This window comes from Streptomyces sp. WMMB303 (genome assembly GCF_029351045.1).
Taxonomy (GTDB): Bacteria; Actinomycetota; Actinomycetes; order Streptomycetales; family Streptomycetaceae; genus Streptomyces.
Window position 1 is genome coordinate 2610001 of record NZ_JARKIN010000001.1, and the last position, 115343, is coordinate 2725343.

98 protein-coding genes and 1 tRNA gene (2 of these 99 only partly in view) are annotated in these 115343 nt (G+C 73.2%); 42 read left to right on the plus strand and 57 right to left on the minus strand.

The genetic code is table 11. The features are described from left to right. A protein-coding gene (locus tag P2424_RS11655) for an RDD family protein (RefSeq protein WP_276475684.1) crosses the window boundary here: on the plus strand, positions 1–365 show its end. Its footprint begins 565 nt before the window's first position; 365 of the gene's 930 nt are visible here — the last part of the coding sequence; its start codon lies off the left edge, out of view; its stop codon occupies positions 363–365. 88 nt (positions 366–453) lie between these two features. On the opposite strand, the gene P2424_RS11660 is transcribed toward P2424_RS11655, so the two are convergent. Continuing rightward, complete coding sequence (locus P2424_RS11660; protein WP_276475685.1) at positions 454–1074, minus strand: hypothetical protein; 621 nt, start codon at positions 1072–1074, stop codon at positions 454–456. A gap of 366 nt (positions 1075–1440) precedes the next feature. Continuing rightward, positions 1441–2901 carry an adenosylhomocysteinase gene (gene ahcY, locus P2424_RS11665; RefSeq protein WP_276475686.1) on the minus strand — a complete coding sequence of 487 codons (1461 nt, stop codon included), beginning with the start codon at positions 2899–2901 and terminating at the stop codon, positions 1441–1443. A gap of 397 nt (positions 2902–3298) precedes the next feature. On the opposite strand from ahcY, the gene P2424_RS11670 reads away from it, so the two are divergent. Beyond that, a complete protein-coding gene (locus P2424_RS11670; protein WP_276475687.1) occupies positions 3299–5461 on the plus strand; it encodes a fructose-specific PTS transporter subunit EIIC in 2163 nt (720 codons plus the stop codon). A gap of 157 nt (positions 5462–5618) precedes the next feature. On the opposite strand, the gene P2424_RS11675 is transcribed toward P2424_RS11670, so the two are convergent. The 6 genes from P2424_RS11675 to P2424_RS11700 form a co-directional block, all read right to left on the minus strand. Then, positions 5619–6605 (minus strand): cation diffusion facilitator family transporter, encoded by a 987-nt coding sequence (locus tag P2424_RS11675; protein ID WP_276475688.1) that lies wholly within the window; start codon positions 6603–6605, stop codon positions 5619–5621. A 39-nt stretch (positions 6606–6644) separates the two neighbouring features. Continuing rightward, positions 6645–7829, minus strand: a complete 1185-nt coding sequence (gene manA / locus P2424_RS11680; protein WP_276475689.1) for a mannose-6-phosphate isomerase, class I — start codon at positions 7827–7829, stop codon at positions 6645–6647. 77 nt (positions 7830–7906) lie between these two features. Continuing rightward, positions 7907–9112: an SIS domain-containing protein gene (locus P2424_RS11685; RefSeq protein ID WP_276475690.1), complete on the minus strand. Its 1206-nt coding sequence runs from the start codon at positions 9110–9112 to the stop codon at positions 7907–7909. A gap of 134 nt (positions 9113–9246) precedes the next feature. Then, positions 9247–9420, minus strand: coding sequence for a Trm112 family protein (locus P2424_RS11690; RefSeq protein ID WP_019356880.1), 174 nt, complete (start codon positions 9418–9420; stop codon positions 9247–9249). Between the two features lie 112 nt (positions 9421–9532). Continuing rightward, positions 9533–10918 carry a phosphomannomutase/phosphoglucomutase gene (locus P2424_RS11695; RefSeq protein WP_276475691.1) on the minus strand — a complete coding sequence of 462 codons (1386 nt, stop codon included), beginning with the start codon at positions 10916–10918 and terminating at the stop codon, positions 9533–9535. A gap of 84 nt (positions 10919–11002) precedes the next feature. Continuing rightward, a complete protein-coding gene (locus P2424_RS11700; RefSeq protein WP_276478935.1) occupies positions 11003–11440 on the minus strand; it encodes a DUF3499 domain-containing protein in 438 nt (145 codons plus the stop codon). Positions 11441–11588: 148 nt separating this feature from the next. On the opposite strand from P2424_RS11700, the gene P2424_RS11705 reads away from it, so the two are divergent. After that, positions 11589–12038 (plus strand): metallopeptidase family protein, encoded by a 450-nt coding sequence (locus P2424_RS11705; protein WP_276475692.1) that lies wholly within the window; start codon positions 11589–11591, stop codon positions 12036–12038. 48 nt (positions 12039–12086) lie between these two features. Here P2424_RS11705 and P2424_RS11710 read toward each other — a convergent pair whose 3' ends face one another. The 3 genes from P2424_RS11710 to P2424_RS11720 all read right to left on the minus strand — a co-directional run bounded on the left by P2424_RS11710 (position 12087) and on the right by P2424_RS11720 (position 18030). Beyond that, positions 12087–13679 (minus strand): DUF5719 family protein, encoded by a 1593-nt coding sequence (locus P2424_RS11710; protein ID WP_276475693.1) that lies wholly within the window; start codon positions 13677–13679, stop codon positions 12087–12089. Then, the gene (locus P2424_RS11715) at positions 13676–17485 is read right to left on the minus strand and encodes a glycosyltransferase family 2 protein (protein ID WP_276475694.1); all 3810 of its coding nucleotides are present in this window, start codon (positions 17483–17485) and stop codon (positions 13676–13678) included. The genes P2424_RS11710 and P2424_RS11715 overlap by 4 nt, the downstream gene beginning before the upstream one ends. Positions 17486–17766: 281 nt before the next feature. Then, a complete protein-coding gene (locus P2424_RS11720) occupies positions 17767–18030 on the minus strand; it encodes a WhiB family transcriptional regulator (protein ID WP_004952403.1) in 264 nt (87 codons plus the stop codon). Between the two features lie 814 nt (positions 18031–18844). Between P2424_RS11720 and P2424_RS11725 the strand changes: the two genes are divergently transcribed. The 3 genes from P2424_RS11725 (at position 18845) to P2424_RS11735 (ending at position 21960) form a co-directional block, all read left to right on the plus strand. Next, positions 18845–19390 carry a cysteine dioxygenase family protein gene (locus tag P2424_RS11725; protein WP_276475695.1) on the plus strand — a complete coding sequence of 182 codons (546 nt, stop codon included), beginning with the start codon at positions 18845–18847 and terminating at the stop codon, positions 19388–19390. Between the two features lie 78 nt (positions 19391–19468). After that, complete coding sequence (cofD, locus tag P2424_RS11730) at positions 19469–20473, plus strand: 2-phospho-L-lactate transferase (protein WP_276475696.1); 1005 nt, start codon at positions 19469–19471, stop codon at positions 20471–20473. After that, a complete protein-coding gene (locus P2424_RS11735; protein ID WP_276475697.1) occupies positions 20470–21960 on the plus strand; it encodes a coenzyme F420-0:L-glutamate ligase in 1491 nt (496 codons plus the stop codon). Before cofD ends, P2424_RS11735 begins: the two co-directional genes overlap by 4 nt. Positions 21961–22031: 71 nt before the next feature. Here the strand turns inward: P2424_RS11735 and P2424_RS11740 are convergent, their stop codons facing one another. The 3 genes from P2424_RS11740 to P2424_RS11750 all read right to left on the minus strand — a co-directional run bounded on the left by P2424_RS11740 (position 22032) and on the right by P2424_RS11750 (position 25798). Further along, complete coding sequence (locus P2424_RS11740) at positions 22032–22946, minus strand: DNA-3-methyladenine glycosylase 2 family protein (protein WP_276475698.1); 915 nt, start codon at positions 22944–22946, stop codon at positions 22032–22034. Between the two features lie 115 nt (positions 22947–23061). Then, complete coding sequence (locus P2424_RS11745) at positions 23062–24144, minus strand: NDP-sugar synthase (RefSeq protein ID WP_075002256.1); 1083 nt, start codon at positions 24142–24144, stop codon at positions 23062–23064. A 241-nt stretch (positions 24145–24385) separates the two neighbouring features. Further along, a complete protein-coding gene (locus tag P2424_RS11750) occupies positions 24386–25798 on the minus strand; it encodes a peptidoglycan recognition protein (protein ID WP_276475699.1) in 1413 nt (470 codons plus the stop codon). A gap of 78 nt (positions 25799–25876) precedes the next feature. On the opposite strand from P2424_RS11750, the gene P2424_RS11755 reads away from it, so the two are divergent. The 4 genes from P2424_RS11755 (at position 25877) to P2424_RS11770 (ending at position 31735) form a co-directional block, all read left to right on the plus strand. Further along, positions 25877–26632, plus strand: a complete 756-nt coding sequence (locus P2424_RS11755) for a TIGR03089 family protein (RefSeq protein ID WP_276475700.1) — start codon at positions 25877–25879, stop codon at positions 26630–26632. Positions 26633–26790: 158 nt separating this feature from the next. Continuing rightward, the gene (locus P2424_RS11760) at positions 26791–27948 is read left to right on the plus strand and encodes an LCP family protein (RefSeq protein WP_276475701.1); all 1158 of its coding nucleotides are present in this window, start codon (positions 26791–26793) and stop codon (positions 27946–27948) included. A gap of 141 nt (positions 27949–28089) precedes the next feature. Continuing rightward, on the plus strand, positions 28090–29895 hold the full coding sequence (locus P2424_RS11765) for an LCP family protein (RefSeq protein ID WP_276475702.1): 1806 nt from the start codon (positions 28090–28092) through the stop codon (positions 29893–29895). A 70-nt stretch (positions 29896–29965) separates the two neighbouring features. Further along, a complete protein-coding gene (locus tag P2424_RS11770; RefSeq protein ID WP_276475703.1) occupies positions 29966–31735 on the plus strand; it encodes an LCP family protein in 1770 nt (589 codons plus the stop codon). A gap of 178 nt (positions 31736–31913) precedes the next feature. On the opposite strand, the gene P2424_RS11775 is transcribed toward P2424_RS11770, so the two are convergent. Then, complete coding sequence (locus tag P2424_RS11775) at positions 31914–32957, minus strand: glycosyltransferase family 2 protein (RefSeq protein ID WP_276475704.1); 1044 nt, start codon at positions 32955–32957, stop codon at positions 31914–31916. A gap of 341 nt (positions 32958–33298) precedes the next feature. Between P2424_RS11775 and P2424_RS11780 the strand changes: the two genes are divergently transcribed. After that, positions 33299–34711 carry an LCP family protein gene (locus P2424_RS11780; protein WP_276475705.1) on the plus strand — a complete coding sequence of 471 codons (1413 nt, stop codon included), beginning with the start codon at positions 33299–33301 and terminating at the stop codon, positions 34709–34711. 45 nt (positions 34712–34756) lie between these two features. On the opposite strand, the gene P2424_RS11785 is transcribed toward P2424_RS11780, so the two are convergent. Beyond that, a complete protein-coding gene (locus tag P2424_RS11785) occupies positions 34757–35293 on the minus strand; it encodes an acyl-CoA thioesterase (protein ID WP_276475706.1) in 537 nt (178 codons plus the stop codon). 129 nt (positions 35294–35422) lie between these two features. Between P2424_RS11785 and P2424_RS11790 the strand changes: the two genes are divergently transcribed. After that, the gene (locus tag P2424_RS11790; RefSeq protein ID WP_276475707.1) at positions 35423–36691 is read left to right on the plus strand and encodes an LCP family protein; all 1269 of its coding nucleotides are present in this window, start codon (positions 35423–35425) and stop codon (positions 36689–36691) included. A 150-nt stretch (positions 36692–36841) separates the two neighbouring features. Here the strand turns inward: P2424_RS11790 and P2424_RS11795 are convergent, their stop codons facing one another. Further along, positions 36842–37225 carry a VOC family protein gene (locus tag P2424_RS11795; RefSeq protein WP_276475708.1) on the minus strand — a complete coding sequence of 128 codons (384 nt, stop codon included), beginning with the start codon at positions 37223–37225 and terminating at the stop codon, positions 36842–36844. A gap of 127 nt (positions 37226–37352) precedes the next feature. On the opposite strand from P2424_RS11795, the gene P2424_RS11800 reads away from it, so the two are divergent. Beyond that, on the plus strand, positions 37353–37895 hold the full coding sequence (locus P2424_RS11800; RefSeq protein WP_276475709.1) for a CGNR zinc finger domain-containing protein: 543 nt from the start codon (positions 37353–37355) through the stop codon (positions 37893–37895). A 60-nt stretch (positions 37896–37955) separates the two neighbouring features. Here P2424_RS11800 and P2424_RS11805 read toward each other — a convergent pair whose 3' ends face one another. Beyond that, the gene (locus P2424_RS11805) at positions 37956–39299 is read right to left on the minus strand and encodes a UDP-glucose/GDP-mannose dehydrogenase family protein (RefSeq protein WP_276475710.1); all 1344 of its coding nucleotides are present in this window, start codon (positions 39297–39299) and stop codon (positions 37956–37958) included. A 215-nt stretch (positions 39300–39514) separates the two neighbouring features. Between P2424_RS11805 and P2424_RS11810 the strand changes: the two genes are divergently transcribed. Continuing rightward, positions 39515–40681, plus strand: a complete 1167-nt coding sequence (locus P2424_RS11810) for an acyl-CoA dehydrogenase (RefSeq protein WP_276475711.1) — start codon at positions 39515–39517, stop codon at positions 40679–40681. 158 nt (positions 40682–40839) lie between these two features. On the opposite strand, the gene P2424_RS11815 is transcribed toward P2424_RS11810, so the two are convergent. The 3 genes from P2424_RS11815 to P2424_RS11825 form a co-directional block, all read right to left on the minus strand. Then, on the minus strand, positions 40840–42054 hold the full coding sequence (locus P2424_RS11815) for a dipeptidase (protein WP_276475712.1): 1215 nt from the start codon (positions 42052–42054) through the stop codon (positions 40840–40842). Further along, positions 42051–42599: a 5-(carboxyamino)imidazole ribonucleotide mutase gene (purE, locus tag P2424_RS11820; RefSeq protein WP_276475713.1), complete on the minus strand. Its 549-nt coding sequence runs from the start codon at positions 42597–42599 to the stop codon at positions 42051–42053. The genes P2424_RS11815 and purE overlap by 4 nt, the downstream gene beginning before the upstream one ends. Positions 42600–42672: 73 nt before the next feature. Further along, positions 42673–43836: a 5-(carboxyamino)imidazole ribonucleotide synthase gene (locus P2424_RS11825; RefSeq protein WP_276475714.1), complete on the minus strand. Its 1164-nt coding sequence runs from the start codon at positions 43834–43836 to the stop codon at positions 42673–42675. A 126-nt stretch (positions 43837–43962) separates the two neighbouring features. On the opposite strand from P2424_RS11825, the gene P2424_RS11830 reads away from it, so the two are divergent. Further along, the gene (locus P2424_RS11830; RefSeq protein ID WP_276475715.1) at positions 43963–44418 is read left to right on the plus strand and encodes a protease inhibitor I42 family protein; all 456 of its coding nucleotides are present in this window, start codon (positions 43963–43965) and stop codon (positions 44416–44418) included. Between the two features lie 155 nt (positions 44419–44573). Next, positions 44574–45269 carry a GtrA family protein gene (locus tag P2424_RS11835; RefSeq protein WP_276475716.1) on the plus strand — a complete coding sequence of 232 codons (696 nt, stop codon included), beginning with the start codon at positions 44574–44576 and terminating at the stop codon, positions 45267–45269. On the opposite strand, the gene P2424_RS11840 is transcribed toward P2424_RS11835, so the two are convergent. After that, complete coding sequence (locus P2424_RS11840; RefSeq protein WP_276475717.1) at positions 45189–46475, minus strand: ATP-binding protein; 1287 nt, start codon at positions 46473–46475, stop codon at positions 45189–45191. The genes P2424_RS11835 and P2424_RS11840 overlap by 81 nt on opposite strands. Before the next feature lie 149 nt (positions 46476–46624). Then, entirely contained in the window at positions 46625–47305 is a 681-nt protein-coding gene (locus tag P2424_RS11845) for a response regulator transcription factor (protein WP_276475718.1), read from the minus strand. Between the two features lie 322 nt (positions 47306–47627). On the opposite strand from P2424_RS11845, the gene P2424_RS11850 reads away from it, so the two are divergent. After that, positions 47628–49154, plus strand: coding sequence for an oligopeptide:H+ symporter (locus P2424_RS11850; protein ID WP_276475719.1), 1527 nt, complete (start codon positions 47628–47630; stop codon positions 49152–49154). A gap of 251 nt (positions 49155–49405) precedes the next feature. Here P2424_RS11850 and P2424_RS11855 read toward each other — a convergent pair whose 3' ends face one another. Then, the gene (locus P2424_RS11855) at positions 49406–49882 is read right to left on the minus strand and encodes an ATP-binding protein (RefSeq protein ID WP_276478936.1); all 477 of its coding nucleotides are present in this window, start codon (positions 49880–49882) and stop codon (positions 49406–49408) included. 389 nt (positions 49883–50271) lie between these two features. Further along, on the minus strand, positions 50272–50670 hold the full coding sequence (locus P2424_RS11860; RefSeq protein WP_276475720.1) for an STAS domain-containing protein: 399 nt from the start codon (positions 50668–50670) through the stop codon (positions 50272–50274). A 260-nt stretch (positions 50671–50930) separates the two neighbouring features. On the opposite strand from P2424_RS11860, the gene P2424_RS11865 reads away from it, so the two are divergent. Further along, on the plus strand, positions 50931–51920 hold the full coding sequence (locus P2424_RS11865; protein ID WP_276475721.1) for an RNA polymerase sigma factor SigF: 990 nt from the start codon (positions 50931–50933) through the stop codon (positions 51918–51920). A 171-nt stretch (positions 51921–52091) separates the two neighbouring features. On the opposite strand, the gene P2424_RS11870 is transcribed toward P2424_RS11865, so the two are convergent. After that, on the minus strand, positions 52092–52631 hold the full coding sequence (locus tag P2424_RS11870; protein WP_276475722.1) for a MarR family winged helix-turn-helix transcriptional regulator: 540 nt from the start codon (positions 52629–52631) through the stop codon (positions 52092–52094). Next, the gene (locus P2424_RS11875) at positions 52628–54154 is read right to left on the minus strand and encodes an MFS transporter (RefSeq protein WP_276475723.1); all 1527 of its coding nucleotides are present in this window, start codon (positions 54152–54154) and stop codon (positions 52628–52630) included. The genes P2424_RS11870 and P2424_RS11875 overlap by 4 nt, the downstream gene beginning before the upstream one ends. A gap of 318 nt (positions 54155–54472) precedes the next feature. Here P2424_RS11875 and P2424_RS11880 point away from each other — a divergent pair, with 318 nt between their 5' ends. Continuing rightward, a complete protein-coding gene (locus P2424_RS11880) occupies positions 54473–55675 on the plus strand; it encodes a serine hydrolase domain-containing protein (protein WP_276475724.1) in 1203 nt (400 codons plus the stop codon). On the opposite strand, the gene P2424_RS11885 is transcribed toward P2424_RS11880, so the two are convergent. The 9 genes from P2424_RS11885 to hutU all read right to left on the minus strand — a co-directional run bounded on the left by P2424_RS11885 (position 55637) and on the right by hutU (position 67080). Then, positions 55637–56608, minus strand: coding sequence for an NAD(P)-dependent oxidoreductase (locus P2424_RS11885; RefSeq protein WP_276475725.1), 972 nt, complete (start codon positions 56606–56608; stop codon positions 55637–55639). The genes P2424_RS11880 and P2424_RS11885 overlap by 39 nt on opposite strands. Beyond that, a complete protein-coding gene (locus tag P2424_RS11890; RefSeq protein ID WP_276475726.1) occupies positions 56605–57840 on the minus strand; it encodes a cytochrome P450 in 1236 nt (411 codons plus the stop codon). Before P2424_RS11890 ends, P2424_RS11885 begins: the two co-directional genes overlap by 4 nt. After that, the gene (locus P2424_RS11895) at positions 57837–59330 is read right to left on the minus strand and encodes a class I adenylate-forming enzyme family protein (protein WP_276475727.1); all 1494 of its coding nucleotides are present in this window, start codon (positions 59328–59330) and stop codon (positions 57837–57839) included. The genes P2424_RS11890 and P2424_RS11895 overlap by 4 nt, the downstream gene beginning before the upstream one ends. Next, on the minus strand, positions 59330–60139 hold the full coding sequence (locus P2424_RS11900) for a glycosyltransferase (RefSeq protein WP_276475728.1): 810 nt from the start codon (positions 60137–60139) through the stop codon (positions 59330–59332). The genes P2424_RS11895 and P2424_RS11900 overlap by 1 nt, the downstream gene beginning before the upstream one ends. Further along, a complete protein-coding gene (locus P2424_RS11905; RefSeq protein WP_276475729.1) occupies positions 60136–61173 on the minus strand; it encodes a ketoacyl-ACP synthase III in 1038 nt (345 codons plus the stop codon). Before P2424_RS11905 ends, P2424_RS11900 begins: the two co-directional genes overlap by 4 nt. Before the next feature lie 70 nt (positions 61174–61243). Further along, positions 61244–62443, minus strand: coding sequence for an imidazolonepropionase (gene hutI, locus P2424_RS11910; RefSeq protein ID WP_276475730.1), 1200 nt, complete (start codon positions 62441–62443; stop codon positions 61244–61246). A gap of 79 nt (positions 62444–62522) precedes the next feature. Then, on the minus strand, positions 62523–64103 hold the full coding sequence (locus P2424_RS11915; protein WP_276475731.1) for a formimidoylglutamate deiminase: 1581 nt from the start codon (positions 64101–64103) through the stop codon (positions 62523–62525). Beyond that, a complete protein-coding gene (locus P2424_RS11920; RefSeq protein WP_276478937.1) occupies positions 64100–65326 on the minus strand; it encodes an allantoate amidohydrolase in 1227 nt (408 codons plus the stop codon). The genes P2424_RS11915 and P2424_RS11920 overlap by 4 nt, the downstream gene beginning before the upstream one ends. Positions 65327–65409: 83 nt before the next feature. Continuing rightward, positions 65410–67080, minus strand: a complete 1671-nt coding sequence (hutU, locus tag P2424_RS11925) for a urocanate hydratase (protein ID WP_276475732.1) — start codon at positions 67078–67080, stop codon at positions 65410–65412. 306 nt (positions 67081–67386) lie between these two features. Between hutU and P2424_RS11930 the strand changes: the two genes are divergently transcribed. Then, entirely contained in the window at positions 67387–68100 is a 714-nt protein-coding gene (locus tag P2424_RS11930) for a type 1 glutamine amidotransferase domain-containing protein (RefSeq protein WP_276475733.1), read from the plus strand. 144 nt (positions 68101–68244) lie between these two features. On the opposite strand, the gene P2424_RS11935 is transcribed toward P2424_RS11930, so the two are convergent. Then, a complete protein-coding gene (locus P2424_RS11935) occupies positions 68245–69447 on the minus strand; it encodes a PP2C family protein-serine/threonine phosphatase (protein ID WP_276475734.1) in 1203 nt (400 codons plus the stop codon). A 289-nt stretch (positions 69448–69736) separates the two neighbouring features. On the opposite strand from P2424_RS11935, the gene P2424_RS11940 reads away from it, so the two are divergent. Beyond that, complete coding sequence (locus P2424_RS11940) at positions 69737–70543, plus strand: TIGR03086 family metal-binding protein (protein WP_276475735.1); 807 nt, start codon at positions 69737–69739, stop codon at positions 70541–70543. Between the two features lie 69 nt (positions 70544–70612). Here the strand turns inward: P2424_RS11940 and P2424_RS11945 are convergent, their stop codons facing one another. Beyond that, positions 70613–71464, minus strand: coding sequence for a MurR/RpiR family transcriptional regulator (locus P2424_RS11945; protein ID WP_276475736.1), 852 nt, complete (start codon positions 71462–71464; stop codon positions 70613–70615). A gap of 196 nt (positions 71465–71660) precedes the next feature. Between P2424_RS11945 and P2424_RS11950 the strand changes: the two genes are divergently transcribed. Further along, positions 71661–72092 carry a hypothetical protein gene (locus tag P2424_RS11950; protein ID WP_276475737.1) on the plus strand — a complete coding sequence of 144 codons (432 nt, stop codon included), beginning with the start codon at positions 71661–71663 and terminating at the stop codon, positions 72090–72092. A 185-nt stretch (positions 72093–72277) separates the two neighbouring features. Here the strand turns inward: P2424_RS11950 and P2424_RS11955 are convergent, their stop codons facing one another. Further along, entirely contained in the window at positions 72278–73675 is a 1398-nt protein-coding gene (locus P2424_RS11955; protein WP_276475738.1) for a cystathionine beta-synthase, read from the minus strand. A gap of 277 nt (positions 73676–73952) precedes the next feature. Here P2424_RS11955 and P2424_RS11960 point away from each other — a divergent pair, with 277 nt between their 5' ends. The 3 genes from P2424_RS11960 (at position 73953) to P2424_RS11970 (ending at position 78002) form a co-directional block, all read left to right on the plus strand. Then, positions 73953–75005 carry an SGNH/GDSL hydrolase family protein gene (locus tag P2424_RS11960; RefSeq protein WP_276475739.1) on the plus strand — a complete coding sequence of 351 codons (1053 nt, stop codon included), beginning with the start codon at positions 73953–73955 and terminating at the stop codon, positions 75003–75005. Positions 75006–75283: 278 nt separating this feature from the next. Next, positions 75284–76504: an acetyl-CoA C-acetyltransferase gene (locus P2424_RS11965; protein ID WP_276475740.1), complete on the plus strand. Its 1221-nt coding sequence runs from the start codon at positions 75284–75286 to the stop codon at positions 76502–76504. Positions 76505–76901: 397 nt separating this feature from the next. After that, positions 76902–78002: a hypothetical protein gene (locus P2424_RS11970; protein WP_276475741.1), complete on the plus strand. Its 1101-nt coding sequence runs from the start codon at positions 76902–76904 to the stop codon at positions 78000–78002. On the opposite strand, the gene P2424_RS11975 is transcribed toward P2424_RS11970, so the two are convergent. Then, positions 77989–78354, minus strand: coding sequence for a hypothetical protein (locus P2424_RS11975; RefSeq protein ID WP_276475742.1), 366 nt, complete (start codon positions 78352–78354; stop codon positions 77989–77991). The two genes, P2424_RS11970 and P2424_RS11975, sit on opposite strands and share 14 nt — an antisense overlap. A 114-nt stretch (positions 78355–78468) precedes the next feature. On the opposite strand from P2424_RS11975, the gene P2424_RS11980 reads away from it, so the two are divergent. Continuing rightward, positions 78469–78696 (plus strand): DUF4287 domain-containing protein, encoded by a 228-nt coding sequence (locus P2424_RS11980; RefSeq protein ID WP_019356940.1) that lies wholly within the window; start codon positions 78469–78471, stop codon positions 78694–78696. 184 nt (positions 78697–78880) lie between these two features. Here P2424_RS11980 and P2424_RS11985 read toward each other — a convergent pair whose 3' ends face one another. Both P2424_RS11985 and P2424_RS11990 read right to left on the minus strand, forming a co-directional pair. After that, on the minus strand, positions 78881–79729 hold the full coding sequence (locus tag P2424_RS11985) for a Bax inhibitor-1/YccA family protein (protein ID WP_276475743.1): 849 nt from the start codon (positions 79727–79729) through the stop codon (positions 78881–78883). A gap of 188 nt (positions 79730–79917) precedes the next feature. Continuing rightward, positions 79918–80517: a DoxX family protein gene (locus P2424_RS11990; RefSeq protein ID WP_276475744.1), complete on the minus strand. Its 600-nt coding sequence runs from the start codon at positions 80515–80517 to the stop codon at positions 79918–79920. A gap of 123 nt (positions 80518–80640) precedes the next feature. Between P2424_RS11990 and P2424_RS11995 the strand changes: the two genes are divergently transcribed. Continuing rightward, positions 80641–81150: a MarR family winged helix-turn-helix transcriptional regulator gene (locus P2424_RS11995; RefSeq protein ID WP_276475745.1), complete on the plus strand. Its 510-nt coding sequence runs from the start codon at positions 80641–80643 to the stop codon at positions 81148–81150. Here the strand turns inward: P2424_RS11995 and P2424_RS12000 are convergent. From P2424_RS12000 to P2424_RS12010, 3 genes are all read right to left on the minus strand, one after another. Then, positions 81099–82007, minus strand: coding sequence for a nitroreductase/quinone reductase family protein (locus P2424_RS12000; protein ID WP_276475746.1), 909 nt, complete (start codon positions 82005–82007; stop codon positions 81099–81101). The genes P2424_RS11995 and P2424_RS12000 overlap by 52 nt on opposite strands. Positions 82008–82424: 417 nt before the next feature. Beyond that, a complete protein-coding gene (locus P2424_RS12005; protein ID WP_276475747.1) occupies positions 82425–83645 on the minus strand; it encodes a PLP-dependent aminotransferase family protein in 1221 nt (406 codons plus the stop codon). A gap of 92 nt (positions 83646–83737) precedes the next feature. After that, complete coding sequence (locus P2424_RS12010) at positions 83738–84175, minus strand: VOC family protein (RefSeq protein WP_276475748.1); 438 nt, start codon at positions 84173–84175, stop codon at positions 83738–83740. A 196-nt stretch (positions 84176–84371) separates the two neighbouring features. Here P2424_RS12010 and P2424_RS12015 point away from each other — a divergent pair, with 196 nt between their 5' ends. Next, positions 84372–84731, plus strand: coding sequence for a hypothetical protein (locus P2424_RS12015; protein WP_276475749.1), 360 nt, complete (start codon positions 84372–84374; stop codon positions 84729–84731). A gap of 177 nt (positions 84732–84908) precedes the next feature. Here the strand turns inward: P2424_RS12015 and P2424_RS12020 are convergent. After that, a tRNA-Leu gene (locus P2424_RS12020) sits at positions 84909–84995 on the minus strand. 566 nt (positions 84996–85561) lie between these two features. Between P2424_RS12020 and P2424_RS12025 the strand changes: the two genes are divergently transcribed. Continuing rightward, on the plus strand, positions 85562–86275 hold the full coding sequence (locus tag P2424_RS12025; RefSeq protein WP_276478938.1) for an ABC transporter ATP-binding protein: 714 nt from the start codon (positions 85562–85564) through the stop codon (positions 86273–86275). Between the two features lie 112 nt (positions 86276–86387). Next, entirely contained in the window at positions 86388–88922 is a 2535-nt protein-coding gene (locus P2424_RS12030; protein WP_276475750.1) for an ABC transporter permease, read from the plus strand. 225 nt (positions 88923–89147) lie between these two features. On the opposite strand, the gene P2424_RS12035 is transcribed toward P2424_RS12030, so the two are convergent. Both P2424_RS12035 and P2424_RS12040 read right to left on the minus strand, forming a co-directional pair. Continuing rightward, a complete protein-coding gene (locus P2424_RS12035; protein WP_276475751.1) occupies positions 89148–90509 on the minus strand; it encodes a cyclopropane-fatty-acyl-phospholipid synthase family protein in 1362 nt (453 codons plus the stop codon). A gap of 231 nt (positions 90510–90740) precedes the next feature. Further along, positions 90741–92189, minus strand: coding sequence for an NAD(P)/FAD-dependent oxidoreductase (locus tag P2424_RS12040; RefSeq protein WP_276475752.1), 1449 nt, complete (start codon positions 92187–92189; stop codon positions 90741–90743). A 485-nt stretch (positions 92190–92674) separates the two neighbouring features. Here P2424_RS12040 and P2424_RS12045 point away from each other — a divergent pair, with 485 nt between their 5' ends. From P2424_RS12045 to P2424_RS12095, 11 genes are all read left to right on the plus strand, one after another. After that, complete coding sequence (locus tag P2424_RS12045; protein ID WP_276475753.1) at positions 92675–93328, plus strand: lysoplasmalogenase; 654 nt, start codon at positions 92675–92677, stop codon at positions 93326–93328. A 79-nt stretch (positions 93329–93407) separates the two neighbouring features. After that, on the plus strand, positions 93408–94655 hold the full coding sequence (locus P2424_RS12050) for a cytochrome P450 (RefSeq protein ID WP_276478939.1): 1248 nt from the start codon (positions 93408–93410) through the stop codon (positions 94653–94655). 174 nt (positions 94656–94829) lie between these two features. Next, complete coding sequence (locus P2424_RS12055) at positions 94830–95927, plus strand: transglycosylase family protein (RefSeq protein ID WP_276475754.1); 1098 nt, start codon at positions 94830–94832, stop codon at positions 95925–95927. A 183-nt stretch (positions 95928–96110) separates the two neighbouring features. Then, complete coding sequence (eno, locus tag P2424_RS12060; RefSeq protein ID WP_276475755.1) at positions 96111–97391, plus strand: phosphopyruvate hydratase; 1281 nt, start codon at positions 96111–96113, stop codon at positions 97389–97391. Between the two features lie 115 nt (positions 97392–97506). Continuing rightward, positions 97507–97983 carry a septum formation initiator family protein gene (locus tag P2424_RS12065; RefSeq protein WP_276475756.1) on the plus strand — a complete coding sequence of 159 codons (477 nt, stop codon included), beginning with the start codon at positions 97507–97509 and terminating at the stop codon, positions 97981–97983. 137 nt (positions 97984–98120) lie between these two features. After that, the gene (locus P2424_RS12070) at positions 98121–98669 is read left to right on the plus strand and encodes a DUF501 domain-containing protein (protein WP_276475757.1); all 549 of its coding nucleotides are present in this window, start codon (positions 98121–98123) and stop codon (positions 98667–98669) included. Further along, positions 98666–99640 carry a Ppx/GppA phosphatase family protein gene (locus tag P2424_RS12075; RefSeq protein WP_276475758.1) on the plus strand — a complete coding sequence of 325 codons (975 nt, stop codon included), beginning with the start codon at positions 98666–98668 and terminating at the stop codon, positions 99638–99640. The genes P2424_RS12070 and P2424_RS12075 overlap by 4 nt, the downstream gene beginning before the upstream one ends. 249 nt (positions 99641–99889) lie before the next feature. After that, positions 99890–101092: a helix-turn-helix domain-containing protein gene (locus tag P2424_RS12080; RefSeq protein ID WP_276475759.1), complete on the plus strand. Its 1203-nt coding sequence runs from the start codon at positions 99890–99892 to the stop codon at positions 101090–101092. A gap of 94 nt (positions 101093–101186) precedes the next feature. After that, positions 101187–101672, plus strand: coding sequence for a hypothetical protein (locus P2424_RS12085; protein WP_276475760.1), 486 nt, complete (start codon positions 101187–101189; stop codon positions 101670–101672). 434 nt (positions 101673–102106) lie between these two features. Next, on the plus strand, positions 102107–102247 hold the full coding sequence (locus P2424_RS12090) for a hypothetical protein (RefSeq protein ID WP_157838545.1): 141 nt from the start codon (positions 102107–102109) through the stop codon (positions 102245–102247). Between the two features lie 54 nt (positions 102248–102301). Then, positions 102302–103432, plus strand: coding sequence for a methyltransferase domain-containing protein (locus tag P2424_RS12095; RefSeq protein WP_276478940.1), 1131 nt, complete (start codon positions 102302–102304; stop codon positions 103430–103432). A gap of 55 nt (positions 103433–103487) precedes the next feature. Here the strand turns inward: P2424_RS12095 and P2424_RS12100 are convergent, their stop codons facing one another. From P2424_RS12100 to P2424_RS12125, 6 genes are all read right to left on the minus strand, one after another. Further along, positions 103488–104474 (minus strand): nucleoside triphosphate pyrophosphohydrolase, encoded by a 987-nt coding sequence (locus P2424_RS12100; protein WP_276475761.1) that lies wholly within the window; start codon positions 104472–104474, stop codon positions 103488–103490. 90 nt (positions 104475–104564) lie between these two features. Continuing rightward, the gene (locus P2424_RS12105; protein ID WP_276475762.1) at positions 104565–105227 is read right to left on the minus strand and encodes a SurA N-terminal domain-containing protein; all 663 of its coding nucleotides are present in this window, start codon (positions 105225–105227) and stop codon (positions 104565–104567) included. A gap of 114 nt (positions 105228–105341) precedes the next feature. After that, positions 105342–106595 carry a transposase gene (locus tag P2424_RS12110; RefSeq protein WP_276475763.1) on the minus strand — a complete coding sequence of 418 codons (1254 nt, stop codon included), beginning with the start codon at positions 106593–106595 and terminating at the stop codon, positions 105342–105344. A 13-nt stretch (positions 106596–106608) separates the two neighbouring features. After that, positions 106609–107007, minus strand: coding sequence for an IS200/IS605 family transposase (gene tnpA / locus P2424_RS12115; RefSeq protein WP_069991001.1), 399 nt, complete (start codon positions 107005–107007; stop codon positions 106609–106611). 258 nt (positions 107008–107265) lie between these two features. Next, complete coding sequence (locus P2424_RS12120; RefSeq protein WP_276475764.1) at positions 107266–109251, minus strand: hypothetical protein; 1986 nt, start codon at positions 109249–109251, stop codon at positions 107266–107268. Between the two features lie 45 nt (positions 109252–109296). Beyond that, positions 109297–110091, minus strand: coding sequence for an HNH endonuclease family protein (locus P2424_RS12125; protein ID WP_276478941.1), 795 nt, complete (start codon positions 110089–110091; stop codon positions 109297–109299). Positions 110092–110243: 152 nt separating this feature from the next. On the opposite strand from P2424_RS12125, the gene P2424_RS12130 reads away from it, so the two are divergent. Continuing rightward, entirely contained in the window at positions 110244–111509 is a 1266-nt protein-coding gene (locus P2424_RS12130) for an FUSC family protein (RefSeq protein WP_276475765.1), read from the plus strand. A gap of 49 nt (positions 111510–111558) precedes the next feature. On the opposite strand, the gene P2424_RS12135 is transcribed toward P2424_RS12130, so the two are convergent. The 3 genes from P2424_RS12135 to P2424_RS12145 form a co-directional block, all read right to left on the minus strand. Then, positions 111559–112848 carry a serine/threonine-protein kinase gene (locus P2424_RS12135; RefSeq protein ID WP_276475766.1) on the minus strand — a complete coding sequence of 430 codons (1290 nt, stop codon included), beginning with the start codon at positions 112846–112848 and terminating at the stop codon, positions 111559–111561. Then, positions 112845–113582, minus strand: coding sequence for a hypothetical protein (locus P2424_RS12140; RefSeq protein ID WP_276475767.1), 738 nt, complete (start codon positions 113580–113582; stop codon positions 112845–112847). Before P2424_RS12140 ends, P2424_RS12135 begins: the two co-directional genes overlap by 4 nt. Before the next feature lie 208 nt (positions 113583–113790). Beyond that, positions 113791–115343, minus strand: partial view of an N-6 DNA methylase gene (locus tag P2424_RS12145; protein WP_276475768.1) — the 3' portion only. The gene runs 337 nt beyond the window's last position; 1553 of the gene's 1890 nt are visible here — the last part of the coding sequence; its start codon lies beyond the right edge, outside the window; the stop codon is at positions 113791–113793.

The window sequence follows — 115343 nt, forward strand, 5'->3', positions numbered from 1 at the left end:
AGTTCCTGCTGCGTGCCGAGCAGTTGGATCCCGCTGTGCGGCACTCGATGGCGGAACGGCTGGCGGACGATGTCATCGCGCGGACCGGCGCACCGGTGCCGCAGGGGGTGCCCGCCGTCAGCTATCTGGCCGGGGTCGCTGCGGAGCGGCGGGAGCGGGAGGCTCGGCGGTCTTTCGGTTCGCCAGGAATGCCGCATTCCTCGTCGCCGGAGCCGCAGCCCCAGCCGTCGCCCCAGCCCCAGCCCCAGCCGTCACCGTCCACGGCGACGCCGTCTCCGCCCGGCTCGGGGAGGGAGAGCTCGGCCTCGGACGGGGGCGAGAACGGACCGTCTGCTCCGCGTACGGGCTTCGTGCCTCCTTCCTAGGCACTCTGCCGGACCGGCCGGGCAAGGGCTCCCGCAGCCGGACCCCGTCAGAGCACGGGGGCTCATTCCCACGCGTGGCCTCCGCTCGCTATCCCTGGTCGAACACCGACGGGGGTGACTCCAGGTCCTCCAACTCGATGCCCGGGGCGGCCAGGACGACGTCGCCGGCGAGGTGTACAGCGTGCTGCTCCCCCGTCTCCACTTCGTTGACCTGGTAGCTGTGCACGACGAGCGGGCCGTTGTCGGTGGCGTGTGCTTCGCTGTCGGACAGCGCCCAGGACTGGTCCAGAGTGCGGGGAGCGAGAACGGGGGGTGTGAACGCGACGAGGCGCACGCGGGTCGCCCGGTCACCGAGAGCCGGGCGCAGCAGCCGTGCGGTCGCGATGAGGAACGCGGGGGAAGCCCCGGTGAAGGAGTGCGCGGCGGCGTTGCCTTCCTGTGCGTGCTCGCCCATGGGGTCGGAACGCACCCAGGTGACGCCGTCGAGTGCCGCTCCGCGGATCCGCCAGTTCGCGGCGCGGAGTTCGAGCCGGATCGGGCGGCCGAGATCGTCGAGGGTGAGGTCGACGGAGCCGCTGTGCTCACCCGCGGGGTCGGTGAGCTGCGAGACGTAGCGCCAGCCGGAGGGGCCGGTGGCGCAGTGGAAGTGTTCTTCTCCGAGAAGGGTGTGGTCGTGCGGATCGTGCAGCGAATAGCGGCCGCGGGGCATGGGCGGTGTCCGGGGTCGGTGCGGTGACGGGCAGGTCCCCGCGGGGGCGGAGGGCCTGGGCCGGTCCGAGGCAGGTCCGGGTCCGGCGGGGGTGCTGCCGCCGGGCTCGGCGCGCGGCCCGTAGGGCCGTGCGTGCTGAAGCGCGGACCGTACCGCCCTCCGGAGGTGTCGGAGACGGCTCGGCCGGGTGGTACCGGACTCGGCCCGGTACCACCGTACGGCCTTCCGCTGTCGGCACATCGGCGCGTACCGGCGGATCTCCGGCGCGCACCGCCGGAGATCCGTCAGCGCGTACCGGACGGGCCGGGCGCGCGGGTTCCGCACAGTCGCGTACGCCGCCCGCACCGGCCCGACCGGTTGCGGTGCTCAGTAGCGGTAGTGGTCCGGCTTGTAGGGGCCCTCGACCGGAACGCCGATGTAGGACGCCTGCTCCGGGCGGAGTGTGGTCAGCTTGGCGCCCAGGGCCTCCAGGTGGAGGCGGGCGACCTTCTCGTCGAGGTGCTTGGGCAGGACGTAGACGTCGGTCGGGTAGGACTCGGGCTTGGTGAACAGTTCGATCTGGGCGATCGTCTGGTCGGCGAAGCTGTTGGACATCACGAACGAGGGGTGGCCGGTGGCGTTGCCCAGGTTCAGCAGGCGGCCCTCGGAGAGGATGATGAGGGTCTTGCCGTCCTTGAAGGTCCAGGTGTGGACCTGCGGCTTGACCTCGTCCTTGACGATGCCGTCGATGGCGGCGAGGCCCGCCATGTCGATCTCGTTGTCGAAGTGGCCGATGTTGCCGACGATGGCCTGGTGCTTCATCTTGGCCATGTCCGAGGCCATGATGATGTCCTTGTTGCCGGTGGTGGTGATGAAGATGTCGGCGGTCTCGACCACGTCGTCCAGGGTCACCACCTGGTAGCCGTCCATCGCGGCCTGCAGGGCGCAGATCGGGTCGATCTCGGTGATCATGACCCGGGCGCCCTGGCCGCGCAGGGACTCGGCGCAGCCCTTGCCGACGTCGCCGTAGCCGCACACGACGGCCGTCTTGCCGCCGATGAGGACGTCGGTTGCACGGTTGATGCCGTCGACCAGCGAGTGGCGGCAGCCGTACTTGTTGTCGAACTTCGACTTGGTGACGGCGTCGTTGACGTTGATCGCCGGGAAGAGCAGTGTGCCCGCCTGGTGCATCTCGTACAGGCGGTGGACGCCGGTGGTGGTCTCCTCGGTGACGCCGCGGATCTCCGAGGCGAGCTGGGTCCACTTCTGCGGGTTCTCGCCGAGGGTGCGGTTGAGCACCGAGAGGACGACGCGGTGCTCGTCGTTCTCGGCGGTGTCGACCGAGGGTGCGGAGCCGGCCTTCTCGCACTCGACGCCCTGGTGCACCAGGAGGGTGGCGTCACCACCGTCGTCGAGGATCATGTTCGGGCCGCCGGTGCTGGCGTTCGGCCAGGTGAGGGCCTGCTCCGTGCACCACCAGTACTCCTCCAGGGTCTCGCCCTTCCAGGCGAAGACCGGGATGCCCTTCGGGTTCTCCGGGGTGCCGTCGGGGCCGACGGCGACAGCCGCGGCGGCGTGGTCCTGGGTGGAGAAGATGTTGCAGGAGGCCCAGCGGACCTCGGCCCCCAGGGCGACCAGCGTTTCGATGAGCACCGCCGTCTGGACGGTCATGTGCAGGGAGCCGGTGACACGGGCGCCCGCGAGCGGCTGGTCGGCGGCGTATTCCTTGCGGATCGCCATCAGGCCGGGCATCTCGTGCTCGGCCAGCTTGATCTCCTTGCGGCCGAAGGCCGCCAGCGAGAGGTCCGCGACCTTGAAGTCCTGGCCGGTCGTGGAGGTCGTCGTCATTGCGAGCTGCTCCTCGGTGTCGAGAAATAAGGCTGGCTGGTCCGTGCTGCGGCGCCGGGGCGGTGCGGTGCCGGTCGCGCGGAGGCGCGCATCGTGACCGGGCACACTCGTCCCCTGCTCGCAGCTCAGTCCGTCGGAGGCCCTCTCTCCCTCGGTGGCCCGGGGTCCGGGCCTCCCGACCGCCATCAGCAGCGACGTCTGGCTCTACGAATCTACACCGCCCGTCCAGGGGACAAGACGGGCGGCGCCGACAGCAAGGGCGCCTCGGGGTCGGTTTTCGGCCGCTTGCTTTTTTGCCCGTCCGGCTGGTTCGGTGCACCCTGCGGCTTCTGCGACTGCGACTGCGATGGCGCGAGAACGCATCCCTCCACCCCTTGGCCGAGCTAGGAGTTCCCACGTGACCAGTCCTGCCGACCCCCGAGACGGAGCGGCTCCCCCGGCCGACCCGGGGCTGAAACTGCTTGCTGTGACGGCGTGTCCGACCGGTATCGCCCATACGTACATGGCGGCGGAAAAACTGACCCAGGCCGCACAATCCCGTGGTATCGCCATGAAGGTGGAGACCCAGGGGTCCATCGGCGCCGAGAACGTCCTGACTGACAACGATGTCAACGCTGCGGACGGTGTGATCGTCGCCGCCGACAAGGACGTGGACCTCAGCCGGTTCGGCGGCAAGCGGGTGCTCTGCGTGGGAGTCGCGGAGGGCATCAGCGACCCCGGCGGGCTCCTCGACCGAGTACGCGAGGCCCCGGTGCACCCGGGCGGCGCGGCCTCGGCTCCGGCCGGAGACGCCCGCGTCGGCGACACCGGCGGCGGAAGCGGCGACGGGAGCGACGGCAGCCCCGGCCCGGCCGGGGCCAGGGGCCGGGAGCGCAGTGCCGGCTACAAGGCGCTGATGAACGGTGTCTCGTACATGATCCCGTTCGTGGTGGTCGGCGGGCTGCTGATCGCGGTCTCGCTCGCGCTGGGCGGGAATCCGCAGGCCGACGGCGGTCTGGTGATCCCCGACGGCAGCTTCTGGAAGCACGTGAACGACATCGGCGTGATCGGGTTCACGCTGATGGTGCCGATCCTCTCCGGCTACATCGCCTACGCGATCGGCGACCGTCCCGCGCTGGTGCCCGGCATGATCGGCGGCTGGATCGCCAACACCGGCGAGCTGTACGACTCCGAGTCCGGTGCGGGCTTCATCGGCGCGATCGTCACCGGGTTCCTGGCCGGGTACTTGGTGCGCTCGATCAAGCTGATACCGGTCTCGCGGTTCGTACGGCCCATCATGCCGATCATCGTGATCCCGATCGTGGCGACCTCCGCGCTCGGCCTGTTCTTCATCTACGTCATCGGCAGGCCGATCTCCTGGGTCTTCGAGAACCTCACCGACTTCCTGGGCGGCATGACCGGGACCAGCGCCGCGCTGCTGGGCGTGGTGCTCGGGCTGATGATCGCCTTCGACATGGGCGGCCCGGTCAACAAGACCGCGTTCCTGTTCGGGGCCGGGCTGGTCTCCAAGAGCCCCGAGGTGATGGGGATGTGCGCGGCGGCCATCCCGGTGCCGCCGCTGGGACAGGGACTCGCGACGCTGCTGCGCCGCAGGCTCTACTCCGACCAGGAGCGGGAGACCGGCCTGGCCGCACTGTTCATGGGCTTCTTCGGCATCACGGAGGGCGCCATCCCGTTCGCCGCCGCGCGGCCCGCCACGGTGATCCCGGCGAACATGCTCGGCGGCGCCGTCGCGGGCGGCATCGCCGGGCTGGCCTCGGTCGGGGACAACGTGCCGCACGGCGGGCCGATCGTGGCGGTGCTGGGCGCGGTCGACGGTGTGGCGATGTTCTTCGTGGCGCTGCTGATCGGTGCCGCGGTCACGGCAGCCACCACGGTCGGCCTGGCGACGCTCGGAGCACGGCGTTCCGGGCAGGACACTCCCGGCGCGGACGCCGCGGAGCGTCCCGTGCCGGCCCAGCGCGTGGCGGCGCACAGCGCGAGCGGCACCGCGCCCGAGGCGGGCCCGTCAGCCGGGGAGCCCCAGGCCGCCGAGGACGCACCCGGGGCCGCGGGCACCGGCCCGGAAGGCGGCACCGCGCCCGAGGCCGCCGCGGAGTTCTCCGGGGTGCTCTCCGGCTATCTGTCAGCGGAGACCGTGCGCGAGCAGCTCGCGGCCGACGGCAAGGAAGCCGCTGTCCGGGAGATGGCCGAGCTGTTGGGCCGCAGCGGCGCGGTCGCCGACAGCGAGGCGCTCGTACAAGCCGCGCTCGCCCGCGAGGAGCAGGGCACGACGGGGCTCGGCGAGGAGATCGCCGTCCCGCATGCCAAGACGGACGCGGTCACCGCTCCGGTCGTCGGGTTCGCGCGGTCCGCCGAGGGCATCGAGTGGGGCTCGCTGGACGGGACCAGGGCGCGGCTGGTGTTCATGATCGCGGTCCCTGAGGCGGCGGCGGGCGACGAACACCTGCGGATCCTGGCGCTGCTGTCACGGAAGTTGACGGATCCCGCGTTCCGCGCCCGGTTGCTGGCGGCTCCGGACGAGGGCGCGGTGCTGGCCGCGCTCGCCGAGATCGGCTGAGCCCGGCGCACCGTCGGCGCCGGGACAGCACCCCACCGCGGCAGTGCCGACGCCACGAGGGGGCCCGCCCACGATCCCACGGGGCGGGCCCTCGCGCCGCACGCGGCGGCCGCGCGGGCCCGGCGCAACCGGGAGGGCGGACGGCCCGGTGGCCCGGTCAGGCGCCGGGGCCGCGACCGGACGCGTCAGCCGGTTCCGCCGCCGACGCCGCCGGCTCCGGCCCGGTGTCCTGCTCCGCACGGTAGACGTCCGGCTCCAGGTAGATGACCCGGGCGATCGGGACGGCTTCGCGGACGCGGTGTTCCGCGGCGTCGATGGCACGGGCCACCTGTGCGGCCGTGTCGTCGTGCCGGACGGCGACCTTGGCGGCCACCAGCAGCTCCTCGGGGCCCAGGTGCAGGGTGCGCATGTGGATGACGCGGGTGACCGTCTCCCCGTCGACGAGCGCGGCGCGGATCCGGTCCCGTTCGGCCGGGGCGGCTGACTCGCCCAGCAGCAGCGACTTGGTCTCCGCCGCGAGGACCAGTGCGATGACGACGAGCAGCGCACCGATGCACATGGTGCCCACACCGTCCCAGACGCCGTTGCCGGTGAGCAGGGCGAGGCCGACGCCGCCGAGGGCGAGGAGGAGGCCGACGAGCGCGCCGAGGTCCTCCAGCAGCACGACCGGCAGTTCGGGCGCCTTGGCGCGGCGTACGAACTGGGTCCAGCTCTGCTTCCCGCGGATCTCGTTGGACTCCCGGACGGCGGTCCGGAAGGAGAAGCCCTCGGCCACCACGGCGAAGACGAGCACGCCGACCGGCCAGTACCAGTGCTCGATCTCGTGCGGGTGGGCGATCTTCTCGTAGCCCTCGTAGAGCGCGAAGACGCCACCGACGGTGAACAGGACGATGGAGACCAGGAAGCCGTAGATGTAGCGCTCCCGGCCGTAGCCGAAGGGGTGTTCCTCGTTGGCTTCCTTCTTGGCCTTCTTGCCGCCCAGCAACAGGAGGGCCTGGTTCCCGGAGTCGGCCACGGAGTGGACGCCCTCGGCCAGCATGGAGGCCGAGCCGCTGAAGGCCGCCGCGACGAACTTGGCGACGGCGATGGCCAGGTTGGCGCCCAGCGCGGCGACGATCGCCTTTGTTCCGCCTGATGCACTCACGAGTGAGAGGTCCCTTCCTGCTGCTGTGCGACCGTCCGATCAGACGGCAGCGGTGGCGCGGAAGAGCGTACCGTCACCCGAGATCCGTACCGCCTCGTCCACCGGGATGTAGGCGGACTGCCCGGGTGCGAGGGTGAGTTCCGCCCTGCCGTCGGCCCCGCCGTGCAAAACGACGGCTCCCGCGGTGCACAGCAGGATCTGCGCGGCGGACGGGTCCAGTGGGTGCGCAGGGGCGTCGGGGACGAGGACGAAGCGGGAGAGCCGGAACTCTCCGGCGGGGGTCTCGTAGACCTCCTCACCGCTCGCCTCGTCGGCCTCGGGCCGCAGTACGCCCGGCTCGGTGTGCTCGAAGCGCACGATGCGCAGCAGTTCGGGCACGTCCACGTGCTTGGGCGTCAGGCCGCAGCGCAGCACGTTGTCGGAGCCGGCCATGATCTCGACGCCGAGACCGCTGAGGTAGGCGTGCGGCACCCCGGCGGCGAGGTACAGCGCCTCGCCGGGACGCAGCACGACGTGGTTGAGGAGCATCGCGGCGAGCACTCCGGGGTCGCCCGGGTAGTGGTGCGCGATGTCCGCGTACACCGCGTACTCGGGGCGGGCTGCGGCGGCTTCGGCGGCCGCGGAGACGGTGGCGTGCATCGCGTCCCGGTCCGCCGTCAGCAGGGCGGAGAGCACTTCGCGCAGTGCCTCGCCGCCGGGGCGGGCGTGCAGGATGTCGACGTAGGGCTTCAGTCCGGGCACGCCGAGTCCGTCCAGCAGCGCGGCGGCCTCCTCGGGGTGCCGGAATCCGCACAGTCCCTCGAACGGGGTCAGGGCGCAGAGGAGTTCGGGCTTGTGGCTGTCGTCCTTGTAGTTGCGCTCAGGAGCCTCCAGCGGGATACCGCGCGCCTCCTCGTCGGCGTAGCCCTGCGCAGCCTGCGTGCTGTCGGGGTGCACCTGGAGGGAGAGCGGGGCCGCGGCTGCCAGCAGCTTCAGCAGGAAAGGCAGCCGGGGGCCGTAGCTGCGCACCGTCGGGGTGCCCAGTTCCCGCTCCGGAGCGGCGTCGATCACCTCGGACAGCGGGCGCGGTCCGGCGCCCCGGTCGATGCGGGAGGGTGCGCCGGGGTGTGCCCCCATCCACAGTTCGGCCTGCGGGCGGCCGGTGGGCTCCTGACCGAGCAGTTCCGGGATGGCGGTGGTGGAGCCCCAGGCGTAGGGCCTGACGGAGTTCTCCAGACGGTCCATGAGAGGTGCTGTTCCTGTCGTGCGGGGAGGGGTTCCGTGCGGGGTGCGGCGGGCGCGGCGTCATGCCGGGTGCCGCCTCACGCCCGAGTGTCGCGTCCTGCCCAAGGGGAGTCGCTGTCGGCGAGCGTGAGGTGAACGGCGGCGAAATCGGCGGTGGCGATCAGTTCGGCGGCCGCCTCCAGCGGACCGCTGCCCTCGGCCGGTTCCAGCTCGCTGAGCGCCGCTCCGTGCGCGTAGGCCAGGTCGCGGGCCGGCACGGTCGCGGATTCGCCGCCGGGAGACGCCTCACGTAGCAGGACGACGCGGACGCGGGTCGTCTGCTCGTCCTCGACCCGGTCGCGGAAGAAGTCGTCCTGGCCGGAGGCCGGGGCGAAGGGACCGGTCAGCAGCGCTCCGTGGGCGGTCAGGGCCTCGGGCAGGCCCGCCGCGAGCGCGGGGCGGCCGCAGAGCGCGGCCAGGACCGCGGACCAGTGCCGCGCCGCGGCGCCCGCGACGCCGCCCTCGCTCCACAGCAGCGGCAGCGAGCCGGCCAGTTCGACGGCCAGGGTCTTGCCGGGGTTGCTGTAGGTCGGGACGGCCGGTCCGCAGCGTTCGGCGACCTCGTCCAGCCGGTCGGCGAGCCGGGCGAGGTCCGCCGGGCCGCTGCGGGTCAGTCCGAGGCGGTCGCAGAGCAGCAGCAGCGGGGTGAGCAGGCTCCAGAAGGTGCCGGGTCCGCCGCCGGGCGGAGCCGCGGGGGCCGCCGGATCCAGCGGGTGCTCGGGGCGGTCCGGCGAGGAGTGGACCTCGTGGGGGGCCGGGGCCGGGGGCAGGGTGAGGCCGCGGGTCTCACCGAGCGCGTCGGTCAGCGGGGTGCCGCGCGGGGTGACGGCGACGACGGTGCAGCCGCGCCGGTACGCGTGGTCGAGCAGCGCCGTGAGGCCGGGTTCGGTGCCGTCCGGGGTGACGAGCAGCAGCAGGTCCAGCGGGCCCGCCCAGCCCGGCAGGGTCCAGCGCAGTGCGTCGCCCGCGGCCTGGGCGCCGGTGGGGCGCAGAGCGGTGACGGGCAGAGAGCCGTTGGTGAGGGCGCCCAGCAGGTCGGCGACGCACGCGGTGGCGGCCCCCGGACCGGCGACCAGGAGCGCGCGGGGGCGGCCCTCCGGCCGGAGCGTGTCCACGCCTGCCTCGGCTGCCTGCCGGATGCCGGTGCGGACGTGCGCGCCGGCTTGTGCGGCGCCGCGCAGCAGACCGCGGACGTCGGCGCGGGCCAGGTCCTCGGGGGCGTCGAGGAGCGTCTCGTCGAGCATCTTCCGTGGCCTCCGATCGGCTTCCGGTGCTACGCGCCGCGGCAGCGGCCGCTGGGCGGCTCCGGCGGCTCGCTTCCCGGCTCTGGTGGGCCGGCGCGTCCCGGTGGGGGCGCCGCGTGCCGCCGCGTGACGGCTCAGGCGGGCCGGCGGGCCTCGTCCACCAGGAGCACCGGGATGCCGTCGCGTACGGGGTAGGCCAGGCCGCACTCCGCGTCCCCGGTGCACTGCAGTTCGTCGCCCTCCTCGCGCAGCGGCGCGTGGCACGCCGGACAGGCGAGGATCTCCAGGAGTCCGGCTTCGAGCGGCATGTCTTCCTCCAGGTGCGGTGTGCGCTGCGGCTGCGGCTGCGGCTGCGTTGCGGCTGCGGTGACTGTGCCGTCAGGGTACCGCCGGGTGCGGTCGGCGGTACCGGGGCGGTCCTCAGACCGTGAGGGTCCGCTCGCCCTCCGCCCGCACGATGGCCAGCACCTCGTCACGGACCCGCTCGACCGTGCCGGCGTCACGGGCCTCCACGTTCAGCCGCAGCAGCGGTTCGGTGTTGGAGGGACGCAGGTTGAACCACCAGTTGACGCCGGTGACGGTGAGGCCGTCCAACTCGTCCATGGTGACGCTCTCGCGGCCCGCGAAGGCGGCCTTGACAGCTGCTGTGCGGTTGAACTGGTCCTCGACGGTGCTGTTGATCTCGCCCGAGGAGGCGTAGCGGTCGAAGTGGGCGACGAGGCGGGAGAGGGTGCCGTCCTGTCCGCCGAGCGCGGCCAGTACATGGAGGGCGGCGAGCATGCCGGTGTCGGCGTTCCAGAAGTCGCGGAAGTAGTAGTGGGCCGAGTGCTCGCCGCCGAAAATGGCGCCCGTCCTGGCCATCTCCTGCTTGATGAAGGAATGACCGACGCGGGTGCGGACCGGCTGCCCGCCGCTCTCCCTGATCACCTCGGGGACGGACCAGGAGGTGATCAGGTTGTGGATGACGGTGGAGCCGGGCGCCTTGGCCAGCTCGCGCGAGGCGACCAGCGCGGTGATCGCGGACGGCGGGACCGGGTCGCCCTTCTCGTCCACCACGAAGCAGCGGTCGGCGTCGCCGTCGAAGGCCAGGCCGAGGTCGGCGCCGACCTCGCGGACCCGGTGCTGCAGGTCGACGATGTTCTTCGGATCGAGCGGATTGGCTTCGTGGTTGGGGAAGGTGCCGTCCAGCTCGAAGTACATGTCGTGGAGTTCTAGCGGCAGCCCGGCCAGCACGAAGGGGACGGTCAGGCCGCCCATCCCGTTGCCCGCGTCGACCACCACCTTGAGCCGGCGGATCTGCGAGAGGTCGACCAGGGAGTGCAGGTGCTCGGCGTACTCCGCGAGCATGTCCCGCTGGGTGACGGTGCCTTGGGGCTTGCCGGAGGCGGGTGCGCCGCCGCTGTCCGACCACCGCTCCACCAGGGTGCGGATCTCGGCCAGCCCGGTCTCCTCGCCCACCGGCGCCGCACCCGCCCGGCACATCTTGATGCCGTTGTAGCGGGCGGGGTTGTGGCTGGCGGTGAACATCGCGCCGGGCAGGTCGAGTTTGCCGCTGGCGAAGTACAGCTCGTCGGTCGAACACAGGCCGATCTCGGTGACGTCGGCACCCTGCCCGGCCGCGCCCCGGCCGAACGCCCGGACGAGACCGGGCGAGGAGGGCCGCATGTCGTGTCCGACGACGAGTGCGGAAGCTCCGGTGACATGGACGAAGGCGGCGCCGAACAGCTCGGCTGTCGCCTCGTCCCACTGGTCCGGCACCACACCGCGCACGTCGTACGCCTTCACGATCTGAGACAGATCAGCCACGGCCAGCCTCTCCTGGGTCGTCGGTCGTAAACGGTCCCAAATCTACCCGCGGGACGGAAGGGCGCCGTGCGGCAGCGCGGTGCGCTACGGCTCCGGGGACCGCAGGACCCTCAGATGGCCGCGCCGGGCGACCTCCGTCGCGTCGGCCTCGGCCGCCTCGGGTCCGCCGCGCGGGGTCGGGCCCCGCGGGTCGGGGCGCGGTGTCCGGGCCGCCTCCCGCACGGCGTCGGCCAGGGCTTCCAGATCGTCGCCGCTGGGGCGGGCCGCGGCCGAGTCGACGGCGAGCCGCACCACCTCCCAGCCGCGCGGTGCGGTGAGCCGCTCGGAGTGCTCGGCGCACAGGTCGTAGCAGTGCGGCTCGGCGTAGGTGGCGAGGGGGCCCAGGACGGCGGTGGAGTCCGCGTAGACGTACGTCAGCGTCGCGACGGCGGGACGACCGCAAGCGGTGCGCGAACAGCGACGTACAGGGCTCACAGCGTTGGACCGTACCGCACTCTTGAGCGGGCTGCGACGACTCGCCAGGACGTCACCCTGCCGTGTCGTCCGTGTTCTCCGGAAACGTCTGATCTGCTGAAAGGCAGACCGAGCGGTTCGGCGTCCCCTCCCCCGCCGGCCCGCACCCGCCCGTCGCGCCCCGCGCGGGCCCCGCGGCGGGCTACGCTCGGGGGCGATGGACAGCCCCGTACCGCCGCGCCGGGCGGACTCCCGACCGCGCCGCCGAGACCGCCACGGCCGCGGCATGCGCGGCCCCGTCGCCCCTCCCCAAGTACCGCTCGCCATCAGCCGGGCAGAGGCGTTCGACGACCTGGTGCGCGACTCGGTGACCCGCCTGGAGCGGCACTGGCCGCAACTGGCGGGCGTCGAGTTCGCCGTCCAGGAGGTGCCGCGGTCGGACAACGGGGAGGTGCGCGAGGGCGACGACGCCGTGCCGCTGGGCCGGGTCACCGAGGGCAGTGGCGAGCACCCGGACCGCGTGATCGTCTTCCGGCGCCCGGTGGAGATCCGCAGTCGGAGCAGGGACGAGCGGGCCCTTCTGGTGCACGAGGTGGTGGTCGAGCAGGTGGCCGAACTGCTGGGCCTGGAACCCGAGTCGGTGGACCCCCGCTACGGTCAGGACTAGACCCGCCGGTGGGAGCGGACGGTCCGGTCCCCCGTCCGCTCCACGCGCTCAGTCGTCGTTGAGCACCGACAGGTCCTGGGCCGACTCGGGTACGGCGACCGTGCTCCGGTCGTCCGGGAGTGTCTGGACCGTGAATCCGGAAACGCCGGACTGCTCGCGCTCCAGCGTGCGGGAGGCGTAGACCGGGCCGCCCGAGAGGCGCTCCACCGTCACCGCGTATCCGCCCTTGCCGTCCGCGGGACGGGGCGGGGTGAACGCCTTGGTGGTGTGCGCCTTGAGCGTCACGGTGGTGCTCTTGGCGCTGCCGCCGCCGCTGCCGGGCGACGCGGTCACCCGGACCTTCGCGCCGCCCTCCGGGGCGGCGAGCGCCAGCGTGGTCCCGCGCGCGGTGTTGCCTGCGGCGGTGGCCCGCTTCTGCACCGGCACCGTCGCCGGGACGAACGCCGTCTCCTGCTTGCTCCCCTTGCCGCGCAGCACCCGCGCCGCCGCCACCACATCGGGGGCGTCCTCGCCGTCCTCGGCCGGGGAGAGCACCAGCGACCCGGCCTCGCCCTTGATCAGGCCCTTGAGGTCGACGGTGGTGACCATGCCCGCCTTCACGTGCAGGGACTCGTGCCCGGCCGGGCTGATCCGCCCGGACTTGCCCGCGAGCTGCACCTTCAGGTCCGCGTCCGCGCCGCCGGGGGCGAGCACCGAGAGCCGGACGGCCGTCGCGTCCTCGGGGATGCCCGGCAGTACTTGACCGGGCCCGGGGTCGGCGGCGGGCGCCAGCCAGTCACCGCCCAGCTTGCGGTCCGAGGACTGGACCTGGGCACCCACCCGGCCGGACCGCGCGACCACGTGCAGCGTCACGTTGGTGACCGGTTCGGGGGTCAGAGTGGACAGCAGTACGGGAACCGTGGCGTGCGGCGGGACGGTGATCCCCTCGCCGCTGCCCTGTCCGGCCTGCTCCGCCTTCTCCTCGCCTTCCTTGCCGTACAGCTCCAGGTCGACGACCGCGGGGGTGCTGTCCGGGTTGGTGAGGTGGACGTAGTCCTGCCGGCCCTCGGCCGTACTGGCGCCCGGGAACCAGAACGAGGTGTCCGGCACCGAGCAGGACGTGCCCTGCAGACCGCGCCCCGCTCCGGCGGCGACGGTCGTCGTCTGCTGCACCGTCCAGCCCGGCGCGAAAGGACCGTCGGCGGTGCCGGTCAGCGCGGGAGCCTCGGGGTCGTCCGTCTCGGCCGCGACCGGGGTGCCTGGGCTGCTGAGGGAGAGGAAGGGCTTGCCGTTCCCCTTCTCCTTCTCTGCGGTCTCCTCGCCTCCCGCACCCTCCTCGGAGCCCTTGTCGTCCTTGTCGCCCTTGCCGTCCTTGCCGTCAGCCGGGTCCTCCGGGTCGGCGCGCTCGGCCGGGTACAGGGCCGCGCCGCCTTTCTTGCCGGGGCCGCCCTTGGGTGTGAACGCCTCGTAGGTGGTCTCCGCGACATCGGACGTGCTCGGTGACGGGCAGACCAGCGTCGAGCGCTCCACCGGCTTGCGGGCCGCCGTCCCGAGGCTCTCGGCGCTGCTCGCCGCCTCTCCGGGGGCGGTGAGCGCGGCGACGCCGGTCACGGCGGCGAGCGCGACGGTGACCGCTCCGACGCTGAGGACTGTGCGGTTCACTGCTGCTCGCTCCCGTCGCCGTTGCCGTACCTGCTGTCGTGGCCGTACGCGCCGCCGTGGTCGTGGCCCTGCGGGTGGTCGTACGGCGCGGCGTACTGCTGCGCCGCGTACTGCTGGGCCTGCCATTCCTCGTAGGACTGCTGCTGGTAGGCGTCGTAGCCGGGCTGGGCGCCGTAGTACTGCTGCTCCTGGTGCCCCTGGTCGTACGGCTGCTGCGGCAGCTGACCGTAGGGGGCCGCACCGTAGGCGTCGTAGGGGGGCTGCTCGTACGGAGCGCCCTGTCCGTAGCCCGCCGGGTCGGCGTACGGGGACTGCTGCGGCACATAGGGCTGCCGGCCGTACGGGTCGTACTCCGACTGGTCCGGCATCGGCTGCCGGCCGTACGGGTCGTACTCGGGCTGGTCCGGCATCGGCTGCTGCGGCGGCGCCGGGTCGGCGGGCGGCATCGGGGGCTGTTCCTGCGCGGACTGCGCGGGGGACGCCTCGGCGGCCTCTGCTGCGGCGCGGAGCCTGCGGGCCCTGCGGCCCTCTCCCGCCGCCGACGGGTCCGGCGCCGCCGGCTCGGTCTCGGGCAGGTCGTCGTCCACGTCCCGGCGTCGGCCCGGCAGTGCGAGGACGACGACGACCAGCAGCAGGAAGCCCTGCGCCCACACCCATACGGTGTGCGAGAGGGGCGTCCGATAGTCGAGCTCCAGCTTGCCGCCGCTGGTCGGCAGTTCGAAGCCCTGCGCCCAGCCGTCCACCGTGACGCTCTTGAGCGGGCTGCCGTCGAGGGTGGCCTGCCAGCCGGCGTCGGCACGGTCCGCGAGCCGCAGCACCCGTCCCGAGGGGCCGGACGGCAGCGTCGCGTGCGAGGCGACCGGACCGGCCGGCACGGCCACCGGGGCGGTCACCGCGCCGCCGGCGCCGTTGTCCGGGTCGCCCGGGACGATCGAGACGCGCGACACCTGGCGGTCGACGCGCCACAGCGCGCTGCCGTCCTCCTGGCTGAGCCGGGTCAGTCCGGGCGTGGCGTCCAGGGTGCGGCTGACCCGGCGCGCGGCGCCGTCGCGCAGCAGCACGTACCGGACCGCGTAGCCGCCCAGTTGGCTGGTCTGGTCGGCGCCGGAGCCGGCCACCAGATTGGAGACCACTCCGTCCAGGCGCCCGTCGTCGCCCTCGGCCGCCGCCAGGTCGGCGTCGCCCAGCCGGGCGCCCGCGCCGCGGGTGAGCGTGTAGGTGACGCCCGTGGCGCCCTCGGGCTGGTCCAGGACCAGAGTGCGGGCCTGGTCGCTGGTGGTGCTCTCCTCGGCGACGAACGCGGGCACCTGTACCGGGTCGCGCCGCGAGAGCGGACCGTCGGCGCCGCCCAGCATCCATCCCCCGGCGGCGACCAGCGGGGCGAGCACGCAGGCGGCGGCGACCAGGGCGGCGGCGGGCTGACGCCAGCCGAAGCTCTGCGCAGCCACCCGCTCCTTGGCGCCCTCGGCACCGACCGCGGCGGCGCACAGCAGCGCGAGCCCGTAGACGAGCGTGGCGGGGCCGGCCCAGGCGGAGCCGTTGGACACCGCGGCCGCCAGCAGCCCGGCCAGCGCTGCGACCCACGCGGCGGAGACGGCGAGCCGCCGCTCGCTGCGCAGCAGGGCGGCGAGCCCGGCCAGGACGAGGCCGACGAGGAACAGCCCGTCCGTGGTCCCCGGGCCGCCCGGGGAGAGGGTCAGCAGGTCGAACGCGGAGGCCGCGCCGGTGCCGTACTCCAGACCGGCCTCGCCGAGGAACTGCGCGGGGCTGGTGAACAGCGACAGCGACCACGGCGCGAGCAGCACCAGCGGCGTCCCCAGGACGGCGGCCAGCCGGGCGAGGAGCGCGCCGAGCGAGGCGCCGTCCGCGCGGCGCACGGCGAGCACCGCGACCGCCAGCACGGCGGCGATCAGCCACACGACGGGGGTGAACGCGGTCGTGAACGTCAGCAGCAGCGCATAGGCCCAGGCCGCGCGCCAGCCGCCCCTGCCGCGCAGTCCGCTCGCCGCCACGGCGGCCCGCGCCAGCAGCGGCAGCAGTACGGCGAGCACGGCGGTGCCGATGCGGCCCTGGGCGAGCGCGCCGGTGGCGGCGGGCAGGAACGCGTAGGCGACGCTTCCCCAGGCGCGCACCAGGCGGGAGTCGGCCAGGGGGCGGGAGGCGAAGTAGGCGGTGACACCGGCGAGCGGGACCGAGCAGACCAGCAGCACGGTCAGGGCGAATCCGGTGCTGCCGAACAGCAGGGTGGCGAACGTGGCCAGGACGGCGAGATAGGGAGGTGCCGCTACGGTGCCGCCGGTTCCCACCGGATGCCATCCCTCCGCGTAGCGCGCCCACAGCTCCGAGACCCCGTCGGGCACGGGCAGCAGCGCGCCGCCCGCCAGCTCGCCGCCGCCCAGCAGCGCCCGGCAGGCCACCAGGGAGACGCCCAGCAGGACGGCGAACAGGACGGGCCCGGGCTTCTGTCCGAGCCGCTTGACGCGTGCGAACTGTTCGACCTCCAGGAAGTCCGCGTCCTCGTCCCCGGGGCCCGACTCGGCGGCGCCGTGCCGGCCCGCGGTGGAGGAGTCCGGTTCGGGGCGTCCGGGAAGGCTGCTGGTGGCCTGTTCGAGGGTGGCTCGCAGAGTGGCCCCGGGGGGCGGGAAGAGCGGCCGCAGCTCCTTGTGCGGCACGGCGGGTCTGCCCCGTCGGCGGCGCGCCGCCAGGACGCGGCCGCCGCGCAGCAGGGTGCCGGAGAGGCCGGTGATCTCGTCCAGGGCCTGTCCGGGCACCTTGCCGATGAGATAGCCGAGGGTGCGCAGCACGGTGCCGACGACCAGGCGCAGCAGCACCCACGGCAACAGGGTGCCGGGCACGTTGGCGAGCAGGGTGTAGACGGCGCCCGCCTTGTCCACGCGGTGCGGGCTGGCACCGCTGCTGGAGCGCCCCACGCAGTCGACCGGGCGGCGTTCCCGGGAGGCGGCCTCGGCGTGCCGCAGCACGGCGTCCGGGACGGTCAGCACCCGGTGCCCGGCGGACTGGGCGCGCCAGCACAGGTCGACGTCGTCACGCATCAGGGGCAGCCGGCGGTCGAATCCGCCGAGCTGGTCGAAGACGTCGCGGCGGATGAGCATGCCGGCGGTGGAGACGGCCAGCACGGGGCGCACCTGGTCGTGTTGGCCCTGGTCCTGCTCGCGGCGCTCGATGCCGGTCCAGCGCCGTCCGCTGTGCGCGATGGAGACCCCGGCCTCCAGGAGCTGGCGTTTGTCGTACCAACTGCGCAGTTTGGGGCCGACGACGCCGACGGAGGGGTCCGCGTCGACGACCCGCAGGAGCTGGGCCAGGGCGTCCGGTTCGGGGGCACAGTCGTCGTGCAGCAGCCACAGCCACTCCACGGGCTCGCCGTAGGGCAGCTCGGGCAGGTCGTAGGTGTCGTCGCGCCAGGTGCGGTTGACCGGGTCCCAGCCGCTGGGCCGCTTGAGATACGGCAGGTCCTCGGGGGTGAGCCGGCGCGCGGTGCGTGCGGCCTCCTCGACGGCGGTGCCGAACCCGGTGCGCCGCGCCATGTGCAGGACGCGCTCGGCGCCGAGCGCGTCGGTCAGCAGCCGGGCGGTGTCGTCCGCGCTGCCGGTGTCGGCCGCGATGATGTTCTGCACGGGGCGGTTCTGTTCCAGCAGTCCGCTCAGTGCGCGGGGAAGCCAGCGGGCGCCGTCGTGGGCGACGAGGACGGCGGTGACGACGTGCCGGGGGGACTCGGGCGGCTCCAAGGTGGCCAACCCTGCTGCGGCCGCCTCGTAGTGGGCCGCCATGTGGCTGTGCACGGACATCGAGGTAGGGGCCCTCCCCGGGGTGCCGGGGCCTCGCGGCGGTGCCGCGGTGTGGCTGCAAGCCCCCGGAAGACGCGTATCGGAGCGGTGAGCGCACGCCCTTGCCAGGGTGGTGTGCGTCGTGGACGGCCCCACACTAACGGCTCACCCTCACGCGCCCGGCGCCTCCGCGCAACTGCCCGGGGCCGGCTGCTGGTTGCCCGGCTCGCGGTGCACGGCCCGGCCCGGTCGTCCGGGCCCCTCCTGGGTGCGGCTGTTCGACGGTCCGGCGCGCGGCCGGGTCAGACAGCGGCTTTCTTCAGTCGGCGCCGTTCACGCTCGGACAGGCCGCCCCAAATACCGAAACGCTCGTCATTGGCGAGGGCGTATTCGAGGCATTCGGAGCGGACTTCACACGCGAGGCAGACCTTTTTCGCTTCGCGGGTGGATCCGCCCTTCTCGGGGAAGAACGACTCCGGGTCGGTCTGCGCGCACAGGGCGCGCTCCTGCCAACCCAGCTCCTCGTCCGCCTCTTCGACCAGCAGTTGTTGGAACAGCTCGGTCATGTGCGCCCCTCGATCCGTCTCTTCGACCCCGTGATGCTGTCGTTATCGAACCCTCATGAACGACACGAGTGAAATTACAAGTGTGCCGATCCGGGGCAGTCAAGCCGAGATCTGCTATTGAGCCCGTTATTCACCCGGCGGAACCAAGCTTTCGCAGTAAGTGTTCAAATCACTACGAAATATGACACTCGTGCTCGGAGCCAGAGCGTTTTCCCGGCTCCTGTATTCAGAACGCGATGACCTGCGGTCACGTTCCGCACCAACCCTCGGATGGCCCTGATCACACTCTGATCACGAAGGCGCAACGGCGTGCAGGCCGGGCTACTGCGCCAGGTCTCCCGCGCGGGCGGGCGCAAACCTTTCACCGGTCGAGGACGCCGGAAGGGGTGAAACATTCGCCACAAACGCGACAACAGGTTGACACCTGGGGCACGGGGGCGCTGTTCTGGAGCGCATGGCAGTGACCTCTGAGACCCGTACGACCGGTGGCGCCCCCGCCATGCGGTCTGCCGGAGGTGCCCGCGCGCACCTCCGTGCCGCCTCTCATGTCCTGGAGCCGCACCGCTGTCGCTGTCCGCGCGGCTGCCACACACCCTGTCGCTGAGGTGCCGCCGAGGTGCCGCTGAGGTCCGGCCCGCGCTGATCCGAGCACCCGCGACCCGCCACCGAGCAGCCGCTCCGACGGAGTGCGTTCCCCCCCTCCGCACACCCCGCACGCCCTGTCGCGCCCCCTTTCCCGCCGCCCCGGCTCGCACCGGGTGCGGCTCCGCCCGCCGCCCGGCTCCGGTCGGCCCGCACAAAGGCACTTCCGCACGTGAACAGCGACCTCGAAATCGCGGGCGACCCGCTCGCCGTCCCCCATCTGCTCCCCGCTCCCCCGGCCCACCCGGCCACCGTCGCGGACTTCGCCGGGCTGATCAGCGCACTGGCCGCCGACCGGGCCGCCTGGGCGCCGCTGGTGCGCTACGACCCGACCCTGCGCTGGTACCACCGGTTGCGCACCGGCCCGGGCTACGAGATGTGGCTGCTGAGCTGGCTGCCCGGGCAGGGCAGCGGCCGGCACGACCACGGGCGCTCGTCCGGCGTGTTCGGCGTGCTCGTGGGTGAACTGACCGAGCACGGGCACGCCGCGACCGGAGGCGGACGCGGCACGAGCGGCACGGCCGGACCCGGCACCCGAGTGCTCGGCACCGGCACGGTGCGCGTCTTCGCGCCCGGATATGTGCACGAAGTGGTCAACGACGGGCTGGAACCCGTCGTGAGTGTGCACATCTACACGCCCGGACTGACCGAGATGCCCCAGCACTGCTCCAGCGGCCCCCGCGCCGCACGGAATCCGGCGCAGGCGTCGCCGGCCTGACGCCGGGGACGCGGCACTCCGGCACCGGGCGGGGCACCTGATGTCGGGGGCGGGCAGCGGGCTGCGAGACTGGTGCCCATGCAGCGCATTGTGGTTCTGGCCGGGGGCATCGGCGGTGCCCGTTTCCTGCGCGGGCTCCGGTTCGCGGTGCCCGACGCGGAGATCACCGTCGTCGGCAACACCGGTGACGACATCCATCTGTTCGGCCTGAAGGTCTGCCCCGACCTCGACACCGTGATGTACACCCTGGGCGGTGGCATCCACGAGGAACAGGGCTGGGGGCGGGCAGACGAGACCTTCGCGGTGAAGGAGGAACTGGCCGCCTACGGCGTGGGCCCCGAGTGGTTCGGGCTGGGCGACCGGGACTTCGCCACCCACATCGTCCGCACCCAGATGATCTCCGCGGGCTATCCGCTCAGCGCCGTCACCGAGGCGCTCTGCGCCCGCTGGCAGCCCGGGGTGAAGCTGCTGCCCATGACGGACGACCGGGTCGAGACCCATGTGCTGATCGACGACCCGGACGCCGCGGACTCCGGCCGGGGCGAGGACGGCGGGGACGGGACGGCCGGACGCAAGGCGGTGCACTTCCAGGAGTACTGGGTGCGGTTGCGGGCCTCCGTGGACGCGCACGCCGTGGTGCCCGTCGGCGCCGACGCCGCCCGGCCCGCACCGGGTGTGCTGGAGGCCGTCGCCGCGGCGGACACCGTCATCTTCCCGCCCTCCAACCCCGTCGTCAGCGTGGGCACGATCCTGGCCGTACCCGGCATCCGGGAGGCCATCGCGGACGCCGGGGTACCGGTCGTCGGCCTCTCGCCCATCATCGGGAACGCCCCCGTGCACGGCATGGCCGACAAGGTGCTGGCCGCCGTCGGAGTCGAGACCACAGCGGCGGCCGTCGCCGCGCACTACGGCTCGGGGCTGCTGGACGGCTGGCTCGTCGACACCGCGGACGCCGACACCGTGGGGGCCGTCGAGGACGCGGGCATCCGCTGCCGCGCCGTGCCGCTGCTGATGAGCGACGAGGAGACCACCGCGGAGATGGCCCGGCAGGCGCTGGCGCTGGCGGAGGAGGTGCGCGCGTGACGGCGGTGACGACCGGGGCGCCCGGGCAGGAGCAGAACCCGCGGGCCACGGCACCCGCGGCGGCCGACCGCGCCGCGGCAGCCGAGCGGGCGGACCGGGTCGGGAGCGGACCCGGCACCTCCTACGAGGTCTGGGCGCTGCCCGGCATCCCGGACGTAAGCCCCGGCGACGACCTGGTCCGGCTCCTGGTCGACGCGGCGACCGCGCCCGGCGGGCGGGGACTGGCGGACGGCGACGTGCTCGTCGTCACCTCGAAGATCGTCAGCAAGGCCGAGGGCCGCATCGTCCGGGCCGACGACCGCGAGGCCGCCATCGACGCGGAGACCGTGCGGGTCGTCGCGCGGCGCGGCCCGGCCCGGATCGTGGAGTCCCGGCACGGCTTCGTGATGGCCGCGGCCGGCGTCGACGCCTCCAACACCCCCGAGGGCACCGTGCTGCTGCTGCCCGAGGACCCGGACGCGACGGCCCGGCGACTGCGGGACGGGGTGCGGGAGGCGCTCGGCGTCACCGTCGGCGTCGTCGTCACCGACACCTTCGGGCGGCCCTGGCGCACGGGCCAGACCGACGTGGCCATCGGCGCGGCCGGGGTGCGGGTCCTGGAGGACCTGCGCGGCGGCGTCGACATGTACGGCAACGCGCTGGGCGTGACCGTCACCGCCGTCGGCGACGAGCTGGCGGGAGCGGGCGAACTGGTCAAGCGCAAGGCGAGCGGGCTGCCGGTCGCGGTGCTGCGCGGACTGGCCCACCACGTGCTGCCCGCGCCCGGCAGCGCGGAGACGGGCACAGGGTCCAACGAGTCCAACGGGTCCCCCGAGTCGCCCGGGGGCGAGGCGACGGCGCGCGCGCTGGTGCGCGACGCGGCCGCCGACATGTTCCGGCTGGGCACCTCGGAGGCCGTGCGCGAGGCGGTGACGCTGCGCCGCACCGTACGGGAGTTCACCGCGGAGCCGGTGGACGGGCAGGCCGTGCGGCGCGCGGTCGCCGCCGCCGTGACCGCACCGGCCCCGCACCACACCACACCGTGGCGGTTCGTGCTGCTGGAGAGCGCCGAGTCGCGGATCCGGCTGCTGGACGCCATGCGGGACGCCTGGATCGCCGACCTGCGCGGCGACGAGAAGAGCGAGCAGAGCATCGCCAAGCGCGTCAAGCGCGGCGACGTGCTGCGCAACGCGCCCTGCCTGGCCGTGCCCTGCCTGGTGATGGACGGCTCGCACACCTACCCGGACGCGCGGCGGAACGCCGCCGAACGGGAGATGTTCGTCGTCGCGACGGGCGCCGGCATCCAGAACTTCCTCGTCGCGCTGGCCGGGGAGCGGCTGGGGTCCGCGTGGATCTCCTCCACCATGTTCTGCCGGGACGTGGTGCGCGAGGTGCTGGACCTGCCCGAGGGGTGGGACCCGATGGGCGCGGTCGCCATCGGCCATCCGGCGGCCCCGCCCCGGGAGCGCCCGCCGCGCTCCGCGGCCGACTTCGTCGTCGAGCGGTGACCGCCTGCTGAGGGCCGTCCCGGGCGGCGCCACCGCCCTCGGCGCCGCCGGTACCGCTGTGCCCGCGCGCCCTACAGCGGCGCTATGTTCCCCACCGGGAAGCGGGGAGCACGGCGCGGCATCCGCGGGCCGCCCAGCAGGATGAGCCGGCTGGCGCGGTGCCGCTGCCCCTCGTAGGGAGCCAGGAGTTCCAGCATGCCGTCGTCATCGGTGCCGCGGGCGCCGGTGAGGGCGTAGCCGATCTGGCCCGGCAGGTGCAGATCCCCCACCGTGACGGCGTCCGGCTCCCCGTTCGAGCGCTGCAGGACCTCGGCGGCCGTCCACGGGCCGATGCCCGGAATGGCCTGGAGCCGGGCCAGTGCCGCGTCCAGATCCAGGTGGGCCGCCTCCTCCATCCGGCCGGCCCGCTGGAGGGCGCGCAGCACGGCGGCGGAGCGCTTCTGGTCGACCCCGGCGCGGTGCCACTCCCAGGAGGGGATGCGCAGCCAGTCGCGCGGGTGGGGCATCACCCACAGGTGCGGATGCGGCCCCGGTGCGCGTTCGCCGAATCTGCGGACCAGCAGCCGCCAGGCGCGGTACGCCTCCTCGGCGGTGACCTTCTGCTCCAGCACGGAGGGGATCAGCGACTCCAGCACCCGCCCCGTGCGGACGAGCCGCAGCCCGGGATGGCGTCGGTGCGCCTCCCGGGCGACAGCGTGGTGCGGGACGAAGGCGGCCGGGTCGTCCTCCGCGCCCAGCAGCGCGGGCAGCCCGTCCAGCAGCCACCCGGCCCCCGGCCCCCACGCCTCGGCGCACACGGCGCCGCCGTCGGCTTCCCGCCTACGGGACAGCCGCAGCGTCGCGGGACCGTCGGGGGTGCGGGTGCCGCGCCAGATCGCACCGTCCTCGGTGCGGTACGTCGGGTCGTACGGCCCCCGGCGCAGCACGCGCAGGCTGCCGTGCAGGTCGTACGGGCCCGGCGGGGTCCAGGAGCGGGTGAGTGACACGGGCAGCAAGACTACGGCCCGGCACCGACAGCCGGACCCGGCGGCGGCCCGACGGGCGGGCGGCCCGGTAGGGGCGCCGGCGGAACGAGACCCGGAGCGCCGGGGGACGGCGCGGCTACTGGTCCGAGGAGAAGCGCACCGCGCCGGCCGGTATCCGGGCGTCGCACCACACCCGGATGCCGCCGCGCAGCTCGTTGCCCTCGCCGACGACGGCTCCGTCGCCGATGACCGCACCGTCCAGCACGGTGTCGGCGCCGATGCGGGCGCCCGCGCCGATCAGCGAGTCGCGGATCCGGGCGCCGGGCGCCACCACAGCGCCGTCCAGCAGGGCGCTGCCGTCGATCCGGGCGCCGGAGCCGACCGCGGCCCCGGCTCCGGCGACGGTGCCGCCGGTGAGCTTGGCGTCCTGCGCCACGTCGGCGCTCTCCAGGATCAGCCGCTCCCCGCAGCGGCCCGGTACGGCGGGCGAGGGCGCGCGGCCCAGCACGAGGTCGGCGGAGCCGCGGACGAACGACTCGGGGGTGCCCAGGTCGAGCCAGTAGGTGGAGTCGACCATACCGTGCAGCGTCGCCCCGGCGGACAGCAGTCCGGGGAAGGTCTCGCGCTCCACCGAGACGGGGCGTCCCGCGGGGATGGTGTCGATGACCGAGCGGGTGAACACGTAGGCACCCGCGTTGATCTGGTCGGTGACGATCTCCTCGGGCGTCTGCGGCTTCTCCAGGAAAGCCGTCACGCGTCCCGAACCGTCCGTGGGGACGAGCCCGAAGGCCCGCGGGTCGGTCACCCGGGTCAGATGCAGCGAGACATCGGCCGCGGCCCGGGAGTGCTCGTCGACCAGGGCGCGGATGTCGAGGCCGGAGAGGATGTCGCCGTTGAAGACGAGTACCGGCTCGTCGGGGCCCGAGTGCAGCCGGGAGGCGACGTTGCGGATGGCGCCGCCGGTGCCCAGCGGCTCCTCCTCGGTGACGTACTCCAGATGCAGGCCCAGTTGGGAGCCGTCGCCGAAGTACGGCTCGAAGACCTCGGCGAGGTAGGAGGTGGCCATCACCACGTGGTCGACGCCCGCGGCGCGGGCCCTGGCCAACTGGTGGCTGAGGAAGGGCACGCCCGCGGCGGGGACCATGGGCTTGGGGGTGTTCACCGTGAGCGGACGCAGCCGGGTGCCCTTGCCCCCGACCAGAAGGATCGCTTCTGTCACCTGTTGTCTCTGCTTCCTGCCGGGGTCCGCCGACCGCCCTTCGGGTGGCCGGCGGACAGTCTATTCAGACGCGTGCGGACGCGTGGGCGGCCCGGTACGGCCGTCCCCGGCAGACGCGGCCCGGGGGCTGAGCGGTTGCTCCGCTTCGCGCGGTCACCGCGGTCACCGCGTGCAGCGGTGGGCTGCGGCGGTCCGGCCCGAGGTGGCCGGCCGCGCGGCGGATCACCGGCCCGGCGCCGGATCAGCGGCCCTGCAACCGGGCCGCAGCGCTGCGGACGGCGCCGAGCTTCGCGTAGAGCCGGTCGCCGGGGCACTCGGTGACGAATCCGTCCCGGTGTCCGGAAACCGTGTGGAAGTGGATCTTCCGCCCCTTCTTGAACTTGCCGCCACCGGACGTCAGCCAGGTCTTGCCGGCCGGGTCGGCTCCGAAGAGCCCCAGCTTCCACGCGGTGAGCCGGGCGAGTGCGTCCACGGCGTGCTCGGAGGGTTCCTGCTTGCCGTAGGAGCCGAGGACCGCGATGCCTGTGCTGTCGGTGTTGAAACCGTAGGTATGCGCTCCCATCACCGGCTTGGCCACGCCCCCGGCCCGCCCCTCGTAGATGTTTCCGCACTTGTCCACGAGGAAGTTGTAGCCGATGTCCCGCCAATGGCTGCTCTTGACGTGGTAGCGGTACATCGCACGGATGAGGGAGGGCGCCTTGTCGCAGGCGTAGTCGTTGGTCATGGCCGTGTGGTGGACGAAGGCGGCCTTGACCGTGTCGGTGTAGCGGAACTCCGCCTCCCGCAGCTTCTCGTCGGCGCCCCAGCCCGCACGGGTCACGATGCGCGGCCGTGGGCCGGTGAACGACCCGGCCTGCGGGTACTGGGAGCGGGTCGCCTCCCGGGAGAGGGCGGGCAGCACCCTGCCGCCGGCACCCTCCGCGGAGTCCGCCCCGGCGGGCTCCGCCTTCGCCGCGCCTGCTCCGGCCCCCTCCGCCGCCGCACCCGCCGCCGTGTCGTCCCGCTGACCGTCCGCGGGCTTCTCCGACGGGCCGGGGACCGCGGAGTGGCCGGGAGTCTTCCCCTGGGCCGGGCTCGGATCGGGGCCCGGGTCGACCAGTTCCAGGCGGAGCCCGTCGGGCAGAGAGCCGCCGTGCTCCGTGCGCTCCGGCAGCACCCGCGCCTCGACGCCGTCGGAGGAGCCGACCCAGAGCGGAGCCGTGGCGCCGCGGGCCGGCCCGCGAGCGCCGCCTCGGGCGTCCACGGGATGGTTCTCCAGGTGCCGCCACGCCGACCAGTGTCCGGAGTCCGCGTCGCGGGTGCGGACCTGCACCCGCGCGCGCAGCGGGGTACCGGCCCCGTCCCAGACCACACCCAGGAGGGAGTACGGGCGGACGGTGCGGGCCGGGACCCGCACCCCGGCGTCGGGCGATTCCGCCGCGCGAGCACCGGGATCTCCCTCCGAGGACCCGGCGAAGGAGAGCGACTGGGTGCGGCCCGGAATCGCGGACCCGGCGGAGGCGGAAGCCGCGGAGGACTGGGGTGCCTTGGAGAACGAGGACGGGAACGCCGGGGCCGCCGGGGCCGCTGTGGCTGCCGCGGCGAGGGGAGCGAGGGACAGCAGCAGCGCCGTCGCGCTCACGACACCGACCGTTTGACTACGATTCGCACGCATACTTCAGATCATGGACATATATGATCATTCCCGTCCATTGACGCACCGCCAGTTGGGCGCCCGCGTACGCTTGCAGGAATGAACGCCTCCGACCGCACCCCCGCCGACCTGCTGCGGACCGCGCTGACCGACGACCCGGCACGCCCCCTGCTGACCTACTACGACGACGCCACGGGCGAGCGCGTCGAGCTCTCGGTGGCGACGTTCGCCAACTGGGTGGCGAAAACCGCGAACCTGCTCCAGGACGAACTCTCGGCCGAACCCGGGGACCGGCTCGCGCTGCTGCTCCCGGCGCACTGGCAGACGGCGGTCTGGCTGCTGGCCTGTTCCTCGGTCGGGGTCGCGGCCGATCTCGGCGGCGATCCCGACCGCGCCGACCTGGTGGTGGCGGGACCGGAGACCCTGGAGGCGGCCCGCGCCTGCTCCGGCGAGCGGGTGGCACTCAGCCTGCGCCCCATGGGCGGGCGCTTCCCCCAGCCGCCGGAGGGGTTCGCCGACTACGCGGTGGAGGTGCCGGGCCAGGGCGACCACTTCGCCCCGTACGAACCCGTGGACGCGGACGCCTCGAGCCTGGCGCTGCCCGACGGCGGCGAGCTGACGGGCGCGCAGGTCGTCGAGCGCGCCCGGGCGGACGCCACCGCGCGGGGACTGGAGCCCGGCGCCCGGCTGCTGTCCGCGCTGCCGTGGGACGGCTGGGACGGACTCAGCGCGGGGCTGCTGGCACCGCTGGCCGTGGGCGGTTCGGTGGTGCTCGCACCCCGCGCCGATCAGCTGGACGCCGCCGCCCGCCGGCAGCGCGCGGCGGACGAGCGGGTGACGCACACCGCCGGCTGAGCACCCGGCACGGCCCTCCCCGGGACACCTGGGCCGGATGGTCCGTACAACCTTGCGAGTGATTCGAGCGTCTGTCTTCATGACCGGCGCACCCGTGCGGGTGTACGCCTTGTACTCCGCGTGCGCCGGTGTCGCCGCCACCCGAGGGATGAACACTCGTGACCGATCCGGGCACCACCGATGCCGATTCCGGCGCGTCCAGTACGGCTTCCATCCGGACGCGCCGGCGCCGCTGGCCCCGCTGGGCGGCGCTGGGCGCCGCAGTGCTCGTCCTGGCCTCCGCGGCGACCAGCTGGTCCCTCTACCGGAAACTGGACGGCAACATCCGCACCGACGCGGGCACCGCGCAGGCGCTGGCGCCCTACGAGAAGGAGCGGCCCACTCCGGTGCGCGGCACCCAGGAGGCACGCAACATCCTCGTCCTCGGCTCGGACAACCGCGGCGACGGCAACGGCGCCTACGGGCACGACGAGGGCAGTCAGCGCTCGGACACCGCGATCCTGCTGCACATAGCCGCCGACGGGCGCGGCGCGACGGGGATGTCGATACCGCGGGATCTGATGGTGGACATCCCCGACTGCCGCAAGCCGGACGGCTCCACCACCGCCCCGCAGTTCGCGCAGTTCAACTGGGCGTTCCAGCGGGGCGGCGCGGCCTGCACCATCCGCACGGTGGAGAAGCTGACCGGTATCCGCGTCGACCACCACCTGGTCGTGGACTTCAAAGGCTTCAAGAAGCTGGTGGACGCGGTGGACGGGGTGGAGGTCTGCCTGGCGGAGCCGGTGCACGACCGGGAGGCGAAGCTCGATCTGCCCGCGGGGCGGCAGACCCTCGACGGGGAGGACGCGCTCGGCTACGTCCGCGCCCGGCACGGTCTGGGAAACGGCAGCGACACCCAGCGCATCGAGCGCCAGCAACGATTTCTGGGATCTCTGGTGAAGAAGGTGCGCAGCAAGGGAGTTCTGCTGAACCCCACGCGCGCCTATCCCGTGCTGGATGCCGCGACCTCGTCGCTGACCGCGGATTCCGGCCTTGATTCCCTCTCCGAACTGTACGAACTGGTGCGGAGCGTACGCGATATCCCGGAAGACCACATCCGTTTCCTTACGGTGCCCCGGCAGTCGTACAAACTGGACATCAATCGGGACGAGCTGGTGCAGCCCGCCGCCGACGAACTCTTCACCAAACTGCGCGAGGACAGCCCGGTGGCCGTCGGAGAAGGCGGAACGGGGAAGAAGGACGGAAAGGAGAAGACGGACGGGTCGTACCGCGGAACGACGGCGGACCTGGACATCTGCGCGAACACAGCGCGCTGAGATTGAGGCGAATTGACCGTTTCCGGCTGCACAGAACTTGTCACCGCCGTCGCTGGCGGCGGAACCTGCCGGATAGTGTGAGCGCTCCGGTCGGCCCCGGGGCGGCATCAGCAGCCGGTTCTATGGAGGACTTACGCAATCGTGGACGCGCAAGGCCGTGGGCACGCGGGGAATGTCGATCCCGCGGATCAGTGGGTGTTCAACCCGAGCACCGGCAGCTACGAACTGCGACTGAACCCCGAAGCCGACGACTCTTCCCGTCGGCCCGGTTCCCGCCGCACGTCCGCCCCGCGCCAGAGAAGCGCCTCCCCGGACGAGAGCACGGACGCGCCCGCCCCTTCCGGCGGCGGGAGGCGGTCCGAGAGCTCCGGTGGGGACCGTCAGCGCTCCCGCACGGGTGAGGGCGGCGACGGCACCGGGTCCCGCTCCGCGCGGCGGGCCGAGGCACGGCTGCCGGCTCAGCGCCGGGCCCGCGCCTCCGAGCGGACCGCTTCCGGCGAGGCGCCGGGCAGGGGCGGCGGCCGGGGGCGCCGGAAGGCCAAGCGGCAGCTCTCCCGGAAGCAGAAGGTGCTGCGGATCGGCGGCGGCACGGTCGGCCTCCTGATGGTGGCGGGCTGCGTCGGCGGCGTCGTCTGGTACCAGCGGCTCAACGGCAACATCAACAAGGTCGACGTCGGCAGGAACAACCCCGCGGTCAAGGACGGCCCCGTCAACATCCTGGTGATCGGCACCGACGCCCGCGAGGGCAAGGGCAACACGGGCTACGGCGACGCCGGAAGCGTCGGCCACGCCGACACCACCTTCCTCTTCCATGTGTCCGAGGACCGCTCCAACGCCACCGCGCTGTCCATCCCGCGCGACATGATCACCGACATCCCGGACTGCGAGATCAAGCAGGAGAACGGTTCCACCAAGGTCATCCGGGGGGACCAGAACGTCCGCTTCAACACCAGCCTCGGCCAGGAGGACAGGAACCCGACCTGCACCTGGAACACGGTCGAGGAGCTGGTCGGGGTGAAGATCGACCACTTCATGATGGCGGACTTCAACGCCGTCAAGGAGCTCTCGACGGCGGTCGGCGGCGTCGAGGTCTGCACCGAGAAGGCGATAAACGACCCCAAGTCGCATCTGAAATTGAAAGCGGGCAAGCACACCGTCCAGGGCGAGCAGGCGCTCGCGTTCGTCCGGACCCGGCACGCGGTGGGCTTCGGCAGCGACCTGGACCGGATCAAGCTGCAGCAGCAGTTCCTCAGCTCGATGATCCGCAAGATGAAGTCCGGGGACACCCTCAGCAGCCCCTCCAAGCTGTTCAAACTGAGCGACGCCACGACCAAGGCCCTGACCGTGGACCCCGGCATCGGCAGCGTCAAGAAGCTGATGGCCCTGGCGAACGACCTCAAGCGGGTCAACATCAAGAACATCACCTTCGCCACGGTCCCGGTCGTCGACAACCCGAACAACAAGGCCACCGTCCTCCTCAACAAGAGCAAGGCCGACCCGCTGTTCAGGATGGTCCAGGAGGACAAGTCCCTGACCGGGAAGAACAAGAAGAAGTCGGACAAGCCGAAGGTGGAGAAGGCCCCGGTGTCCGAGGTCGACGTCTCCGTGCTCAACGGCGGCGGCCCCTCGGGAGCGGCGGCCGGAACGGTGGAGTGGCTGGTGGACAAGGGCGCGGGCAAGGCGGTCTCCGGTGGCAACGCACCGCAGCAGCTCTCCAGGACGCGACTGGAATTCGCCCCCTCCCAGGAGGGCGCGGCCGCCAGGCTGGCCGACCTGCTGAAGCTGCCGGACTCGGCGCTGAAGAAGACCGAGGGAGCGGGTCCCAGCATGAAGCTGACCCTCGGCAAGGACTTCACCGCCCCGGGCAAGTCGGTCGGGGCACCCGACAAGGCACCGTCCGGGGTCGACAAGGTCAACGCCAACGACAAGAACGTGTGCGCGAAATGACGCAGACCCCTCCGGCACGTCCCACCGGACGCCCGGGGGCAGCACAACAGGAACACCCCCGGGAGGTCCCGTGCGGCACCACGACACCGACGGCGGAGAGACGCGGCGCGGCGCTCCCACAGCCGCCGACCGCGGTTGGGACGAGAGCCTGTACGGGGAGCGCCCGGCAGAGCCCGGCCCCCGCTCCGGGCGCCCTTCCGCCGCCGCGTCCACGCCCGGTGCGGCACCCGCGCCCGGTGCGGGCGGCGGGCGGAGCGGACCGGACGGCGGCGGCGTCTCCGGGGCGGACGGCGAGGGCCCGGCGGTGAACGGCGCTCCGCGGCGGAGCCGCGGCCGCCGCGTGCTGCGGCCACGGCGGAACCGCGGCCGCCGCGTGCTGCGCTGGTCCGTGGCCGTCCTCTCGGTGCTCATACTCGCGACCGCGGCGGCGGGCTACTTCTACTACCAGCACCTCAACGGCAACCTGAGCAAGGACGACCTCAACCTCGGGGACAACAAGCTCCACCACTCGGACCCGAACGCCGCGGGGCAGACCCCGCTGAACATCCTGCTGCTGGGCTCCGACTCGCGGGCCTCCGAGGAGAACGTCCGGCTCGGCGGCTCCCGCGCAGACCGCGACCGGCCGCCGCTGGCGGACGTGCAGATGCTGCTGCACGTCTCCGCGGACCGCAGCAACATGTCCGTCGTCTCCATACCGCGGGACACCAGGACGACGATTCCCAAGTGCACCGACCCGGATGACGGGAAGGTCTATCCGACGACCACGGACAAGATCAACACCAGCCTCCAGCACGGCGGCCCCGGGTGCACCGTGGCGACCTGGGAGGAGATGACGGGCATCCCGGTCGACCACTTCATGATGATCGACTTCTCGGGTGTGGTCTCCATGGCCGACGCGGTCGGCGGCGTCCCGGTCTGTGTCAAGGAGAACGTGCACGACCCGAAGTCGAAGCTGAAGCTGGAGAAGGGAACCTCTGTCATCAAGGGGGAGCAGGCGCTGAGCTGGCTGCGGACCCGGCACGGCTTCGGCGACGGCACCGACATAGGGCGTGCGCGGGCCCAGCACATGTACATGAACGCGATGGTGCGCCAGCTCAAGTCCGGGACGAAGCTGAGCGACCCGGGCAAGCTGCGCGGCCTGGCGGAGTCCGCCACCAGGGCGCTCACCGTCGACAAGGGGATCGGCACCGTCAAGAAGCTCTACGACCTGGGCAACGACCTCAAGCAGGTGCCGACCGAGCGGATAACCATGGCCACCATGCCGTGGGAGTACGGGGGCGGCGGCAGCTACGTCGTCCCGAAGAAGGGCGACGCGGACCAGGTCTTCTCCCTCGTGCGCAACGACGTGGCGCTCGACGGCAAGGACCGGAAGAAGGCGGAGGCGAGCAAGTCGGCGCAGCCGACCGAGCCGTCCCAGCCGAAGGCCGACCTCCCGGTGAGTGTGATGAACGGGACCGGCACCTCCCTCCAGCGGCCGGTCACCGGCCGGGCGGGTCAGGTCGCGCAGACCCTGACCCGCAAGGGCTTCGGCCGGGCCGCGGCCGACCCCACGCCCCAGTCCCGCGCCGACACCACCGTCCGCTACCCGCGCGAGGAGCTGCGCGGCGACGCGCTGGCGGTCGCCGAGGCGCTCGGCGTCCCCGAGCGGCTGGTGAAGCACTCCACAGGCGTGCAGCAGGTCACGCTCGTGATCGGTGCCGACTGGCGGGAGGGCGCGAGCTACCCGAAGAGCGACGGCGGCGGCGCGGACAAGGACCACCACAAGGCGCCCGACAGCGCGGACGCGCTGCGGGGCGACGACAAGAAATGCATGGACGTCAACCCGAACTACACGTGGTGAGGTCTGACGCGGAACACCGCATGATGAGGACCTGACACCGGACACCGCACACGAGTAAGGGGCGGTCCTCTCATGGAGGGCGCCCCTTACCGTGCGCTGTGCGGGCCGGTGTACCGCGGACTGCGCGGTCCGGCGCGCGCGGTGGGCGACCGGGGCCGCGGCCGCCCGCGGCCGCGCACTACCGCGTCGCCGGAACCGGTTCGCGGCGGCTGGCGATGACCTTGCGGGCCAGCTTCTTCGGGCTGGTCAGAAAGCCCCAGCCCCAGGACATGTGCATGGTGGCGAGCGCGACCGGGATCTGCGCACGCGCCGCGAGCGGGAGGCCCCGGCCCGCGGGCAGCGAACCGGCCACTATCGCCGCCAGGTAGCCGCCGGGCACCACCAGCGCCCAGGGCGTGAGGGCGGCACCGGCCACCAGACCCGCCGCGACGGCGCACAGGGCGACCGGCGGGGCCAGATAGCGCAGGTTGATGGAGCCCGCGTGAAAGCGGGCGACGACGTGCCGCCAGCGGCCGTAGTTGCGGTACTGCTTGGCCAGGGCACGCACGCTGGGCCGGGGGCGGTAGGAGACCCGCAGCTCGGGCGAGAACCAGACCAGCCCACCCGCGGAGCGGATGCGGAAGTTCAGCTCCCAGTCCTGGGCGCGGATGAATTCCTCGTTGTACCCGCCCTGCTGTTCCAGCACCTCGCGGCGGAAGACCCCCAGGTAGACCGTCTCCGCCTCGCCGGCGGCGCCTCCGGTGTGGAAGGCGGCGTTGCCCACCCCGATCCTCGAGGTCATCGCGGCGGCGACGGCGTGCTCCCAGGCGTTCTCACCCTCGGCGTGCATGATGCCGCCGACGTTGGCCGCACCGGTCTCCTCCAGCAGCCGCACGGCGGTGGCGATGTAGTCGGCGGAGAGCATGCCGTGCCCGTCGACCCGCACCACCACCGGATGCCGGGACGCCCCGATGGCGGCGTTCAGCCCCGCGGGGGTGCGGCCCGTGGGGTTGGGCACCGTGCGCACGCGGGGGTCCTCGGCGACCAGCTCGGCGGCGATCTCGTCCGTGCGGTCCGTGGACGGACCCAGTGCGATGATCACTTCCAGCTCGCCCGCGTAGCGCTGCTCCAGGATGTGCCGCACAGAGCTGCGCAGGTGCCGTTCCTCGTCGAGTACCGGCATGATCACGGAAACGGGGGGCGGGGCTTCGTCCGCGGAAGGACGTCGGTTCTCGCGAGTCACGGCGCTCACGTTACCGCGATCGGGCGAACGATCCGTACGCACGCACCCCGCGGCAGGCGGCTCCCGGACCGGGACGGCGTGTACGCACGATCCGGAGATCGTACCGGCATACAGTGTGGGAACTTCACGTCACCTTATTGTCACTCTAGGTATTGTTCCTGTTTGTCCTCCTCTCGCGGAAGGCGGCCACCTTGCCTCGACGCGCCTCCTCCCCTCATGGCGGTCCCCATGGCCCCGGCAGCCCCCGGGGGACCCGCACGAGTCCCGGCAGGGGCCGCCGCCGCCCGAGCTGGAGCCGTCCGGGCCCGCGCTGGGGCCTGCGGATCGCCACAGGTGTCTCCGTGCTGCTGCTGGCCGCCGGCGGGGTCGGCCATGCGATGGTGACCGGACTGAGCGAGGACGTGCGCAGGGTCGACCCGTTCGACGACCTCGACACCGACAGTCGCCCCAAGGGCGACAACGGCGTCAACTTCCTCGTCGTCGGGACCGACCGGCGGGACGGGATCTCGGCGACCCAGAAGGAGCGGTACAACCTGGGCGGCTCGGCCTGCGACTGCACGGACACGATGCTGCTGGTGCACCTCTCCGGCGACCGGGACCGGGCCAGCGTCGTCAGCCTCCCCCGCGACACCTACACCGAGCTCCCGCCGCACAAGGACCGCGCGACCGGCAAGCGGGTGGCCGCGCGGCCGGCCAAACTGAACGCCGCCTATACCGCGGGCGGCGCCCCGCTGACCGTGCGGGCGGTGGAGAAACTCACCGACGTGCACGTCGACCACTACCTGGAGGTCGACTTCACCAGCTTCATGAGCACGGTGGACGTCCTGGGCGGCGTTCCGGTCTGCACCACCGAGCCGCTCAAGGACAGCTACTCGGGACTCGACCTGCCCAAGGGCACCACCAAACTGAACGGCGGCCAGGCGCTGCAGTACGTGCGGGCCCGGCACCTGGACGGCGGCTCGGACCTGAGCCGGATGAAGCGGCAGCAGCACTTCCTCGCCTCGGTCATCTCCCGGGCCACGGACACCGGGGTCCTGATGAACCCCGTGCGCTTCAACAAGGTGGCCGCCACTCTGCTGGAGTCGGTCCGCGCCGATCCCGGATTCGGCACCGAGCAGATGATGGCCCTGGGCCGGGCGATGCGCGGGTTCAGGCTCGCCTCCTCGGAGTTCGCCTCGGTGCCGCTGTCCGACGTCGACCACCGGGTGCCCGGACTGGGCTCCACCGTCGAATGGGACCGGCCCAGGGCGGCGAAGCTGTTCGCGGCCCTGCGCGCGGACCGCCCGCTCTCCGCACCGGCCGAACCCGATCCGGCGGCGTCCGGTCCGGCGGCGTCCGAGCGGGACGGCTCCGACCGAGGGGGCTCCGCCTCGGACGGGGGACCGCGGGTCGAGGTCGCCCCGCGCGAGATCCGCGTCGAGGTCGCGAACGCCACGGGCCGGCGAGGGCTCGGGGCACGGATCGACCGGGAGCTGCGCGGCACCGGTTTCGCCACCACCGGCGCGCCCTCCAACGCACGGCACGCCGGGCACGCCCGGACGACCGTCGCCTACGACCCGCGCTGGGACCGCTCGGCCCGCTCGCTGGCCGCGGCGCTGCCGGGGGCGAAGCTGGTGAAGGACCCGGACCGCGGCGCGCGGATGAAGGTCACGATCGGCGACCCGGACCAGCACGTGCGGCCTGTGCGTGCCCCGGCCGCGCACGGCACCCCGGATGAGGCCCCGATGCGCGGGGACGAGGCCGACTGCAGCTGAGCCCGCTGCCCGGGACCGGTCCCGGGCGCGTGCCGGGCGCCGGGCTCAGGCCGGGGAGCGGCTGGCGCGCAGTTCCTTGATGGCGCGGCGGCGTGCCAGCCGGTGGGTGCGGCGGATCTGCGCCTCCTGGTAGCGGCGCCGGTCCTGCTCGGTCTCCGGGATCACCGGCGGGACGGAACGCGGCTTGCCGTCCTCGTCGATCGCCGCGAAGACCAGATAGGCGGAGCCGACCTGGGTGGCGGGCGTCGACTCGTTCCAGCGCTCCGCCAGCACCCGTACGCCGACCTCCATGGAGGTCCGTCCGACCCAGTTGACCTGGGCCTTCACATGGACGAGGTCGCCGACTCTGACCGGTTCGAGGAAGACCATCTCGTCCATGGAGGCGGTGACGGCAGGGCCCTCCGAGTGGCGCCCGGCCACGGCCCCGGCCGCGTCGTCGGCCAGCTTCATGATCACCCCGCCGTGCACGGTCCCGAGCAGGTTGGTGTCACCCGCCGTCATGATGTGGGAGAGCGTGGTACGGGAGGCGGCCGTCGGCTTGCCGGGGAGCTCGCCGTGCGCCGTGTGCGCCTGGTGGGTCATGTGCACCACCCTATGCGCGCGGAGGAAGCCCCTCAGAACCCGGCATTCTGCATCAGAACTGCTACAGCCTTCCCCCGAAGTGGTACCCGGCCTGTGTTCCCCCCTCGGAGTGCAGGCACACTGCGGGACATGAATCAGTGGCCCGATGGTTGGACCGACAGCTCGCGGGGCCGGGAAGGTCGTGGCCGCGGCGCGCCCCGGCCCGACCCCACACGTGTCATGCCCCATACATCGGCTCCCGGCGTGCCCCCGCAGACCCGGGGCTCCGGGCAGGGCGGCCCCGGGTACGGCCCGGGCGGCCACGACGCGCGCTACGGACAGCCGCAGGACGGCTACGACTCCGGCTACAGCGAGGGCCAGGTCTACGGCGGCGGCCGCGGCGGCGGCGGTGACTACGGCGGCCGTCCCCGGCCGGACTGGCGCCGCCGCACCAAGTGGACACTGCTCACCCTGGTCGTCGTCCTGCTGGTGTGGTCGGTCGGCACCTACTTCTGGGCGGACTCCAAGCTGCGCCGGGAGGTGGACCTCAGCATCGTCGAGGACCGCCCCGACGCGGGCGACGGCACCAACTATCTGATCGTCGGCTCGGACAGCCGCGAGGGCATGAGCGGCGAGGAGCGGAAGAACCTGCACACCGGCGGGCCCACCGACGGCGGCCGCACCGACTCGATCATGATTCTGCACGTCGGCAGCAACGGGAACACGATGATCTCGCTGCCGCGTGACTCCAACGTCGAGGTGCCGTCCTACACCGGGTCCGAATCCGGCAAGAAGTACCCGGCCAAGGGCCGGCAGACGAAGATCAACGCGACCTACGCCGAGGACGGGCCCACGCTCCTGGTCCGGACCGTCGAGCACAACACCGGGCTGCGGATCGACCACTACGCGGAGATCGGCTTCGGCGGCTTCGCCAAGATCGTGGACGCGGTCGGCGGCGTGGAGATGGACATCCCCCGCGACATCAAGGACAAGAAGTCCGGCGCCGACTTCCAGAAGGGCAAGCAGACCCTCGACGGCCGGGAGGCGCTCGCCTTCGTCCGCACCCGGTACGCGCTGCCCGGCAGCGACCTGGACCGCACCAAGAACCAGCAGAAGTTCCTCGCCGCACTGGCGAACCAGGCCGCGACCCCCGGCACCGTGCTCAACCCGTTCAAGCTCTACCCGACGATGGGCGCGGGTCTGGACACCCTCAAGGTCGACAAGGACATGAGCCTGTGGAACGTCGCCTCGATGTTCTGGGCGATGAAGGGCGTCTCCGGCGGCGACGGCACCTCCATGAACATGCCGATCTCCGGTTCGACGCCGAACGGCAACCTGCAGTGGGACAAGGCCAAGGTCAAGAAGCTCGTCGGCCAGCTCAACAACGACGAGAAGGTGACGGTGACCTCCGACCGCTGAGGCGCACCCCCTGAGGTGACCGCCGCGGCGGTCACCTCGCGGCACGCAGGACGGCCAGGCTCCCGGCAGGGGACCTGGCCGTCGTCGTTCCGCCTTCCGCGCGCCGCCGCAGGCTCCCCCGGGCGGCTCAGCGATCGGCCGCCCGGCCGCTCAGTGGTCGCACAGGCACAGGCAGAAGGGGTGCCCCGCCGGGTCGAGGTAGACGCGGAAATCCCGAGCACCGTCGGCGTCGTCCTGGATGAGCCGGGCGCCCAGCGCCAGCACCTCCCGCTCGGCATCCTCCAGGTGGGCCCGTGGCACGTCGAGGTCGAGATGGAGCTGCTGGGAGTGCTCCCCGCTCGGCCACTGCGGTGGGACGAACCCGGACGCCTCCTGAAACGCCAGCCGCCTGCGGCCGTCGGTGTCCCGCACCTCGGCCCACGTGCTGTCGCCGCCCGGATCCACCGTCCAGCCCAGCATCCGGGCGTAGAAGTCCGCCAGGCGCAGGGGGTCGGGGCAGTCGAGTACGACTACGCCCATCGTGGGGATGGCCATCGTGATTCCTCTCTCCGCTGCTCGGCGAGCGCCGCTCGGCCGCCGCCCGACCGTTACCGCCAGAAGTCTGCATGGGGTAACAGCTTGAGTTACCCCATGATGGGTGAAGACCGGTAACGTCACAAGAGTGGGAGACAGAGAAGCACCCGAGTCCCTCCGTCTGGTGCAGGAGTTCGTGAACACCCTCGACATCGAAGCCGGCACCGACGGGCTGGCCTCCCCGGCGGACCTGGCCCGATTCGCCGACGACCACGGGCTGGCGCGATACCGGCTCGGCCCGGCCGACCTGGCGGACCTCCGCGAGCTCCGGGAGGCGCTGCGCGCGGCCTGTACGGCACACACGGGCACGGCGGTGCCGCCGGAGGCGGCAGCATCGCTGGAGCGGCTGCTGGACGCGGCACCGCTCGCGCTGCGGCTCGGATCCCGGGGTGAAGCCGTGCTGCGCCCCGCACCCGGCCGCACGGGCCTTCCCGCCCTCACGGCTCAGCTGGCCGCCCGGATCGCCGCCGCGGCGGGCGAAGGCACCTGGCAGCGGCTGAAGGCGTGCGAGGCGCACGACTGCCGCTGGGTCTACTACGACCGCAGCCCGGCGGGGCGCAGCCGCTGGTGCAGCATGGCCGTCTGCGGGAGCCGCGCCAAGATGCGCACCTACCGCGCCCGGCGCAGCTAGCGGCCCGCGGCGCCCGACCGGCCCGGCCGGAGGGCGATCAGGTCGTGCGGGCCGCCCGGGTCACGCGGTGGGGCGGCCGAGTGCGCGGAAGAGCCAGCCGGACTTGCGCCAGAGCGCGGAGTCCAGGGTGTTGCGGCCGTCGAGGAGGTGGCGGGAGGCGACGACGTCGCCCAGCGCGGCGGGGTCGAGCTCCTTGAACTCCGGCCACTCCGTCAGATGCAGCACCACATCCGCGCCGCGCGCGGCCTCCAGCGCGCTGTCCGCGTAGCCCAGCGTGGGGAAGACGGCCCGCGCGTTCTCCATGCCCTTCGGGTCGTAGACCGTCACCTGGGCTCCCTGGAGGTGCAGCTGCCCGGCGACGTTGAGCGCGGGCGAGTCGCGTACGTCGTCGGAGTCGGGTTTGAAGGTGGCGCCCAGCACGGCGATCCGCTTGCCGAGCAGTACCCCGCCCAGCGCGTCCCGGGCCAGCTCGACCATCTGGGCGCGGCGCCGCATGTTGATGGAGTCGACCTCGCGCAGGAAGGTGAGCGCCTCGGAGGCGCCCAGCTCGCCGGCGCGGGCCATGAAGGCGCGGATGTCCTTGGGCAGGCAGCCGCCGCCGAAGCCGATCCCGGCCCGGAGGAACTTGTGACCGATGCGGTCGTCGTGGCCGATGGCCTCGGCGAGTTTGACCACGTCGCCGTTCGCGGCCTCGCAGACCTCGGCCATGGCGTTGATGAAGGAGATCTTCGTGGCCAGGAAGGAGTTGGCGGCGGTCTTGACCAGCTCGGCGGTCGGGAAGTCGGTCACCAGGAAGGGGGTGCCCTCGGCGACCGGCTGCGCGTACACCTCGCGCAGCAGCCCCTCGCCGCGCGGCCCGCCGACCCCGACGACGATGCGGTCGGGGTGGAGGGTGTCCTTGACGGCGAAGCTCTCCCGCAGGAACTCGGGGTTCCAGGCCAGCTCGGCCTCCTGCCCGGCGGGCGCCAGCTCGGCGATCCGGGTCGCGAGCCGCTCGGCGCTGCCGACCGGGACGGTGGACTTGCCGACGACGAGCGCGGGGCCGTGCAGATGCGGCGCGAGGGAGTCGACGGCGCGCTCGACGTAGCTCATGTCGCAGGCGAACTCCCCGTGCTTCTGCGGCGTGTTGACGCACAGGAAGTGCACGTCGCCGAAGGCGCCCAGCTCCTCCCAGGAGTCGGTGAACCGCAGCCGGCCGGTGGAGCCCTCGACCCCGGCGACGTGTGCGCGCAGCAGGTCTTCCAGGCCCGGCTCGAACATGGGTGCTTGGCCCTGCTCCAGCTTGCGCATCTTCTCCGGGACGACGTCCAGCCCCAGCACCTCGAACCCCAGTTCGGCCATGGCGGCCGCGTGGGTGGCGCCGAGGTAGCCGAGGCCGATCACGGTGATCTTGGGCGAGGCCATGCGATGAGCTCCTTGGGACGGCAGAACGCTGCCCGCGAGCATAACGGGGCCCCTCCTGTCGCGAACCTCACGTACCCCCGAGGAGCCGGCGGCCACTAAAATTGGGGTTACTTAACGGTAATTAGCAATCCCGGGGCACCCGGCACGACAACCGAGGCAACCAGCAGCCCGTGGCACCCCAGGCATTCCGCATCCTCTCGAAGGAGTGAGACACCTTGGCGTCTGATTTCGACCTCTACCGGCCGTCCGAGGAGCACGAGATGCTCCGTGACTCGGTGCGCGCGCTCGCCGAGGCGAAGATCGCGCCGCACGCCGCCGAAGTGGACGAGGAGGCGCGGTTCCCGCAGGAGGCCCGGGACGCCCTGGTCGCCAACGACCTGCACGCGGTGCACGTACCCGAGTCCTACGGCGGTGCCGGCGCCGACGCGCTGGCCACCGTCATCGTCATCGAGGAGGTCGCCCGGGTCTGCGGCTCCTCCTCCCTCATCCCGGCCGTCAACAAGCTCGGCTCGCTGCCGGTGATCCTCTCCGCCTCGGAAGAGCTCAAGAAGCGCTACCTGACGCCGCTGGCCAAGGGCGACGCGATGTTCTCCTACTGCCTGAGCGAGCCGGACGCCGGTTCCGACGCGGGCGGCATGAAGACCAAGGCCGTGCGGGACGGTGACCACTGGGTCCTCGACGGCGTCAAGCGCTGGATCACCAACGCCGGGGTCTCCGACTACTACACGGTGATGGCCGTCACCGACGCCGAGAAGCGCACCAAGGGCATCTCCGCGTTCGTGGTGGAGAAGGACGACCCGGGCGTCTCCTTCGGCGCCCCGGAGAAGAAGCTGGGCATCAAGGGATCCCCCACCCGGGAGGTCTACCTGGACAACGTGCGCGTCCCGGCCGACCGGATGATCGGCGCCGAGGGCACCGGCTTCGCCACCGCCATGAAGACCCTCGACCACACCCGCATCACCATCGCCGCACAGGCCCTGGGCATCGCTCAGGGGGCGCTGGACTACGCGAAGGGGTACGTCCAGGAGCGCAAGCAGTTCGGCAAGCCCATCGGCGACTTCCAGGGCGTCCAGTTCATGCTGGCCGACATGGCCATGAAGATCGAGGCGGCCCGGCAGCTCACCTACGCGGCCGCCGCGCGCTCCGAGCGGGTCTCGGAAGGCAGCGAGAAGGAGGATCTGACCTTCTTCGGCGCCGCCGCCAAGTGCTACGCCTCGGACGCCGCCATGGAGATCACCACCGACGCCGTCCAGCTCCTCGGCGGCTACGGCTACACCCGCGACTACCCCGTCGAGCGGATGATGCGGGACGCGAAGATCACCCAGATCTACGAGGGCACCAACCAGGTGCAGCGCATCGTGATGGCGCGGAACCTGCCGTAGCGGCCTCCGCGGGTCGGCGGCGGCCGGGAGGCCGGGCCGGGGCCCCGGGGCAGCACATGGTGCTTCCCCCGGGGCCCCGGCCGGTTCCGGTGCGCGCCCGGGGCGGCGCTCGGCGCGCCGGGCGCGCCGCCCGCCCGCGCGGAACGGTGCCGGGCCGGTCAGTCCGCGCGCCGGGCACCGTCCAACTGGCCGATCGTGGCGATCGAGGGCCCGCGCTGCGTCTGCAGCGCCCGGGCCACCTCCTCCGCCTCGCGCAGCACGCGCAGGGCGTTGGACCAGGTCAGCTTGGCCAGATCGGCCTCGGACCAGTTGCGGTCCAGCAGTTCGGCCACCAGGTGCGGGTAGCCGGCGACGTCCGAGAGCTGGGCCGGGGTGAAGGCCGTGCCGTCGAAGTCGCCGCCGATGCCGATGTGGTCGATGCCCGCGACCTCGCGCATGTGGTCGAGGTGGTCGGCGACGGTGCCCGCGTCCGGGACCGGCCGCGGGTTGGCGCGCTCGAACTCGCGCTGCACCGCGCGGCCCTCGTCGGACAGGTCGAGGTGGTCGAGGCCGTGCGCCCGCATGTTCTCGTCGGCCGACCGGGTCCAGGCCACCGCCTCGGGGAGGATGAACTTCGGCACGAAGGTGGCCATCGCCACGCCCCCGTTGGCGGGGAGCTGGGCGAGCACATCGTCCGGGATGTTGCGCGGATGGTCGCAGACGGCGCGCGCGGAGGAGTGCGAGAAGATGACGGGCGCCTCGGTGACCCGCAGCGCGTCGCGCATCGTCTCGGCCGCCACGTGCGAGAGGTCGACCAGCATGCCGAGCCGGTTCATCTCCCGGACGACCTCTTCGCCGAAGCGGCTCAGACCGCCCGCACGCGGCTCGTCGGTGGCCGAGTCGGCCCAGTCCAGCGAGTTGTTGTGGGTGAGCGTCAGATAGCGCACCCCGAGCTGGTAGAGGGCACGCAGCGCGGCCAGCGAGTTGTTGATGGAGTGCCCGCCCTCGGCGCCCATCAGCGAGGCGATGCGCCGCTGCGCGTGCGCCGCCTCCACGTCCTCGGCGGTGAAGGCCAGTTGGAGGTCCCGCGGGTAGCGCGCCGCCAGCAGCCGTACCGCGTCGATCTGCTCCAGGGTGGCGCTCACCGCGTCGTCCCCGGTCAGCTCGCCGGGCACGTAGACGGACCAGAACTGCGCCCCGACCCCGCCCGCGCGCAGCCGCGCCAGGTCGGTGTGCAGCTTCTCGCGCTGGTCGAGTGCGATGTCGAGCTTGTCCAGGTCGTAGTGCGCCTGTTCGCGCAGCGCCCAGGGCAGGTCGTTGTGCCCGTCCACGACGGGGTGCTCGGTGAGCAGCGCGCGGGCGTGCTCCAGGCGGGGGCTGTCGGGCCGCGTCACCGGTTGCCTCCCGCCTGGCCGAAGCCGAAGCCGGTGTCCCCGGCGGCCTTGGCCCGCAGCCGCTTGCCCTTCTCGGTGGCCTGCTCGTTGAGCTCCTGCTGGAAGTCGCGCATCTTCTCGCGCAGTTCGCCGTCGTGCGCGGCGAGCATCCGGACGGCGAGCAGCCCGGCGTTGCGTGCCCCGCCGACGGAGACGGTCGCGACGGGGACCCCCGCGGGCATCTGCACGATGGACAGCAGCGAGTCCATGCCGTCCAGATACTTCAGCGGTACGGGTACGCCGATCACCGGCAGCGGGGTGACCGACGCGAGCATGCCCGGCAGGTGCGCCGCGCCGCCCGCGCCCGCGATGACCGCCTTCAGACCGCGGTCGGCGGCGTCCTCGCCGTAGGCGATCATCTCGCGGGGCATCCGGTGTGCGGAGACGACGTCCACCTCGTAGGGCACCGAGAACTCCTCCAGCGCCTTGGCGGCCCCCTCCATGACGGGCCAGTCCGAGTCGGACCCCATGACGATGCCCACGAGGGGGCTGGCAGCAGTGCTCATACGGCTCCTAGATAGCTGGTCCGGACCGGCTCGCCGACCGCGCGCCGCCCTGCGGTGCGCGCTGCCCGCGGGCTCACTCCACGACGGTGCCGCGCAGATATCCGGCGGCGTGCGCGGCGCGCTCCCGCACTTCGGCGAGATCGTCACCGTAGACGTTGACATGCCCCACCTTGCGGCCGGGCTTCACGTCCTTCCCGTACATATGGATCTTGAGCTGCGGGTCGCGGGCCATGCAGTGCAGGTACGCCGCGTACATGTCGGGGTAGTCGCCGCCCAGCACGTTGGCCATCACCGTCCACCGCTCCCGGCAGCGCGGGTCGCCCAGCGGCAGGTCGAGCACGGCGCGCACGTGGTTGGCGAACTGCGAGGTGACGGCGCCGTCCTGGGTCCAGTGGCCGGAGTTGTGCGGCCGCATGGCCAGCTCGTTGACGAGCAGCCGTCCGTCGGCGGTCTCGAACAGCTCCACGGCCAGATGCCCGACGACACCCAGCTCGTGCGCCACCTTCAGCGCGATCTGCTGGGCGCCCATCGCGAGGTCCTCGGCCAGCTCGGGGGCGGGGGCGATCACTGTGTCGCAGACCCCGTCGACCTGGACGGACTCCACGACCGGGTAGGCGACGGCCTGCCCGTGCGGGGAGCGCACGACGTTCGCCGCCAGCTCCCGCGCGAAGTCGACCTTCTCCTCGGCGAGCACGGCGACGCCCGCCTTGAAGGGCTCGGCCGCGTTCGGGTCGTCGGCGCCGCGCACGACCCACACGCCCTTGCCGTCGTAGCCGCCGCGCACCGTCTTGAGGACGACGGGGAAGCCGTCGCCGGCGCCGGGGGCGGCCCCCTCCGCGGCGAAGGCGGCGACATCCCGGGGGTCGCTCACCAGGCGGTTGCGCGGCGCGGGCACACCGAGTCCGGCGAGCCGGGCGCGCATCACGCCCTTGTCCTGCGCGTGCACGAGCGTGTCCGGCCCGGGGCGGACGGGGATGCCGTCCGCCTCCAGGGCGCGGAGGTGCTCGGTGGGCACGTGTTCGTGATCGAAAGTGATCACGTCGCAGCCTTCGGCGAAGCGCCGCAGCGTGTCCAGATCTCGGTAGTCGCCAACGACAACGTCGTTGACGACTTGTGCCGCCGAGTCCTGCGCCGTATCGGAGAGAAGCTTGAACCTGATGCCGAGCGGGATGCCCGCCTCGTGGGTCATACGAGCGAGCTGGCCACCGCCGACCATGCCGACCACCGGGAATGTCACGGCTCCAGGGTACGGCGCACCGGAGGGCGCCCGGTCCGCCCGGGCCCCGGCACCCCCGCTGCCCTATGCTCGGCGCCGGTCGGTCCTGACAGGGACCTGCGGAAAACGGGGGCCGGATTGCGGCGTATGAAACCAGCCACACTGGCGCTGTCCGTCCTGCTGGCCGCCACGGCCTGCGGCGGAGGCGGTGGCAGCGGCGGTGACGACGGCGGGACCGGCGTCCCGCGGCCGCGCGAGTTCGGTACCGACCGGACCCGGGTGCGGGTCGGCCCACACGAGACGTTCGTACTGAAGGTCCCCTACCGGCCCTCGGAGGGGTACGGCTGGGTCGTCCGCGGGAAACGGCCCGATCGGCGGATCCTCACCCGGCTGAGCACCACCAGCCACGGCTTCACCCCGGACCGGCCGGGCGACCGCGGCGAGCGCTGGTACACCTTCCGGGCCGAGCGGCACGGCAGCACGGAGTTCACACTGCGGGAGTGCTTCGGGTGCGGGGCCGGGCGCCCGGAAGGTGACGTCCCGGGCGGGGACCGTCCCGTCCGGGACGTCACCTTCCGGGTCACGGTCGTGGACCGACCGTGACCGGGCCGCTCACCGGCCGGCACCGCGTCCGGAAACCGGCCGCCGCGGCGCAACCCTCGGCGCCCCTGTGTGCGTCAATCGCCCTACAGGGCGAACGCACGCCTGGTTAGCATGGGGCAGCTTCGACACCGACCGAAACGGGGCGCAGTATCGCTATGGGTGAATGGCGCACGATGCGCCCGGGACTGGAACGGCTTGTGCGCGAACTGGGCAAGTTCGGCGCCGTCGGTGCGCTGGGCTTCCTGGTGAACGTCGCGATCTTCAATCTGTGCATCCACACGTTCCAGCTCGCACCCATCCGCTCCGGCGTCATCGCGCAGGTCGTCGCGATCGGCACCAACTACCTGGGCAACCGCTACTGGACCTACCGGCACACCGACAAGAACCGGATCCACCGCGAGACGGTCCTCTTCTTCCTCTTCAGCGGGGCCGGGCTGGTGCTGGAGAACGGCATCCTCGCCCTCTCGCACTACGGCTTCGGCTACACCTCGACGCTCGCGGACAACATCGCCAAGAACGTCATCGGGCTCGCCGTCGGCACCGCCTTCCGCTTCTGGGCGTACCGCACCTGGGTCTTCCGGGCGCGCACCAAGGCGCCCGCGCGGACCCGCGGGGCCGACGCAGCGGGACCGACGACCGACGGCCCGGCCCCGGAGCAGGGCGGCGCCGCGGACGGACCCGCGAGCGGCAGGGCCGCAGGAGTCGGCGAGGCGGCTGCGCTGCGGGACGACGCCCCGGCAGGAGTGCGACTGGCCGTCGGTCCGGCTGCCTCAGCCGGAGCCGGACGCATCGAGGTCGGCGGCCTCGCGGCTGAGGAACAGCGCGAAGACCGGCGGCAACTGCTGAAGTAGCTCCAGCCGCCCACCGTCCGCCTCCGCGAGGTCCCGCGCCACCGCGAGGCCCAGGCCGGTGGAGTTGTGCCCGCTCACCGTCCGCTCGAAGACCCGCGAGCCGAGCGCCTCGTCCACCCCGGGACCCTCGTCCGTGACCTCCACGACCACCTGGTTCCCGGTCACCCGGGTGCGCAGCGCGACCGTCCCGGCGCCGTGCATCAGCGAGTTCTCGATCAGCGTCGCCAGCACCTGCGCCACCGCACCCGGCGTGCCCACGGTCCGCAGCCCCGTCTTGCCCGAGCGCACGATGGCCCGGCCCGCGCTGCGGTAGGCGGGCTTCCACTCCTCTATCTGCTGCTTGACCACCTCGTCCAGGTCGAAGCTGACCGCCGAGCCGGTACGCGGGTCACGGGAGTTGGTCAGCAGCCGCTGCACCACGTCGGTGAGCCGCTCGACCTGGGCGAGCGCGATGGTCGCCTCCTCCTTGACCACGGCGCGGTCCTCGGGCTCGTCGCCCTCGGCCATCGCGATGATCTCCTCCAGCCGCATGGACAGCGCGGTCAGCGGCGTCCGAAGCTGGTGCGAGGCGTCCGCCGCCAGTCGGCGCTCGGCGGTCAGCATCCGCCCGATCCGGTCCGCACTGCCGTCCAGCACGTCCGCGACCCGGTCCAGCTCCGGTACCCCGTAGCGCCGGTGCCGGGGCCGCGGGTCGCCGGAGCCGAGGCGCTCGGCGGTCTCGGCCAGGTCGGTGAGCGGGGCCGCCACCCGGTGCGCCTGGCGGACGGCGAGCACGGCCGCGGCGATCACCGCCAGCAGTGCCACCGCGAGGATGATCAGCAGCGTGCGGCCGACCTCGGCGCGCACCGCCGCCCGGGACGCCTGGACCGTGATGCGTTCGCCGTGCGCGCCGGTCTGCCGGGACTCGACGACCTCGCCGGAGGGCTTGTCGCCGACCTCGATGGGACGGCGGCCGGGCAGTTCGACACGGATGTAGCGGACGTAGCGGTCCTTGGAGGTGGTGACGCCGATGGACTCCTCGGTCACCCGCTCCCCGGCCACCAGCCGGCTCTCCACGGTGGAGACCAGCCGGACCGCTTCGGAGCGGACGTTCTCCTCGGTGCTGTTCTCGATCGTGCGGGACTCGACGATGACGAGCGAGATCCCGAAGACCGCGACGACCACCAGGACGACGGAGAGGATGGACAGGATGAGCCGACGGCGCACGTGCTGGCTTCTTTCCTAGCTGTTCCGGGGGCTGGGGGGCGGTGTGCGGGGCGCCTCCGGGTCGGGGGGGGTCTCCCGGTCCGTCCGGAGGGCCCCGGCCGGGCCGGCCCTTCGCGGCGGCCCCCGGCTCCCTCGCGGACCGGAGGGCGTCAGCTCTTCTCGAAGCGGAAGCCGACGCCCCGCACGGTGGCGATGTAGCGCGGGTTGGCCGCGTCGTCGCCGAGTTTCTTGCGCAGCCAGGAGATGTGCATGTCGAGCGTTTTGGTCGAGGACCACCAGGTGGTGTCCCACACCTCGCGCATGAGCTGGTCCCGGGTGACCACCCGGCCCGCGTCCCGGACCAGCACCCGCAGCAGGTCGAACTCCTTTGCGGTGAGCTGGAGCTCCTCCTCACCCATCCAGGCGCGGTGGGACTCGACGTCGATCCGCACGCCGTGGGTGGCGGGGGGCTGGGCGGGCTCTGCTGGCGTGCCGCGGCGCAGCAGGGCCCGTACACGTGCGAGCAGCTCGGCGAGCCGGAAGGGCTTGGTGACGTAGTCGTCGGCGCCCGCGTCGAGGCCGACGACGGTGTCCACCTCGTCGGCGCGCGCGGTCAGCACGAGGACGGGGAAGACATGGCCCTCGTTGCGCAGCCTGCGGCACACCTCCAGGCCGTCCATGCCGGGCAGCCCCAGATCGAGCACGACCAGGTCGATTCCCTCGCTCAGTCCCGCGTCGAGCGCAGCGGGACCGTCCTCGCGGACCTCGACCTCGTATCCCTCCCGACGCAGGGCGCGGGCCAGGGGCTCCGAGATCGATGCGTCATCCTCGGCGAGCAGTACACGGGTCATGCACCGATGGTAATCCGCGTGGCGGAGCGCCTGTGGGGACCTGGCGCGTTCCCTCTGCCGCCACTGACGATCCCCAGGTGATATGAACACGACACCGTCGAAACAGCGGGAGGGTTGCACGGTTCACCTGTGATCTGTCTCGCAAGCCCTTCCCTCGGGCCGCAGACCGTGACCTATGGTGAATGCACTTATGTAGTGAACGTCGAGGACTCCTGGCGCCACAGCACCACGGCCAGGGGTCCTTCTCCGTGTACGGGCCCCGCTTGCGAGCAACGCCGCTGGTCAGCGCGGCCCCGCAGCGCAACGGCAAGGAACACCGATTATGGCGCCCAGCCTGACGAAGGACGCCCCCGGCAACACCGGCGGCAGGACCTTCTTCGGCCACCCACGAGGTCTGGCCACGCTCTTCATGACGGAGATGTGGGAGCGCTTCAGCTTCTACGGCCTTCGCGCCCTGCTCGTCGTCTACCTCGTGGCCGGCGGGCCGGACGCGGGCGAGGGCGGCGCGGGCCACCAGGGCGGCGGCCTCGCCATGGACCTGGCGACCGCCACCGCGATCTACTCCGTCTACAACGCCATGGTCTACCTGCTGACCATGCCGGGCGGCTGGTTCGGCGACCGGCTCTGGGGACCCCGCAAGACGGTCACCGTCGGCGCCGGGATCATCATGCTCGGCCACCTCACCCTGGCGGTGCCGGGCGAGGGATCCTTCTTCGTCGGCCTCGCGTGCGTGGCCACCGGCTCCGGGCTGCTGAAGGCCAACATCTCCAAGATGGTCGGCGACCTCTACAACGGCCCCGACGACCCGCGACGGGACGGCGGCTTCACGGTCTTCTACATGGGCATCAACGCGGGCTCCTTCCTCGCCCCGTTCGCCATCGGCACCGTCGGCCAGACCGTCAACTGGCACCTGGGCTTCGGCATGGCCGCCGTCGGCATGGGCCTCGGCCTGATCCAGTTCCTCGTCGGCTCGCGCCACCTGGACCCCCGCAGCAGCCAGATCCCCTCGCCGCTCTCGGCACAGGAGAAGTCGGCCGTACTGCGCAAGGCGCTGCTGTGGCTGATCGTCGCCGTCCTCTTCTACGGCGTCGTGGTGGCCACCGGCACCTTCACCCTGAACTGGGCGATGATCCCGCTCACCGTCCTGGGCCTGCTCATCCCGCTCGGCATGCTGGTACGGATCAAGCGCGACAAGGACCTCACCCGGGCCGAGCAGGGCCGGATGACCGGCTACATCTGGTTCTTCGCCGCGGCGGCGATCTTCTGGATGATCTACGACCAGGGCGCCTCCACCGTGCAGGCGTTCGGCGACGCCAAGACCACCACGCAGGTGCTGGGCTGGCACTTCCCCTCGACCTGGTTCCAGTCGATCAACCCGCTCTTCATCATCCTGCTCGCGCCGCTCTTCGCCGCGCTGTGGCTGTCGCTGAACCGGCGCGGCAAGGAGCCGTCGACCACCGTGAAGTTCGCCTTCTCGCTGGTCGTGATGGGCCTGTCGTTCTACGTCTTCGTCATCCCGATGGGCATGGCCTCCGGCGGGACGAAGGTGAGCCCGATGTGGCTGGTCCTCATCTTCCTGCTGCACACGATCGCGGAGCTGTGCCTCTCGCCGGTGGGCCTCTCGGTGACCACCAAGCTGGCCCCCGCCAAGTACGCGAGCCAGCTGATGGGTGTCTGGTTCCTCGCCGTGACGGCGGGCGACAGCATCACCGGCCTGCTGTCCATCGGCGGCGCCGACCTCAGCACCACCGGCGTCGTCGCCGTCGAGGCCACCCTCTCCGCCCTGGCGGGCTTCGCCATCTACATGTACCGGCGGCAGATCGCGGCCACGATGGACGAAGTCCAGTAGTGCCCCGCGTCCGGATCCGTCCGGACCTGCCGGACCCCTGATCCGTCGGACTCCGCCGCGCAGCCGCGGCGGGGTCCGACGGCGTTCGGACGGGCCGCGGGACGCATCGCGGCCCCGCGGGCCGGGAAGTGGGACTCCGTGGCCGGAGCGACCGGCGTGATCGGCACCGCCCGCCGGGAGGTTCGGGCGGCACGGGCCGGCGGAAAGAGAGAAGAGTGGAAGGGCGCCGCAGGGCGCCGCAGCGGGCCGCTTCAGTGCGGGGCGGCGAGTTCGGCCCACACGGTCTTGCCCGAGCCCTCGGAGTTGCGGACGACGCCCCAGTCCAGGCACAGCCGCTGGACGATGAACATCCCGTGCCCGCCGGGCCGTCCGGCGCGGTGCGGGGTGCGCGGGGACGGGGAGCCGCTGCCGGGGTCGACGATCTCCAGGCGCAGCACCTTCGCGTTGGCGCCCACCCGCAGCTCTTCGGGGCCGTCGGCGTGCAGGCACGCGTTGGTGACCAACTCCGAGACGACGAGCAGGACGTCCTCGGCCGCCGCGCGCTGGTCCGCGGTGGCGGCGGGCAGCCAGCCCCAGTCCTGCAGGGCCCGACGGGTGAAGTCCCGGGCCCGCGGCACGGCTCCGCTGGCGCCGACCAGCCGCAGCCTGCGGACCTGCCGCATCGGCTGCCCCGCCCGGCGTGCGGCCCCTGTCGCGGCCGAGGCCGTGCTCTCCGCAGCGGTCCCCATGGCGCCACTCCCCCCTTCGGGTTCGGGTGCGGACGGCCCGGCGGCCCCGGAGCCGGAGGCTCCCGAGAGCTGCTCACGCCCCGCGTCCGTACCGGTACGCACCCGTGCGTCAGCACTCCCGGCGGCACCGCACCCCGGGCCCGCGGTCGCCGGAGTGCCCTCGGGCTCCGGACCGCGGTCGCCCGCCGGTTGCGGCCGGGTGGTGCTCATCAGTGGTTCACCTCACCGATCACCGGTTGCGTTTCGCCGTCCCGCGCCGCCCCGCAGCAGTGCGGGACCGTGACGCGCTGTACACGAATGTCTGACAGATTCGATGGACTCCTGCCCGGACGCACCGTGAGAACACTTACGGATTCGGCCGGACCTGTGTGATGCGCGTAACGCCCTGATTACGACTCGGGCTGCTGTTCCGTTCCCGAGGGGGTCCGGAGCGCGGATTCGAGGGTGTCGTGCACGGTGAAGACCGCGCTGGCGCCGGTGATCTCGAAGACGCGTGCCACCACGGGGAGCATTCCCGCCAGGTGGACGCCGCCGTCGGCCTCCTCCGCCTTCAGGCGGGCGGCGAGCAGCACGTTCAGCCCCGTCGAGTCGCAGAACTCGAGCCGCGAGCAGTCCACGACGAGGCGGCTGTAGCCCTCCTCGACGCTCCGCTCCAGCGGCTCGCGCAACAGCTCGGCGGTGTGGTGATCGAGCTCACCTTCAGGGGTCACCACGGCACTGATTCCCTCGTGCCGTACCTCGACCGTCAGCCGACCCTGGCTCGTGCTGCCGGGCATCCCGCGGTCCATGCACACCCCTTCTGATTCATGTGAGGGCCTTCACTGCTTCCCCCGTCGAGCGGTTCGCAACCCTACGCCTTCGACGGCCCTACCGGTAGCCGAACATCGGACAGATTGGTCACAGACGGACATAAGGAGCTTGCCCTCGCTGTGCAGGAACAGGTAGGTCTAGTAGGGATACCGAAACACGTCGGCCCTGGAGGCGCCGCACCCCGTAGTGCACGTCACGGCTTCGGCAGCCATATGCCGAGAAACCATGGAGGACAGCCATGTCACCCCGGCTCGACAATGGGATATCCGACCCCGCGCACGCGCAGGTCGAGGCCCTTCCCGCCGTTCCGGAGCAGCGCAGCACGGCTCGGCTGCCGGATTCCCGGTCCCTGACCCCCGAAACCCTCGGCGACCCGGCGAGCGCCGAGCAGATCGCGGAGGCGGTGGAAGCCGACCTCTTCGACCAGCTCCAGCTCCCCGAGATCCCACCCTATGACGAGGTCGGCCCGCTGGACGCGCGGGCCCTGTCCAAGACGCTGTTCGAGCGGCTGGAGAACCTCGACGAGGGCACCCACGAGTACGCGTACGTCCGCAACACCCTGGTCGAGCTCAACCTCGCGCTGGTGAAGTTCGCGGCCTCCCGGTTCCGCTCCCGCAGCGAGCCCATGGAGGACATCGTCCAGGTCGGCACCATCGGTCTCATCAAGGCGATCGACCGCTTCGAGCTGAACCGCGGCGTCGAGTTCCCCACCTTCGCGATGCCGACGATCGTCGGCGAGATCAAGCGCTTCTTCCGCGACACGTCCTGGTCGGTGCGGGTACCCCGGCGCCTCCAGGAACTGCGGCTCGACCTGGCCAAGGCGGGCGACGAACTCGCCCAGAAGCTGGACCGGGCGCCGACCGCGGAGGAGTTGGCCAAGCGGCTGAACATCTCCAGCGAGGAAGTCATCGAGGGCATGGCGGCGAGCAACGCCTACACCGCCAGCTCGCTGGACGCACAGCCCGAGGAGGACGACACCGAGGGCGCGCTGGCCGACCGGATCGGCTACGAGGACCACGGGCTCGAGGGCATCGAGTACGTGGAGTCCCTGAAGCCGCTGATCGCCGAACTCCCCCCGCGGGACCGCCGGATCCTCTCGCTGCGCTTCGTGGCGAACATGACCCAGTCGGAGATCGGTGAGGAGCTCGGCATCTCGCAGATGCACGTCTCCCGGCTGCTCTCCCGCACCCTGAGCAAGCTCCGCAAGGGGCTGATGGTCGAAGAGTGACGCGGGGTGCCGCCCCACGAGGTGCGGCCCGCTCCGTGTGCCGAGGGCCCGGCCGGACGACGCAGTCCGGCCGGGCCCTCGGCCTGTCCGCGGCGGGGAAGCCGGGTCCGGGGCCGGGCCCCGGCCGGAGCGGGTACCGCCGTCCTGATCCGGCACCCGGCACCCGGCACTTCAGGATCCGGAACGCCCGTCCGCGGGGCCGGTGTGCAGCGCCCGGTCCAGAATGCGGGCCAGAGCCGCCAGATCCGCCGCCGCCAGGCCGCGGAGGGCCGGGGGCGGGTTGTCGGTGATCCGCGCCATCTCGGCCGCCGCCTCGGCTCCCGCCTCGGTGACCTCGACCAGTTTGGAGCGGCGGTCGGCCGGATTCGGCTCCCGCGTGACCAGTCCGCGCCGGACCAGGTAGTCGATGGAGAGCGTGGTGTAGGGCGCGTCGGCGAACAGGGCGGCGGCCAGCGCGCTGAGCGTGAGCGGGCCCTGGTCCGCGACGTAACGCAGCGCCTTGGCGCGGAAGTAGCTCATCCCCAGCGCCTCGACGACTCGGGGCCGCACGTCCGCGGTCTCCAGGACGAGGGTGCGCATGCCGCGCCAGACCCGGACGGCCTCCTGCCCGACGGCGTCGGATCCGGGCGAGCCCGCGCCGCTTCCCTCGCACACCCCGGACTCGGACTCGGTGCCCTCCGGTCCGCCGTGCGCGGACTCCGTGCTGTTCATCCCGCTGCCTCGCTGCTCGTACGCCCCGCGGCCGGACGCCGCGCCGCCTGGTCACCCCCGTCGCCCGCGTCGCTCCCGTCCAGCAGATGGGCCGCGCGGCGTGCCGTCTCCCGGGCCCGGTGGCCGGTGGAGAGGATACCGAGCGCGAGCACGGCCAGCCCGCAGACGGAGACGATCCACCAGGCGGTCCGTTCGGTCTCCTGGAACCCGGCGGCCTGCTGGAGGCCGCCACCCGCGCCGAAGCCGCCCGCGGCCATGACCGCGCCGATGACGGCCACTCCCAGGGAGGAGCCGACCTGCCGGCTGGTCGAGGCGACCGCGGCGGCGACACCCGCCTGCGCTCGGGGCATGCCCGAGACGGCGGTGTTGGTGATCGGCGCGTTGACGAGGCCGAAGCCGATGCCGAAGAGCACGTAGCCGGTGAAGAGCACCCCCAGCGGCAGGTCGGCCGAGACCGTGCAGGCCAGCAGTATCCCCGCGGCGGTCATCCCGGCGCCCGCCGCCACCAGCGGCAGCCGCGGGCCGCGGGAGCCCACCAGGCGGCCGGAGAGCGGCGCGCAGACCAGCGTCATCAGCGCCATCGGCAGCATGCACAGTCCGGCCCGCAGCGCGCTCAGCTGCCGGACCTCCTGGAGGTAGAGCGACGTGACGAAGAGGAAGCCGCCCAGCGCCGCGAACGCGCACACCGCTGTCGCGACCGCACCCGTGAACGGCAGGCTGCGGAAGAAGCGCGGGTCGACGAGGGGTTCGGCGCGGCGCGATTCGTAGGCCACCAGCCCGGCCAGCGCGCCGAGCGCGGCGGCCAGGCAACCGAGTACCAGCGGCGAGCCGAAGCCGTGCTGCGGGCTCTCGATGATGCCGTAGGTGAGGGTGCCGAGCAGGACGATCACCAGGAGCTGGCCCACCGGGTCGGCCCTGCGGGCCCGGGGCGCGCGGGACTCGGGGATGTACCGGGTCGTCAGCAGCCAGGCGGCCAGGCCGACCGGCACGTTCACCCAGAAGATCGCCTGCCAGCCGCTGACGTCGACGAGCAGCCCGCCGAGCAGGGGGCCGGCCGCCATGCTGATACCGACGACCCCGCCCCACACGCCGATCGCGCGGGCCCGCTCGCGGGGTTCGGTGAAGGTGTTGGTGATGATCGACATCGCGACGGGGTTGAGCATCGAGCCGCCCACCGCTTGCAGGGCGCGGGCCGCCACCAGCCAGCCGAGCCCCGGTGCCAGGCTGCACAGCAGCGAGCCCAGGACGAACAGCAGCAGCCCCCAGCGGAAGATCCGCCGGCGCCCCAGCCGGTCCGCCGTCGAGCCGGACAGCATCAGCAGCGCGGCCAGGACGAGGGTGTAGGCGTCGACCACCCATTGCAGGCCGGACACCGAGGCGCCCAGGTCCGCGCGGATGTCGGGCAGCGCCACGTTGAGCGCCGTCGTGTCGAGGCTGACGATCAGCAGCGACATGCAGCAGATCGCCAGCACGAGCTGCCGGCGGCGCGGCGGGAGTTCGGCGTCGGACACAGCAGCCCCCATCGCTTATACGAATACAACAGTTGTGACTGTATAATCACCTCCTGGCCGCTGACGAACCCGACCGCCTCCGGGTGTGGGCTGCCGACGCTTCCGACAGGTCACGCCGCGGAGCCGCCGGCCCGCGACCGCCTCGCCGCCCCTCCCGCCGGTGATCCACCGCGAGCGGCCCTAGGGACGATCCCCGTCACGTCCCGACCCGGCCCCGGCACGGGGGCAGGGCGCCGTCAGGGAGCACATCCTCCGCGACGGCGATCCGGGGTCCGGCCCCCGGCGGAAGGATCCTCCACGTACCGGATCCCTTCCCCTGCGGAGTGCATCGTGCCCATACGTCTGCGGAACACCCTCCTGGCGGCGCTCGTGGTCGCCGGACTCACCGGCCCCGCGGCGGCGCCCGCCCTCGCCCAACAGCCCGGCGTGACGGCGGAGGTGACGCGGCAGCAGGACGACGGCCCCGACACCGCCGCGTTGGACAAGGCGCTGCGGGGACTGCCGGACGAGACGACCACCGCGGCCCTCGCCCGCGTCGGCGGGAAGGGGGACTGGCACGGCAGTTCCGGCGTGCGGGACCTGCGCAGCGGCCGGAAGGCCCTGGAGCACGCCCGGTTCCGGGCCGGGTCCACCACCAAGGTGGTGACCGCGGCGCTGGTGCTGAAGCTCGCCTCGCAGGGCCGCATCGACCTCGACGGTACGGTGCAGCACTACCTGCCCGGGCTGCTGACCGACGCGTTCGAGCCCATCACCGTGCGGCAGTTGCTCACCTTCACCAGCGGGCTCAAGCCGGGCGACGGCCTCGGCCCGGTTTCGGGGGAAGGGTACGAGAACCGCTTCAAGACCCTCACTCCCGAGCAGGTGGTCGCCTCGTCGGTCGCCAAGGGGCCCTACCGGGGAGAGGGCGAGGGGCCCGGCAGGAAGCAGCGGTACGCCAACATCGACTACACCGTTCTGGGGCTCCTCGTCGAGAAGGTCACCCACGACTCCTACGCGCACCAGGCGTGGCTGCACGTGCTGCGTCCGGCCGGGATGCGGCACACGTCCTTCCCGCGCGGCGCCGACCCGCGGATCCACGGCGCGCACAACCGCGGATACCAGCGCCTCGACGACGGCCGCCTGGTGGACGCCACCGAGTGGAACATGTCCGACCGCTGGGCGGCCGGTGACATGATCTCCACCACGGCCGATCTGGAACGCCTCCTGTTCGCCCTCTTCCGCGGCGAGATCGTGCCCCAGCCGCTGCTTGAGCGGGAGATGTTCACCGTGCCGGACATCGACGGCGCCACCATGAGCGCCGGACTCCAGCGGTACGACGCGGGCGACGGCCTGGTCCTGTGGGGCAAGAGCGGAGCCCGCCCCGGCTACAACACGCTGCTGGTCGGCACCCGTGATCTGTCCCGGACCCTCGTCTACAGCCTCAACTCGACCGATGCCAAGGGGCCGACCATGAACCCGGTCGGGGAGCGGCTGCTCGCTGCCGCGTTCGGCCCCTCAGCGGTTCCCCCGTCGGAGGCGCGCCGGTCGCGCTGAGGGCCGGCGCTCCACCACCGACGCCACCGCGCCGGCGTAGTCGGCCAGGGTGCGCGGAGCCCGCCAGCCCTGGCGGCGGGCCCGGGTGACGTCGAGCACGACGCTGTGCGCGAGCTGGTCGACGGCGTACCGGGTCAGCGGCGGCTCGGTCCGCGGGCGCAGCCGCCAGAGCTGCTCCGCGGCAGCCCCCGCCGCCCGGGCGAGCGGCACCGGGAGGTGTTCGACCCGGGCGTGCACCCCGTGCGCCGCCAGTACCGTGCGCACTGCCTCGTCCCGGCGATAGGGCACGGGGTCGGCGATGTTGTAGGCACCGGGCGGCCATCCGCCGTCCGCCGCGGCCAGGCACGCGTCGGCGAGGTTCTCCACCGCGGTCAGACTGAGCCGCACGTCGCGCCCCGGGAGCAGCAGCAGTCCGCGCCGCACCCGGCCCAGCAGCCGCGGCACCAGGTGCGGGTCGCCGACGCCGTAGACCGCGCGGGGTCGCAGCACCACGGCTCCGGCGGCCATCGCCAGGGCCTCGCCCTCCGCTTTGGTCCGGCCGTAGGCGTTCAGTTGCGCGCCGATCGGGTGCTCCTCCCGGATCCGGGCCCGTCCGGGGCCCGGCGCGTACACGCTGGCGCTGCTGACCCACACCACCGGCCGCCCCGCCGCCGCCTCCAGCAGCCGGGCCGTTCCGGTGACGTTCACGGCCCGCATCGCCGCCTCGGCCGCCGAGCCGGCGGCCGGATCCCCCACCGCCGCCGCGCAGTGCACCACCACGTCGGCCCCGCCCAGGTCCGGCACCTCGTCCGAGGCGGCGTCCCAGCGCAGGTGACGGCCGACCGGGCCGGGCCGCCGCCCCACACACCGCACTTCGGCCCCCCGTACGGCGGCGGCCCGTGCGACGTAGGAGCCGCAGAAGCCGCTCGCGCCGGTGACGGCGATCGTGGTCATGGCGCCTCCCCGTTGTGGTGGGTGCTTCGCTCCTCGTCCCGGTGCCTGCCCCGCGGTGCCGGTGGCGCGGGGCCCGGCCGGACGGTGAGCGTGCGCCAGGCGGGCAGGACCGCGCGGCGGTCGGCGCGGGCGCGGACGACGACGGGCCGGTGCGGGGCGAGCTCGGCCAGCAGGTCGGCGAGCTGGGTCCGCGCGAGCCGGGCTCCGGGGCAGGTGTGCGGCCCCGCGCCGAAGACGAGCCGGGCGACGGCGGCGGGTACCGGTGCGGGGCAGCGGGGCGCGTCCCGGTGGGCGCCGACCGCGTGCCGCGCGACCAGCACCAGCCGGTCGCCGCGCCGCACCGGGCAGCCGCCCAGCGTTCCGGGGGCGGCTGCCCGGCGGGGCAGTACCGGCGAGGGTGCCGTCACCCGCAGCAGTTCATCGACCAGGGTTTCGCGGGCTGCCGGATCGGCGGCCTGCGTCCACAGTCCGGCGTCCGCGCACCAGGCCACGGCCCGGGGCAGCGCCGCCGCGGTGGTGGCGACCGCGGCGACCGCCACCACGGCCCGCAGCGCCGCCCCGGCACCGGCACCGGCGGCGGTCCCGGCCCGGTCCCGCAGCAGTTCCTCCAGCCGGGCCGTGGCGCGGGCGGCCGCCCGGGCGGTGCCGGGGCGGCGCGGACCGGGGAGATGGTCGCGGACGGCGGCCGCCGCGGCGTCGGCCGCGGCCCGCGCGACGGCGGCCGGGTCGGCGGTGGTGCCCAGCAGAGCGCAGACCGTGGCGCCCGCCATCTCCCGGGCCAAGGTGACCGTCTCCACCTCGCGGCCGTCCGCCAGCGGGGCGAGACGGCGGGCGAGGATCTCCTGCCACACCGGGCGCAGCCGCTCCGTGCCCGCCGTGCCGAGGTCCTCGGCGAGGGACCGGCGGGAGCCGCGGTGGCCGCTGCCCTCCTGGTCGAACAGGGCGCCCCCGCCGCAGAGTTCGCGGGCGGCGCCGCCCGTGGTCCCGGGTGCCGTACGATCCAGCGGCAGCCGGGTGAGGGCCTGCCGGTAGGCGTCCGTGCCGTGCACCAGCACGGTGCGGCCGAGCCGGACCACGGGGCCGCGGCGGGTGGCCGCCAGCAGGGCGAAGAGCACCGGGTGGCCACGGGTGTAGACGCGGCGGTCCCGGCGGCGGGCCGCACGCGCACCGGGCGGCCGGGCCCGCGACGCCGAAGCCCCCCGCGCCGCGGTCCGCACGCCCTCGCCGCTCATCGGCCCACCGTGGCCCGGCCCGCCGTCTCCCGGCGTCGCCCCGCGGCCAGCAGCGCGGTCGCGGCGCGGTCGGGCTTGCGGGAGCGGCCGGACAGCGGGATGTCGGCGAGCAGCACCGCGTCCGGGCGGGCCGTGCCCATGCGGCGCAGCGGCCCCTCCAGCGCTCCGCGCAACCGCCGCCGGTCGGTGCCGGGGCTGGGCTGGACGACGGCGACGAGCTGTTCGTCGCCGTCCGGCGCCGGAACACCGACCAGCAGCGCGAGGTCGACACCGGGCACGTGCAGCGCGGGCTCGTACAGCCCCGGGTAGATGTTCTCCGCGCGGCGCAGCACCATGTCCTTCATCCGCCCTTCGAGCACGAGCCGGCCCCGGCCGTCCAGGTGGGCGCGGTCGCCGGTGGCGATCCACGGGTCGGGCTCCTCGCCGAGGCAGCGATGCCGGGCGCCGGGGCCGGTGAGGAGGAGTTCCCCGCTGTCCGCGGTGCGCGCGGCGACGCCGGGCAGCGGCGCGCCCAGCAGGTCACCGGCTCCCTCGTACGCCGCCTTGGCTTCCTGTTCGACGGCTGCGGCGGGGAAGAGTTCGGTCAGCGCGTACACGCCCCACGCCTCGGCGGCACCGGCCTGCTTGACCCGGGTGAGGAGGGCCGCGCTCGCGGGCGCCGAGCCGGTCCACACGCGTCCGGTGAAGCGGGCACCGGCGGTGAGCGCGGCCCGCAGCCGAGGGGGCGTCAGGTAGCTCGCCTGGGGGCGCAGCCGGTCGAGTTGCCGGGCCAGGACGCGGGGTGCGCGGGCGGGCAGCGCGACGGGGGCGCCGGCGGTCAGCGCGGGGACCAGGACGAAGAAGGTGCCGCCGAGCACGGGCCGCCCGGCCGTGGGCCGTACCAGGTCGGCGACCGTCGCCATCCCGGCGGCGAGGGAGGCACGGGAGTGGACGACGGCCCGGGGATGGGAGGTGGTGCCGGAGGTGAAGACGACGACGGCGTCCCCGTCGTGGTCCGCGCCCCGGGGGGCCGGGTGCGGGCCGCGCCGCAGGGCGGGGGCGCAGCCGGGCAGCCGGGGCCCGAGCGTCGCCACCGGGCCGCCGAGTCCGGCGAGGTCGGGGAGAGCGAGCCGGGCGCGGCGGGCCAGCGGGCGCGCCCACCCGGCGACGGCCTGCGCCGCGGCGTCGGCGAGCACCAGGTCGGGCCGGGCCAGGGCGAGCCGGGCGCGCAGCACGTCGGGGCCCGCGCCGGGGTCGAGTACGGCGGCGCGCAGCCCGAGCCGCCAGCCGGCCAGCAGCACGGCCAGGGCGCGGGGTCCGGGCCGTACGGCGACGCCGAGGGTGGCGCCGGGCCGCAGGCCGCGGTGGTGGAGGGCGGCCGCGTAGTGGTCCGCCAGGTCGGCGAGGTCGCCGCGGGTGGCCCGGACCCGGGTGCGGCCGGTGGGACCGGCGTCCAGGACGGCGGGCAGGTGCGGGTCGCGGCGCAGTGCGGCGTGCAGGGTGTCGAGCATCAGCGGGGGTCCTCTCCGTGTCGGCCCGGCCCCTTGTCGAGGTACCAGCGTGCGGTCGTCAGCAGTCCGTAGGCGCGCAGCCGCCGGGTGGAGTTGGCCACGACCATGCGGCGCTCCCGGACGACGGCTGCGGTGGTGCGGCGGACCCGGTTGAGGAAGAGCCGGTCGGTGGGTGAGGGGCGGCGCGGCATGCCGCCGGCGTCCTGGTAGAGCCGGGCGGTGAGGGCCATGTTGTTGCCCGCGTGCATCCGGTAGGGCACCAGGTAGCCGCGGCTGCGCCGGTGTGCGGGGCGCAGCCGTCCGAAGAGTGCCGCGAGGGCGACCAGGAGCCGGAAGGCGGCGCGGCCCGCCGGTCCGTGCTCGTCCGGGCGGGCCGTGATGCGGCCGCAGACCAGTCCGGCTCCGGCGTCGAGCGCGGCGCGCGCGGCGGCGGTCCAGCCGGGCTGTGGCAGGCAGTCTGCGTCGGTGCGGGCGAGGAGCGCGGCGCCGTGCGCGATGGCGTACCGGAAGCCGGTGTCCACGGCACAGCCGACGCCTTTCTGCGGCTCGGTGACGACGTGCACGGGGAACGGCGCCCGCCGGGCGAAGTCGCGGGCGAGGCCGGCGGTGCCGTCGGTGGAGGCGTTGTCGACGACCAGGAGGGTGAAGTCCCGGTCGTTCTGGGCGGCGAGCGCGGCCAGGGTGCCGGGCAGCCGCGCGGCCTCCTGGTGGGCGGGGACGACGACCCACAGGGCTCCGGCGGGCCGGGCCGCTGCCGTGGCCGCCCGGGCGGACGGTGCGGGGGCCGGGGAGGGGAGGACCGGTGTCATGCCTTCTCCCAGACCATCGTCATGAGGCTGACGCCGCCGCCGAGGCCGACGAGCAGTACGCGGTCGCCGGGCTCCAGCCGGTCGTGGATCAGGTCCAGTTGGACCCCCAGGGTGGCGCTGGCGAGGTTGCCGAGTTCGGGCACGGTCACCACCAGGCGGTCCCGGGGCACCCCGGTCAGCTCCACGAAGCGCTCCAGGTACGGCAGCGTCACCTGGTGGACGAGGATGTGCCGGAAGTCCTGCCACTCCAGTCCGGTGCGGTGCCGCATCCGGTCCAGCACCGAGGTACCGACCTTCTCGAACACGTCGCGCAGTTCGGCGCCGTCGCCGTGGAACCAGGTGTACTCGTCGCCGCGCGGATGGCGGGATCCGCCGCCGGGTATCCCGCCGACGTCCCAGTGTTCGGAGCGGGTCTCGGTGCCGACGTCGAGGATGCCGCCGCCGGGCACGGACTCCAGCACCACGGCCGCTCCGGCGTCGCCGAAGGTGTATCCGGCGAACACCTCCCGGAACCGGTCGAGGTCGGCGGGGGCGTGCTGCACGGCGCGGCTGGGCGTCTCCCCCGTGACGACGAGGGCCCGGCGCGCCCGGCCGGCCAGCAGCATGCCGCGGGCGAGGTCGATCCCGCCGACGAAGCTGTTGCAGGCGTTGGTGACGTCGAGCGCGTGGGCCCGGGAGCCCAGCGCGTGCTGCACGATGTGCGCGGTGGCGGGTTCGGCCACGTCACGGGTGGCGGAGGCGAACAGGAGCAGGTCGATGTCCGGCGGGGCGAGTCCGGCCCGGTCCAGCGCCGTCCGGGCGGCGCGGACGGCCAGCGTGGAGGCGTACTCGCCGTCGGCGGCGACGCGGCGGGTCCGGACGCCGGTGGCCCGCTCGATCATCCGCGGTGGAATCGGCAGGCCGCTGCGCTCGACGACGGTCCGCCGGAGCTGCTCGGAGTCCACGATCCGCTCCGGCAGCGCCGAACCGACCCCCGTGATACCCACGCCCGTTGCCGCGGCGGGCCGGTCGGCGAAGGTGCTGTGTATCCCCATGCCCGGGAGGCTAGGAAGCCGGGGCGGGCGCGGGCATGAGTGCGGATACTCAGCTGCCCGCGCCGGGTACCTACCGGTTGCCGCGCACGTGGCGCACGCCGCGCCGCCAGACGTCGGAGACGAGGGGGACGCCCGGCCGGTAGGAGAGGTGGACGTGCGAGGGGGCGTCGAGCAGGGCGAGGTCGGCGCGGGCCCCGGGGGAGAGCCGTCCGACGTCGGTGCGGCGCAGGGCGCGGGCGCCGCCGGCGGTCGCCGACCAGAGGGCTTCGTCGGGCGTCATGTTCATCTCCCGTACCGCCACCGCGATGCAGAACGGCATCGAGGAGGTGTACGAGGAGCCGGGGTTGCAGTCGGTGGACAGCGCGACGGTGACGCCCGCGTCCAGCAGCCGGCGCGCGTCGGGGTAGACGGCGCGGGTGGAGAACTCGCACCCCGGCAGCAGCGTGGCCACCGTGCTGCCCTGGGCCAGCGCGTCGATGTCCGCGCTGTTCAGGTGGGTGCAGTGGTCGGCGGAGGCCGCCTCCAGCTCGACGGCGAGCCGCACCCCGGGGCCGTGCGTCAACTGGTTGGCGTGCACCCGGGGCACCAGCCCCTTGGCCCGGCCGGCGGTGAGGATGGCGCGTGACTGGTCCTCGTCGAAGGCGCCCTCCTCGCAGAAGACGTCCACCCAGCGCGCGTGGGGGGCGCACGCGTCGAGCATCTCCCCGGCGACGAGCGCGGTGTAGGCGTCGGGATCGTCGGCGTACTCCGGCGGCACGATGTGGGCGCCGAGGTAGGTGACCTCCTCGACGCCGGCCTCGGCCGCCACCGCCAGGGCACGGGCCTCGTGCTCGGCCGTCAGCCCGTATCCGGACTTCGTCTCGACGGTCGTCGTGCCCTGGGCGGCCAGCTCCGCCAGATGCGCCTCCAGGGTGGCCGCCAGGTCCGCGTCGGACGCCGCGCGGGTCGCCTGCACGGTGGTGCGGATACCGCCGGCGGTGTAGGGACGGCCCGACATCCGGGCGTTGAACTCCTGGGTGCGGTCGCCCGCGTAGAGCAGATGGGAGTGGCTGTCGACGAACCCGGGGACGGCGGCCCGGCCGCCCGCGTCCACGGTCTCGTCGGCGGCGGGGGCCTCGCCGGTGGGTCCCACCCAGGCGATGTGACCGTCCTCGACGACCAGGGCCGCGTTCTCGATGAGCCCGAGCGGGCTTCCGTCGCCCTGTGCGGGGTCGTTGGTGACGAGGGTGGCGAGGTTGGTGAGGGAGAAGGTGGCAGGCCGTCGGCTCATGAGGGTCGGTCCTTGGTCGCGGGAGGCACGGGCACGGAGGGGGCCGCGGTGCGCGGCTGTCACGGGCGGCGGGTGGCGGTCAGGGGCGGAGGGCGGCGACGGCCCGGGCGAGGGCTTCGGGCACGGAGTCCACGAGGGTGTGCGCACCGTCCCGCACCACCTGCCGGCCGCCGACCACCGTGTGGCGGACGTCGGCGGAGGTGGCGGCGAACACGGTCGTCTCGGCGGCCAGCCGGGCCACCGGCCCGGCCGTGCGCACCGAGTCGAGCGCGACGGTGGTGAAGTCCGCCGGTGCCCCGCTCTCCAGGCGGCCCGCCTCCGGCCGGCCGAGGGCGGTGTGCCCGCCCGCGGTGGCGGCCCGCAGCAGTTGGCCCGCCGTCCAGTGGCCGCGGGTGCGGCTGGCGAGCCGCTCGTCCAGTTCCAGCGCGCGGGCCTCCTCGAACAAGTCGATCACGGCATGGCTGTCGCTGCCCAACGAGAGTGCGCACCCGGCACGTTCGAGGGCGGGGGCCGGTCCGATGCCGTCGGCGAGGTCGCGTTCGGTGGTCGGGCACATGCACACGCCGGTGCGGGAGCCGCCGAGCAGGCGGACGTCGTCCGGCGTCAGATGGGTGGCGTGCACGGCGGTGGTCCGCGCGCCCAGCACCCCGTGCTCGTCGAGCAGCGCGGTCGGGGTGCGGTCGTGGGCGCCGCGGCACGCCTCGTTCTCGGCGACCTGCTCGGACAGGTGGACGTGCAGCGGCGCGTCCCGCCGCCGGGCCCACTCGGCGACGGTGTGCAACTCCCGGGCGGGCACGGCCCGCACCGAGTGCACCGCGGCGCCGACCCGCGCGTGGTCGCCCTGCGGGGTGAAGGCGGCCGCGCGTTCGGCCCACGCCTCCGCGCTGCCGTCGCTGAACCGCTGCTGCTGCCGGGTGGGCGGTTCGCCGCGGCCGTCCTTGCCGATTCCGGCGGCGAGGTAGGCGGTGTCCAGCAGGGTGATGCGGATGCCCGCGTCGGCCGCGGCCGCGACCAGCGCGTGGCTCATGGCGTTGGGGTCGTCGTAGCGTGCGCCGCCCGGCGCGTGGTGCAGGTAGTGGAACTCGCCCACGCAGGTGATCCCGGCGAGCGCCATCTCGGCGTACACGGCCCGGGCCAGCGTGTAGTAGCTGTCCGGGGTGAGCAGCGCCGCCGTCCGGTACATGGTGTCGCGCCACGTCCAGAAGGTGCCCGAGCCGACCTGGACGGTGCCGCGCAGGGCGCGGTGGAACGCGTGCGAGTGGGCGTTCGCCAGCCCGGGCAGGGTCAGTCCGTGCAGGACGACGGCCCCGGGGGGCGGCGCGGGGACGTCGGTGCGGACGGCGCCGAACCGGCCCTGCGCGGTCACCTCCAGGACGACGTGCGGCTCGACGGTGCCGTTGAGCCAGGCGTTCTCGCACCAGTAGACCTTCGCGGCGGGCGCACCGCCGGGTTCGGGGCCGGTCGATCCGGGGTGCGGCCCGGCGGCCGCGGCCGGCGTCGCGGCGGTCCTGCGCGACGCGGTCGCCCCGGCCTCGGTCTTCCCCGTGGCCGCGGGTCCCGCCCCGGCCGGCCCCTTCCCGGCGGTTCGGCTCCCGGGTCGTCCCGCGCCGGTCGGCGCCGTGCGCGTCCGGGTCGGCGGCGTCGGCGTCTCGGTCGTCACATCAGACCTTCCAGTACATCGGCGAGCGCGGTCACGCCCGCCGCGCAGTCGTCCTCCTCCGCGAACTCGGCCGGCGAGTGCGAGACACCGGTCGGGTTGCGGACATACAGCATGGCCGTGGGCACCGAAGCGGACAAAATACCCGCGTCGTGTCCGGCGCCGGTGGGCAGCACCGGCACCTCGCCGCCGAGCAGCGCGCGGACCCGGTCGCGCAGCGCGTGGTCGAACTCGACCAGCGGCGTCGCCGACTCCCCGGTGACCTCGACGTGCACGCCGTCCCGCCCGCCCCGCTCCCCGGCGGCGCGTTCGATCTCGGCGACGACACCCTCCAGCGTTCCCGCGTCCGGGGCCCGCGCGTCGAGCCAGCCGCTGACCTGTGACGGGATGGCGTTCACCCCGTTCGGCTGCACCGCCACCCGGCCGAAGGTGGCCAGCGCACCCGCCAGCCGCGCCTTCTTGCGGGCCGCCAGGACGGTGTTGGCGTAGGTGAGCATCGGATCGCGGCGGTCCTCCAGCCGGGTGGTGCCCGCGTGGTTGGCCTCGCCCCGGAAGTCGAACCGCCAGCGGCCGTGCGGCCAGATCGCCGACGCGACGGCCACCGGGTGCGCGGTTTCGGCCAGCGCCCGGCCCTGCTCGATGTGCAGTTCGACGAACGCGCCGATCCGCGCCAGGCGCTCGGGGTCGGGGCCGAGCGTCCCGGGGTCCTGCCCGGCGGCTTCCATGGCCTGCGCGAGGGTCACCCCCTCGGCGTCCCGCAACGCGTGGGCGTCCTGCCGGGTCAGCGCGCCGCTCGCCAGGCGGGAGCCCACGCAGGCCAGTCCGAAGCGGGCCCCTTCCTCGTCGGCGAAGTTGACGATGGCCAGCGGACGGGTGAAGGCGGTGCCGCGGGCGCGGAGCTCGTCGTGCGCGGCGAGGGCCGACAGCACCCCCAGCGGGCCGTCGAAGGCGCCGCCGTCGGGGACGGAGTCCAGATGCGACCCGGTCACGACCGCGTCACCTGCGGACCCGTCGGCTGCGGGCCCGGCACCGGGGCCGCCGGTCCCCTCGGCGTCGGGCCCGGCCCAGGCCCACTGGTTGCCGTTCCGGTCGACCTCGTAGGCCAGTCCCCGGACCGCGGCCTGCTCCCGGAACCACTGCCGGCACTCCAGGTCGGGTCCCGTCCACGCGAAGCGGCGGTACCCGCCGCCCGCGGACCGGCCCAGCGGCAGCAGCTCCCGCCACATCTGCCGGAACGAGGGCGGCGGGCCGCCGTCCCCCGCCGGCTGCGGCCGCGGCCCGGGCCCGGCGGCCCCCTCGTGGGCCTCCATCAGACATCCCCCTCGCGCATCGGAATGCGGACGCCGCGGTCCTCGGCGACGGCCTCCGCCTCCGGGTACCCGGCGTCGACGTGCCGGATCACTCCGGTGCCGGGGTCGTTGGTCAGGACCCGGCGCAGCTTCTCGCCCGCGAGCGCCGTGCCGTCGGCGACGGTGACCTGGCCGGCGTGCAGCGAGCGGCCCATGCCGACCCCGCCCCCGTGGTGCAGGGAGACCCAGGTGGCGCCGGAGGCGACGTTGAGCATGGCGTTGAGCATGGGCCAGTCGGCGATGGCGTCGGAGCCGTCGCGCATGGCCTCGGTCTCGCGGTACGGCGAGGCCACCGAGCCGCAGTCCAGGTGGTCGCGGCCGAGTACGAGCGGCGCCGCCAGTTCCCCGGCGGCGACCATGTCGTTGAAGCGCTCGCCGGCCGCGGCCCGCTCGCCGTAGCCGAGCCAGCAGATCCGCGCCGGGAGGCCCTGGTAGTGCACGCGTTCGCCGGCCAGCTTCAGCCAGCGGGCGAGGGAGGTGTTCTCCGGGAAGAGGTCGAGCAGGGCCCGGTCGGTGGCGGCGATGTCGGCGGGGTCGCCGGAGAGGGCGGCCCAGCGGAAGGGTCCCTTGCCCTCGCAGAAGAGGGGCCGGATGTAGGCGGGGACGAAGCCGGGGAAGTCGAACGCGCGCGCGTACCCGGCGAGCTGGGCCTCGCCGCGCAGGGAGTTGCCGTAGTCGAAGACCTCGGCGCCCGCGTCCTGGAAGCCGACCATCGCCGCCACGTGCGCGGCCATCGACTCGCGTGCCCGGAGGGTGAAGTCGGCGGGCTTCTCGGCGGCGTACGCGGCCATGTCGGCGAAGTCGACACCGGCGGGCAGGTAGGCGAGCGGGTCGTGCGCGGAGGTCTGGTCGGTGACGATGTCGATCGGAGCGCCGTCGGCGAGCATCCGGGGCAGTACCTCGGCCGCGTTGCCGAGCAGGCCGATGGAGAGCGGGCGGCGTGCGTCCCGGGCCTCGACGGCGAGCCGCAGCGCGTCCGCGGCGTTCTCGGCACGGACGTCGAGGTAGCCGTGTTCGATGCGGCGGGCGATCCGCGAGGGGTCGCACTCGACGACCACGGCGACACCGTCGTTCATGGTGACGGCGAGCGGCTGGGCACCGCCCATCCCGCCGAGCCCGGCGGTGAGGGTGATGGTTCCGGCGAGCGTGCCGCCGAACTTCTTCGCCGCGACCGCCGCGAACGTCTCGTAGGTGCCCTGGAGGATGCCCTGGGTGCCGATGTAGATCCACGAACCGGCGGTCATCTGGCCGTACATGGTCAGGCCGAGCTGCTCCAGCCGCCGGAACTCCTCCCAGTTGGCCCAGTCGCCGACCAGGTTGGAGTTGGCGATCAGTACGCGCGGGGCCCACTCGTGGGTGGTCATCACCCCGACGGGGCGCCCGGACTGGACGAGCATCGTCTCGTCGCCGCGGAGGGTGCGCAGAGTGCGGAGCATCGCGTCGAAGGACGTCCAGTCGCGGGCGGCCTTGCCGGTGCCGCCGTAGACGACGAGTTCGTCGGGGTGCTCGGCGACCTCGGGGTCGAGGTTGTTCTGCAGCATCCGCAGCGCGGCCTCCTGCTGCCATCCGAGCGCGCTCAGCTCGCTGCCGCGCGGTGCCCTGACCGGGCGCGGTCCTGCGGTGCTGGTCATGTGGCCCTGCCTCCTCGACTCGCGGCGTACGCGCGCGCCGGGCGTGCCACGCACTCCGGGGGCGTACGCGCACTCAGTGGTCGCGTATCGAATCTATTCACCAACGATACGCATTGAATAGTTCTAGTCAACGGTGCGCCCGGCCGACCGGGGTCCGCCCCGCCTCCTCGGCCGCCCACGGACCGCGGCGGACGACTGCGGCGGCCAGGGGACGGGACGGGCTCGCCCGGTGGCGTCAGCGGCCATGGCGGCCCGGAGCGGCCTACGGTCGTCCCGTAGCCCTCCCCCGCACCCCCGGAGAACGACATGACGCAGATCCTTTTCGTGCTGACCGGCGCCCGGCACTGGACGCTCGACGACGGCACCCGGCACCCCACCGGCTTCTGGGCCGACGAGGCCGTCACCCCCTACGAGGCGTTCACGACGGTGGGCCACGAGGTCGTCGTCGCCACCCCCGGCGGGGTCGTGCCCGCCGTCGACGAGGCCAGCCTGTCCGCCGAAGCGAACGGCGGACAGGACAACGCCGACCGGGTCAAGGCCGGGCTGGAGTCCTTCACCGCGCTGGGCAACCCGCTGAGCATCGAGGATGTACGGATCGACAGCGCCGGCGGCCCGGCCGGGTTCGACGCCGTCTTCTACCCCGGCGGGCACGGCCCGATGGAGGACCTGGCGACCGACTCGGACTCCGGCACGCTGCTGGTGCGCACCCTGGCCTCCGGCAGGCCGCTCGGCGTGGTCTGCCACGGCCCCGCCGCGCTGCTGGCCGCCCACACCCAGGAGGGCGCCAACGCCGTGCACGGCTACCGGCTCACCGGCTTCACCAACGCGGAGGAGCGCATGACGGGGCTGGCCGACAAGGCCAAGTGGCTGCTCCAGGACCGGCTGGTCGAGGCCGGGGCGCACTTCGACGCGGGCGAACCGTGGGCCCCGCACGTGGTGGTCGACCACAACCTGGTGACCGGCCAGAACCCCGCCTCGGCCGGACCGGTGGCCGCCGAGCTGATCAAGATGCTCGGCTGAGTCCGCGCACCGTGCCCCGGATACCGGGCCCCGGCGGCTCCGGCCCCGGACGGGTGCGGTCCGGAAGGGGCCGGGGCGCGGTGGGCCGGAGTCCCCAGGAGCCGGGAGGAATCCGGCGGGTCTCCGGCGGGAGCGCCGCCGGGCTCAGCCCGGGCTTGTGGGGCTGCCGTGCCAGTCCACGCACATCACCAGCGCGTCGTCCTGAAGCGGGGCCTCGCCCCGGTAGTTCGCCAGCTCCCGGAGGACCGCGGCGGGGACCAGACCGGCCGGCAGCAGCCGGTGCCCCGGCAGCGAGCGGGCGAGTGCGCGCTCGCCGTACTTCTCGCGTTCCCGGCCCGGCGACGCCTCCCCCGCCGGCCCCAAGGGCGTGTCGTAGACGCCGTCGCTGCCGATCAGCAGGCGGTCGCCGGATTGCACCGTGAAGGACTCCTCCACGTAGACCGTGTCCTCGAACATGCCCAGCGGCAGCTGATGGTCGAAGGGGACCGCCGCCACGTCCCGGCCGCGGATCCGCCACATCTTCGGGGAACCCGCGTCCACGACCGCCACCCGGCCGGTCGACAGCTCGAACCGCAGCAGCAGCACGGACACGTAGGCCGCGCCCCGGTACTGCGCGTAGACCGCCTGGTCAGCCAGTGTCGCCTGTCCCGCCAGGTCCAGTCCGGCCCGGCGCGCGTTGCGCAGCGCGTTGGTGGCGAGGTTGGTCAGCAGCGCAGCCTCTATCCCCTCGCCCATGCCGTTGGTGACGGCGAGAGTCAGATACCGCTCCGACGCCTCCCAGTCGAAGCTGTCGCCGTGGATGGCGTACGCGGGCTCCAGATGGGCACCGACCTCGAACTCGTCGCGGACACAGGTGCGACCGGGCAGCAACTGCCACTGCATCTCCGCGGCCAGGGTCAGCCGGGAGACGCGGCGGGCCAGCAGGAACACATCCGTGTCCCGCTCGGCGACCAGGATCTCGTGTCCCAGCGCCTCGCACACCTGCTGCAGCGCGGGCAGCATCCCGTCGGGATCGGCAGCGGACGGCAGCCCGACCGAGAGCGTGCCCAGCCGGTCGCCCCGGAGGGTGACCGGCAGATGGACGACGGCTCCGCCGTCGGGCTGCTGGACCGTGAAGGGCTGCTGGGAGCCGAAGGCCCGGCCCTGCGGGCTGTCGTGCACGGACACCGGCTCGGCGTCGGCAGTCTGACCGTCGACCGACTGCAGCGACGTCATGCCGTAGTCGACCATGCGGAGCTCGACACGCCCGGCGCCGTACCGGCCCCGCAGCTCCTCGGTGACGACCCGGGCGAGCGCGTGCGGCGGTGCGGAGCGCAGCGCCTGCTGCAGGGTAGCGAATCTGTCCACGAGCGGTCCTGGTTCTGTGCGGGGCTGACGATGACCCCGCTGCCGCTGGGATCGCACGGGTTCAGCCGTTCCGGAAGAGTCCCGTGAAGGAACCTATCGCAGACACATCCGGACCGGTCCGGTCGCGTTCCCCTCCGCGCCGCGGGAGATGCACGGATCCGGGCCGTGGGCCCCGGACAGACGGCCGACCGTCGGGTGCAGCGATGAGTTCGCGCTCCGCACCCGGTCCGTCTTCCCGGGAACGCCGGAGCGGCGCGCCCCGGCGCAGGGCACCGAGAGGCGGGAGACCATGGTGGAGGCGAGTGGGAGCACGACGGGCGGCACAGCGTCGGACAGTACCCCTGCACGGCGTCCGCGGGCGTGGTACGGAGCCGCGGGCGCACCTCGCGCGGCACCGGAGCCGAACCCGTCCGACGCGGGGGGCGCGGCGGACGGCGGGGACTTCGGCGACGCCGCATCCGCGGCGGACTCCGCCGAGCGGGCGGCGGAGCTGCTGCGGCGGGCCGTCGGCTACGCGCTGGGCACCGCGCAGCCGGTGACCCCCGCTCTGCTGGATCGGCCGACCCCCTGCGCGCGATGGGACCTGGGCAGGCTGATGGCGCACGCGGACGACTCGCTGCGGGCGCTGCACCAGGGCCTCACCGAGGGCACCGTCGCGCTGTACCCGGAGCCCGGGAACGGCACGGGAGGCCCGGCGGACCCGATGGGTCCGGCAGGTCCGGCGGGTGGCGGGGCGGGCGGGGCGGACCCCGCGGCGGCCTTCCGGCTGCGCGCCGCGCGGCTGCTGGGCGTCTGGACCCGCGACGGTCCTCGGCACCGGCCGGTCGCGGTGGCCGACGCACCGCTGACGGCGACCGCCCTGGCGCTGACGGGCGCGGTGGAGATCGCGGTGCACGGCTGGGACATCGCCCGGGCCACCGACCGGACCGCCTGCCCCGTTCCCGCGCCGCTGGCGGCCCGGCTGCTGCCGGTGGCCCGGCACCTGGTGCCGCACGCGGAAGCCCGGCGGCCGCTGTTCGGGCCGGAGGTACACCTCGCGCCCGGCGCCCCGCCCGGGGACCGGCTGCTGGCCCTCCTCGGGCGCGACCCCGGGTGATCCGGACGGCCGGTGAGGGGACCCGTGGCGGTGAGCCCGGGGGCGGCGGCCCGGTGGCGACACCCGCTCTCACTCGGCGAACAGGCCGCGCTCTCCGGCTCGCGTGTCGAACTCCTCCAGGCGTGCCTGCGCGTCCGGCAGCCCGTCGCACATCGCCTCCAGCAGCACCCGGCCCAGCAGCATGGGTGCGCAGGCCGTGTCGAAGGCCAGGCCCGTACCGACGGCCGCGGGCAGCAGCAGGTCCTCGGGGTGGGCGACCGGCGCGAAGGCGCTGTCGGCGACGGTGACGATCGACAGCCCCGCCTCCCGCGCGCTCTCCAGCGCCTCCACGGTCTCGCGCGGATGGCGGGGCAGCGCGAAGCACAGCAGCGTCCGGGCTCCGGCGCGTACGCAGCCGTCGATGCGGTCCAGGAGCATGGAGCCGCCCTCGGTGAGCAGCCGGACATCGGGATGGACCTTGGCCGCGAAGTACGCGAAGCCGGTCGCCTGTGCGGCCGCGGCCCGGAGTCCGAGCACGGGCAGCGGGCGGGAGGCGGCCAGCAGCGCGCCGGCGCGCTCGACCGGCGCCGGGTCCTCCAGCAGTGCGGCCAGGTGCCGCAGGTTCTCGATCTCGGCGTGCACGGCCTGCTGGTACTCGCTGAGCCCGGTGGCCCCCTCGCCCTCCGCGGCGGACTCGGCTTCCGCGGGCGGCTCGCTCTCGCGCAGGTGGCGACGGAGCGCCGGGTAGCCGTCGAAACCGAGCGCCACCGCGAACCGGGTGACGGAGGGCTGGCTGACTCCGGCCAGCTCGGCCAGTTCGACGCTGGAGAGGAACGGGGCGTCGCCCGCCCTGCGGACCATGCAGTGCGCGATACGGCGCTGGGTCGGGGTCAGCCGGTGCCCTTCGAAGAGCTTCAGCAACCGCGCGCTCGCGCTGCCCATCCCGCACCTCTCATTCAGCCCACTCCTCCCTTGCATAACCCTATGCAGCAGCGGCGGTCCCCGGCAAGACGGAGCCGCGCCGGTCGCCCGAAGGCGGCTGCCGCCGGAGGGGCGCCACCCGCGCAAGGGCGGGCCCCCGCGATGAGGGGGGCTAGCACCACTGCTCGGCGCCCGCGGCGCCCGTAAGCTGGCGGACATGAGCGGAGCCGACCATGAGCTGAGGAAAGAACTCGACGCGACGTTGCAGACGCGCCGGGAGCTGGGCCCCGACTACGAGAACGAACTGCTCGACTCGTTCCTCGAAAAGGTGGAGCAGCGACTCGACACCGTGGTCGACAAGCAGGTGCGGCGCCGGATGGCCGAGGAGCAGATGGTCGCCGCCCGGGGCAGCAGCGTCGGCACCGCGCCGCAGCCGCAGCCCGCGTCCGGCCTGCCGGACGGGCTCGGCGCCCGGCTGGGCCTGGCGGTGGCCTCCCTGGTGCTGGCGATCCCGCTCTCGGCGATCGCGGTGGCGAACGCCGGCCTGACCGGCCTGGTCACCTGCTGGGCGGGCATCGTCGCGGTGAACGGCCTACAGGCCAGCCGCTCCTGGTTCTCCCGCGGCGGCGGCACCCGCACCTCCGACTGAGCACGTACCGGTCCCGGGCCGGCCGACCCCGCGGGCGACGACCTCCCGCGGGCCGCGGAACCCCGCCGGCCGCAACGGTCCGACGGCGGCGGCTCCGCCCCGGCCGCCCGGGCCGGGGCGGCCGGGGTTCCGGCCGGGCGGAACCGCCGTCGGCCACCGGGGGCTCAGCACCCCGCGAGCACGCGTCAGCGGCCCTCGTGTGCGAGGAAGGCCAGCAGGTCCTGACGGCTCACGACGCCGCTCGGCTTGCCCTCCGCGAGGACGACCGCCGCGTCGGCGCCCTCCAGCACGGCCATCAGGTCGGCCACGCTCTCCCCGGCGCCCACGTGCGGCAGGGGTGCGCTCATGTGCTTCTCCAGCGGGTCCCCGAGGGAGGCGCGCTGCGCGAACAGCGCGTCGAGCAGCTCGCGTTCGACGACCGAACCGATCACCTCGGCGGCCATCACGTCCGGGTGCCCGGCACCGCGCTTGACCACGGGCATCTGCGAGACGCCGTACTCGCGCAGCACCTCGATGGCCTCGCCGACCTTCTCCTCCGGGTGCATGTGCACGAGCGAGGGGATCGGGCCCTCCTTGAAGCGCAGCACTTCGCCGACCCGGGCGCCGGTGCTGCCGCCCTCCTCCAGGAAGCCGTAGTCGTTCATCCACTCGTCGTTGAAGATCTTGCTCAGGTAGCCGCGTCCGCCGTCCGGCAGCAGCACGACCACCACCGCGTCCTCAGCGTCCGGGCCGAGCCGCCTGGCCACCTCCAGCGCGCCGACCACGGCCATCCCGCAGGACCCGCCGACCAGCAGCCCCTCCTCCTTGGCCAGCCGCCGCGTCATCTGGAAGGAGTCCTTGTCCGAGACGGCCACGATCTCGTCGGTGACGCCGCGGTCGTAGGCGTCCGGCCAGAAGTCCTCGCCCACGCCCTCGACGAGGTACGGGCGGCCCGAACCGCCGGAGTAGACCGAGCCCTCGGGGTCGGCCCCCACGATCCGCACCCGGCCGTCGCTGACTTCCTTCAGATAGCGGCCGGTGCCGCTGATGGTGCCGCCGGTGCCGATGCCCGCCACGAAGTGGGTGATCCGGCCGTCGGTCTGCTCCCACAGCTCGGGGCCCGTCGTCTCGTGGTGCGAGCGGGGGTTGTTGGGGTTGCTGTACTGGTCGGGCTTCCAGGCGCCCGGGGTTTCGCGCACGAGCCTGTCGGAAACGTTGTAGTAAGAGTCGGGATGTTCGGGATCGACGGCCGTGGGGCAGACCACGACCTCGGCTCCGTAGGCCCGCAGCACATTGATCTTGTCCATGGAGACCTTGTCGGGGCAGACGAAGAGGCACCGGTACCCCTTCTGCTGCGCCACGATGGCCAGTCCGACACCGGTGTTGCCCGAGGTGGGCTCCACGATCACCCCGCCGGGCCGGAGCTCGCCGGACTGCTCTGCCGCCTCGATCATGCGCAGCGCGATCCGGTCCTTCACGGACCCGCCTGGATTGAAGTACTCGACCTTGGCAAGGACGGTGGCCTGGATACCGTCCGTGACACTGTTGAGCTTGAGCAGCGGGGTGTTGCCGACAAGCTCGATCATCGACTCGTGATACTGCACCGTGGTCTCCGCGCGTAGTCGTGGTCGCAGGGCCGCGGGGTCGCGAGCCCGTGCCGACACCTTATGGGGCAACACGTGCACACCCCAGGTGCGTTGCAGGGCGGGCCGCACGGGGCAACACAGTCTTGGAGGTCGCGGACCCCCGGCGTTCGGACAACAGTGCGCACACCGGCGCACAACAGCCCCCGAACGCACAGGAACAGGCGCCCGCTCCCCCACGAACGGACGCACCACTACATGAGCCCATGATCGGGAACTCGGGAGGCGGAAGAGGACAATGCCGATGTCGAAGGCGTCGAGCGCGAGAGTGGCCCGACGGATCGCGACCGCGGCCGCCTATGGAGGCGGCGGACTCGGCCTGGTCGGTGGAGCGGCGGTCGGGCTGCTCTTCACCGAACTCCAACTGGCGAAACACCATATCGGCGGCTCCGACGACGAGCCGCCCGAGGCCGACGGATCGTACGGCAGCGCCTTCGGCAGGCTCTACGACGGGCAGCCGCTGCGCCTCGCCTTCCTCGGCGACTCCACCGCGGCGGGCCAGGGCGTGCACCGGCCCCGCCAGACCCCCGGGGCGCTGCTCGCCTCGGCGCTCGCGGCGGTCGCCGAACGCCCCGTCGAACTGCGCAACGTGGCCCTCTCCGGCGCCATGTCCGACGACCTGGAGCGGCAGATCACACTGCTGCTGAGCGAACGGGACCTGGCCGAGGCCCCCGACGTGTGCGTCATCATGGTCGGCGCCAACGACGTGACCCACCGGATGTCCCCGGCACGCTCGGTCCGCCACCTCTCGGACGCGGTGGCGCGGCTGCGGACGGCGGGCTGCGAAGTGGTCGTCGGCACCTGCCCGGACCTGGGCAGTGTCGAGCCGGTCGGGCAGCCGCTGCGCTGGATCGCCCGGCGGCTCTCGCGCCAGCTCGCGGCGGCTCAGACCATCGCCGTGGTCGAGGAGGGCGGCCGTACGGTCTCGTTGGGCGACCTGCTCGGCCCGGAGTTCTCCGCGAACCCGCGCGAACTGTTCGGACCCGACAACTACCACCCCTCGGCCGAGGGGTACGCCACTGCGGCGATGGCCATACTGCCCACCCTGTGCGCGGCGCTGGGCCTGTGGCCGACGGAGGACGAGCGGCCGGACGCGCGGCGGCGCGAGGGCATCCTCCCGGTGGCGCGGGCCGCCGCGGAGGCGGCGGCCGAGGGCGGTACGGAGGTCGCCGGGATGCGCGGCCCCTGGGCGCTCCTCAAGCACCGCCGCCGGCGCCGGCTGCCGCCTCCCGGGGAGATGGGCCCCAGGTACACCGAGGACCGCGCCGAGGACGTCGCCGAGAACCGCTGACCCGGCCGGCGGCCCGCACCGGACCGCACAGGGCCGGGGCCGGGCCGACGGGGGGCCGGGGCAGGCCGACGACGGGGGGACCGAGGCCGGACCGCGGGCACGGCGGGCCCGCCGCGGCGGCCGCGGGGGGCACGGACCGGCTGCGGAACCTTGACCGCGGGACGGAAAAAGCGAACGCTTAGAAGAGGCCCGCGTCACATCCCCGGGACCGTGACCCGCACCCTACGGGCGGGTAGCTTCCGCTGCGTAGCCACTCGCCGACCCTCTCTGGAGCCCTGATGCCTGAAGCAGTGATCGTCTCCACCGCCCGCTCCCCCATCGGCCGCGCCTTCAAGGGCTCCCTCAAGGACATCCGCCCGGACGACCTGACCGCCGAGATCGTCAGGACGGCGCTCGCCAAGGTCCCGGAGCTGGACCCGACGGACATCGACGACCTGATGCTGGGCTGCGGACTGCCCGGGGGCGAGCAGGGCCACAACCTCGGGCGCGTCGTCGCCGTCCAACTGGGCATGGACCACCTGCCGGGCTGCACCATCACGCGGTACTGCTCCTCGTCCCTGCAGACGACCCGGATGGCGCTGCACGCGATCAAGGCGGGCGAGGGCGACGTGTTCATCTCGGCGGGCGTCGAGGCGGTCTCCCGCTCGGTCAAGGGCTCCTCCGACGGGATGCCCGACACCCACAACCCGCTCTTCGCCGAGGCCGAGGCCCGCACCGCGGCCCGCGCCGAGCAGGGCGGCGAGGGCTGGACCGACCCGCGCGCGGAGGGCGGCGCCCCGGACGTCTACATGGCCATGGGCCAGACCGCGGAGAACCTGGCCCGCCACAAGGGCATCACGCGGCGTGAGATGGACGAGTTCGGCGTGCGCTCGCAGAACCTCGCCGAGAAGGCGCTCGGGGACGGCTTCTGGGAGCGCGAGATCACCCCCGTCACCACCCCGGACGGCACGGTCGTCAGCAAGGACGACGGGCCGCGCGCGGGCGTCACGCTGGAGGGGGTCGAGGGACTCAAGCCCGTCTTCCGCCCGGACGGGCTGATCACCGCGGGCAACTGCTGCCCGCTCAACGACGGCGCCGCCGCGCTCGTCGTGATGTCCGACACCAAGGCGCGCGAGCTGGGCCTGACGCCGCTGGCCCGGATCGTCTCCACGGGAGTGTCCGGTCTCTCGCCCGAGATCATGGGCTACGGTCCCGTCGAGGCCAGCAAGCAGGCGCTGGCCCGGGCCGGCATGTCGGTCGGCGACATCGACCTGGTGGAGATCAACGAGGCGTTCGCGGCCCAGGTCATCCCCTCCTACCAGGACCTCGGCATCGACCTGGACAAGCTCAACGTCAATGGCGGCGCCATCGCCGTGGGACACCCGTTCGGTATGACCGGAGCCCGCATCACCACCACGCTGCTCAACTCGCTCCAGTGGCACGACAAGCAGTTCGGCCTGGAGACCATGTGCGTGGGCGGCGGCCAGGGCATGGCCATGGTGCTGGAGCGGCTCGCCTGAGCCGCGTGCGCCGGGGCCGCAGCCGGGACCGCAGCCGCGCGTCCCGGCAGCGGCCCCGGCGCTCGTCCCGGCGCTCCGCCCGGCGACCGCTCCGGGCCCGGCGAACCGGTGCGCGAAGGCCGCCGGGCACCGGGTATACAGCGGCGAGACCGAAGCGCCCCCAGGATGTGACATATGCCCTGGAGGCACGGTATTCCCGCAGGTCATGGCGGTACGCATCAAACCGGCTCCGGACTACCCCTGTCCAGTTCGACGGGATTTGCACTACGGTCGAAGAACCTTGAACAACCTTCGAGCCGACGCTGTTGTAGGAATACAGCGCTGTAGTAGGAATTCAAGGGGCAACGACCGGGGGGAACCGCATCAGGGGACCGAACCGGAACCGGGAGTCAAGTCAGTGAGCGCCATATCCCTCATCCTGCTGTGTGCGGCGACCACGGCCACCGCGCTGGGCGGTGCGGCACTGCACACGGCGCGCGGCCTGCGCGGCCAGTTGACGGCGCTGCGCGCCCAGCTGGAGACAGCACCGGCGGCGGCCCCGGGCGCCGCGCTCCCGCGGGCCCGCGACGCGGCCCACCGGGGCGGCGAAGCCGCCCCCGACACGCTCCCGCCGAGGACCGACGCGTTCTCGCAGGAGATCCGTACCGCCGTCGCCGCCGCGCTGGCCGACGAGCGGGAGCGGGAGCTCGCCGAGGCCCGCGCCTTCTGGGCCGCCCAGGAGGCGCGCGGCGCGGACTCCGGAGCCGGCTCGCTGCTGGCCGGTCACGGCACGGAGTACGCGTACGAGGTCGAGGCGGACGGCCTCGCGGAGGAACTCGACGCCCTGCTGGAGGCCGACACCGACGGCTTGTTCATCCCCCGCCAGCCGGGGCCCGAGGACACAGGCGACGCGGACCACGCGGACACGGACTACGCGGACCACACGGCCGACACCGACGACGCGGACCTGAACCTCGCGGACCTGGACCTCGAGCTGGACGTGGCCCCCTACACCCGCGCGGACGACGAGCGCGGCGTGGAGGAGTACCGCCGCACCGCCGAGGGGGTCTGCTTCCGCGACGCGGACGCCGCTCCGGAGGACGAACCCCCGGGTCTGGCCGCGGCCCGCCGCCGCCACCCGTCCCAGCCGGACTACACCCTCGACGGCGAGCCGATCGTGCCCGGTCCCGCACCGGCGCCCGCGGCCCCCACCGTCACGTACCACGAGCGCACCGTCGAGCGGCTGACCGAACTCGCCGAGGCGCGCACCCCGCTGGCCGATGTGCGCCCGGGTCCGCTGGGCACGCTGGACGTCTACGTCTTCGAGGACGGTACGACGGTGTGCCTGGCGCCGGGCCACCGTGCCACGAGCGAGGCGCTGGCCGACGGCGTGCGCCGCGGTCAGGCCCCGGTGCTGATGGGCGGCTCCGGGATCGCCGGCTCCTACGCGCTCACCTTCGCCTTCCCCGACGGGAGCACCGCCTACCTGCTGGCGGACCGCGTCATCACGCCCCTGTAACGCCCCGCGCGGTGCCGCTCCGCGGGGACAGCGGTGAGCCCTCCAGCAGTTGGAGGGCTTCCCGCAGCGCGGGTTCCGCGAGGTGGGCGGGCGTCGTCTCCAGGGCCGCGACCACGTCGTGCCCCGCGACGGCGAGTTGATCGCCGACGGCGAAGACACCGGCGTCCGGCAGCACCCGCGACATCCCGCCCTCGGGGAATTCGAGGCGCTGGGCCAGCAGGGCCAACTCCCGGGCGAGCGCGAGTCCGTCCGCGGCGGCGCCCCGCTCCAGGGTGCTCTGCGGCAGGCTGCGCAGCCGGTCGGCGAACCGTTCGACGGCGTCGGTCAGGGGGCGGGTGTCGGGCCGGGGCACGCCCCCAGCATATGCGCCGGTGCGCTGCTCCGGGCCTTCCGCACTGTTGCCAACGCGCGCGCCCTCAGGCAACGTGTCGGCAAGGACTCACTGCAGAAGCGTCCGGAGGCGCCGATGTCCCAAGTCTTCTCCGAAGAGACCCACCGGAACATGCTGTCCCGCATTCCCCAGTGCACTGGTCGTGAAGTCTCCGAATGGCTCCACGCGGTCGACGAGGGCCCCGCCCTGCTCCGTTTCGAGGAGAAGGTGAGCTGGCTCCGCGGTGAGCACAACCTCGCCTACGGGCACGCCAAAGCGATCATCCACGAACACGACCTGCGGCGCGCCGCGCGCCACCGCTAGGCAGGGCCTCGTTCCCCGGCCTGGACAGACGAAGCGAAGACCCTAGGACACGAAGGATCGCTTAGGACGCGAAAACGCGTAGGACGCGAAAGACGCGGACACGCCGAGGGCCCGGGAGGTGGTTCACCTCCCGGGCCCTCGGCGAGTCCGCCGCGGGTGCGGCTCCGGCTGCCGCCGGTGCCGCTCAGTCGCCTTGCAGGATGGCGATCAGGCGCAGGAACTCCAGGTAGATCCACACCAGGGTCAGCGTCAGCCCGAACGCGGCGAGCCACGCCTCCTCCTTGGGGGCGCCGTAGGCGATGCCGTCCTCGACCTGCTTGAAGTCCAGGGCGAGGAAGAGCGCGCCGAGCACGACGCCGACCACGCCGAAGAGGATGCCCAGGCCGCCGCTGCGGAAGCCGAGCCCGTCACCGCCGCCGAAGACGGCGAAGAGCATGTTGACGGCCATGAGCAGCACGAAGCCGATCGCGGCAGCCATCACGAACCGGTAGAACCGCTGGGTGACGCGGATGACGCGGGTCTTGTAGAGCACCAGGACGGCGGTGAAGACCGCCAGTGTGCCGAGCACCGCCTGCATGGCGGCGCCGTCCACGAACTGGTTGACGAAGTTGCTCAGGGCGCCGAGGAAGAGCCCCTCGAATGCGGCGTACGCCAGGATCAGCGCGGGCGACGCCTTGCGCTTGAACACCTGCACGAACGACAGCACCATGGCGATGAGCCCGGCACCGATGGCGAGCGGCAGCGACAGCCCGGTGATCCAGGCGACGGCTGCCATCGCGATGACGAGACCGAGGGTCATCCCCGTCCGGGCGACGACGTCGTCGATCGTCATCCGCCCGGCGGACGGCGGTGCGGCCGGAGGCGCGTACGGCTGACCGGGGGCCTGGGTCTGCCGGCCGTACGGGTTTCCGGCGTAGGGGTTCGTCGCGTACGGGTTCCCGGCCTGCGGCGGCTGCTGCTGAGCGTCGAAACCGGCATAGCCGTTGTTGCGGCTGAACCCCCGTCGCGAGAAGACCGGGTTACTACTCCTCATCTCACTCCTCCATGGCCACACTGCGCGGCCTTGCCGTCCAGCGTAATGCGTTAGCAAAAACAGCACGCTAGTGCAGAGTCAAGAACGAAGGAAAGCTGTCGATTGTTCCACTTCCCTTACAGATCCCCGACCTCACCCGGGCGGGTGCGCGCGGGGGTGCGGCATGCCACTGGCGCACACCCGGCGGGTCAGGAGCGCGAGAGGAGCACCGCAACGGCCAGGACGGCGCCCAGCGCCAGTGCCCCCGCGCCGTGCACGAGCCGGTGCGGACGGGGCAGCGGCAGCACCCGGTCGGCCGCCAGCCGTCCGGGGCCGGTCAGGGTGAGCGCCGCGGCACCCGCGGCGAGCAGCAGTTCGTACTCCACGCCCTGCGGCGCGAAGAAGCCGCCGCCCCACTTCACGGCGAGCGCGTTGAGCAGGGTGCCGAACACGGCGGCGCCCGCGAGGGGGGTCAGCAGCCCCAGCGCGAGCCCGAGTCCGCCGAGCACCTCGGTGAGCCCGGCCACCAGGGCCATGGTGCGGGCGGCCGGGTAGCCGGACGACGCGAAGAACTGCGCGGTGCCGTCGAGTCCGCCGCCCTCGAACCACCCGAACAGCTTCTGGCTGCCGTGCGCCGCCATCGTGAGACCGATCACGAGGCGCAGCACGAGCAGCCCCGCGTCGTGCCCGGACTGTTCGGCGGGAGCGGCCCCCGCGGCCCCGGCGCCCGCGGGGAAGCGGGGGGCCTCGGCGGTTCGGTGGTCGCGGGACGCACTGTCGGCGGTCTCGGGAGCGTGGGGGGACGGCATGAGCGGAGCCTCCTGGGAGCGACCGGCCCGGGACGGGACCGGTCTGGTTGTTCAGATTTGAATGACTACTCGCCGACCGTAACAAGGAGGTTCGAATTTGAACAACCGAGTAGAATGGACACCATGACCGGAACCAGGTGGCTCGATGAGCGGGAAATGGCGGCCTGGCAGGGCTTCCTGGAAGCCACCAGCCGGGTCTCCCGCCATCTCGAGCAGCAACTCAAGGAGGACGCGGGACTCTCCCACCCGCACTACGAGATCCTCGTCCGCCTCGCCGCGGCGCCCGACGGCGAGGTGCGGATGACCGACCTGGCAGAAGGACTGTTCACCTCCAAGAGCGGCCTCACCTACCAGGTGGGCCAGCTGGAGAAGCGCGGCCTGGTCGAACGGCACTCCTGCCCCACCGACGTCCGCGGCGTCCTGGCCGCGCTCACCCCGGAGGGCCGCGGCGTGCTGCGTGCCGCGGCCCCCGGTCATGTGGCCGCAGTACGGGCCGCCCTGATCGACGTGCTGGAGCCGGACGAGCTCGACGTCGTCGCCCGCGCCCTCGGCCGGGTCGGGCAGCGGCTGCGTCCCCCGGATCAGGGCGCCGGCAGCTCGGACAGCGGCGGGATCAGCACCTCCTCCTCGTAATCGAGGTGTGCCTCCAGCTCCTCCGTCATCCGGGCCAGTTCGGACCGGAAGCGGTCCGGGTCCGCCGAGGGCAGCGCGGCCAGCAGCGACTCCAGCTCACCCCGGATCCGCTCGACCGTCCGGTGCTCGGCGCGCAGACGGGCGAGGGCCGGGGCCAATCGCGGGTACTTCTCCTCCAGGACCGGGAAGGCACCCTGGTCCTCGGAGGTGTGGTGGACGTGCAGGGACTCGCAGAAGGCCAGGCAGTGCTGCCGGAGCTGGAGCCCGAGCGGAAGCGCGCCGGCGCCGTCCGCACCCGGCGCGCGAGCTGCGAAGTACGCCTCAGCCTCGGCCGCCACCCGGCGCAGCTGCCCGCGCAGCCAGGTGTGCACCTCCAGCAGCTTGTCGACGAGGCCGGTGAACGGCGCGTCCGGGTAGGAGCGCTCCAGCCGCACCACCGGTAGCCGCCGGTCCGTCCGTGCCTGGTAGTCGGCGTATCCGGGCTGCTGCCCGGACACATATGCGAACAGCCGCTCGCGTTCGGCCTCCTCGGCGGGAACCGCCACCGCGCCGAACGTCTCTGTCCCCACCTCCACGCGGACCATGGGGTGCGCGAGAAGGTTGCGGTACCAGGCGGGGTGCCGGGGCGCACCGCCCGCGGAGGCGACGACGAGCAGCGCGCCGTCCTCGTCGCGGACGAACCCGAGCGGCGAGGTCTGCTCCGTACCGGTACGGGCGCCGGTGGTGGTCAGCAGCAGCAGATCGCCCCCGGCGAAGGGTCCGCCGACCTGCCCGGCGTTGGCGCGGAACTCCTCGACGACCGCGCGGTTGAAGTCCGCCACGCGGGGCGGGACGGACGGGTTGGGTGCAGGGGTCAAGAAAACAGCTCCTCGGGAGAAGGGCCCGCAGGGGAGCACGCGTACGGCGCGAATGCGCGCGCACGGGCGCGCCGCGCACGCCGGGGGAACCGGCGGCGCGGACAGCCCGGCCGCCGGTGCACCCGGGCAGGGAAGGGCCCGGTGGAAGAAGGACGGCGCGGAAGGGAACGGAGAGGCGCTCGCCCGGTCAGCCGGCGGCGCGGGACGGCAACCGCGCTGCGCGCGTGCCGTCAGCTCTCACGTGTCAGACGAGCCCGGCGGTGTGTGTACCCACGATGCACTCCTCACGTCAGGGTGCCTCCATGGCGCTGCCGTACACGGCGGCAGCGACACGCGGCACGGTCGCCCATTCAACCGTCCGCCCTCCGCCGGGGCAAGCCGCTCGCCGAACCGGCCGACTTCCGACGTCCCGGCCTGCTACCGCACCCCGGCCCGCAGCGCCCCGCCCAGCCGCCGCAGCCCTTCGCGGATCTCCTCCGGGGAGTGCGTGGTGAACGACAGGCGCAGCGACGCCGGGTCGCCGGGGCCGGCGAAGAACGGCGCCCCTGGGACGTAAGCCACATCCCGGGCGACCGCGTCGTGCAGCAGTTCCGTGGCGTCCCGGCCCTCCGGAAGCCGCGCCCAGACGAACATCCCGCCCTGCGGGCGGTTCCAGGTGCTGCCGGGTGGCAGCGCGGCGGCCAGGCCGTCCAGCAGCGCGTCGCGGCGCTCCCGGTAGGCGTCCCGGACCCGGGCCAGGTGCGCGTCCAGGTCGTTGTCCGCCAGGTAGCGGGCGGCCGCCGCCTGGTCGACGGTCGAGCAGTGCAGATCGAGCGACTGCTTGACGACGACGCAGGCGCGGCGCAGCGCGGCGGGCGCGCGCAGCCAGCCGAGCCGCAGCCCGGGCGCCAGCACCTTGGAGAAGCTGCCGAGCAGCACCGTGCGGTCGGCGGCCTGCGGCAGCGCGGCGACCCACGGCTCGGGCTCGCCCTCGAACCGGAGTTCGCCGTACGGATCGTCCTCCACGATCCACATCCCGTACCGTGCGGCGATCTCGGCGACGGCGCGGCGGCGCTCCAGCGGGAGGGTACGGCCGGTGGGGTTCTGGAAGGTGGGGATCAGGTAGAGCAGCTTGGGCCGCTCGCGCTCCACGGCCTCCGCCAGCGCCTCCGGATCGAGGCCCGCCTCGTCGGAGCGGACGGGCACCACGCGCGCCCCGGCGAACCCGAAGCACTGCAGGGCCGCCAGATAGGTGGGGTCCTCCACCAGGACGGTGTCGCCCGGCTCCAGCAGCGCGGTCGCCAGCAGCGTGAGGGCCTGCTGGGAGCCGGTCGTCACCACCAGTTCGTCCGGGACCGTCGGCAGACCCCGCGCCGCCAGCCGTCCGGCCACCGCGGCGCGCAGCACCGGGTCCCCCTCGGTGGTCGAGTACTGCAGCACCCGGCGCGGCTCGTCGGCGAGCACCCGGTCGTAGGCGGCCCGTATCTCCTCCGCGGCGAACAGCTCGGGCGCCGGGAGCCCCCCGGCGAAGGAGATGACCTCGGGCCGCTCGGTCAGCGCCAGGATCTCCCGTACCGGGGAGGAGCCGACCGAGGCGGCGCGGGCGGCGGGCGGAGGCGCGGGGGCGGGAACCGGTCCCGCGGACGTACTGGGAGTCATCCCCGCAGCCTAGAAGCGACGCCCGGCACCTCCCCAGCGGATTCCGGTATGCGGGCGGCCCCGCCCGTTCCCCCCGGCGGGCTCCACACGCCTCAGCCGGCCCGCTCCCCTCCCCCGTCCTGCTCCGCCCGGATCAGCCAGAGATGACCGTCCGGGTCGGCGAAGGCGCCCGCGTACCCCCAGGGCCGGTGGTCCGGCTCGCTGACCGTCCGGGCCCCGGCGCGGACGGCGCGGGCGATCGTCTCGTCCACCTCGTGCTCCGCGCCGACGGGGACCGCCAGGACGCACTCGCTGTGCCCGGGATCGGCGACGGTGTGGTCGCCGGTGATCCAGTCGAAGCCGTCCGCGGGGATCAGCATCAGTCGCAGCCCGTCGTTGACGACGAACCGCAGCGGCTCGGGTACCCCGTCCTCGGCGAGCTTCCCCACCGCCGCCAGGCCCAGCCCGTCGCGATAGAAGGTGTAGGCCGCCATCCGGTCGGCGACGGGCAGACTGACGGTGACCGGTGCGAGCGTACGGCCGACGGTCATGGGTACCTCCGGGATACATGCGGGTTCGTGTGTGCTTCGGACCCTCCATTGCGCCCCGCCGCGGCGCCGCGGCGTGCGCGCCACACCGAGGAGGCGAATCGCCGGTCGGAGGCACGGTCACACAGCACAGCGGCCCGCGGGCCGATATTGGGCCTGGAGCGAAAGTGCGCGAACACGAGAGAGGGAGGCCCGGGCGATGACGGCGGAGATGTCCGAAGGGGAGATGGAGGTGTCCCTGGAGCTGAGCGGCTGCGCCTGCGAGGACGCCGAGGCGGTCTTCCGGGTGCTGAGCGGGCTGTACCCCTCGGACTGGGCGGAGCTGCAGCCCGAGGGCCGCAAGGCCAACGTGTGGCTGTCGCGCTTCGATGTCACACGCGACAGCGGGCGGCCGGACGCGGTGACGCTCGGCGCGCAGGTGACGGCGGAACTCCAGGGCACCCCGCAGGCGGTGGAGCGGCTGCACCGGGTACTGCTGGAGGCGTTCGGCGTGGTGGAGGTGCTGGAGGTCGCCGGTGACCAGGAGAAACAGCTCCGCCTCCGACTGGAGACCCGCTGACGGCCCGGACATCACCGCAGTCGGGACACCATGCGTCCGGCGCCCTCGCCGGCCTTGCTCCTCAGGCGATGGGGGCCGGGGGCGCGGGGTCGGGCTCACCCGTGCGTCAGTGGTGCACCCAGGCTCGCCGACTGCTCGAAATCCTGTCGTCACCGCAGGTCACGACAGGTGGGCAGGTGGTGCCCGGAGCCGGACTTGAACCGGCACGGCCGCCGAGGGCCAACGAGGTTTAAGCTCGTCGTGTCTGCATTCCACCATCCGGGCACCGGCTCCTGGACCGCGTCGTACGCCGCCGGGCGCAGACGCCCCTCCCCAGGGCGTGGGACGAGCCTATCCAGGGTCTTCCCCTGAACAGCGGATGGACGGAGCGATGTTGTCTTATTTTATTGGCAACTGACGGGGCATCAGTGTCACATGCGCCACTTCGCAGCGGTCTCCCCGCTGCGCCCGGGTCGCCAGAAATGACGGAAAGTCGCCGGTCGGTCACGGGTGCGTACGTCCCATGCCGACCAGCGGCATATGACAAGGGGGTTTGCGGCCACGAGTGCCGCACCCGTCTCAGGGTCGTCCGTCATACCCAAGGATGACCGGCGGGCCGGGTTCTACCTCCGAAGGCTGTCCCGGAACCAAGAGCCGCGGCGGATCCCTGCGCGCGGATGGGACGGAACGATAGGGGCAGACGGAAAGTTCCGTCACTCACCTTCGACGTCCGACAGGAGCCCCGCGCCGTGACGACCAGTACCCGTCAGCAGCACACCGCGGGTGGCCCGCACTCCGGAGCCCCCGCCGACCATGCGCACGCCGGCGTCGCCGCGGCGCGCGCCACCGATCTGTCCAAGGTCTACGGCCAGGGCGAGACCCAGGTCGTCGCGCTCGACCGGATAACGGTCGACTTCCGGCAGGCCGAGTTCACCGCGATCATGGGCCCTTCGGGCTCCGGCAAGTCCACGCTCATGCACTGCATGGCCGGACTGGACTCGATCTCCAGCGGCAGCGCCCGCATCGGCGACACCGAGCTGACCAAGCTCAAGGACAAGAAGCTGACCCAACTGCGGCGCGACCGCATCGGCTTCATCTTCCAGGCGTTCAACCTGCTGCCGACGCTCACCGGCCTGGAGAACATCACGCTGCCGATGGACATCGCGGGGCGCAAGCCGGACAAGGAGTGGCTGGACCGCGTCATCCGGACCGTCGGCCTCACCGACCGGCTCAAGCACCGGCCCAACCAGCTCTCCGGCGGCCAGCAGCAGCGGGTGGCCGTCGCCCGCGCCCTCGCCTCCCGCCCGGAGATCATTTTCGGTGACGAGCCCACCGGCAACCTCGACTCCCGCGCGGGCGCCGAGGTCCTCGGCTTCCTGCGCAACTCCGTGCGCGAACTGGGCCAGACCGTCGTGATGGTCACCCACGACCCGGTGGCCGCCGCCTACGCGGACCGGGTGGTCTTCCTCGCCGACGGCCGCATCGTCGACGACATGGCCGCGCCGACCGCCGACGGCGTGCTGGAGCGGATGAAGTCCTTCGACGCCAAGGCCCGGACGAGCTGAGCCCGGCGCGCACCCGGCCGAACCGGTCCGGGTCGCCTCCGCCCCACGCTCCCGTCCCGCGCTCCCACCGCCCGTCCAGCCCACTCGCAGAAGGACCCTCCAGGACTTCCCCATGCTCCGTACCGCCTTGCGCAACGTCTTCGCGCACAAGGCCCGGCTGCTGATGACGATGCTCGCCGTACTGCTCGGCGTGGCCTTCGTCTCCGGCACCCTGGTCTTCACCTCGACCATTTCCGACGCGTTCCACAAGAGCTCCGAGAAGGGCTACGCGCACGTCGACGTCTCGATACGCCAGGACGGGAACGACGCGCCCGAGGGCCGGGACTCGCTCTCCACGCTCGACGAGCGCACCCTCGACAAGGCCGCGGACCTGCCCGGCGCCAAGTCCGCGACCGGCGTGGTCTCCGGCTTCGCCGCGCTCTCCGACAAGGACGGCAAGCTCGTCGGCGACGGCTTCTCCAGCCAGGGCGCCAACTACTACGGCGGCCGGGACGGCAAGGGCAGCGACCCGCGCTACCCGATGAAGGACGGCGCGGCACCGCGCGCCCCCGGCCAGATCGCGCTGGACGCCAAGACCGCCGAGCGCACCGGATACCAGGTCGGCGACACCGTCCGGATGTCGGTGAACGGCCCGGTGCGCACCGAGAAGGTCACCGGCATCTTCACCACCGACGACGGCAACGTCGCCGCGGGCGGCACTCTGGTGCTGTTCGACAACGCCACCGCGCAGAAGCTGTTCGCCAAGCCCGGTGAGTACACCGAGATCTCGATGCGGGCCGACCAGGGCGTCTCGCAGACGGAACTCAAGAAGCAGGCCGCCGGCATCCTGCCGTCCGGCACCGAGGCCGTCACCGGCAAGAAGCTCGCCGACGAGGAGTCCAAGCAGATCGAGCAGGGCATGTCGGGCATGAAGACGAGCCTGCTGGTCTTCGCCGGGATCGCGCTGTTCGTCGGCATCTTCATCATCGCCAACACCTTCACCATGCTGGTCGCGCAGCGCACCAAGGAACTGGCGCTGCTGCGCGCGGTGGGCGCCAGCCGCCGCCAGGTCACCCGCTCGGTGCTGATCGAGGCGCTGGTCGTGGGCACGGTCGCGGGGCTGGCCGGCATGGCGGCCGGAGTCGGCATCGGCGCCGGACTGCGCTCCCTGGTGGGCAGGATGGGCACCATGCCCGACGGGCCGCTGGTGGTCGAGCCGTCCACGGTCGTCGTCTCGCTGGTCGTCGGTGTCGTGGTCACCGTCCTGGCGGCCTGGCTGCCCGCACGGCGCGCGGCCAAGATCCCGCCGGTGGCGGCGATGGGCAGTGTCCACGCCCCGTCGACGACCCGCTCGCTGATCGTCCGCAACACCATCGGCGCGCTGCTGTCGGCCGCCGGCGCGGCCCTGGTGCTGGCGGCGACCGAGATGGACGACGGCAAGGCCCCGATGGGCGGCGGTGCCGCGCTGCTGCTGATCGGCGTCTTCGTGCTCACCCCGCTGCTGTCCCGCCCACTGATCGCGGCGGCGGCCCCGGTGCTGCGGCTCTTCAAGGTCAGCGGCAAGCTGGCGCGGCAGAACGCGGTGCGCAACCCGCGGCGCACGGCCGCCACCGCCTCCGCGCTGATGGTCGGGCTGACGCTGATCACGGGTCTGACGGTGATCGCCGGCGGGGTGCAGCAGGCGATCGAGAAGATGGCGTCCGGCTCGCTGAAGGCCGACTACACGGTCTCGATGGCCAACTACACGCCGCTCTCCCCCGAGGTGGAGAAGAAGCTGGCCCGTTCGGACGAGGTCACCGCGACCTCGCCGCTGCGCAACGCGCGGTCGAAGATCGACGGCGAAACCGAGTACCTGACGGGCGTCAACGGCTCCACCATCGCGCAGCTCACCTCGATCGACTTCACCGCGGGCGGCTGGTCCGGTGTCAGCAGCGGCAAGCAGGCCGTCGTGGACGAGGACACCGCGAAGCAGCGGGGCTGGAAGCCCGGGTCCCGGTTCGAGGTGACCTACCAGGACGGCGAGAAGGGCCGGTTCTCCGTCGCGGGCGTCTACCACGGCAACCAGATGATCAAGGGCATCATGGTCGACAACAAGGCCGTGACCCCGCACTTGACCAAGGTCGCCGACATGCAGGTCCTCGCCAAGACGAAGGACGGCGCGACGGACGAGGTCAAGAGGTCGCTGGAGAAGCAGCTCGGCGACAACCCGGCGGTCCTCGTGCAGGACAAGAAGGACATCTCCGACGGCATCGCGCAGATGATCAACATCCTGCTGAACATGCTGTACGGGCTGCTCGCCATGGCCGTCATCGTCGCCGTCCTCGGCGTGGTCAACACACTGGCCATGTCGGTCTTCGAACGCGGCCAGGAGATCGGGATGCTGCGCGCCATCGGCCTCGACCGGCGCGGGATCAAGCGAATGGTGCGGCTGGAGTCGCTCGTCATCTCGCTCTTCGGCGGTGTCCTCGGGATCGGACTGGGCGTGTTCTTCGGCTGGGCGGCCGGCGAGCTGATCTCCGGTTCGCTGGAGACCTACTCCCTCGTCCTGCCCTGGGGACGGATGGGCATCTTCCTCGCGCTGGCCGCGCTGGTGGGCGTCCTCGCCGCGCTCTGGCCCGCCCGGCGCGCGGCCCGGCTCAACATGCTGGAGGCCATCAAGACGGAGTGACCGGGACGGCTCCCGGCCCCGCCGGGAGACCGACACCGCGTCGTCCGTGCGCCCCCTCCGGGTCGGAGGGGGCGCACGCATGTGCGGTCCGCGTGGGTCACGGCGGCGGGCGCCCCGGACGCCACCGGACCGGGGGTCCCGCCCCGGGACCCCCGCCGGCCCCGTACCGGGACTGCCGTCGGAGTTGCCCCCGGAACAGCCGTCCGACCGCCCCCGGAGCAGCCGTCAGCCCCGGGCCTCCGCGTCGGCCGTCCACCGCCGGGTGCGCAGCGGCAGACCGGACGCGCCGGACTCCGGGGTCCGTACGGCCAGCACCTGGTTGACGCCGATGCGGTTGCGCTCGAAGGCGAGGGCCGAAGCGGCCATGTAGAGCCGCCACACCCGGGCCCGCCCCGGGGTGGTGAGCCGGGTCGCGCGGGCGAAGTCCGCCTCCAGGTTCCGCACCCAGGCGCGCAGTGTCAGCGCGTAGTGCTCGCGCAGCGACTCGACGTCCCGCACCTCGAAACCGGCCCGCTCCAGCAGCCCCACGGTGCGCCCGAGCGGGGCGAGCTCCCCGTCGGGGAAGACGTAGGCGTCGATGAACGGGTCCACCGCGTAGACCTCTTCGTCGGCGAGCGGGCGCCGGGCGATCTGGTGGTTGAGCAGCCGTCCGCCCGGCCGCAGGAGGGCGCGCAGATCGTCGGCGTACTCGCGGTAGCGGGCGGAGCCGACGTGTTCGGCCATCCCGACGGAGGACACGGCGTCGTAGGGGCCGTCGTCGATCTCGCGGTAGTCCTGGACCCGGATCTCGACCCGGTCCGTCAGCCCCTCTTCGGCGATCCGCTTGCGGCCGTAGGCGGCCTGTTCGCGGGAGAGGGTGACGGCGACGGCGCGCACGCCGTACTCGCGCGCGGCGTGCAGGACGAGCGACCCCCAGCCGCCGCCGACGTCCAGCAGCCGCTCGCCCGGGCGCAGCGCGAGCTTGCGGCAGATCAGGTCGATCTTGTCGCGCTGGGCCTCCTCCAACGTGCCGTCAGGCTGCCAGTAGGCGCAGGAGTAGACCATGCTGGGCCCCAGCACCAGCGCGTAGAAGTCGTTGCCGACGTCGTAGTGGTGGCTGATGGCCTTGCGGTCCCGGCCGAGGGTGTGGCGCAGGCCGGTGCGGTGCCGGGCCTCCTCGGCGGGGGGCGGGGGCGGCAGTCCGGGGCCGGCCAGCCGCAGCAGTTCGGCGGCGGCCCGCCGGGCCGCCGGGTCGCGTGCCAGGGACAGCGCGCCGCCCGCCCAGCCGGTGCCGAAGGCGGGCGCCTCGTCGGTTCCGGAGGTCAGCGCGCCCTGCTCGTCCCGCTCCCAGATGAGGCCGGCCAGCAGGTCGAGCGCCTGGTAGAGGTCGCCCTCGACATCGAGGTCGCCGGCCACCCAGGCGCGGGCCAGTCCCAGCTCGCCCGGCCGCCACAGCACCCGGCGCAGCGCCCGCCGGCTGCGGACGATCAGGACGGGCGCATCGGGCGGGCCGGCCTCACTGCGATCCCACGCCCGCACCCGGACCGGGAGCGGGACCCCGAGCAGTTGCTCCGCGAGCGCGACGATCCGTTCAGCGGCACCGGCCATAGAGCACACCTCCGTGTCAGGAAGGGGTGGATTCCCCGTACATCTAACGCGCGCGGGGGTGGGTGTATGCCCACTGTGCCCAACGGACCGGCGGTTCGACCGCGGCGGAAACGGCGAGAGGGGCGTGAGCCCCACGGATGGCTCACGCCCCTCTCGGACGTGCACGGAGGCCGCGGACCGGGTCCGCGGCCGGTGCCGACCGACCCGCTGCGGGGCCGGCCGGTTCCCGGATCAGGAGGAGGCGGCCGCCTTCTCGTTCCTGTCCCCGACCGGGCTGTCGGGGCGGCTGTCGGCCGACGCCTTGCTGGTGTCGGCGGACGCGGACGCCTCCGCCTTGGCGAGGGCTGCCGCGGTCACCGGCGCCGCCGCCTCGTAGAACTCACCCCGCGGGTGCTCCATGGCCCCCAGCGAGACGACCTCGCGCTTGAGGAACATGCCGAGCGTCCAGTCGGCGAAGACCCGGATCTTGCGGTTCCAGGTGGGCACCGCCATGCCGTGGTAGGCACGGTGGAAGTACCAGGCCAGTCGGCCGCGCAGCTTGATCCGCGTCTTGCCGAAGACGATCATCGCGACGCCCTTGTGCAGGCCGAGACCCGCCACGGCGCCCTTGTTGGCGTGCTTGTACTTGCCCTGCGGGAAGCCGCGCATGCCGGAGATGACGTTGTCCCCGAGCACCTTGGACTGGCGCAGCGCGTGCTGCGCGTTGGGCGGGCAGAAGGCGCCTTCCTTGCCGGCGGCCAGGTCCGGGACCTGCGCGTTGTCACCCGCGGCCCAGGCGTAGTCCATGCCCTTGACCTGCATACCGGCGTCCACGTCCACATGGCCCTTGGGCCCCAGGGGCAGGCCGAAGCGGGAGAGCACCGGGTTGGGCTTGACGCCCGCGGTCCACACGATGGTGCTGGAGTCGACCTCCAGGCCGTTCTTGAGTACCACGTGGCCGTCCACGCAGGACTCCATCGAGGTGTTCAGGTAGACCTCGACGCCGCGCTTCTTGAGGTGCTCCAGGCCCCACTCGCCCAGCTTCGGGCCGACCTCGGGCAGGATCCCGGGGGCCGCGTCGACGAGGACGAACCGCATGTCCTCGCGCTTGACGTTGGGGTAGTACTTGGCGGCGTCCCGGGCCATGTCCTCGACCTCGCCGATGGTCTCGGCTCCGGCGAATCCGCCGCCGATGAAGACGAAGGTGAGCGCCTTGCGGCGGGCGTCCTCGTCCTGGGTGGAGTCCGCCTTGTCGAACTGCTCCAGGACGTGGTTGCGCAGGCCGATGGCCTCCTCCACGCCCTTCATGCCGATGCCGTTCTCCGCCAGTCCCGGCACCGGGAAGGTGCGCGAGACGGCGCCCATCGCGATGACCAGGTAGTCGAACGGCAGCTCGTAGGCGTCGCCGACCAGCGGCGACACACTGGCGACCTTGCGGTCCTGGTCGATCGAGGTGACCCGGCCGGTGAGGACCTCCGCCTTGGGGAGCACGCGTCGCAGGGGGACCACGACGTGGCGGGGTGAGATGCTGCCGGCGGCGGCTTCGGGGAGGAAGGGCTGGTACGTCATGTACGACCGCGGGTCGACGACCGTGACGGTCGCCTCGCCGTAGCGCATCTTCTTGAGGATGCGCCGCGCTGCGTACAGACCGACGTACCCGCCACCCACTACGAGGATTCGGGGACGCTCCGTGGTGCTCATGGGATCGAGTATCCACCCATCCCGGGGGGTCACTTCGTGAGGGCCTTCACAAGGATCGGTGGACCCTCTGCTACACTGCGCCGCCCGTGATCGAGCCCACAGGCCATCCGTGGAACCCCCGCACCGCGTGAACCGTTGACACGCCTCTTGAGCTGCGGGGATCAGCGCCCCTTGAAGGGAAGCCCCGCGCGGCGGTGGAACCGCGCGCATCCGGCGCGACGGCGACACATCCGGAACCGCGCCCTCCAACGGGAGAACCGGGGCTCACCGGGCCCTTTCTCATGTGAATCAATTCACGAAACTCGTCCGCCCGGGCGCGCACAGGGCACCGCGAGGGGCGCTTCACAACTATCAGCCGAGTACCGGCCCGCTCAACTGAGAGTCTTGGGGCCGCCCCGAGTGGACCCACCGCCGGGCCCCGCCTGGGCGCGACTGCCCGCCACCGAAGGGTTGACGGTGTCGTACTGGGCGGTAACACTGCCCGGATGGCGATCACCAAGGGCAAGGGCAGGAGCACAGCCGCGTTCGCCGCGCTGGCCGCCGCGGACCTGTACGCCACCGCGAAGTCCCCACGCGGCCCGGCCCGCGCCGCGAAGCCCTTCCTGATGCCCGCGCTCGCCGCCCACGCCCGCGACGCCGCGCAGCCCGGGCGTCCGCCCGCCGCCCTGCTGGCCGGGCTCGCCTGCGCCACAGCGGGCGACACCGCCCTGCTGTGGGACCGCCACCAGCGCGCCCTGCTGACCGGTATGGCCGCCTTCCTCGGCACCCAGGTCAGCTACACCGCGGGCATGACGGCCCGGCTCGGCGCCGTCCGCGGACTGCGCGCCCGGCCCCGGCGCGCGCTCGCGGCGGTCGCCGCCTGGGGCGCCGTCAACGCGGTGCTCGCGCCCACGCTGGAGCGGCGCCTGCGCCTCCCGGTGGCCGGCTACAGCCTGGCGCTCACCGCGATGGGCGCCGCCGCGCTCGGCGTCGGGGGCAAGGTCGCCACCGGCGCGGTGGCCTTCATCGCCTCCGACGCGCTGATCGGCATGCAGGCCGCGCGACACGAGTTCCCCTCCCAGGAAGTGCTGATCATGGCCGGGTACCTGCTGGGGCAGTACCTGATCACCGAGGGCTGGCTGGAGCGCGCCCCGTCCTGAGCCCGCGCCGCCCCGAGCGCATACCGTCGTAGCCGTGCACGACCCGACCAGCCCGGACCACCCCGGCCCCCCGCCTCCCATGCCGCCGCTCTTCGACCGGCAGTTCGCCCTCGACCCCTACCCCGCGTACGCCTGGCTGCGCGAGCACGCGCCGGTCCGGCGGACCCGGCTGCCCAGCGGGGTGGAGGCGTGGCTGGTGACCCGGTACGCGGACGCCCGGGAGGCGCTCGCCGACCCGCGGCTGAGCAAGGACCCGCGCCGGCACGGCGAACAGGGCACCCACGGCAAGGGCAAGGTCGGCATCCCGGGCGAGCGCAGTGCGAACCTGATGACGCATCTGCTCAACATCGATCCGCCCGACCACACCCGGCTGCGCCGCCTGGTCTCCACCGCGTTCACCCCGCGCCGGGTCGCCGCCTTCGCACCCCGGGTACGGGAACTCGCGGACGGCCTCATCGACTCCTTCGCGCCGCGCGGTGAAGCGGACCTGATCCACGAGTACGCGTTCCCGCTGCCGATCTACGCCATCTGCGACATGCTCGGCGTCCCGCAGGAGGACCAGGAGGACTTCCGCACCTGGGCGGGCATGATGATCCATCAGCCCGGCAGCCCGCGCGGCGGTGTTGGCCGGGCCGTCAAGCGGATGCGCGGCTACCTGGCCGAACTCATCCACCGCAAGCGCGCGGAGGCGGACACCGCCGACGGAGGCGGCGACCTGATCTCCGGCCTCATCCGCGCCTCCGACCACGGCGAGCACCTCACCGAGAACGAGGCCGCCGCGATGGCCTTCATCCTGCTGTTCGCCGGGTTCGAGACGACCGTCAACCTCATCGGGAACGGCACCTTCGCACTGCTGCGCCACCCCGAGCAGCGTGCCGTGCTGCAGCGCGCCGTCGCGGCGGGGGACGAGAAGCTGCTCGGCGGCGCCGTCGAGGAGTTGCTCCGCTACGACGGCCCGGTCGAACTGGCGACCTGGCGCTTCGCCATCCGCGACCTGGTGCTGGGCGGACAGCGGGTGCGGGAGGGCGAAGCGGTGCTGGTCGTCCTGGCGGCGGCGGACCGGGATCCGGCCAAGTTCGCCGCACCCGACACCCTGGACCTGGCGCGGCAGGACAACCAGCACCTCGGGTACGGGCACGGCATCCACTACTGCCTGGGTGCCCCGCTGGCCCGGCTGGAGGGGCGGACGGCGCTGGCCACCCTGCTGCACCGGCTCCCCGATCTGCGGCTGGCCGCCGACCCCGACACCCTGCACCGGCGCGGCGGACTCATCATGCGCGGGCTGCGGACGCTGCCGGTGGAGTTCACCGCGGCCGAGGGCGGATGACCTGCGCGGGGAGCCGGTGTGACGGCCCCTCACTTATGTGACCGCGGCGTGATGTGGGCGACATTGGCTTGTGACTGTCGGACTTCGCAGCTACGTTCGGTCACCGGCTTCGGTCATCGACTGTTGTCATCGACTTCGGTCGTCGTCCCGTTCGTCCCCCACGAGAGGTCAACCATGCGCTCCGGGAATGGTCGGCACCGCCGCCCCCGCCAAGCCCCCGCACTGTTCGTCGCCGCCGGGGTCACAGGTGCCGGAATCGCACTTCCGCTGCTCGGTGCCACCGGCGCACACGCCGCCGACGCCCAGCCCTGGGACCGCGTCGCGGACTGCGAGAGCGGCGGCGCCTGGAGCGCCAACGACTCCAACGGGTACTACGGCGGGCTCCAGTTGGACCTGGACACCTGGAAGTACTACGGCGGCACGATGTACGCCGAGCGGCCGGACCTGGCCACCCGCAGCCAGCAGATCGCCGTCGGCGAGAAGATCCTCCAGTCCGAGGGTCCGCGCGCCTTCCCACAGTGCGGCGGCGACCTGAAGCTCGAGATCCCCGGCTCGGACGAGGACGCCGACCCGTCCGGTAAGCCGCCGCAGAACCCGGCCGACTCCGCCGGGAAGTCCGACCCCTCCGGCAAGCCCGACGACGCCGGGAAGTCCGGCGCGCCCGACGCGCAGCACCCGGAGACGGACCCGTCGCCGGACGCGAGCGAGTCGCCCACGGACAACGACGGCAAGGGCGACAAGGGCCACAAGGACACCGACGACGGCGGCGCGGACGAGGGCGCGGACTCCGACCGGGGCTCCGGGGAGCCGGAGAGCGGGGAGTCCGGCACGCCGCAGCCGCCGTCCGACGAGAGCACGTCCGACGCGCCCGGCTCCGGAGCCTCCGAGCCCGGGTCGCCGGACACCGACACCGGCTCCGACTCCGCCGGCGACACCTCCGGCTGGTCCGACCTCGGCCCGTCGAGCCCGAACCGGCTCAAGTCCCCGTCCGACTCGGACCGGTCCGGCAAGGGCCGGCACCGGGGGCGGCCCGCCGAGGAACGGCCCGAGCACGACGAGCGCGGCGAGCGGTCCTCCCGGGGCGGGGACCGCGATCGCACCGACGAGAGCGGCGGCCGGCACCGGATCACCGTCCGGGCCGGCGACTCGCTCGCGCGGATCGCCGCGGAGCAGGACGTCGAGGGCGGCTGGAGCGAGCTGTACGCGCAGAACCGGGAGACGGTCGGCGACGACCCGGACCTCATCCGCCCGGGCCAGCACCTGACCCTGTAGCCGCGCAGTCCGAGCAGTCCGAGCAGTCCGAGCAGTCCGAGCAGTCCGCCGTGGCCGTACCTCGCCGGAGGAGAGCCCTCCCGGAAGGGACACCCCGGCAGGAAACGGGACAGCCTCGCGGGTGCGCCGGGCGGGACGGTTAGGCTCGGGGCGGAAAGTCGTCCCAGACGAAGGAGAAACCTCGTGCCGTCCATCGACGTCGTCGTAGCCCGCGAGATCCTCGACTCGCGAGGCAACCCCACCGTCGAGGTCGAGGTCGGCCTCGACGACGGCAGCACCGGCCGTGCTGCCGTGCCGTCCGGTGCCTCGACCGGCGCCTTCGAAGCGCTCGAACTGCGTGACGGCGACGCCGCGCGCTACAGCGGGAAGGGCGTCGAGAAGGCCGTCCTCGCGGTCATCGAGCAGATCGGCCCGGAGCTGGTCGGCTACGACGCCACCGAGCAGCGCCTGATCGACCAGGCGATGTTCGACCTGGACGCCACCGCCGACAAGTCCTCGCTGGGCGCCAACGCCATCCTCGGCGTCTCGCTGGCCGTCGCGCACGCCGCCTCCGAGGCGTCCGACCTGCCGCTGTTCCGCTACCTGGGCGGCCCGAACGCGCACCAGCTCCCGGTGCCGATGATGAACATCCTCAACGGCGGTTCGCACGCGGACTCGAACGTCGACATCCAGGAGTTCATGATCGCGCCGATCGGCGCCGAGTCGTTCTCCGAGGCATTGCGCTGGGGCGCCGAGGTCTACCACGCGCTCAAGGGCGTGCTCAAGGAGCGCGGCCTGGCCACCGGGCTGGGCGACGAGGGCGGCTTCGCGCCGAACCTCGGCTCGAACCGCGAGGCCCTCGACCTGATCATCGAGGCCGTCCAGAAGGCCGGATACAACGCGGGCCAGGACATCGCGCTGGCGCTGGACGTGGCCGCCTCCGAGTTCTACGAGGACGGCGTCTACGCGTTCGAGGGGCAGAAGCGCTCCGCCGCCGAGATGACCGAGTACTACGAGCAGCTCGTCGCCGACTACCCGCTGGTCTCCATCGAGGACCCGCTGTTCGAGGACGACTGGGCGGGCTGGAAGACCATCACCGACAAGCTCGGCGACAAGGTGCAGCTCGTGGGCGACGACCTGTTCGTCACCAACCCCGAGCGGCTGGCCCGCGGCATCGAGGAGGGCATCGCCAACGCGCTGCTCGTCAAGGTCAACCAGATCGGTTCGCTGACCGAGACGCTGGACGCGGTCGAGCTGGCCCAGCGCAACGGCTTCAAGTGCATGATGTCGCACCGCTCGGGCGAGACCGAGGACGTGACCATCGCCGACCTGGCCGTCGCCGTGAACTGCGGCCAGATCAAGTCCGGCGCCCCGGCGCGCTCGGAGCGCGTCGCGAAGTACAACCAGTTGCTGCGGATCGAGGAGATCCTGGACGACGCGGCGGTCTACGCCGGTCGTTCGGCGTTCCCGCGCTACAAGCGCTGACCGCCGCACGCCGCGCCGCCGGTGCTCTGCGCCCCCACTCCTCCCGGGGTCCCGGGGGCAGGGCACCGGCGACACCGTTCGCACAGCTTCGGCAGCTGGACCGCAGGGGAGAGGTATGGGAGCGGACCGGGACCGTTTCTCCACCGCGACGCGCCTGCGCGCGCTCGGCGCCCAGGCCGCCGAGCGGGTGTACCGCGCCCAGGGCCGCACGGTCCGCACCCCGCGCAAGGGGAGGCTCACCGGCCGGGCCGCGCTCCTCGCCCTGGTGGTGTGCTCCCTGGTCGTCGCGCTCGCGTACCCGACCCGGCAGTACATCACCCAGCGTTCGCAGATCGCCGACCAACGCCGGCAGGCCGAGCAGGCCCGTGCGGAGGTGAAGCGGCTGCGCGAGCAGCGGGCCCGCTGGCAGGACCCCGCCTATGTGGAACGGCAGGCCCGTGAGCACCTGCACTTCGTCCGCCCCGGCGAGACCGGCTACACCATGCCGGACGGTACCGCGGAGGTGCGCCGCCCCCGCGCGCACGAGTCGGAGGACCGGGCCTGGTACCAGAACCTGTGGGACGGTGTGGACCGCGCGGACCAGGACGGGTGAACCGCCCGCCGCGCCTCTTCCCCGGGCGAACCGCTGCCCGGCCCCGCCTCATGACGATCGACCGCACGACATGACGATCGACCGCACGACGACCGAACCCTCCTGACGACCGAAGCGAAGCGACGAGCACCCCACCCATGGACACCCCACCGCCCCGCACCGAGCCGACCGCGCCCACCGACGCGGACATCGCCGCCTTCAAGGAGCAGCTCGGCCGCCCGCCGCGCGGGCTGCGCACCATCGCCCACCGCTGCCCCTGCGGGCTGCCCGACGTGGTGGAGACCGCACCCCGGCTGGAGGACGGCACGCCGTTCCCCACCACGTACTACCTGACGTGCCCGCGCGCCGCCTCCGCCATCGGGACGCTGGAGGCGAACGGCGTGATGAAGGAGATGACGGCGCGGCTGGCCGAGGACGCGGAGCTGGCCGACGCCTACCGCGCCGCGCACCAGGACTATCTGGCCCGCCGCGACGCCATCGAGGAACTGGTCGGCTTCCCCAGCGCGGGCGGGATGCCCGACCGGGTCAAGTGCCTGCACGTGCTGGTGGCGCACTCGCTGGTCGCCGGCCCCGGCGTCAACCCGCTCGGCGACGAGGCGCTGGCGATGCTGCCCGAGTGGTGGCGCAAGGGGCCGTGTGTGACGGTCCCCGAGGAGACGGCGGAACCCGAGGAGGCCCGGCCGTGACGACGAACCGTGTGGCAGCCGTCGACTGCGGCACCAACTCCATCCGCCTGCTGGTGGCCGACGTGGCGGTATCGGCCGACGGCACCCCGGGCGGTCTCACCGAACTGGACCGCCGGATGGAGATCGTCCGGCTGGGGCAGGGTGTGGACCGCACCGGACGGCTGGCACCCGAGGCACTGGAGCGGACCTTCGCCGCCTGCCGCCGCTACGCCGAGGTCCTCGCCGAGTTCGGCGTGCCGCCCGAGCGGACCCGCTTCGTGGCCACCTCCGCGTCCCGCGACGCGGAGAACCGGGACGAGTTCGTCCGCGGCGTGCTGGACATCCTCGGCGTCGAGCCGGAGGTGATCACCGGCGACCAGGAGGCCGACCTCTCCTTCACCGGCGCCACCGAGGGGCTGGCACCCGGCACGTTCCCACCGCCGTACCTGGTGGTGGACATCGGCGGCGGCTCCACCGAGTTCGTGCTGGGCAGCGAGCGTGTCGAGGCGGCCCGCAGCGTCGACGTGGGATGCGTCCGGCTGACCGAGCGCCATCTCACGCCCGGCGGCGCCCGCACCGAGATCCCGACCGCCGAACAGATCGCCGCGATCCGCGCCGACGTGCACGCGGCGCTGGACCAGGTGGCGCAGACGGTGCCGCTGGAGCGGCCGCACACCCTGGTGGGGCTCGCGGGCACCGTCACCACGCTCGGCGGCATCGCGCTGGAGCTGGACGCCTACGACTCGGCCCGCATCCACCATTCCCGCCTCCCGCTGGCGCAGGTCCGCGAACTCACCTCCCGGCTGCTGTCCGCCACCCACGACGAACGTGCCGCCATCCCCGTCATGCACCCGGGGCGGGTCGACGTGATCAGCGCCGGAGCCCTCGTCCTGCTGACGCTGATGGAGCGGATCGGCGCCCAAGAGGTCGTGGTGAGCGAGCACGACATCCTCGACGGCATCGCGCACAGCTGCGCCGCGGGGCGCTCCTGACCCAAGGCGACGGCCCGATCGGCGCTCCCGGCGGACTTCCGCCGGGAGCGCCGCCGTGTGCGCCGCCGTGCGCCGCCGTGTGCGGGCGGTGTCGGCCCGGTCCCCAGCGGGCACACGTCCCTGTGGAGCAGGGCGGGTTGAGGCAGGCCCGGGGCGGCCGCACCGTTCACAATTCACCGGAGACGGCCACCCGGCCGGCCCTACCATCGAAGCGACAGCCACCAGGCCCGAAACCGCTGAGGTGCACACGTGAGCAACTGGGCTGATCTGACGACGGGCAAGGGCATCAAGGCCCTGCGGGGCTCCGACCTCACCCAGTACGAACTCGCCGAAGCCGCAGGCGTCTCCTACGCCCTGGTGCAGAAAGCCGAGCAGGACCGCGGGGAGCTGTCCGTCGGCTCCCTGCTCAAGCTCGCCCGTGCGCTCCGCACCGACGTGGCCGTCATTCTCGGGCAGCAGGCCCCGCGCCGGGGCATGAGCAGGGACACCAGGGCCGCTGTCCGGCGGCTCTCCGAGGCGGTGCACGACAGCGCGCTCGGCGGGTGGGAGGGCATCGAGGAACCGAGCACGCTCGGCCAACTCTCCGCCGCGCACGACCGTCTGGGCACCGCCTACTGGCAGGGCTCGTTCGGGGAACTGAGCGAACTCGCGGCCAAGGTGCTGCTCGAAGGGCGGGCCGGGTACGCGCGGGCCACGGGCCACGAGCGTGAACAGCTCGCTTCGCTGCTCGCCAGTACCTACCAGTTCGCCTCCTCGACCGCGCTCCTCCTCGGGCAGCGGGACCTCGCCCTGAGCGCGCTCACCTCCGCCCGTCACCTGGCGGCGGACTCGGGCGACGAGGTGCAGGCCGCGCTCGTGGACTCGACGCTGTCCTGGATCTCGCTGCGCAGCGCCAGAATCCAGCGGGCGGTGTCCGTCGCCGAGCAGGCGGCCGCCCGGATCGAGCCCTCCTTCAGCGGGGCGTCCCGGCCCCGGATGGTCGCGTACGGCCGGCTCATGGTCTCCGCGGCCGTCGCCGCGTCACGGCAGGGCGACTCCGTCTCCGCGGACGACTATCTGTCGCAGGCCCACGCGGCGGCCGCCCGGCTCGGTGCGGACACGGCGATGTACGGCACGCACTTCGGCCCCACCATGGCGAACACCGAAGCCGTGGGCATCGCGGTGGCACTCGGCAACCACGGAAGGGCGCTGCAACTGGCGGCGCGCACCCGACTGCCCCGCGCCATGCCCAAGCTGGCCCGCAACCGCTACAAGCTCGACGTCGCGCTCGCGCAGTGCTCGGCCGGGCTGTACGACCAGGCGGGCGACACCCTGGTCGAGGTCGGTCTCGACGCGCCGGAGTGGGTGCGGCACCAGGCGCTGCCGGGGGTCATCGGCCGGCGGATCGCGAAGGTGTCGACGGCGCGGGTCCGCAGCATCGGCGAGGCGATCGGGGTCCCGCTGGTCGCGTGACGCCGACGCGGCGTAGGAGTCGGCCGGACACTCGTTGCGCTGGTCCTACGTCGGATCTCTTCACCCTGGGTGAGCGAGGCGACACGATTGATGCATGGTCAGCAGCGAGCAGGGACTCAGGAAGCGGCCGACTCCGGCCCGGCGCACCGAGGGTGAGAGGCGGCGGCGGCACGCTCTCGCGGATCACGCGGCCGGTCACGTACCGGGCGAGGGCCCCGTGCCCGCCCGCGTGGCGAAGGTCGACCGGTTCCGGGTCGTGGTCTATCTGTGCGCGGCGGCGAACTCCGACATCGCGGGGCCGCGCGAGGAGTGCCTCGCGTACGCCGGGTCGTTCGGCTGGCAGATCGTGGACGTGGTCGAGGACCGCGTCGGGCTGCTCCCGCCGGAGGGACGCGAGGGGCTGGCCCGCGCCGTGGAACTGGTCGAGGAGCGGAAGGCCGGTGCGGTGCTCACACCGTGGCGCTCGATGATCTCGACCATTGCGCAGGAGTACGACGAGGTGGCGCGGAGCGTCGAGAAGGCGGGCGGCTTCCTGCACGTCATGGGCGCCGACCGGGCCCGTCCGCACACTCCGTGCTGACACCGCGCCGGACGCGGGGTGCCGCATGGGCGTGAGGCCGCTGGAGTTGTGGGCCCGGTTCGACTTCCGCCGCGGATCCTGCCACCGCTGCGAGCGTACGAACCTGCCGGTGGCGTGCCTGGGGACGATGGAGGCGCGCGGTGTCACCGTCCCCTTCCGTGCCTGCCACTGGTGCGTCTTCCGGGTCGAACAGCTCCATTGGGTCGAGGCCGAGCGCGCTCGACTCCGGGCCGGCGGGCCCGTGCCGGAGCAACAGCCCACCCCACACCGACCCTCGCGGCGGGCGCTGTGCGTGCCCGGTGTCCCGCTGCGCATCGGGCGCCTGCTCAACAGCGCCCGCGTAGGCTCCGCCTCGGCCGCGCCCGATGGTTCATCGCCCGGTCGAGGCGGATTTCAGAAGCACCACCCGAGCACCACCGATCAGGAGGTACACAGTGGACGCGTTTCCGTGGATGACGCGGGCGGATGGTGGAAATCCGCAGGATGACAGCGACTCCGGCAACAAGCACGGGGGCGGCGGCTCCGACGAGGGCGGCAACACCTCGGACGGCCAGGGCCCGGCGGACGGCGAGTAAGTGACCGCCGAGACTCCCGGCACGAAGGAGGCGGGCCCGGGAGGGCTGGCCTCCGTGCTGCTGGAAAAGGGTGCACTCACGTCGGATTGGATGCCCGCGTTCAAGGCGGTGCCGCGTGACGCGTTCGTGCCCGATCGGCTGTGGCCGGGGACGGCGGGCGGTAACCGTCAGGGCGAGGTGATCGACCGCAAAACGGACCCGGCGCGGTGGTGGGGGAAGGTCTACAGCGACGTTCCGCTCACGACGCAATGGGACGACGGCGCGCACCCGGGCACGGACAAGGGCCGGTCTCCGACCTCGTCCAACTCCATGCCCAAGATGGTGTTTTCGATGCTCGACGCCCTGAGCGTCGGGCGCGGAAATCGGGTGTTGGAGATCGGGACCGGCACGGGCTGGAATGCGGCCCTGCTGTCTTACCGGCTCGGCCCGGACAACGTGGTGACGGTCGAGGTCGATCCGTCCGTCGCCGAGGAAGCGCGGCGCCGCCTCGCCGCGGTCGGCCTCAACCCGTTGTCCGTCGTCGGCGACGGCGCGCAGGGTTACCCGGACGGCGCCCCGTACGACCGCATCATCGCCACGTGCGGGATCTCCACCGTGCCGTACGAGTGGGTCGAGCAGGCCGCGGAAGGAGCCGTGATCGTCGCCCCGTGGGGTCCGCCCTACGGCGGGCAGGGCGTCGCGCGGCTGAGGGTCGGCGAGGACGGCGTCGCCATGGGGCAGTTCGTGATGTCCTCGGCGTTCATGCGCCTGCGCGACCAGCGCGACACGTTCCCGCCGACGGACGCGTTTCCCGGCGCGTCGAACTGGCCGAGCACCGCGTCGCGGCGCACGACGACCCTCTCGCCGGACGACATGGGCTCCTGGCACCACATGTTCACGCTCGGCGTGCAGGTGCCCGACATGTTCTGTCGCGTCGAGTGGCGCAGGGCCGGCGCGTACCGGCTGTGGCTCCTCGACATGGGCTGCACGTCGTGGGCGACGGCCGACCACGAACCCGGTCGCGGCGAGTTCGAGGTCGCCGAGTACGGACCGCGCCGCCTGTGGGCCGAGGCGGAGGCCGTCCTGTCCTGGTGGCGCGAGCACGGCGAGCCGGGGTTCGCACGGTACGGGCTGACGGTCGCTCCGCGCGGTCAGCGGGTGTGGCTCGACCACCCGGACAACCCGGTACCGGTGCGGGTGCCGTAGCGGCGTCGCCCCTCGCCCCGGCCCGGCGACCACCCGTGGTGGGGCCGGGCCGGGGTCAGTCGGCGGGGTGCTGCTCCGCGTGCCGGATCAGGTCGCGGTACTCGCGGGCGGCGGCGCGGAGCGCGGCCTCGGGGTCGACGCCCGCGCGTTCGGCGTCCGCGGCCAGCGCCAGCAAGGCGTAGCCCACGCCTCCGGCGGCGCCGTCCGCGGGCGCGGGCAGGCCGGCCGTGCGGGCGCGGCCCGCGAGCTTCGCGGCGAGCGAGAGGGCGGGCTGGCCGAAGGGGACGCCCTCGGTGACCGAGGTCCGCTCGGCCTTCTCCAGGGCCTTGCGGCGCTGCCAGTGCGCCTCGACCTCCACCGCTGTCTCGGCGACGTCGTCGCCGAAGACGTGCGGGTGGCGGTGCACCAGCTTCTCCACCAGGGTGGCGGCCACGTCGTCGATGCCGAACGGTTCTTCGGGGTCGTCCTGGGCGATACGGGCGTGGAAGACGACCTGGAGCAGGACGTCGCCGAGTTCCTCGCGCAGCTCGGCGCGGTCGCCGCGTTCGATGGCGTCGATCAGCTCGTAGACCTCCTCGACGCCGTACTTGAGCAGGTCCTCATGGGTGCGCAGCGCGCTCCACGGGCAGTCGCGCCGGATCCGGTCCATCACCTGGACGGCGTCCAGCAGCCGGGCGCCGGGCAGATCGTAGGAGCCGGGCAGCAGCTCCAGGTCGGGCATGGCCTGCCGGCCGGAGCCGGCCAGCCGGGCGAGGCCGTCGGTGAGCGCGGGCTCCCCCTCGGCGGTGGCCAGCACGACGACCGAGCGGCCGCCGCCCTGTGCGCACTCGGCGACCAGCTCCCGTGCGTCGAGTTCGACGCCCGCCTCGGCCTTGACCCCGGCGTCCCGCACATAGGGGAGCTGCGGGTGGGCCGGGTCGGCGCACAGCACCCGGTCGGCGTCGCGCAGGGCCTCCCAGGCGGGCCAGGAGAGCAGTCCGGGCGCCACCCGGTGGGTGGTGGTGAGCAGGACGACACGGCCGGTCTCGGGGATCTCGTTCACCCTACGAACGTAACCCGGACGGCCTCCGGCCCGGCGCCGGCGTCGCCTCCGCCGCCGCGCCCCGCGTCACAGCGAAACAGCGTCACGGCGTCACATCCGCTGCGGGCGCTGCGCCGCCTCGCCGCTCAGGTCCCGCAGCCACGGGGTCTTCGCGCCGGTGAGGGTGGAGCGGTCGGTGTCCCACCTGCCGTAGCGCGGGTTCACGTCGATGTTCATGCTCTTGGACGTGGCCGACAGCTCCTTGGTGAGCCGCTGGTTCCCGTCCGGCGACGTCGGGTCGATGCCCTTGGCCTTGGCGATCTTCTCGACGAGGAGCTGCATGCGGATGCGGTCGTCGATCTCGTCCGGCGCGACGCTCTGCTGGCGCAGCAGCACGGCCTCGAGCTGCTTGCTGCCGCCCGCCTGCACCTCCAGCTGCCCGCGGACCCGCTGGACCTCGCGGCGGCTGACGCCCACCTTCGCGTCGCGGGCGGCCTGCGCGACGATCCGCTCCCGGATCATGCCGTCGAGGGTGGCCCGGGTCAGCTTGCCGCTCTGCTTGATCATCTGTTCGCCCTGCGGCGTGGCCCGCTGCGCGTCCCGCACGGCCCCCACCCGGGACTGGAGCTGCCCCATGCTGATCCGGTCGCCCTTCACCAGAGCCGCCGCGCCCGGGTGCGCGTCGTCGCCGCACGCGGTGAGCAGCGGTGCCGCGGCGACGAGCGCCGCTGCGGCGGAGAGGGTGAGCGCGGACCTGCGGTGACGGCTTTCCATGGGGCCTCCCGGCGGCGGCGAGGGTCGCGCGTCCTCGCACGACCTGGCGATGATCGATAGTAGGGAGTCGAACGGGTCCATGACCACCGGTTCGACTTGAGTTCCTCCCCACGGCTAGGGCCGGGGGATTCCGACCAGCGGAATCGCTGGTCGGACCGGTACTGCCTCACGGGGTCCCGGTAGTTCCTGTTTCACCGACCGGGTGGCCCCGAAGTCTCCACAGGCTGAGACGGCCGCCCCGGCCGCCTTGAGGATGTTGCGTGCGGCGTTCACGTCGGCGTTCTGCCGGTACCCGCAGCCTACGGCTTTGCACACGAAGGCCGATTGGCTCTCTCGGTTTCCTCCGGTGGCGAAGCCGCAGGCGGAGCACCGCTGCGACGTGTACGCGGGATGGACCTTCACCAGTTCGGTGCCCGTGTACCGGGCGGCGTTGGCGAGGGCGAGTTCGAGACGGTGCCAGCCCTTGTCAAGGATGGCCCGGTTGAGGCCCCGCTTCTGGGAAACCTGCTTGCCCGGCTTCTGGCGGGTGCCGGAGGCGGAAGCCGTCATGTTCTTCGTCTTGAGGTCTTCGAGGACCACCACGGCGTTCCGGGCCGTGAGCCGGTTTGCCAGGTGTGCGCAGAAGTCGGCCCGGCGGTCAGTGACCCGGCCCATGATGCGGTTCATGCGGGCGAGGACCTTGCGGCGGTTCGCGCTGCCCTTCTTCGTGCGGGCAAGCTGCTGCTGCAAGCGCCGGTACCGGGTCTTCTCACCTTCGGTGACGAACTGCCGGTCGTGGAAGTCGCCGTCCGATGTGGTGGCGGCCACGGCAACGCCTCGGTCCATGCCGACCGCCGTGTTCGGCATGGCGTGCTGCTCGGGCGTCGTCTCCTGGGTGGAGACGAGGAAGGAGAGGTACCAGTGCCCGGACCTGCGGGACACGGTGGCCGACCTGACCTCACCGCCGAGCGGGCGTGACCAGCGGAAGGTCACCCAGCCCAGCTTAGGCAGCTTCGCCCGACCCCACTTGCGGCCGAGGCGTTCGACGGTGATGAGGTTCCCGGCGGGGAACCGGAACGAGGGGGACCAGCGTGCCTTCGAGCGCCAGCGGACCCTGAAGGCGCCGTGGTCCCGGCACGCCTTGTCCAGGTCCTTGAGCGTCTGCTGGAGGACGTGAGAGGGGGCGGCCCTGAGCCAGGGGTGTTCCTTCTTGGCGTCGGCCAGCTCGGCGACCTGCGGCACGTAGTTCATCCACGCGCCGCGCCGCCGGTACTGGCGCCGCTGGTCGAGGCCGGTGTTCCACACCGCCCGGCAGATGTTCCCGAACTCCTCGCACATCTCCGTCTGCTCGGCGTCGAGCGCGAGCCGGTACTTGCGGCCGGTCAGCATGGTTCACCTCCCCTCAGACGTTCTTCTGGTTCTCGACGTACTTCTCCACCACATCCAGCGGAGCCCCACCGACCGTGGCCGCGAAGTAGCTGTTCGTCCACAGCGTCGGCAGACGCGACTTGAGAGCGGGGAACTCCTCACGCAGGACGCGGGACGAGCGGCCCTTCATCGCCTTCACCAGCCGGTGAACGCCGTACTGCGGATCGACCTCAACAAGCATGTGGATGTGGTCGGGCATGACCTCAAGCTCGACGAGCCATGCCCCCTTCTCCTCGATGACCTCGCGGACGATCTGCTTCAAGCGCTGCTCGATGCGACCTTCCAGCACGCGCCGTCGGTACTTCGGGCACCACACGATGTGAAAGGCACACTGGAACGTCACATTGCGGTTGGACCGCAGGGTGACTGCCATAACGCCACTATACAGCTTCAAGCTAACTAACGATGACCTGGTCAAGGGCATCGTCGTGAGGCGGCTATCCCCACGACTAAAGCCGGGGGTCTGCGCCGCTAACGCTTCCGATCAAATCGACTAACGATTCGGGAGCAGTTGGGTAGCTGCCCGTACAGCAGTGCGACACCGATACCGGCAGCGGTACGAGCCGTGTGCCGGAGCGGCGGCCTCCGCACCCGGCCGGGACGCCGCCGTTCGCGGCCCGACCGAGGAGGCTCACTCCGTGGCGGTGAGCAGCTCGTCGAGGGCCGCGCGGATGGCCTCGTCCTCGGTGAAGGCGCGCCGGCCGCTGAAGTAGTGGAGGCGCCGGTCGCAGGCGGGCAGGTGGCGCAGGAGGTCGGCGGCGGGCCGGGCGGCGGGACCGATGCGGGCCAGATGACGCACCGCGGAGAGCATGACGGGCTGGTAGGCACCCTCGGCCAGGCCCCGCACCGCCTCCAGGAGGACCGGGACGGTGTGCTCGGTGTCACCGGTCGCCGCCCACAGGGCGTGCGCGGCCTCGACTCCGGTCCAGTCGCCGGGGGGACCGGCCCTCGTCCGGAGGCGGTCCGCGAAGGGAGCGGCGTGCGGGCCGAGATCGGCCAGCTTGCGCAGGGCGGGGTGGGGGAAGCGGCCCTCGGTGGCGGCGGGCCCCAGCACCTCGAGTGCGGGGCCGGGGTCCCCGCCGACCCGCCAGTACGCCCAGGCGGCGAGTTCCGCGTCCGTCCCGGTGGCCGCGGCCGACCGGGCCAGCAGCAGTTGCCGGCCCCCGTTGCCCGCCGGGCCGATTCCGGCCAGGGCTGTCGCCGCCGCGGTCCACCTGCGGTCGTCGCCCAGCAGATCGAGCAGGCGGGGTACGGCCGCTTTCGCGGCGGGTCCCCAGGCGGCGAGCACTTCGCACAGTTGCCTGAGTGCGCCGGGGTCCGTGGTGCCGGCGAGCCGGTCGCAGATGTCGGGCAGCAGCGGCTCCGCGTGGTCCGGGAGCGCGCCCAGCACCTCGGAGAGGTCCGGGAGGTCGGTGTCGTATCCCGAGCGGACGCTGCTGTAGCCGGACGGTGCGAAGCCGGTCCGGTGGCCGGTCACGTACTCGGCCAGTCCGGGAACACAGCGCGGATCGTTCATCCGGGCCAGTGCCCACAGGGCTGCCTGAGCCACCGTCTGCCCCGTCCGGGTACGCCGGGCGGCGGTGTCGGCGAGCAGCGCGGCGACCGCGTCGGCATGGGCGGCGGCCGACGGGCCGAGGCAGGCCAGCAGGCCGGCCGCCCGGTACCGCACTTCGGTGTCCGGATCGTCCAGCCGGGCCGCGACGGCCGGCAGCAGGGCTTCCTGCGGCGACCGCCACCGCGACAGCAGCCCGCCCGCCTGCGCCAGACCGCCGGCCCGCTGCTCCGCATCGGGATGATCGGCCAGCAGGCCCAGTGCGAAGGCGGGAGACGCGCCGGTGAACAGCCCGGCGGTCCACTGCTGGACTCCCTCCACCCCGGTCTCCATCGTGCTGCTGTGCTGCCACAGCTCCGCGCTCGGGGCGCGGACGGCGTCCAGCACGACGTCCAGCCGGCTCGCCGCCAGGTCCGGCGCGGCGGGCGCGAGCGCGTGCACGGCCGCGAGCCGGAGCTGGGGTTCCGGGGCGTCGAGCAGCGCTCGGAGGAGGGTGTCGACCTCGTCGGCCCGGTCACCGACCGGCTCCCGGGCGGCCGCCTGGCCGAATGCCAGGACCAGGTCGAGGCGGTTCACGAGGTCGCTCTCCGCCTGCCAGCAGCGCAGCAGCGCGGGCAGCAGCAGGGCACCGGGACTGGCGCAGAAGCCGACAGCGGCCGTCGCGGCTCGCCTCACCTCCGGGTCGGGATCGGCCAGCAGTGCGAGGACGTCGGGCAGCAGGCGTTTCCACGTCGGTGCCCAGCCGGGAGTCAGGAACCTCTCGGCGACCTGGCTCTCCTCGCCGGCCAGCATCGTCACCACGTCCAGCACGGTGAGCCGGCACCGCACCTGGGGTGCGGAGGCCAGCCGCAGCAGGAACGGCAATGCGGCCGGGGCGGCGGAGCAGATCCAGCCTCCCTGGTGGTGGAGAAGGTTGTGCAGTTCGAACGCGGCCTCTTCCGCGTCCTCGGGGTCCGGACCCGCGCAGCGGCGCAGCAGACCGGGCACGTCCTCGGCGGAGCCGTAGTTGTGCCGCAGGCCCGCCCAGTCGACGGCTTCCAGCCCCTCCCACAGGGGCGGCTCCACCGTCGGACGAGACGCGGGTGACGGGCTGTCAGTGCCCGGGCGCACTCAGCCCTCGCACTGCTGGAGCATCATGCGCTTGTCAGGAGCCGTGACGGGCAGGTCGTACTCCAGGGCCACCTGTGTGAACCGCACCGCGTACGAGCAGCGGATCCGCTTGTTCGGGGGCAGCCAGGAGGCGGGCCCGGAGTCGCCCTTCGAGGCGTTGGGGGAACCCGAGACGGGCAGCAGGTTCAGCACGTCGTTGGCCAGCCGCTTCCGCTTCTCCTCGTCCCACTGCGCGGCCCCCATCTGCCAGGCGTACGACAGCGGCACCACATGGTCTATCTGGACCTCGGTGGCCTTCGCCTTCTTCCAGGCGATGTCCTTGCCGGTGTAGGGGTCGGCCAGGGTCATCGAGACGACCACGCAGTCCGAGCCGGAGCGGAAGGTGACCTGCTGCCCGTCGCGCTTGAGCACGTCGTTGCGGGTGTCGCAGCCGTTGCGGGCCAGCGGTATCCCCTCGGCGGTGTCCAGCCAGGCGCTGCCGAACTTCTCCCGCTCGTAGCCCGTGCGCGGGCCGCGGCCCTTGGTGCGCACCTGGTCGATCAGCCGCCGGGCGCGGACCTTGTCGACGTCCGAGGTGAGGGGGGCCAGTCCCGGTTCGGTTCCCTCCGGGTTCTTCAGCGGGCTGGTCTGCTCGCCCGCGCCGCCGGAGGCCGGGGTGCCGGTCGGGGTCGCGGAGGCGTCCGAGCCGCCGCCTGTGGTGCCGCCGTCCTCCTTCTGCTGCGGCAGGCCGTCGCACCCGGCCAGCAGCGCGGTGGCGGCCGTGGCGGCGAGGACTGCGGCGGCGCTCCGCCGCATGGGGCGCCGCACGGAACGCTGCCGGGGGCGCGGCGAGGAGGCGGGGCGGGGAGGAGCTGTCGCGGCAGTCATCGGGCGAGCATAGACCGCTGTCGTCACCCCGACGGAGCTGTCCCTGTGGCAACCGGCGGGAAAGCGGGGAGGGACGCAGGGTGCGTCAAGCAGTCACCGATCCCCTGCTCAATCTGGTGCGGCGGCACCGTGAGCCCGTCGTCGCCCAGACGGCCCGCTCCACCATCGCCGCCGTGATGAGTTACGCCGTCGCGCTGCAACTCAGTAGCGAGGCCGCGCCCCTGACCGCGCCGCTCACCGCACTGCTGGTCACCCAGGTGACGCTCTACACGACCCTGCGGACCGGCGTGCGCCGCGTCAACGCCGTGGTCGCCGGAGTGCTCATCTCCAGCGGTTTCAGCGCCCTGGTCGGCCTGACGTGGTGGAGCCTGGGCGTGGTGATCCTGGCCGCGCTGATCGTCGGCCGGTTCGTGAAGGCGGGCGAGTTCGTCCCGGAGACGGCGATCAGCGCCATGCTGGTACTGGGGGTGACTCAGAGTCAGGTCGCAGCCATGGCTTGGGACCGGATTCTGGAAACGCTGATCGGTGCGGTCGTCGGACTGGCCTTCAACGTGCTGTTCGTGCCCCCGGTGTGGGTACAGCCCGCCGGGGACGCCGTACTGGACCTCTCCGGCCGGATGAACCGGCTGCTGGTGGGCCTCGGAGAGGACGTACGCGGCATCACCCCGGTCAGTCAGGCGGCCGACCGGCTGCACCAGGCCCGCCGGCTCGACCACGACATCGTGGAGGTCGACGTCGAACTGCGGCGCGCCGAGGACAGCCTGCGCCTCAATCCGCGGGTACGGGAGGGCCTGCTCTCCCGCGTCGTGCTGCGCACCGGCCTGGACGCCCTGGAGATCTGCGCGGTCGTACTGCGGACCACGGCGCGGACGGTGACCGACCTGGCGAAGAAACGTCTGGACGAGCCGCTGTTCAGCGAGGAGACCGCCGAGGGCATGCAGGAGCTCTACGTGCACATGGCAGGCGCCGTCGAGGCGTTCGCGCTGCTGATCACCACGCCGGTCAGCGCCAGCGCGGAGGAGGCCGAGGACCGGCTGGTACGGGAGCTGGAGGCCAGCCGCGCCAGCCGGGACGTCATCGCCTTCCAGCTCCTGGACAAGGTGCGCGAACACCCCCGCCAGTGGCAGCTGCACGGCGCCCTGCTCGCCGAGGCCGACCGCCTGCTGGACGAACTGGACGTGGAGAAGCGCTCCCAGCGCCTGTGGGAGGAGCTGGACCGGCAGTCCCGCGAACAGCGCGAGAAGAACCCCGTACTGCGCCGCATCCGCCAGTTCCGCAGCCGGGAGCGCGCCCGCGAACGCGAGCAGGAGGAGGAGCGGGAGCTGGAGTGGGAGGAGGAGCACTGAGCCGCCCGCCCGCCGGCCCCGGAGGGCGGCGGGCGGCAGGCGGGGAAGGTCAGTACGGGATGCGGCCCGCCGGGGACGCCAGTTGGTGGCGGCAGTGCGCCTCGTCCTGCAGGAGTTGGGCCACCGCGGGGTCGTGCATGCCGCGTTCGCCGATCAGATCGCGCAGCAGGGCGGAGAGTTCGGGAAGCGCCTGGGCGTACCGCCCGGTGTCCACCAGAACGGTGGCGTACTGCTTGCGCAGGGTGCGGACGATGGGCGAACTCTCGCCGTAGGTGGTGACCGCTGCCGGAAGGGCGCGACCCAGCAGCGCGGCGACCTCCGCGTAGCGGCCGGCGCCCAGCAGGCGGCGGATGTCCTCCAGCACCGCGTTCAGATCCCCCTGGGGGCCGGGCCCCGGAACCGCCGACCGGCGCGGCGGCCATGGCGCCGCCGGGGCCAGGAACGGCCGGGTGGGATCGAGCGGCGGCCCGGGAGCGCGCTCTCCGGGACCGGGCAGCAGCGGAGCGAGGGCCGCGTAGACCTCGTGCGCGTCGGCGGGCCGCCTCGCGGGATCGCGGTCGAGCAGCCGGTTCACGAGCCCGGGCAGCGGTGCGGGGACGTTGGGGCACAGCAGCTCCAGCGCGTCCGGCTCCTCGTGCAGCTTCTTGTAGAGCAGCCCGGCGGCCTCGGGCGCCTCGAACGGGGTGCGGCGGGCGAGAAGTTCGTACAGCACCACGCCCAGCGCGTACAGGTCGGCCGCCGGGCCGACGGCCGACCCGCCGGTGGCCTGCTCGGGCGCCATGTAGACGGGGGTCCCCACCAGCGCGCCGGTACGCGTCAGCCGGGTGACGTCGGGGGCACCGACGGAGGCGATGCCCAGGTCGAGGATGACGACGCGGCCGTCCGGCCGGACCATCACGTTGCCGGGCTTCAGGTCGCGGTGGACGATCCCCACGGCGTGCACGGCCGCGAGCGCGGAGCACAGCTGCGCGGCGACCGCGACGGCCCACTGCCACGGGTACGGCTCGTGCTCGGCCAGGTGGTCCGCCAGGTCGCTGCCGTCCAGCCGCTGCATCACCAGATACAGCTCCTCGCCGTCCTGGCCCGCGTCGTAGACCGTCACCAGTCCCGGATGGTCGAGTTGCGCGGTCACCCGGCACTCGCGCGCGAAGCGGCGCCGCAGCTCCTCCGGGTCGGCACTGCGCACGAGGGAGGCCATCCGCTCGGAGTGCGCCAGCTTGACCGCGACGGAGCGGCCGCCGAGCCCGGTGTCGAGCGCGCCCCACACCTGGCCCATGCCGCCCTTGCCGAGCGGCTCGGACAGCTCGTACCGGCCCGCGATCAGCCGCCCGGGCCTCACGCCCGGTCCCAGGGGCCGGGCTGCTGCTGCCGGGGGTCCCGGGTCCCGGGCCGGTGCTCGGCGCCGGGGCCGTCGGCGCCGGAACCGGCGGTACCGGCGCCCGGCTGGTTGCGGCGGAGCAGCTCGCCGAGTTCGTCGAGCTCGGAGGCGACCTGCCGCATCCGTGGGGAGGCGGGCGGCACGGAACCCGGGTACGGGTTCTGGTGCGGGTTCGGGGGTGCGGACACCGTTTGGGCGTACGGTGCGGCGCCGTCGTACGGAGTGGCGGGCGCGGGCGCGGGTGCCGGTTGCGCCGGGGCAGCGTACGGACCCGGCGCGGGCGCGTACAGGGTCGGCGTGGGCGCGGCCCGGGGCGCACGCGGGGCGCGGTCGGCGAGTACGGCGTGCACGACCGCACCGCCGATCAGCAGCACGATGTACACCCCGGCGCCGAGCTGCGCGTTGCCCTCCTCACCGGGCTTCGTCTCCGGCACCACGAAGAGCAGCAGGATGTAGACCGCCGTCAGTACGCAGGCCCCCGCGAACACCGCCCAGTCCAGCGGCCGCCGCCGCAGGATCGCGAACCGCAGCGACGGCACCCAGGCCAGCAGCCCCAGCGACCAGAGGGGAAAGGACGCGAAGGCGATCCGCACCAGGAGGGCACGCGTGCCCCCGGGACGCGCACCGGCGCCCCCCGCACCGGGATGGGGCTGCTGCGGCGGCTGCGGTGGCTGGGACGCGGCCGGGCCGTACATCTTTCCTCCTGCGTGGGACAGCAGCGGACAAGGCAGGAGGTGAGCGTATACACCGGTACGGACTCCCGGATACGCGGCGGCCCGGGGAAGCAGAATCGTTGTCAACTCCCTCGGTCGACAGGTCCCGTTCGCGCCGGGCCGAGGCAGGCGCGCACGGCGATCCCGCACGCTCCCGGAACCTCCGCGGACCGGCGGTTCAGGCCGGCGTTCAGGCCGGTGGCACCGTGCCGTCGGCGAGTCCGTCGAACATGCCCTGGACGAACTCCTCGCCCACCTCGCCCACGCGCCGCAGCGCGGCTTCGAACTCGGCGAGCAGCCGGAAGCGCTCCCCGTACGCCCGCTGCCGCTCCAGTGGCAGCCGCGGCAGCCGGAGCCGGCGCACATCGATCCGGGAGGAGCTGGAGGCGTAGCTGCTGGCCTGCCGGGTGTTGGCCGTCGAGCGCAGAAAACCGGCGACGAACCAGGCGTCCAGCGCCGCCGGATCGGGGCGCAGCAGGCACAGCGGCTTGCCCAGCCGGGCCCCGCCCTCCCCCTCGGCGACGACGTAGGCGGCGCCCCGGCCCTGTACGGGGATGACGACGTCGCCCGGCGCGGTGGTGACGGCATCGGCCGTCGCGAGGTGGACCTCCAGCGCTCCGGTGCGGGCGAGTTCGCCGACGGTGGCCTCGGGCAGTGCCGTGGAGCCGGGTGCCGCGGACCGCCGGTCCGGCAGGGCCGGGTCGTCGGCGGCGGTCAGATCGAGGGTCCGGCGCAGGGTGCGTTCCAGTTCGGCGCGGACGGAGGCGAGCGCCGCTGCGTCCGTACCGGTACCGCTCGGCAGCAGATGGCGCGCCGGACTGAGGTCGACCTCCTCGTCCAGCAGGTCGATCACCGGCAGGGTGGCGCACACCCCGGATTGCTCGGGGACGGTTTCCCCGGCTTCGTGCGCCCGCCACACGGCCAGCATGTCGGCTGCCGTCCGCTCCCAGGGCGGCGGTTCCGCACCGTCCGCGCGGCCCCCCGAGGCGTCCATCAGCAGCAGCCGGGAAGCGGCGTCCGCGGCGCCGTCCGGCTTGCGCAGCACCCACAGGTGGAGGGGCAGGCTGTGCGGCGCGGCGGCGCCCGGCGGCAGTGCGAGGAGCGCGCGCAGTGCGCCCTTGCGCAGCAGTGCGGCACGCACCCGGCGGCCCGTGCGGCGCGCGGCGACCGCGGGCGGCAGCAGCAGCACCGCCGTCCCCCCGGGGCGCAGCCGCGCCAGCGCATGCTGCACCCAGGCCAGTTCGGATTCGGTGCGGGCGGGCAGCCCGTAGGCCCAGCGTGGGTCGTAGGCCAGTTCGTCGTGGCCCCAGTTGCGCTCGTTGTACGGGGGGTGGCACAGCACGGCGGCCACCAGCGGCGCGTCGGCGGGGGGTTCGGTGCGCAGGGCGTCCTCGGTGCGGACATCGACGGCGCACCGGCCGGCCGCGGCGGAGCCGGTCCGCAGGGTGAGGCGGAGGGCGGCAAGCCGGGCGAGCAGCGGGTCGGTCTCCTGGCCGTACAGCGCGGCGGGCCGGCCGGACGCACCGGGGCCGCCCGAGCCGTCCGCCGGGCCGGTAGCGGCGGCGGCCAGCAGTTCGGCGGAGCCGCACGCCGGGTCGAGCACCGACTCGCCCGGTCCGGCGAGGCGGGCCATGAGCGCGGCGGTCGGCTCCGGGGTGAGGCTGTACTGGCGGGGGTTGGCTTCGAAGTAGTCGGCGAGGAGCTGTTCGAACGCGGCGGCGGGGCCGGTCTCGCGCATCATCC

What these genes read in the sequence shown, in the direction of transcription:
- P2424_RS11660 (WP_276475685.1), bottom strand. Translation starts at nt 1,074, where the DNA reads ATGCCCCGCGGCCGCTATTCGCTGCACGATCCGCACGACCACACCCTT.
- ahcY (WP_276475686.1), bottom strand. Translation starts at nt 2,901, where the DNA reads ATGACGACGACCTCCACGACCGGCCAGGACTTCAAGGTCGCGGACCTC.
- manA (WP_276475689.1), bottom strand. Translation starts at nt 7,829, where the DNA reads ATGGACCGTCTGGAGAACTCCGTCAGGCCCTACGCCTGGGGCTCCACC.
- P2424_RS11685 (WP_276475690.1), bottom strand. Translation starts at nt 9,112, where the DNA reads ATGCTCGACGAGACGCTCCTCGACGCCCCCGAGGACCTGGCCCGCGCC.
- P2424_RS11690 (WP_019356880.1), bottom strand. Translation starts at nt 9,420, where the DNA reads ATGCCGCTCGAAGCCGGACTCCTGGAGATCCTCGCCTGTCCGGCGTGC.
- P2424_RS11705 (WP_276475692.1), top strand. Translation starts at nt 11,589, where the DNA reads ATGGACAGCCCCGTACCGCCGCGCCGGGCGGACTCCCGACCGCGCCGC.
- P2424_RS11715 (WP_276475694.1), bottom strand. Translation starts at nt 17,485, where the DNA reads ATGTCCGTGCACAGCCACATGGCGGCCCACTACGAGGCGGCCGCAGCA.
- P2424_RS11720 (WP_004952403.1), bottom strand. Translation starts at nt 18,030, where the DNA reads ATGACCGAGCTGTTCCAACAACTGCTGGTCGAAGAGGCGGACGAGGAG.
- cofD (WP_276475696.1), top strand. Translation starts at nt 19,469, where the DNA reads ATGCAGCGCATTGTGGTTCTGGCCGGGGGCATCGGCGGTGCCCGTTTC.
- P2424_RS11750 (WP_276475699.1), bottom strand. Translation starts at nt 25,798, where the DNA reads ATGCGTGCGAATCGTAGTCAAACGGTCGGTGTCGTGAGCGCGACGGCG.
- P2424_RS11755 (WP_276475700.1), top strand. Translation starts at nt 25,877, where the DNA reads ATGAACGCCTCCGACCGCACCCCCGCCGACCTGCTGCGGACCGCGCTG.
- P2424_RS11785 (WP_276475706.1), bottom strand. Translation starts at nt 35,293, where the DNA reads ATGACCCACCAGGCGCACACGGCGCACGGCGAGCTCCCCGGCAAGCCG.
- P2424_RS11790 (WP_276475707.1), top strand. Translation starts at nt 35,423, where the DNA reads ATGAATCAGTGGCCCGATGGTTGGACCGACAGCTCGCGGGGCCGGGAA.
- P2424_RS11795 (WP_276475708.1), bottom strand. Translation starts at nt 37,225, where the DNA reads ATGGCCATCCCCACGATGGGCGTAGTCGTACTCGACTGCCCCGACCCC.
- P2424_RS11805 (WP_276475710.1), bottom strand. Translation starts at nt 39,299, where the DNA reads ATGGCCTCGCCCAAGATCACCGTGATCGGCCTCGGCTACCTCGGCGCC.
- purE (WP_276475713.1), bottom strand. Translation starts at nt 42,599, where the DNA reads ATGAGCACTGCTGCCAGCCCCCTCGTGGGCATCGTCATGGGGTCCGAC.
- P2424_RS11830 (WP_276475715.1), top strand. Translation starts at nt 43,963, where the DNA reads ATGAAACCAGCCACACTGGCGCTGTCCGTCCTGCTGGCCGCCACGGCC.
- P2424_RS11835 (WP_276475716.1), top strand. Translation starts at nt 44,574, where the DNA reads ATGGGTGAATGGCGCACGATGCGCCCGGGACTGGAACGGCTTGTGCGC.
- P2424_RS11845 (WP_276475718.1), bottom strand. Translation starts at nt 47,305, where the DNA reads ATGACCCGTGTACTGCTCGCCGAGGATGACGCATCGATCTCGGAGCCC.
- P2424_RS11850 (WP_276475719.1), top strand. Translation starts at nt 47,628, where the DNA reads ATGGCGCCCAGCCTGACGAAGGACGCCCCCGGCAACACCGGCGGCAGG.
- P2424_RS11855 (WP_276478936.1), bottom strand. Translation starts at nt 49,882, where the DNA reads ATGGGGACCGCTGCGGAGAGCACGGCCTCGGCCGCGACAGGGGCCGCA.
- P2424_RS11860 (WP_276475720.1), bottom strand. Translation starts at nt 50,670, where the DNA reads ATGGACCGCGGGATGCCCGGCAGCACGAGCCAGGGTCGGCTGACGGTC.
- P2424_RS11865 (WP_276475721.1), top strand. Translation starts at nt 50,931, where the DNA reads ATGTCACCCCGGCTCGACAATGGGATATCCGACCCCGCGCACGCGCAG.
- P2424_RS11870 (WP_276475722.1), bottom strand. Translation starts at nt 52,631, where the DNA reads ATGAACAGCACGGAGTCCGCGCACGGCGGACCGGAGGGCACCGAGTCC.
- P2424_RS11875 (WP_276475723.1), bottom strand. Translation starts at nt 54,154, where the DNA reads ATGGGGGCTGCTGTGTCCGACGCCGAACTCCCGCCGCGCCGCCGGCAG.
- P2424_RS11885 (WP_276475725.1), bottom strand. Translation starts at nt 56,608, where the DNA reads ATGACCACGATCGCCGTCACCGGCGCGAGCGGCTTCTGCGGCTCCTAC.
- P2424_RS11890 (WP_276475726.1), bottom strand. Translation starts at nt 57,840, where the DNA reads ATGAGCGGCGAGGGCGTGCGGACCGCGGCGCGGGGGGCTTCGGCGTCG.
- P2424_RS11895 (WP_276475727.1), bottom strand. Translation starts at nt 59,330, where the DNA reads ATGCTCGACACCCTGCACGCCGCACTGCGCCGCGACCCGCACCTGCCC.
- P2424_RS11900 (WP_276475728.1), bottom strand. Translation starts at nt 60,139, where the DNA reads ATGACACCGGTCCTCCCCTCCCCGGCCCCCGCACCGTCCGCCCGGGCG.
- P2424_RS11905 (WP_276475729.1), bottom strand. Translation starts at nt 61,173, where the DNA reads ATGGGGATACACAGCACCTTCGCCGACCGGCCCGCCGCGGCAACGGGC.
- hutI (WP_276475730.1), bottom strand. Translation starts at nt 62,443, where the DNA reads ATGAGCCGACGGCCTGCCACCTTCTCCCTCACCAACCTCGCCACCCTC.
- P2424_RS11920 (WP_276478937.1), bottom strand. Translation starts at nt 65,326, where the DNA reads ATGTGGCGGGAGCTGCTGCCGCTGGGCCGGTCCGCGGGCGGCGGGTAC.
- hutU (WP_276475732.1), bottom strand. Translation starts at nt 67,080, where the DNA reads ATGACCAGCACCGCAGGACCGCGCCCGGTCAGGGCACCGCGCGGCAGC.
- P2424_RS11930 (WP_276475733.1), top strand. Translation starts at nt 67,387, where the DNA reads ATGACGCAGATCCTTTTCGTGCTGACCGGCGCCCGGCACTGGACGCTC.
- P2424_RS11940 (WP_276475735.1), top strand. Translation starts at nt 69,737, where the DNA reads ATGGTGGAGGCGAGTGGGAGCACGACGGGCGGCACAGCGTCGGACAGT.
- P2424_RS11945 (WP_276475736.1), bottom strand. Translation starts at nt 71,464, where the DNA reads ATGGGCAGCGCGAGCGCGCGGTTGCTGAAGCTCTTCGAAGGGCACCGG.
- P2424_RS11950 (WP_276475737.1), top strand. Translation starts at nt 71,661, where the DNA reads ATGAGCGGAGCCGACCATGAGCTGAGGAAAGAACTCGACGCGACGTTG.
- P2424_RS11960 (WP_276475739.1), top strand. Translation starts at nt 73,953, where the DNA reads ATGCCGATGTCGAAGGCGTCGAGCGCGAGAGTGGCCCGACGGATCGCG.
- P2424_RS11965 (WP_276475740.1), top strand. Translation starts at nt 75,284, where the DNA reads ATGCCTGAAGCAGTGATCGTCTCCACCGCCCGCTCCCCCATCGGCCGC.
- P2424_RS11980 (WP_019356940.1), top strand. Translation starts at nt 78,469, where the DNA reads ATGTCCCAAGTCTTCTCCGAAGAGACCCACCGGAACATGCTGTCCCGC.
- P2424_RS11985 (WP_276475743.1), bottom strand. Translation starts at nt 79,729, where the DNA reads ATGAGGAGTAGTAACCCGGTCTTCTCGCGACGGGGGTTCAGCCGCAAC.
- P2424_RS11990 (WP_276475744.1), bottom strand. Translation starts at nt 80,517, where the DNA reads ATGCCGTCCCCCCACGCTCCCGAGACCGCCGACAGTGCGTCCCGCGAC.
- P2424_RS11995 (WP_276475745.1), top strand. Translation starts at nt 80,641, where the DNA reads ATGACCGGAACCAGGTGGCTCGATGAGCGGGAAATGGCGGCCTGGCAG.
- P2424_RS12005 (WP_276475747.1), bottom strand. Translation starts at nt 83,645, where the DNA reads ATGACTCCCAGTACGTCCGCGGGACCGGTTCCCGCCCCCGCGCCTCCG.
- P2424_RS12010 (WP_276475748.1), bottom strand. Translation starts at nt 84,175, where the DNA reads ATGACCGTCGGCCGTACGCTCGCACCGGTCACCGTCAGTCTGCCCGTC.
- P2424_RS12015 (WP_276475749.1), top strand. Translation starts at nt 84,372, where the DNA reads ATGACGGCGGAGATGTCCGAAGGGGAGATGGAGGTGTCCCTGGAGCTG.
- P2424_RS12030 (WP_276475750.1), top strand. Translation starts at nt 86,388, where the DNA reads ATGCTCCGTACCGCCTTGCGCAACGTCTTCGCGCACAAGGCCCGGCTG.
- P2424_RS12035 (WP_276475751.1), bottom strand. Translation starts at nt 90,509, where the DNA reads ATGGCCGGTGCCGCTGAACGGATCGTCGCGCTCGCGGAGCAACTGCTC.
- P2424_RS12040 (WP_276475752.1), bottom strand. Translation starts at nt 92,189, where the DNA reads ATGAGCACCACGGAGCGTCCCCGAATCCTCGTAGTGGGTGGCGGGTAC.
- P2424_RS12045 (WP_276475753.1), top strand. Translation starts at nt 92,675, where the DNA reads ATGGCGATCACCAAGGGCAAGGGCAGGAGCACAGCCGCGTTCGCCGCG.
- P2424_RS12050 (WP_276478939.1), top strand. Translation starts at nt 93,408, where the DNA reads ATGCCGCCGCTCTTCGACCGGCAGTTCGCCCTCGACCCCTACCCCGCG.
- P2424_RS12055 (WP_276475754.1), top strand. Translation starts at nt 94,830, where the DNA reads ATGCGCTCCGGGAATGGTCGGCACCGCCGCCCCCGCCAAGCCCCCGCA.
- P2424_RS12065 (WP_276475756.1), top strand. Translation starts at nt 97,507, where the DNA reads ATGGGAGCGGACCGGGACCGTTTCTCCACCGCGACGCGCCTGCGCGCG.
- P2424_RS12070 (WP_276475757.1), top strand. Translation starts at nt 98,121, where the DNA reads ATGGACACCCCACCGCCCCGCACCGAGCCGACCGCGCCCACCGACGCG.
- P2424_RS12085 (WP_276475760.1), top strand. Translation starts at nt 101,187, where the DNA reads ATGGTCAGCAGCGAGCAGGGACTCAGGAAGCGGCCGACTCCGGCCCGG.
- P2424_RS12105 (WP_276475762.1), bottom strand. Translation starts at nt 105,227, where the DNA reads ATGGAAAGCCGTCACCGCAGGTCCGCGCTCACCCTCTCCGCCGCAGCG.
- P2424_RS12110 (WP_276475763.1), bottom strand. Translation starts at nt 106,595, where the DNA reads ATGCTGACCGGCCGCAAGTACCGGCTCGCGCTCGACGCCGAGCAGACG.
- tnpA (WP_069991001.1), bottom strand. Translation starts at nt 107,007, where the DNA reads ATGGCAGTCACCCTGCGGTCCAACCGCAATGTGACGTTCCAGTGTGCC.
- P2424_RS12125 (WP_276478941.1), bottom strand. Translation starts at nt 110,091, where the DNA reads ATGCGGCGGAGCGCCGCCGCAGTCCTCGCCGCCACGGCCGCCACCGCG.
- P2424_RS12140 (WP_276475767.1), bottom strand. Translation starts at nt 113,582, where the DNA reads ATGTACGGCCCGGCCGCGTCCCAGCCACCGCAGCCGCCGCAGCAGCCC.